Origin of the sequence: Arthrobacter sp. Alg241-R88 (assembly GCF_900537115.1) — a bacterium.
Taxonomy (GTDB): domain Bacteria; phylum Actinomycetota; class Actinomycetes; order Actinomycetales; family Micrococcaceae; genus Arthrobacter.
The window spans coordinates 516641-631983 of the sequence record NZ_UNRG01000002.1 but is presented as its reverse complement, the minus strand read 5'-3'; the positions used below and the strand labels follow the sequence as shown (position 1 = coordinate 631983).

General features: G+C 64.7%; 109 protein-coding genes (2 of these 109 running past the window's edge). 60 read left to right on the top strand and 49 right to left on the bottom strand.

Going from position 1 to position 115343, the window contains the following annotated elements:
• Window positions 1–738, bottom strand: partial view of a PrsW family intramembrane metalloprotease gene (locus G6R19_RS07720; RefSeq protein ID WP_240341809.1) — the 5' portion only. It extends 537 nt beyond the left edge of the window; only the first 738 of its 1275 coding nucleotides appear in the window; the start codon lies at window positions 736–738; the stop codon falls past the left edge of the window.
• 185 nt (window positions 739–923) lie between these two features.
• Here G6R19_RS07720 and pyrR point away from each other — a divergent pair, with 185 nt between their 5' ends.
• The 13 genes from pyrR (at window position 924) to G6R19_RS07655 (ending at window position 16033) form a co-directional block, all read left to right on the top strand.
• Complete coding sequence (pyrR, locus tag G6R19_RS07715) at window positions 924–1511, top strand: bifunctional pyr operon transcriptional regulator/uracil phosphoribosyltransferase PyrR (RefSeq protein ID WP_104044538.1); 588 nt, start codon at window positions 924–926, stop codon at window positions 1509–1511.
• Window positions 1508–2533, top strand: coding sequence for an aspartate carbamoyltransferase catalytic subunit (locus tag G6R19_RS07710; RefSeq protein ID WP_163163908.1), 1026 nt, complete (start codon window positions 1508–1510; stop codon window positions 2531–2533). The genes pyrR and G6R19_RS07710 overlap by 4 nt, the downstream gene beginning before the upstream one ends.
• A complete protein-coding gene (locus G6R19_RS07705) occupies window positions 2533–3867 on the top strand; it encodes a dihydroorotase (protein WP_163163906.1) in 1335 nt (444 codons plus the stop codon). Before G6R19_RS07710 ends, G6R19_RS07705 begins: the two co-directional genes overlap by 1 nt.
• Complete coding sequence (locus tag G6R19_RS07700; RefSeq protein ID WP_163163904.1) at window positions 3867–4388, top strand: hypothetical protein; 522 nt, start codon at window positions 3867–3869, stop codon at window positions 4386–4388. Before G6R19_RS07705 ends, G6R19_RS07700 begins: the two co-directional genes overlap by 1 nt.
• The gene (gene carA, locus G6R19_RS07695; protein ID WP_163163902.1) at window positions 4369–5673 is read left to right on the top strand and encodes a glutamine-hydrolyzing carbamoyl-phosphate synthase small subunit; all 1305 of its coding nucleotides are present in this window, start codon (window positions 4369–4371) and stop codon (window positions 5671–5673) included. The genes G6R19_RS07700 and carA overlap by 20 nt, the downstream gene beginning before the upstream one ends.
• Window positions 5673–8987, top strand: coding sequence for a carbamoyl-phosphate synthase large subunit (gene carB, locus G6R19_RS07690; RefSeq protein WP_163163892.1), 3315 nt, complete (start codon window positions 5673–5675; stop codon window positions 8985–8987). Before carA ends, carB begins: the two co-directional genes overlap by 1 nt.
• The gene (pyrF, locus tag G6R19_RS07685; RefSeq protein ID WP_163163884.1) at window positions 8980–9852 is read left to right on the top strand and encodes an orotidine-5'-phosphate decarboxylase; all 873 of its coding nucleotides are present in this window, start codon (window positions 8980–8982) and stop codon (window positions 9850–9852) included. Before carB ends, pyrF begins: the two co-directional genes overlap by 8 nt.
• Before the next feature lie 111 nt (window positions 9853–9963).
• Complete coding sequence (gene mihF, locus G6R19_RS07680; RefSeq protein ID WP_205484295.1) at window positions 9964–10281, top strand: integration host factor, actinobacterial type; 318 nt, start codon at window positions 9964–9966, stop codon at window positions 10279–10281.
• A 44-nt stretch (window positions 10282–10325) separates the two neighbouring features.
• Complete coding sequence (gene gmk / locus G6R19_RS07675; protein WP_163163881.1) at window positions 10326–10922, top strand: guanylate kinase; 597 nt, start codon at window positions 10326–10328, stop codon at window positions 10920–10922.
• Window positions 10923–10937: 15 nt separating this feature from the next.
• Window positions 10938–11198, top strand: a complete 261-nt coding sequence (rpoZ, locus tag G6R19_RS07670) for a DNA-directed RNA polymerase subunit omega (RefSeq protein ID WP_003800778.1) — start codon at window positions 10938–10940, stop codon at window positions 11196–11198.
• Window positions 11199–11232: 34 nt separating this feature from the next.
• Window positions 11233–12474: a bifunctional phosphopantothenoylcysteine decarboxylase/phosphopantothenate--cysteine ligase CoaBC gene (coaBC, locus tag G6R19_RS07665; RefSeq protein WP_163163879.1), complete on the top strand. Its 1242-nt coding sequence runs from the start codon at window positions 11233–11235 to the stop codon at window positions 12472–12474.
• 87 nt (window positions 12475–12561) lie between these two features.
• On the top strand, window positions 12562–13797 hold the full coding sequence (gene metK, locus G6R19_RS07660; protein ID WP_163163877.1) for a methionine adenosyltransferase: 1236 nt from the start codon (window positions 12562–12564) through the stop codon (window positions 13795–13797).
• 109 nt (window positions 13798–13906) lie between these two features.
• Window positions 13907–16033 carry a primosomal protein N' gene (locus G6R19_RS07655; protein WP_240341792.1) on the top strand — a complete coding sequence of 709 codons (2127 nt, stop codon included), beginning with the start codon at window positions 13907–13909 and terminating at the stop codon, window positions 16031–16033.
• A gap of 25 nt (window positions 16034–16058) precedes the next feature.
• Here G6R19_RS07655 and G6R19_RS07650 read toward each other — a convergent pair whose 3' ends face one another.
• From G6R19_RS07650 to G6R19_RS07635, 4 genes are read right to left on the bottom strand one after another with little or no spacing between them, the layout of a single operon-like run.
• Window positions 16059–17162 (bottom strand): glycosyltransferase family 1 protein, encoded by a 1104-nt coding sequence (locus G6R19_RS07650; RefSeq protein ID WP_163163875.1) that lies wholly within the window; start codon window positions 17160–17162, stop codon window positions 16059–16061.
• Window positions 17159–18088, bottom strand: coding sequence for an alpha/beta hydrolase (locus G6R19_RS07645; RefSeq protein ID WP_163163873.1), 930 nt, complete (start codon window positions 18086–18088; stop codon window positions 17159–17161). The genes G6R19_RS07650 and G6R19_RS07645 overlap by 4 nt, the downstream gene beginning before the upstream one ends.
• A 7-nt stretch (window positions 18089–18095) precedes the next feature.
• The gene (locus G6R19_RS07640; protein ID WP_163163871.1) at window positions 18096–18965 is read right to left on the bottom strand and encodes an aldo/keto reductase; all 870 of its coding nucleotides are present in this window, start codon (window positions 18963–18965) and stop codon (window positions 18096–18098) included.
• 10 nt (window positions 18966–18975) lie between these two features.
• On the bottom strand, window positions 18976–19950 hold the full coding sequence (locus G6R19_RS07635) for a sugar-binding domain-containing protein (protein ID WP_163163869.1): 975 nt from the start codon (window positions 19948–19950) through the stop codon (window positions 18976–18978).
• Window positions 19951–20074: 124 nt separating this feature from the next.
• Between G6R19_RS07635 and G6R19_RS07630 the strand changes: the two genes are divergently transcribed.
• The 7 genes from G6R19_RS07630 to G6R19_RS07600 all read left to right on the top strand — a co-directional run bounded on the left by G6R19_RS07630 (window position 20075) and on the right by G6R19_RS07600 (window position 29758).
• On the top strand, window positions 20075–21889 hold the full coding sequence (locus tag G6R19_RS07630) for a glycerol-3-phosphate dehydrogenase/oxidase (protein WP_163163867.1): 1815 nt from the start codon (window positions 20075–20077) through the stop codon (window positions 21887–21889).
• Between the two features lie 91 nt (window positions 21890–21980).
• Window positions 21981–22730: an MIP/aquaporin family protein gene (locus tag G6R19_RS07625; protein WP_163163865.1), complete on the top strand. Its 750-nt coding sequence runs from the start codon at window positions 21981–21983 to the stop codon at window positions 22728–22730.
• Window positions 22731–22776: 46 nt separating this feature from the next.
• The gene (gene glpK / locus G6R19_RS07620) at window positions 22777–24291 is read left to right on the top strand and encodes a glycerol kinase GlpK (RefSeq protein ID WP_163163863.1); all 1515 of its coding nucleotides are present in this window, start codon (window positions 22777–22779) and stop codon (window positions 24289–24291) included.
• A 455-nt stretch (window positions 24292–24746) separates the two neighbouring features.
• On the top strand, window positions 24747–27272 hold the full coding sequence (gene leuS / locus G6R19_RS07615) for a leucine--tRNA ligase (RefSeq protein WP_163163861.1): 2526 nt from the start codon (window positions 24747–24749) through the stop codon (window positions 27270–27272).
• A gap of 54 nt (window positions 27273–27326) precedes the next feature.
• Window positions 27327–28307 (top strand): DegV family protein, encoded by a 981-nt coding sequence (locus G6R19_RS07610; RefSeq protein ID WP_163163859.1) that lies wholly within the window; start codon window positions 27327–27329, stop codon window positions 28305–28307.
• Between the two features lie 615 nt (window positions 28308–28922).
• Complete coding sequence (locus tag G6R19_RS07605; RefSeq protein WP_163163857.1) at window positions 28923–29111, top strand: hypothetical protein; 189 nt, start codon at window positions 28923–28925, stop codon at window positions 29109–29111.
• Window positions 29112–29524: 413 nt separating this feature from the next.
• Window positions 29525–29758, top strand: a complete 234-nt coding sequence (locus G6R19_RS07600; protein ID WP_163163855.1) for a hypothetical protein — start codon at window positions 29525–29527, stop codon at window positions 29756–29758.
• Window positions 29759–29837: 79 nt separating this feature from the next.
• On the opposite strand, the gene G6R19_RS07595 is transcribed toward G6R19_RS07600, so the two are convergent.
• Window positions 29838–30575, bottom strand: coding sequence for an aspartate/glutamate racemase family protein (locus G6R19_RS07595; protein WP_163163853.1), 738 nt, complete (start codon window positions 30573–30575; stop codon window positions 29838–29840).
• Window positions 30565–31989, bottom strand: a complete 1425-nt coding sequence (locus G6R19_RS07590) for an MFS transporter (protein ID WP_163163851.1) — start codon at window positions 31987–31989, stop codon at window positions 30565–30567. Before G6R19_RS07590 ends, G6R19_RS07595 begins: the two co-directional genes overlap by 11 nt.
• Before the next feature lie 156 nt (window positions 31990–32145).
• On the opposite strand from G6R19_RS07590, the gene G6R19_RS07585 reads away from it, so the two are divergent.
• From G6R19_RS07585 to holA, 4 genes are all read left to right on the top strand, one after another.
• Window positions 32146–33087 carry a phosphotransferase gene (locus tag G6R19_RS07585; protein WP_240341791.1) on the top strand — a complete coding sequence of 314 codons (942 nt, stop codon included), beginning with the start codon at window positions 32146–32148 and terminating at the stop codon, window positions 33085–33087.
• Between the two features lie 115 nt (window positions 33088–33202).
• The gene (locus G6R19_RS07580; protein WP_163163849.1) at window positions 33203–34117 is read left to right on the top strand and encodes a helix-hairpin-helix domain-containing protein; all 915 of its coding nucleotides are present in this window, start codon (window positions 33203–33205) and stop codon (window positions 34115–34117) included.
• Window positions 34118–34162: 45 nt separating this feature from the next.
• Window positions 34163–36253 (top strand): ComEC/Rec2 family competence protein, encoded by a 2091-nt coding sequence (locus G6R19_RS07575; RefSeq protein ID WP_163163847.1) that lies wholly within the window; start codon window positions 34163–34165, stop codon window positions 36251–36253.
• Window positions 36253–37269: a DNA polymerase III subunit delta gene (holA, locus tag G6R19_RS07570; protein ID WP_163163845.1), complete on the top strand. Its 1017-nt coding sequence runs from the start codon at window positions 36253–36255 to the stop codon at window positions 37267–37269. Before G6R19_RS07575 ends, holA begins: the two co-directional genes overlap by 1 nt.
• A gap of 155 nt (window positions 37270–37424) precedes the next feature.
• Here the strand turns inward: holA and rpsT are convergent, their stop codons facing one another.
• Both rpsT and G6R19_RS07560 read right to left on the bottom strand, forming a co-directional pair.
• Window positions 37425–37685 (bottom strand): 30S ribosomal protein S20, encoded by a 261-nt coding sequence (gene rpsT, locus G6R19_RS07565; protein ID WP_011692086.1) that lies wholly within the window; start codon window positions 37683–37685, stop codon window positions 37425–37427.
• A 169-nt stretch (window positions 37686–37854) separates the two neighbouring features.
• Window positions 37855–38391 carry a type II toxin-antitoxin system PemK/MazF family toxin gene (locus G6R19_RS07560; protein ID WP_163163843.1) on the bottom strand — a complete coding sequence of 179 codons (537 nt, stop codon included), beginning with the start codon at window positions 38389–38391 and terminating at the stop codon, window positions 37855–37857.
• A gap of 175 nt (window positions 38392–38566) precedes the next feature.
• Between G6R19_RS07560 and lepA the strand changes: the two genes are divergently transcribed.
• Both lepA and hemW read left to right on the top strand, forming a co-directional pair.
• Window positions 38567–40420, top strand: a complete 1854-nt coding sequence (gene lepA, locus G6R19_RS07555) for a translation elongation factor 4 (RefSeq protein ID WP_205484293.1) — start codon at window positions 38567–38569, stop codon at window positions 40418–40420.
• A 36-nt stretch (window positions 40421–40456) separates the two neighbouring features.
• Complete coding sequence (gene hemW, locus G6R19_RS07550; RefSeq protein ID WP_163163841.1) at window positions 40457–41686, top strand: radical SAM family heme chaperone HemW; 1230 nt, start codon at window positions 40457–40459, stop codon at window positions 41684–41686.
• Here the strand turns inward: hemW and G6R19_RS07545 are convergent, their stop codons facing one another.
• The 3 genes from G6R19_RS07545 to G6R19_RS07535 all read right to left on the bottom strand — a co-directional run bounded on the left by G6R19_RS07545 (window position 41687) and on the right by G6R19_RS07535 (window position 43682).
• Window positions 41687–42190, bottom strand: a complete 504-nt coding sequence (locus G6R19_RS07545) for a 2'-5' RNA ligase family protein (protein ID WP_163163839.1) — start codon at window positions 42188–42190, stop codon at window positions 41687–41689.
• Window positions 42191–42248: 58 nt separating this feature from the next.
• The gene (locus G6R19_RS07540; protein WP_163163837.1) at window positions 42249–42668 is read right to left on the bottom strand and encodes a DUF4870 domain-containing protein; all 420 of its coding nucleotides are present in this window, start codon (window positions 42666–42668) and stop codon (window positions 42249–42251) included.
• Window positions 42669–42830: 162 nt separating this feature from the next.
• Complete coding sequence (locus G6R19_RS07535) at window positions 42831–43682, bottom strand: DUF3097 domain-containing protein (RefSeq protein ID WP_163163835.1); 852 nt, start codon at window positions 43680–43682, stop codon at window positions 42831–42833.
• A gap of 175 nt (window positions 43683–43857) precedes the next feature.
• Here G6R19_RS07535 and hrcA point away from each other — a divergent pair, with 175 nt between their 5' ends.
• The 3 genes from hrcA to G6R19_RS07520 all read left to right on the top strand — a co-directional run bounded on the left by hrcA (window position 43858) and on the right by G6R19_RS07520 (window position 46861).
• Window positions 43858–44871, top strand: a complete 1014-nt coding sequence (gene hrcA / locus G6R19_RS07530) for a heat-inducible transcriptional repressor HrcA (protein WP_163163833.1) — start codon at window positions 43858–43860, stop codon at window positions 44869–44871.
• A 77-nt stretch (window positions 44872–44948) separates the two neighbouring features.
• The gene (gene dnaJ / locus G6R19_RS07525; RefSeq protein ID WP_163163831.1) at window positions 44949–46076 is read left to right on the top strand and encodes a molecular chaperone DnaJ; all 1128 of its coding nucleotides are present in this window, start codon (window positions 44949–44951) and stop codon (window positions 46074–46076) included.
• 2 nt (window positions 46077–46078) lie between these two features.
• Entirely contained in the window at window positions 46079–46861 is a 783-nt protein-coding gene (locus G6R19_RS07520) for a 16S rRNA (uracil(1498)-N(3))-methyltransferase (protein ID WP_163163829.1), read from the top strand.
• Window positions 46862–46876: 15 nt separating this feature from the next.
• Here G6R19_RS07520 and G6R19_RS07515 read toward each other — a convergent pair whose 3' ends face one another.
• Window positions 46877–47836 carry a GerMN domain-containing protein gene (locus G6R19_RS07515; protein ID WP_163163827.1) on the bottom strand — a complete coding sequence of 320 codons (960 nt, stop codon included), beginning with the start codon at window positions 47834–47836 and terminating at the stop codon, window positions 46877–46879.
• 358 nt (window positions 47837–48194) lie between these two features.
• Here G6R19_RS07515 and G6R19_RS07510 point away from each other — a divergent pair, with 358 nt between their 5' ends.
• The 5 genes from G6R19_RS07510 to G6R19_RS07490 all read left to right on the top strand — a co-directional run bounded on the left by G6R19_RS07510 (window position 48195) and on the right by G6R19_RS07490 (window position 53695).
• A complete protein-coding gene (locus tag G6R19_RS07510) occupies window positions 48195–49283 on the top strand; it encodes a PhoH family protein (protein ID WP_163163825.1) in 1089 nt (362 codons plus the stop codon).
• Entirely contained in the window at window positions 49280–49753 is a 474-nt protein-coding gene (gene ybeY / locus G6R19_RS07505) for an rRNA maturation RNase YbeY (protein ID WP_163163823.1), read from the top strand. Before G6R19_RS07510 ends, ybeY begins: the two co-directional genes overlap by 4 nt.
• Window positions 49750–51081: a hemolysin family protein gene (locus tag G6R19_RS07500; RefSeq protein ID WP_163163821.1), complete on the top strand. Its 1332-nt coding sequence runs from the start codon at window positions 49750–49752 to the stop codon at window positions 51079–51081. The genes ybeY and G6R19_RS07500 overlap by 4 nt, the downstream gene beginning before the upstream one ends.
• Window positions 51065–52024 carry a GTPase Era gene (gene era, locus G6R19_RS07495; protein ID WP_163163819.1) on the top strand — a complete coding sequence of 320 codons (960 nt, stop codon included), beginning with the start codon at window positions 51065–51067 and terminating at the stop codon, window positions 52022–52024. The genes G6R19_RS07500 and era overlap by 17 nt, the downstream gene beginning before the upstream one ends.
• Before the next feature lie 216 nt (window positions 52025–52240).
• Complete coding sequence (locus G6R19_RS07490) at window positions 52241–53695, top strand: LCP family protein (protein ID WP_205484327.1); 1455 nt, start codon at window positions 52241–52243, stop codon at window positions 53693–53695.
• A 78-nt stretch (window positions 53696–53773) separates the two neighbouring features.
• On the opposite strand, the gene G6R19_RS07485 is transcribed toward G6R19_RS07490, so the two are convergent.
• Window positions 53774–55726 (bottom strand): M13-type metalloendopeptidase, encoded by a 1953-nt coding sequence (locus G6R19_RS07485; RefSeq protein ID WP_163163815.1) that lies wholly within the window; start codon window positions 55724–55726, stop codon window positions 53774–53776.
• Window positions 55727–55975: 249 nt separating this feature from the next.
• On the opposite strand from G6R19_RS07485, the gene leuA reads away from it, so the two are divergent.
• From leuA to G6R19_RS07470, 3 genes are all read left to right on the top strand, one after another.
• A complete protein-coding gene (gene leuA / locus G6R19_RS07480) occupies window positions 55976–57715 on the top strand; it encodes a 2-isopropylmalate synthase (RefSeq protein ID WP_163163813.1) in 1740 nt (579 codons plus the stop codon).
• Window positions 57716–57813: 98 nt separating this feature from the next.
• Window positions 57814–58566, top strand: coding sequence for a DNA repair protein RecO (recO, locus tag G6R19_RS07475; RefSeq protein WP_163163811.1), 753 nt, complete (start codon window positions 57814–57816; stop codon window positions 58564–58566).
• Window positions 58567–58568: 2 nt separating this feature from the next.
• Window positions 58569–59411 carry an isoprenyl transferase gene (locus G6R19_RS07470; RefSeq protein WP_163163809.1) on the top strand — a complete coding sequence of 281 codons (843 nt, stop codon included), beginning with the start codon at window positions 58569–58571 and terminating at the stop codon, window positions 59409–59411.
• An 18-nt stretch (window positions 59412–59429) separates the two neighbouring features.
• Here G6R19_RS07470 and G6R19_RS07465 read toward each other — a convergent pair whose 3' ends face one another.
• On the bottom strand, window positions 59430–60428 hold the full coding sequence (locus G6R19_RS07465; protein WP_163163807.1) for an alpha/beta hydrolase: 999 nt from the start codon (window positions 60426–60428) through the stop codon (window positions 59430–59432).
• A gap of 91 nt (window positions 60429–60519) precedes the next feature.
• Between G6R19_RS07465 and G6R19_RS07460 the strand changes: the two genes are divergently transcribed.
• Complete coding sequence (locus tag G6R19_RS07460; RefSeq protein WP_163163806.1) at window positions 60520–61590, top strand: quinone-dependent dihydroorotate dehydrogenase; 1071 nt, start codon at window positions 60520–60522, stop codon at window positions 61588–61590.
• 130 nt (window positions 61591–61720) lie between these two features.
• On the opposite strand, the gene G6R19_RS07455 is transcribed toward G6R19_RS07460, so the two are convergent.
• Entirely contained in the window at window positions 61721–62323 is a 603-nt protein-coding gene (locus G6R19_RS07455) for a DUF3043 domain-containing protein (protein WP_163163804.1), read from the bottom strand.
• Between the two features lie 88 nt (window positions 62324–62411).
• Here G6R19_RS07455 and G6R19_RS07450 point away from each other — a divergent pair, with 88 nt between their 5' ends.
• The 5 genes from G6R19_RS07450 to G6R19_RS07430 all read left to right on the top strand — a co-directional run bounded on the left by G6R19_RS07450 (window position 62412) and on the right by G6R19_RS07430 (window position 67668).
• The gene (locus tag G6R19_RS07450; protein ID WP_163163802.1) at window positions 62412–63851 is read left to right on the top strand and encodes a dipeptidase; all 1440 of its coding nucleotides are present in this window, start codon (window positions 62412–62414) and stop codon (window positions 63849–63851) included.
• Between the two features lie 230 nt (window positions 63852–64081).
• Complete coding sequence (locus G6R19_RS07445) at window positions 64082–64471, top strand: iron-sulfur cluster assembly accessory protein (protein WP_163163800.1); 390 nt, start codon at window positions 64082–64084, stop codon at window positions 64469–64471.
• 188 nt (window positions 64472–64659) lie between these two features.
• Complete coding sequence (gene coxB / locus G6R19_RS07440; RefSeq protein WP_163163798.1) at window positions 64660–65532, top strand: cytochrome c oxidase subunit II; 873 nt, start codon at window positions 64660–64662, stop codon at window positions 65530–65532.
• A gap of 10 nt (window positions 65533–65542) precedes the next feature.
• On the top strand, window positions 65543–67270 hold the full coding sequence (ctaD, locus tag G6R19_RS07435) for a cytochrome c oxidase subunit I (RefSeq protein ID WP_163163796.1): 1728 nt from the start codon (window positions 65543–65545) through the stop codon (window positions 67268–67270).
• Window positions 67267–67668 (top strand): cytochrome c oxidase subunit 4, encoded by a 402-nt coding sequence (locus tag G6R19_RS07430; RefSeq protein WP_163163794.1) that lies wholly within the window; start codon window positions 67267–67269, stop codon window positions 67666–67668. Before ctaD ends, G6R19_RS07430 begins: the two co-directional genes overlap by 4 nt.
• 106 nt (window positions 67669–67774) lie before the next feature.
• On the opposite strand, the gene G6R19_RS07425 is transcribed toward G6R19_RS07430, so the two are convergent.
• Window positions 67775–68068 (bottom strand): HPr family phosphocarrier protein, encoded by a 294-nt coding sequence (locus G6R19_RS07425; RefSeq protein WP_163163792.1) that lies wholly within the window; start codon window positions 68066–68068, stop codon window positions 67775–67777.
• A gap of 167 nt (window positions 68069–68235) precedes the next feature.
• Here G6R19_RS07425 and G6R19_RS07420 point away from each other — a divergent pair, with 167 nt between their 5' ends.
• Window positions 68236–69006, top strand: coding sequence for a GntR family transcriptional regulator (locus tag G6R19_RS07420; protein WP_163163790.1), 771 nt, complete (start codon window positions 68236–68238; stop codon window positions 69004–69006).
• A gap of 133 nt (window positions 69007–69139) precedes the next feature.
• On the opposite strand, the gene G6R19_RS07415 is transcribed toward G6R19_RS07420, so the two are convergent.
• The 4 genes from G6R19_RS07415 to G6R19_RS07400 all read right to left on the bottom strand — a co-directional run bounded on the left by G6R19_RS07415 (window position 69140) and on the right by G6R19_RS07400 (window position 73476).
• The gene (locus tag G6R19_RS07415; protein WP_163163788.1) at window positions 69140–70810 is read right to left on the bottom strand and encodes a cytochrome bc complex cytochrome b subunit; all 1671 of its coding nucleotides are present in this window, start codon (window positions 70808–70810) and stop codon (window positions 69140–69142) included.
• The gene (locus G6R19_RS07410; RefSeq protein ID WP_163163786.1) at window positions 70788–71861 is read right to left on the bottom strand and encodes a Rieske 2Fe-2S domain-containing protein; all 1074 of its coding nucleotides are present in this window, start codon (window positions 71859–71861) and stop codon (window positions 70788–70790) included. The genes G6R19_RS07415 and G6R19_RS07410 overlap by 23 nt, the downstream gene beginning before the upstream one ends.
• A 101-nt stretch (window positions 71862–71962) precedes the next feature.
• On the bottom strand, window positions 71963–72751 hold the full coding sequence (locus G6R19_RS07405; protein WP_163163784.1) for a c-type cytochrome: 789 nt from the start codon (window positions 72749–72751) through the stop codon (window positions 71963–71965).
• 86 nt (window positions 72752–72837) lie between these two features.
• Window positions 72838–73476: a heme-copper oxidase subunit III gene (locus tag G6R19_RS07400; protein ID WP_205484291.1), complete on the bottom strand. Its 639-nt coding sequence runs from the start codon at window positions 73474–73476 to the stop codon at window positions 72838–72840.
• 148 nt (window positions 73477–73624) lie between these two features.
• Between G6R19_RS07400 and trpD the strand changes: the two genes are divergently transcribed.
• A complete protein-coding gene (gene trpD / locus G6R19_RS07395; RefSeq protein ID WP_163163782.1) occupies window positions 73625–74683 on the top strand; it encodes an anthranilate phosphoribosyltransferase in 1059 nt (352 codons plus the stop codon).
• 13 nt (window positions 74684–74696) lie between these two features.
• Here trpD and G6R19_RS07390 read toward each other — a convergent pair whose 3' ends face one another.
• Entirely contained in the window at window positions 74697–74978 is a 282-nt protein-coding gene (locus G6R19_RS07390) for an Lrp/AsnC ligand binding domain-containing protein (RefSeq protein WP_139029459.1), read from the bottom strand.
• Window positions 74979–75096: 118 nt separating this feature from the next.
• The gene (locus tag G6R19_RS07385) at window positions 75097–75498 is read right to left on the bottom strand and encodes a DUF3054 domain-containing protein (RefSeq protein WP_163163780.1); all 402 of its coding nucleotides are present in this window, start codon (window positions 75496–75498) and stop codon (window positions 75097–75099) included.
• Between the two features lie 120 nt (window positions 75499–75618).
• Here G6R19_RS07385 and G6R19_RS07380 point away from each other — a divergent pair, with 120 nt between their 5' ends.
• The 3 genes from G6R19_RS07380 (at window position 75619) to G6R19_RS20210 (ending at window position 76793) form a co-directional block, all read left to right on the top strand.
• Window positions 75619–76017, top strand: a complete 399-nt coding sequence (locus tag G6R19_RS07380) for a methylmalonyl-CoA epimerase (RefSeq protein WP_163163778.1) — start codon at window positions 75619–75621, stop codon at window positions 76015–76017.
• A gap of 71 nt (window positions 76018–76088) precedes the next feature.
• Window positions 76089–76562 (top strand): VOC family protein, encoded by a 474-nt coding sequence (locus G6R19_RS07375; protein WP_163163776.1) that lies wholly within the window; start codon window positions 76089–76091, stop codon window positions 76560–76562.
• Between the two features lie 81 nt (window positions 76563–76643).
• The gene (locus G6R19_RS20210; RefSeq protein ID WP_205484289.1) at window positions 76644–76793 is read left to right on the top strand and encodes a hypothetical protein; all 150 of its coding nucleotides are present in this window, start codon (window positions 76644–76646) and stop codon (window positions 76791–76793) included.
• A gap of 33 nt (window positions 76794–76826) precedes the next feature.
• Here the strand turns inward: G6R19_RS20210 and G6R19_RS07370 are convergent, their stop codons facing one another.
• Together G6R19_RS07370 and G6R19_RS07365 are read right to left on the bottom strand one after the other, a co-directional pair.
• Window positions 76827–79244, bottom strand: a complete 2418-nt coding sequence (locus tag G6R19_RS07370; RefSeq protein ID WP_163163774.1) for a glycoside hydrolase N-terminal domain-containing protein — start codon at window positions 79242–79244, stop codon at window positions 76827–76829.
• 554 nt (window positions 79245–79798) lie between these two features.
• Entirely contained in the window at window positions 79799–80206 is a 408-nt protein-coding gene (locus G6R19_RS07365) for a class F sortase (RefSeq protein ID WP_163163773.1), read from the bottom strand.
• 117 nt (window positions 80207–80323) lie between these two features.
• On the opposite strand from G6R19_RS07365, the gene G6R19_RS07360 reads away from it, so the two are divergent.
• From G6R19_RS07360 to G6R19_RS07345, 4 genes are all read left to right on the top strand, one after another.
• The gene (locus G6R19_RS07360) at window positions 80324–80569 is read left to right on the top strand and encodes a hypothetical protein (RefSeq protein WP_163163771.1); all 246 of its coding nucleotides are present in this window, start codon (window positions 80324–80326) and stop codon (window positions 80567–80569) included.
• A gap of 707 nt (window positions 80570–81276) precedes the next feature.
• The gene (locus tag G6R19_RS07355; protein ID WP_163163769.1) at window positions 81277–82470 is read left to right on the top strand and encodes a type III polyketide synthase; all 1194 of its coding nucleotides are present in this window, start codon (window positions 81277–81279) and stop codon (window positions 82468–82470) included.
• 4 nt (window positions 82471–82474) lie between these two features.
• Window positions 82475–83170 (top strand): class I SAM-dependent methyltransferase, encoded by a 696-nt coding sequence (locus tag G6R19_RS07350; RefSeq protein ID WP_163163767.1) that lies wholly within the window; start codon window positions 82475–82477, stop codon window positions 83168–83170.
• 1 nt (window position 83171) lies between these two features.
• Window positions 83172–84389 carry an NAD(P)/FAD-dependent oxidoreductase gene (locus G6R19_RS07345; protein ID WP_163163765.1) on the top strand — a complete coding sequence of 406 codons (1218 nt, stop codon included), beginning with the start codon at window positions 83172–83174 and terminating at the stop codon, window positions 84387–84389.
• Here the strand turns inward: G6R19_RS07345 and G6R19_RS07340 are convergent.
• Entirely contained in the window at window positions 84382–84795 is a 414-nt protein-coding gene (locus G6R19_RS07340) for a nuclear transport factor 2 family protein (protein WP_240341790.1), read from the bottom strand. The genes G6R19_RS07345 and G6R19_RS07340 overlap by 8 nt on opposite strands.
• A gap of 49 nt (window positions 84796–84844) precedes the next feature.
• Between G6R19_RS07340 and G6R19_RS07335 the strand changes: the two genes are divergently transcribed.
• The 5 genes from G6R19_RS07335 to G6R19_RS07315 all read left to right on the top strand — a co-directional run bounded on the left by G6R19_RS07335 (window position 84845) and on the right by G6R19_RS07315 (window position 88639).
• Window positions 84845–85525 (top strand): peptide deformylase, encoded by a 681-nt coding sequence (locus G6R19_RS07335; protein ID WP_163163763.1) that lies wholly within the window; start codon window positions 84845–84847, stop codon window positions 85523–85525.
• 61 nt (window positions 85526–85586) lie between these two features.
• Window positions 85587–86474 carry a methyltransferase domain-containing protein gene (locus G6R19_RS07330; RefSeq protein ID WP_163163761.1) on the top strand — a complete coding sequence of 296 codons (888 nt, stop codon included), beginning with the start codon at window positions 85587–85589 and terminating at the stop codon, window positions 86472–86474.
• A 127-nt stretch (window positions 86475–86601) separates the two neighbouring features.
• Entirely contained in the window at window positions 86602–87066 is a 465-nt protein-coding gene (locus G6R19_RS07325) for an NfeD family protein (RefSeq protein WP_163163759.1), read from the top strand.
• 33 nt (window positions 87067–87099) lie between these two features.
• Entirely contained in the window at window positions 87100–88044 is a 945-nt protein-coding gene (locus G6R19_RS07320; RefSeq protein ID WP_163163758.1) for an SPFH domain-containing protein, read from the top strand.
• 247 nt (window positions 88045–88291) lie between these two features.
• The gene (locus G6R19_RS07315) at window positions 88292–88639 is read left to right on the top strand and encodes an RNA polymerase-binding protein RbpA (RefSeq protein ID WP_013600997.1); all 348 of its coding nucleotides are present in this window, start codon (window positions 88292–88294) and stop codon (window positions 88637–88639) included.
• A 97-nt stretch (window positions 88640–88736) separates the two neighbouring features.
• Here the strand turns inward: G6R19_RS07315 and G6R19_RS07310 are convergent, their stop codons facing one another.
• The 18 genes from G6R19_RS07310 to G6R19_RS07225 form a co-directional block, all read right to left on the bottom strand.
• On the bottom strand, window positions 88737–89480 hold the full coding sequence (locus tag G6R19_RS07310) for a polyprenol monophosphomannose synthase (protein WP_163163756.1): 744 nt from the start codon (window positions 89478–89480) through the stop codon (window positions 88737–88739).
• 109 nt (window positions 89481–89589) lie between these two features.
• A complete protein-coding gene (locus G6R19_RS07305) occupies window positions 89590–91248 on the bottom strand; it encodes an amidohydrolase family protein (protein ID WP_163163754.1) in 1659 nt (552 codons plus the stop codon).
• Window positions 91249–91299: 51 nt separating this feature from the next.
• Complete coding sequence (locus G6R19_RS07300) at window positions 91300–94230, bottom strand: DEAD/DEAH box helicase (protein WP_163163752.1); 2931 nt, start codon at window positions 94228–94230, stop codon at window positions 91300–91302.
• 20 nt (window positions 94231–94250) lie between these two features.
• The gene (tatC, locus tag G6R19_RS07295; RefSeq protein ID WP_163163750.1) at window positions 94251–95045 is read right to left on the bottom strand and encodes a twin-arginine translocase subunit TatC; all 795 of its coding nucleotides are present in this window, start codon (window positions 95043–95045) and stop codon (window positions 94251–94253) included.
• Between the two features lie 48 nt (window positions 95046–95093).
• Window positions 95094–95366, bottom strand: a complete 273-nt coding sequence (gene tatA / locus G6R19_RS07290; RefSeq protein ID WP_104997977.1) for a Sec-independent protein translocase subunit TatA — start codon at window positions 95364–95366, stop codon at window positions 95094–95096.
• A 32-nt stretch (window positions 95367–95398) separates the two neighbouring features.
• Window positions 95399–95746, bottom strand: a complete 348-nt coding sequence (locus tag G6R19_RS07285; protein ID WP_163163748.1) for a hypothetical protein — start codon at window positions 95744–95746, stop codon at window positions 95399–95401.
• A gap of 10 nt (window positions 95747–95756) precedes the next feature.
• Window positions 95757–97763, bottom strand: coding sequence for a WYL domain-containing protein (locus G6R19_RS07280; protein WP_163163747.1), 2007 nt, complete (start codon window positions 97761–97763; stop codon window positions 95757–95759).
• Window positions 97764–97866: 103 nt separating this feature from the next.
• On the bottom strand, window positions 97867–98262 hold the full coding sequence (locus G6R19_RS07275) for an FKBP-type peptidyl-prolyl cis-trans isomerase (protein ID WP_066275847.1): 396 nt from the start codon (window positions 98260–98262) through the stop codon (window positions 97867–97869).
• A 75-nt stretch (window positions 98263–98337) separates the two neighbouring features.
• On the bottom strand, window positions 98338–99264 hold the full coding sequence (locus tag G6R19_RS07270; protein ID WP_163163745.1) for an FKBP-type peptidyl-prolyl cis-trans isomerase: 927 nt from the start codon (window positions 99262–99264) through the stop codon (window positions 98338–98340).
• Window positions 99265–99377: 113 nt separating this feature from the next.
• Window positions 99378–100742: a Pup--protein ligase gene (gene pafA, locus G6R19_RS07265; protein ID WP_163163743.1), complete on the bottom strand. Its 1365-nt coding sequence runs from the start codon at window positions 100740–100742 to the stop codon at window positions 99378–99380.
• A gap of 8 nt (window positions 100743–100750) precedes the next feature.
• Window positions 100751–101461 (bottom strand): proteasome subunit alpha, encoded by a 711-nt coding sequence (gene prcA / locus G6R19_RS07260; RefSeq protein ID WP_163163741.1) that lies wholly within the window; start codon window positions 101459–101461, stop codon window positions 100751–100753.
• Between the two features lies 1 nt (window position 101462).
• Complete coding sequence (gene prcB, locus G6R19_RS07255) at window positions 101463–102284, bottom strand: proteasome subunit beta (protein ID WP_163163739.1); 822 nt, start codon at window positions 102282–102284, stop codon at window positions 101463–101465.
• Between the two features lie 80 nt (window positions 102285–102364).
• Window positions 102365–102568 carry a ubiquitin-like protein Pup gene (locus G6R19_RS07250; RefSeq protein WP_141941378.1) on the bottom strand — a complete coding sequence of 68 codons (204 nt, stop codon included), beginning with the start codon at window positions 102566–102568 and terminating at the stop codon, window positions 102365–102367.
• An 84-nt stretch (window positions 102569–102652) separates the two neighbouring features.
• A complete protein-coding gene (gene dop / locus G6R19_RS07245; protein ID WP_163163738.1) occupies window positions 102653–104326 on the bottom strand; it encodes a depupylase/deamidase Dop in 1674 nt (557 codons plus the stop codon).
• On the bottom strand, window positions 104323–106074 hold the full coding sequence (arc, locus tag G6R19_RS07240; protein ID WP_163163736.1) for a proteasome ATPase: 1752 nt from the start codon (window positions 106072–106074) through the stop codon (window positions 104323–104325). The genes dop and arc overlap by 4 nt, the downstream gene beginning before the upstream one ends.
• An 82-nt stretch (window positions 106075–106156) precedes the next feature.
• Window positions 106157–107221 carry a tRNA (adenine-N1)-methyltransferase gene (locus tag G6R19_RS07235; RefSeq protein ID WP_163163734.1) on the bottom strand — a complete coding sequence of 355 codons (1065 nt, stop codon included), beginning with the start codon at window positions 107219–107221 and terminating at the stop codon, window positions 106157–106159.
• Window positions 107222–107318: 97 nt separating this feature from the next.
• On the bottom strand, window positions 107319–108485 hold the full coding sequence (locus G6R19_RS07230; RefSeq protein WP_163163732.1) for a site-2 protease family protein: 1167 nt from the start codon (window positions 108483–108485) through the stop codon (window positions 107319–107321).
• The gene (locus G6R19_RS07225; protein ID WP_163163730.1) at window positions 108478–109218 is read right to left on the bottom strand and encodes an HAD family phosphatase; all 741 of its coding nucleotides are present in this window, start codon (window positions 109216–109218) and stop codon (window positions 108478–108480) included. Before G6R19_RS07225 ends, G6R19_RS07230 begins: the two co-directional genes overlap by 8 nt.
• A gap of 150 nt (window positions 109219–109368) precedes the next feature.
• On the opposite strand from G6R19_RS07225, the gene G6R19_RS07220 reads away from it, so the two are divergent.
• Window positions 109369–110274 carry a PAC2 family protein gene (locus G6R19_RS07220; protein ID WP_163163728.1) on the top strand — a complete coding sequence of 302 codons (906 nt, stop codon included), beginning with the start codon at window positions 109369–109371 and terminating at the stop codon, window positions 110272–110274.
• 53 nt (window positions 110275–110327) lie between these two features.
• On the opposite strand, the gene mshC is transcribed toward G6R19_RS07220, so the two are convergent.
• Complete coding sequence (gene mshC, locus G6R19_RS07215) at window positions 110328–111605, bottom strand: cysteine--1-D-myo-inosityl 2-amino-2-deoxy-alpha-D-glucopyranoside ligase (RefSeq protein WP_163163726.1); 1278 nt, start codon at window positions 111603–111605, stop codon at window positions 110328–110330.
• A 15-nt stretch (window positions 111606–111620) separates the two neighbouring features.
• Window positions 111621–112454: an undecaprenyl-diphosphate phosphatase gene (locus tag G6R19_RS07210; protein WP_163163724.1), complete on the bottom strand. Its 834-nt coding sequence runs from the start codon at window positions 112452–112454 to the stop codon at window positions 111621–111623.
• A gap of 52 nt (window positions 112455–112506) precedes the next feature.
• On the opposite strand from G6R19_RS07210, the gene G6R19_RS07205 reads away from it, so the two are divergent.
• A complete protein-coding gene (locus tag G6R19_RS07205; RefSeq protein ID WP_163163722.1) occupies window positions 112507–113442 on the top strand; it encodes an aldo/keto reductase in 936 nt (311 codons plus the stop codon).
• Between the two features lie 40 nt (window positions 113443–113482).
• On the opposite strand, the gene G6R19_RS07200 is transcribed toward G6R19_RS07205, so the two are convergent.
• The gene (locus G6R19_RS07200; RefSeq protein ID WP_163163721.1) at window positions 113483–113755 is read right to left on the bottom strand and encodes a hypothetical protein; all 273 of its coding nucleotides are present in this window, start codon (window positions 113753–113755) and stop codon (window positions 113483–113485) included.
• A 40-nt stretch (window positions 113756–113795) separates the two neighbouring features.
• On the opposite strand from G6R19_RS07200, the gene G6R19_RS07195 reads away from it, so the two are divergent.
• Complete coding sequence (locus tag G6R19_RS07195) at window positions 113796–114029, top strand: DUF5703 family protein (protein ID WP_163163719.1); 234 nt, start codon at window positions 113796–113798, stop codon at window positions 114027–114029.
• Here G6R19_RS07195 and G6R19_RS07190 read toward each other — a convergent pair.
• Both G6R19_RS07190 and G6R19_RS07185 read right to left on the bottom strand, forming a co-directional pair.
• Window positions 114026–115186 (bottom strand): acyl-CoA dehydrogenase family protein, encoded by a 1161-nt coding sequence (locus G6R19_RS07190; protein WP_163163717.1) that lies wholly within the window; start codon window positions 115184–115186, stop codon window positions 114026–114028. The two genes, G6R19_RS07195 and G6R19_RS07190, sit on opposite strands and share 4 nt — an antisense overlap.
• 10 nt (window positions 115187–115196) lie before the next feature.
• On the bottom strand, window positions 115197–115343 hold the end of the coding sequence (locus G6R19_RS07185; RefSeq protein WP_163163715.1) for a M20/M25/M40 family metallo-hydrolase. It continues 1158 nt past the right edge of the window; the window shows 147 of its 1305 coding nt (coding positions 1159–1305); its start codon lies off the right edge, out of view — the gene reads right to left on this strand; the stop codon is at window positions 115197–115199.

Below are 115343 nucleotides of genomic sequence, written 5' to 3'. Positions count from 1 at the left end.
AAACACCTGGGCGAAGTTGCCGGCCGGGTCCGCCGATTCCGCGATGGCCCGGCCGAAATACAGGATGTTCTCGGTGAAGGCGAAGCCGCCGGCAATAGTGAAGGCGAAAACCACTCCGTCCACAGGTCCGTCGAAGTGTTTCCTGGCCAGCAGGAGCAGAAGCAGCAGTCCCAAGGACTTGGCGAACTCTTCCACGATGGGCGCCTGCACTGTGGCCATGTAGGTCTGCAGGTCCGCTCCGTCGGACAACTGGAAGCCCAGCACAAAAAACGGTTGGATGAGCAGGGTAACCGCGATGGACACCGCAGCGCCCCAGGTGAAGGCGAAGTACAGGAGCCGCTTGGGCTCAGGTTCCCACTTGTCGATGACATACACGGCCAGGAGCACCACCGACAGGGGAATGAGCGAGGCCAGGAATCCCACCAGGAAGCCGGCCGGCCCCGTGTTCGAGAGCAGGAACGGCACCACCAGGAAGAGGCTGAGGAAAGCCAGGGCGCTGCCGCCGATGGTCAGCCCCAGCAACCCGCCGCTGCGGGTCCGGCCGGCATGAACCACCGTTCCCTGGACCTGCGGCGGCACCACCGTATCCACGGGCCGGCCCTGATGCCCCGGCGCCGGGCGGTAGTTCTCCGGCTGCACGTGCCCCATCCAGCTTGGGTTGGCTTCGTGCGGGAGCGGGGCGCCCGCTCCCCGGAAGGGATCTTCGGGTGGCCCGGACGCAGGGTAGCGGGGATGCATCGACATACCCGAAAGCCTAAGTGGCTCACGCCACGCGTCCAAGGACCCGCGGCACGTGGGCCCGCGAGTGTGACCATCACCGCGCTGTCCCGGGACGGGTCACGCCAGGCCCATGTGGTAATTTTGGAACGCACATGATCCTTTTTTAATTCCGTCCTGTGAGGCGGGGAAAGGGGAGACGAGCGTTGACTTCTGTCACCAGCGCACCGGTTCCAGCCAGGGTAGTACTTAGCCAGGCGGACATCGACCGGGCCCTCACTCGTATCGCCCATGAGATCCTCGAGGCCAACAAAGGTTCCCAGGACCTCGTCCTGCTCGGCATTCCCCGCCGCGGTTACCCGCTGGCTGCCAGGCTTGCGGAAAAAATCGCCGCCGCTGATCCCAGCGTGGACGCCGCCGCGATTGTTGGCCAGTTGGACGTCACCATGTTCCGCGACGACCTGTCCCACCAGGGCACACGCCCGCCGTACCCCACCAAGCTGCCGCGTACAGGCATCGACAACAAGGTGGTTGTCCTCATAGACGACGTCCTGTACTCGGGCCGCACAATCCGTGCCGCCCTTGACGCCCTCGTGGACCTGGGCAGGCCCCGCATCGTCCGGCTCGCCGTACTGATCGACCGCGGCCACCGGGAACTGCCCATCCGCGCAGACCATGTAGGCAAGAACCTGCCCACGTCATCCGCGGAGAAAGTCCGGGTCCGGCTCGAGGAAACCGACACCGCCCCCGGCGGCACACCGGTCAACGAAGTAGTGATTGAAGGCCGCTCGTGAAGCACCTGCTCTCCACCGAAAACCTCAGCCTCGCCAACGCCATCCGCATCCTCGATACGGCCGAGGAAATGGCCGCCGTAGGTGACCGCGAGGTCAAGAAGCTGCCCGCCCTCCGCGGCCGCACCGTGGTAAACCTCTTTTTCGAGGACTCCACCCGCACCCGCATCTCCTTCGAAGCCGCCGCCAAGCGCCTCTCAGCAGACGTCATCAACTTTGCCGCCAAGGGCTCCTCGGTATCCAAGGGGGAGTCCCTCAAGGACACAGCCCAAACGCTCTCCGCCATGGGTGCCGACGCCGTCGTCATCCGGCACTGGGCATCGGGTGCACCGCACCGGCTGGCTGCCACCGACTGGATCGACGCCGCCGTCATCAACGCCGGCGACGGCACCCACGAACATCCCACCCAGGCCCTGCTTGATGCATTCACCATGCGCCGGCACTGGGCCCGCCTGGCCGGAACCGGCTCCGAAGGTGCGGACCTGAAGGGCATGCGCGTGGCCATCGCCGGCGACGTCCTGCACTCCCGCGTGGCCCGCTCCAACGTCTGGCTCCTGCGCACCCTCGGCGCCGAGGTCACCCTGGTGGCGCCGCCCACGTTGCTGCCCATCGGCGTCGACAAGTGGCCCTGCAAGGTCAGCTACAACATGGACGAAACCATCGAGCAGGGCGTTGACGCCGTGATGATGCTCCGCGTCCAGGGCGAACGCATGAACGCATCCTTCTTCCCCAGCACCCGGGAATACTCGCGGCGGTGGGGCTTTGACGACAACCGCCTGCGGGCGCTGGACGCACTGGGCATGAAAGACACCATCATCATGCACCCGGGACCCATGAACCGGGGCCTGGAAATCTCCGCAGCCGCCGCCGATTCCCCCCGCTCCACCGTCCTGGCCCAGGTCCGCAACGGCGTATCCGTGCGCATGGCCGCCCTTTACCTGCTGCTCTCCGGGGACACCCGGGAACCAGCCGCCACCCCCGCCCTGGCGTATACCGGCACCCATTCCACCAAGGAGAGCAACTGATGGCAGGCAACACCGGAACCTATCTGATCCGCGGGGCCGCAATCCTGGGTGGCGAGCAGGGGGACCTCCTGATCCGTAACGGCCTCATCGCCGAAACCGGAACCGATCTTTCCGCCGAAGGCGCCACCGTCATCGACGCCGCCGGTTTGGTGGCGCTGCCGGGCATGGTGGACGTCCACACCCACCTGCGCGAGCCGGGCCGCGAGGACGCCGAGACCGTGGAGACCGGAACCCGCGCTGCTGCCCTGGGCGGCTACACTGCCGTGCACGCCATGGCCAACAGCACTCCCGTCGCTGACACCGCCGGCGTGGTGGAGCAGGTGTACAGCCTGGGCCAAAAGGCCGGCTGGGTGGATGTGCGTCCCGTCGGCGCCGTGACCGTGGGGCTCGCCGGTGAGCAGCTCGCCGAGCTTGGAGCCATGGCCGATTCCCGCGCCCGGGTCCGCATGTTCTCGGACGACGGCATCTGCGTCCACGATCCCGTCCTCATGCGCAGGGCGCTGGAGTACGTCAAGGCGTTCGACGGCGTGGTGGCCCAGCACGCGCAGGAGCCGCGGCTTACCGCCGGCGCCCAGATGAACGAGGGCGAAGTGTCAGCGGTGCTGGGCCTTGCCGGATGGCCCGCAGTGGCGGAGGAAAGCATCATCGCCCGGGACGTCCTGCTCGCTCAGCACGTTGGCTCGCGGCTCCACGTCTGCCACGTCTCCACTGCCGGTTCGGTGGAAATCATCCGCTGGGCCAAGGAACGCGGCATCAATGTCACGGCAGAGGTTACCCCGCACCACCTCCTGCTGACTGACGACCTGGTCCGCAGCTATGATCCGGTCTACAAGGTCAATCCGCCGCTGCGTACCGACGCCGACGTCCAGGCCCTGCGCGCCGGCCTCGCGGACGGGACCATCGACGTCGTCGGCACCGACCATGCACCGCACCCCAGCGAGCACAAGGAATGTGAGTGGGCGCAGGCTGCCATGGGCATGACCGGGCTGGAGACCGCCCTGTCCGTGGTGCAGCACACCATGATCGAAACCGGCCTGATGACCTGGGCAGACTTTGCCCGGGTGACCTCCGCGGCCGCCGCGAAGATCGGCCGCCTGGAGGACCAGGGCCGCCCGCTGGAAGCAGGCGAACCCGCCAACGTCATCCTGGTGGACCCCGCCGCGCGCTGGATGGTTGAACCTTCCCTGATGGCCACCATGGGCCGGAACTCGCCGTTCAAGGGCATGGAACTGCCCGGCAAGGTTGTTGCCACGTTCTTCAAGGGACACCCCACTGTCCTGGGCGGCGCCCTTAACACCCCGTACCGGCACGCCGCTTCCGTAGGCGCCGCCTGATGGACACCCAGCTGCTCTCGCTGGTCATCACGCTGGCCCTTATCGCCGCAGCGTTCGTCCTCATCTGGCTGGGCTGGCTGAACCGCCTGCGCCGCCAGGCCGACGTCGAGAAGCTGCCTTCGGTGCCCGAGGCGCCGGGGGAGCCGCTCACCACTGCTGAGGGGCAGTACGTCGCGTCCACCACCGGCGGCGACTGGCTGGACCGGATCGCAGTGCACGGGCTCGGCATCCGGACGAACGCCACGCTCGAGGTCTACCCGCACGGCGTCCTTTTCGACCGGGCAGGGGCACCCGCGCTGTACATTCCCGCGGCTTCCCTCACCGGAGTACGGCTGGGCAGCGGCATGGCGGGCAAATTCGTGGAAAAGGACGGCCTCCTGGTCCTGGCGTGGATGCACGGCAGCCACGAGCTGGACACCGGCTTCCGCACCCGCCGCGCAGAGGACAGGAACGTGCTGTTCGCAGCACTTCAGGAATTGATTTCTTCGGCCCCCGCGGCTGATGCCAATAGTGGAAAGTAAGACAGTGACAACAAACACAGCAGTATCAGCCCCAGCTTCCGCTCCCGTTTCCGCTCCAGCTGCGCTGGTGCTCGAGGACGGCCGCATCTTCCGCGGACGCAGCTACGGCGCCACCGGAACCGCCCTGGGCGAGGCAGTCTTCGCCACCGGCATGACCGGCTACCAGGAGACCATCACGGACCCCTCCTACGCCCGCCAGCTCGTGGTCCAGACCGCCCCCCACATCGGGAACACCGGTGTGAACAACGACGACGCCGAGTCCCGCCGCATCTGGGTGGCCGGCTACATCGTCCGTGATGCCGCCCGCCGCCCCTCCAACTGGCGCTCGGAGCGTTCGCTGGACGAGGAGCTGGTGGCCCAGGGGATCGTGGGCATCCAGGGTGTGGACACGCGCGCCATCACCCGCCACCTGCGCGAGCACAAAACCATGCGCGCGGGAATCTTCTCCGGCGAAGCCGCGCAGGCCACGGACAAGGAACTGGTGGACGCCGTGCTCGCCAGCGCCCCGATGGAAGGCGCCCGGCTGGCCGAGGAAGTCAGCGTTGACCAGGCGTACGTGGTGGAACCCAAGGACCACGGCTGGGACGGCGACCCCCGCTTCAGCATCGCCGCCGTCGACCTCGGCATCAAGGCCATGACCCCCGTCCGGTTCGCAGAGCGCGGCGTCCGGGTCCACGTGCTCCCCGCCACCGCCACCCTGGAAGACGTCAAGGCGGTCAACCCGGACGGCTTCTTTATGTCCAACGGCCCCGGCGACCCCGCCACCGCCGACGCCCAGGTGAAGCTCCTCCGCTCCGTCCTGGACGAAAAACTGCCCTACTTTGGCATCTGCTTCGGCAACCAGATTCTGGGCCGCGCCCTGGGCTTCGGCACCTACAAACTGCGCTACGGCCACCGCGGCATCAACCAGCCCGTGATGGACCGCCGCACCGGCAAGGTGGAAATCACCTCCCAGAACCACGGCTTTGCCGTAGATGCTCCGCTCGACGGCGCCACGCAGGCCCCCGAGGCACGCTACGGGCGCGTCGAGGTCAGCCACGTCAGCCTGAACGACGACGTCGTGGAAGGCCTCGCCTGCCTGGACATCCCCGCCTTCTCCGTGCAGTACCACCCCGAGGCCGCAGCCGGGCCGCACGACGCCGCCTACCTCTTTGACCGCTTCATTGAACTGATGGAGGGCACCCGGGACGGCAGGACCGCCAACCTGTCCAAGGATCCCGTGGACTCTGCCCACTCCGCCGGCGCCGAACACAAAAACGACAACAAGACTGAGGACAAGAAGTAATGCCGAAACGTACAGATCTCAAAAGCGTCCTCGTCATTGGTTCCGGCCCGATCGTTATCGGCCAGGCCGCTGAATTCGACTACTCCGGCACGCAGGCGCTGCGCGTCCTCAAGGAGGAGGGCCTGCGGGTCATCCTGGTCAACTCCAACCCGGCCACCATCATGACGGACCCGGAGTTCGCCGACGCCACCTACATCGAACCCATCACCCCCGAGGTGGTGGAAAAGATCATCGCCAAGGAACGCCCGGACGCAGTGCTGCCCACCCTCGGCGGCCAGACAGCCCTGAACACGGCCATCGCCCTGGACAAGAACGGCGTGCTTGAGAAGTACAACGTGGAGCTGATCGGTGCCAACATCGCCGCCATCGAACTCGGCGAGGACCGCGAAAAGTTCAAGGGCGTGGTTGAGCGCTGCGGTGCAGAGTCCGCCCGCAGCCACATCATCCACAGCATGGACGAGGCTTTGAAGGCTGCCGATGACTTGGGCTACCCCATGGTGGTCCGGCCGTCCTTCACCATGGGCGGACTCGGCTCGGGCCTCGCCTACAACGAGGACGACCTCCGCCGCATCGTGGGCCAGGGCCTGCAGTACAGCCCCACCAGCGAGGTGCTGCTCGAAGAGAGCATCCTCGGCTGGAAGGAATACGAGCTCGAAATGATGCGGGACAAAAACGACAACGTCGTGGTGGTCTGCTCCATCGAGAACTTCGATCCCGTAGGCGTCCACACCGGCGACTCCATCACTGTGGCTCCCGCCCTCACCCTGACGGACCGGGAATACCAGCGGCTGCGCGACATCTCCATCGCCGTGATCCGTGAAGTGGGCGTGGACACCGGCGGCTGCAACATCCAGTTCGCCATCGATCCCGCCACCGGCCGCGTGGTGGTCATCGAGATGAACCCGCGCGTGTCCCGTTCCTCGGCCCTGGCGTCCAAGGCAACCGGCTTCGCCATCGCCAAGATCGCCACCAAGCTCTCCCTGGGCTACACGCTGGATGAGATCCCCAACGACATCACCCAGAAGACCCCGGCGTCCTTCGAACCCACCCTCGACTACGTTGTGGTGAAGGTACCGCGGTTCGCGTTCGAGAAGTTCCCGGCCGCGGACAACACCCTGACCACCACCATGAAGTCGGTGGGCGAGGCCATGGCCATGGGCCGCAACTTCACCGAGGCCCTGCAGAAGGCGCTGCGGTCGCTGGAGCAGAAGGGCTCCCAGCTGGACTTCAGCTCCGTTCCCGAATGGGAAGTGGCTGAGCTCATCGAAAAGGCAAAGCGCCCGACGACGGAACGGCTCCACCAGGTCCAGCGCGCCCTCCTGGGCGGCGCCAGCGTGGAGGACCTCTTCGAGGCAACCAAGATCGACCCCTGGTTCCTGGACCAGCTCCAGCTGCTGAACGAGATCTCCCGCGAGATCCGCCAGGCCGGCGCACTCACGGCAGACATGCTGAAGCGCGCCAAGCGCCACGGCTTCTCCGATGAGCAGATCGGCGCCCTCACCCACAACTCCGAGGCCGTGGTCCGCGGCGTCCGCCAGGCACTGGGCATCCGTCCCGTCTACAAGACAGTGGACACCTGCGCCGCGGAATTCGCCGCGTACACGCCGTACCACTACTCGGCCTATGACGAGGAGGACGAGGTTGCGCTGCACTCCAAGCCATCCATCCTGATCCTCGGTTCCGGCCCCAACCGCATCGGCCAGGGCATCGAGTTCGATTACTCCTGCGTCCACGCCTCGATGGCACTGCGCAAGGCCGGCTACGAGACTGTTATGGTCAACTGCAACCCGGAAACCGTCTCCACGGACTACGACATCTCCACCCGCCTGTACTTCGAGCCCCTGACGCTTGAGGACGTGTTGGAGGTTATCGCCGCGGAGGAACGTACCGGCGGCGTGATGGGCGTTTTCGTCCAGCTCGGCGGCCAAACCCCGCTCAAGCTGGCCCAGCAGCTGGCCGACGCGGGCGTGCCCATCCTCGGCACCTCCCCGGAAGCCATCGACCTCGCCGAGCACCGCGGGGCGTTCTCGCGGGTCCTGGACAAGGCCGGCCTGATCTCCCCGAAGAACGGCACCGCAGTGTCCTTCGAGGACGCCAAGAAGATCGCGGACGAGATCGGCTACCCGGTGCTGGTCCGCCCGTCCTACGTCCTCGGCGGCCGCGGCATGGAGATCGTCTACGACGAGCCCAACCTGTCCCGGTACATCGCCAACGCCACGGAAATTACCCCGGACCACCCGGTCCTGATCGACCGCTTCCTGGAGGACGCCGTCGAAATCGACGTCGACGCCCTCTTCGACGGCACGGACATGTACCTCGGCGGCATCATGGAGCACATCGAGGAAGCCGGCATCCACTCCGGCGACTCTGCCTGCGTCCTGCCGCCCATCACCCTGGGCACCAACGTCCTGGAGCGCGTCCGCACCGCAACCCGGGCCATCGCCGAAGGCGTGGGCGTGCGCGGCCTCATCAACATCCAGTTCGCCCTCGCCTCCGACGTCCTGTACGTCCTCGAAGCCAACCCGCGGGCCTCCCGGACGGTGCCGTTTGTGTCAAAGGCCACCGGCGTGCAGATGGCCAAGGCCGCCGCCCTGATCGGAACCGGTGTCACCATCGGCCAGCTCCGCAGCGCCTACAAGATGCTGCCCGAGGTCGGCGACGGCTCCACGCTGCCCCTGGACGCCCCGGTGTCCGTCAAGGAGGCAGTCCTGCCGTTCAGCCGCTTCCGTACCCTTGAGGGCAAGGTGGTTGACTCCCTGCTCGGGCCCGAAATGCGCTCCACCGGCGAGGTGATGGGCATCGACAAGCACTTCGATACCGCTTTCGCCAAGAGCCAGGCAGCTGCCAACAACGCGTTGCCCACCGAAGGCAAGATCTTCGTCTCGGTGGCCAACCGTGACAAGCGCTCGGTGATCATGGGCGTCAAGCGGCTCTCCGACCTCGGTTTCGAGATCGTCTCCACCGGCGGCACCGCCGATGTCCTGCGCCGCAACGGCATCCAGGCCACGCCGGTCCGCAAGGTGGCAGAAGGCAGCAGCGCCGAAGGCGAAGGCACCATCGCCGACCTCGTCATCGCGGGCGAGATCGATATGGTCTTCAACACGCCCTCCGGCGGCGAAGCCCGCAGCGACGGCTACGAACTCCGTGCAGCCGCCACGTCCATCGGCATCCCGTGCATCACCACGGTGGCCGAGTTCAATGCTGCCGTCCAGGCCATCGAAGCGATGCGCACCTACGAATGGTCGGTCACCAGCCTGCAGGAGCACGCCGCTGCCTTGGTCGAGTCCCAGAAGGCGGCCCTGCAGCATGCCTGAGCAGGCAGCCGCGTCCGCTGAAGTGCAGGGCCGGGAGCCCTTCGGTTCCCGGCTCGGTGCGGCCATGGCCGCCCGCGGCCCGCTGTGTGTTGGCATTGACCCCCACCCGTCCCTGCTGGCCGGCTGGGGGCTGAAGGACGACGTCGAGGGCCTCCGCTCGTTTTCCCTGACAGTCCTGGAGGCGGTCGCTTCCCTCGCTGCCGCCGTAAAGCCGCAAGTGGCGCTCTACGAGCGCCACGGTTCCGCGGGGATGGCCGTGCTGGAGGAAGTCCTTGCCGTTGCCCGGGACGAGGCTGTACTCAGCATTGCCGACGCAAAACGGGGGGACATCGGATCCACCATGGCGGCCTACGCCGACGCATGGCTCCGCGACGGTTCCCCGCTGGCCGCAGACTCAGTGACGCTTAGCCCCTACCTTGGCTTTGAGTCGTTGCGTCCGGCCCTCGATCTGGCGGCCGACACGGGGCGTGGAGTGTTTGTCCTCGCCCTGACCTCCAACACTGAAGGAGCCTCGGTCCAGCACGTTGGAGGAGCGGACTCCGTGGCACGAAGGATCGCCTTGGCGGCCGGCGGGGAAAACCGCCGCTACCCTGGAGAGCTTGGTTCGGTCGGCCTGGTAGTCGGCGCAACCGTCGGTTCAGCCCTTTCGGACCTTGATGTGGACCTCGCCGGCATGCGCGGGCCCATCCTTGCGCCGGGCCTGGGAGCGCAGGGGGCCACACCGGCCGATCTCCGTGCCACCTTCGGCAGCGCCTACCCTCAGGTGCTGGGAACTTCCAGCAGGGATATCCTTTCAGCCGGACCGCAGCCGCGCGCATTGCGGGAGGCCGCCCAACGGACCCTTGACGGGCTGCGGGGCGAATAGCTGCCCGTTTCCCCGGATGCATTGATTCGGGCAGCACCAAAGGGTAGTTTCAGGACATGTCCAAGGGCGGCCGCCCTTGGCCGTATCCACCCAGATCCGGGGGTGTCCACCATGGTGCTGCGACCCTTATCCGCATCCGAACGAACTGATGCCTTGAACAAAGCGGCGGCAGCCAGGGCAACCCGGGCCGCGGCCAAGGAAAACCTCAAGAACGGTGCGAGCTCCGCAGCGGACATCATCAATTCCGCGATGGAGGACGAAGCGATGGCCCGGATGAAGGTTTCGGAACTGCTGGAGGCATTGCCTGGAGTAGGAAAAGTCCGTGCCGCCGCCATCATGAAGCAGCTGGGTATCGCCGCCTCCCGCCGGCTCCGCGGCCTCGGCGTCCACCAGCGCCGGGCGCTGGTAGATTTTATAGACGAGAACTAGAGCGGGAACTTTCCGCTACCCCGAACTCCGGCACAAAGGAATACGTGAGCAAAAAACCTGGACTGACAGTCCTCGCTGGTCCGACGGCTGTTGGCAAAGGCACCGTGTCCACCTACATCCGGGACAACTACCCAGAGGTCTGGCTCTCGGTATCAGCCACCACCCGCGCCCCGCGGCCGGGTGAAGTTGACGGAGTCCATTACTTCTTCAAGGCCAAGGAGGAATTCGAGCGGCTCGTTGCCGAGGGAGAATTCCTCGAGTGGGCGGTAGTGCACGGCCAAAACACCTACGGGACTCTCAAGAGCACCGTGAACCAGGCGATCGCCGAGGGCCGGTCGGTGCTGCTGGAGATCGACCTGCAGGGCGCGCGCCAGGTCAAGGCAGCCGTTCCGGACGCCCAGTTCGTCTTCCTCGCGCCGCCGAGCTGGGACGAAATGGTCCGCAGGCTGGTGGGCCGCGGCACGGAAACACCCGAGGAACAGCAGCGCCGGCTGGAAACCGCTAAACTGGAGCTTGCTGCTGAACCGGAGTTCGACTACACCGTCATTAACGACGACGTTCGCCGGGCAGCGGACGAGCTTGTTTCACTCATGGGGCTGACCCCGCATCCGCACGGAGCGCCGGAACGGTCAGCCCGCTAGAAATTTGGAGAATTCGTGTCCACGAACCTTGAAGGCATCATCAACCCGCCGATCGACTCGCTGCTTGAAGCAGCGGATTCAAAGTACGGCCTGGTGATCTTCGGTGCCAAGCGTGCTCGTCAGATCAACGCTTACTACGCCCAGCTGCACGAGGGCCTCTTCGAATACGTTGGCCCGCTGGTAGACACCAAGCTGAACGAAAAGTCGCTTTCCATCGCCCTGCGCGAGATCAACGAAGGCAAGCTGGTCTCCACGCCGATCGAAGCCGCAGAGTAATACTGCCGCCTGACGTGCTGTTGACGGAGGTCACGTGCGCATAGTCCTCGGAGTCGGGGGAGGGATTGCCGCCTACAAGGTGGCATCGCTCCTCCGGCTTTTTACTGAAGCCGGCCATCACGTCACTGTGATCCCCACGGAGGCAGCCACCCGCTTTGTTGGCACCGCCACCTGGGAGGCGTTGTCCGGAAATCCGGTCAGCAACAGCGTTTTCGACGACGTCCACCAGGTCAACCACGTCCGCCTGGGCCACGAAGCGGACCTGGTGGTCATCGCCCCGGCCACTGCCGACCTCCTGGCCAAAGCGGCTACCGGACAGGCCGGCGACCTCCTCACCAACACCCTGCTGATGGCCCACGGCCCGGTACTGTTCGCCCCTGCCATGCACACCGAGATGTGGCAGCACGCGGCTACCCAGGCCAACGTAGAAACGTTGCGGAGCCGCGGAGCGGCCGTCCTGGAACCGGCAACCGGCAGGTTGACCGGTTCTGATTCAGGTCCCGGAAGGCTGCCCGAGCCCGAGGTCATTTTCGACGCCGCCCTGGCCCTGGTCCAGGGCCAGTCGGACTACCAGCTGCCGCTCGCGGGACGCACCGTCACCATCAGCGCCGGCGGAACCCGCGAACCCCTGGACCCGGTACGGTTCCTGGGCAACAGATCCTCCGGTAAGCAGGGAGTGGCGCTGGCCGTCGCCGCCCGCAACGCCGGCGCTACGGTCCGCCTGCTCGCAGCCCATATGGAAGTTCCACCGCCGGCAGGCGTGGAAGTGGTGCCCGTGGAGACTGCCCTGCAACTGCGTGAGGCGGCGCTGGCAGCAGCGGCGGATTCCGACGTCGTGATTATGTCCGCGGCAGTGGCCGACTTCCGCCCGTCGGAGGTCTCGGATACCAAAATCAAGAAGCGCGATGACAGCGCCGACCCCGTGATCACGCTGGTCCGCAACCCGGACATCCTGCACGAACTGGTGGAACTCCGGAACAGCGGCGGCCACGCGGAGGGGCAGCAGCTGATCGTAGGCTTCGCTGCCGAAACCGGCGACAGCCACGGTGACGTGCTGGCCTACGCGGAAGCAAAACTGGAGCGTAAAGGCTGCGACCTGCTGGTGGTGAACCATGTGGGCGCGGATAAGGTCTTCGGCCAGGATACGAATTCCGTTGTCATCCTGGCCCGGTCCGGCTCCGAACCACAGGAGGCGGCCGGCACCAAGACGGAAGTTTCGGCGGCCATCATCAGCCGGATCGGCTTTGAACTGAATCACGTTTCCCCCCGCGCCTGAAGTGTTTCAGGCTTCCGTTCCTTAGCACGAGGACATCTCCCGAGGTCTCCTGCGGGGAGGACGAATCCCAACCAGTAAGGTAGTTGAGTGACTTTACCGCTGCACCTTCCCCAGTCCCACGCGGCCACGCCCTCCGCGCTCCGGCTCTTCACCTCCGAGTCGGTCACCGAAGGCCACCCGGACAAGATCTGCGACCAGATCAGCGACGCCATCCTCGACGCCCTGCTGGACAAGGACCCGGAATCCCGCGTCGCCGTGGAGACCATGGCCACCACCGGCCTGGTCCACGTGGCTGGTGAGGTCACCACCGACGCCTACGTGGAAATTCCGCAGATCGTCCGCGAGACCATCCTGGGCATCGGCTATGACTCCTCGGCCAACGGGTTCGACGGCGCCCGGTGCGGCGTTTCCGTGTCCATCGGCCAGCAGTCCAACGACATCGCCGGTGGAGTCTTCAACTCCCTTGAAGCCCGTGAGGGCCGCCAGGAGGATGACTACGACCTCCAGGGCGCAGGCGACCAGGGCCTGATGTTCGGCTACGCAAGTGACGAAACTCCCTCCTACATGCCCACGCCCATCTGGCTGGCACACCGCCTTTCGGAGCGGCTCACCGAAGTCCGCAAGTCAGGGGAGTTGGCGTACCTCCGTCCGGACGGCAAGACCCAGGTGACCGTGGGCTATGACAAGGACCTGCCGGTCTCGGTCGAAACCGTGGTCATTTCCAGCCAGCACGCCGAAGGCGCAAGCCTCGAACAGCTCCGCGCTGACCTTGCCTCCATCGTCATCGCGCCCGTGCTGGCCGGTGCCAACCTGGACATCTCCCGTGCCGCAAACATCCTGAACCCGGCCGGTGAGTTTGTTATCGGCGGCCCCGTCGGTGACGCCGGCCTGACCGGGCGGAAGATCATCGTTGATACCTATGGCGGCATGGCACGGCACGGCGGCGGCGCCTTCTCCGGCAAGGACCCGTCCAAGGTGGACCGCTCCGCCGCCTATGCCATGCGGTGGGCTGCCAAGAACGTTGTTGCAGCAGGTTTGGCCAAACGCGCCGAAATCCAGATTGCCTACGCCATCGGCCAGGCGCGTCCCGTGGGCACGTACGTTGAGACGTTCGGCACCGAAACGGTGGACCCCGCCCGCATCAGTGCTGCCATCGCCGAAATCTTCGACCTTCGTCCCCGCGCCATCATCGACGCCCTGGACCTGAAGCGGCCCATCTACGCCAAGACTGCAGCCCACGGGCACTTCGGCCGGGACGATCCGGACTTTACCTGGGAGCGCTTGGACCGTGTGGACGACCTGAAGGCTTTCTTCAACGCGTAGCCAGTGGCCGTGGCCGAACCTGGGCGGGGATGCCGTTGCCGGTGGAATGTCTGTGCCTGCTGGTTTACTGACCAGGTCCACCCGGTGATGCTGAACGGAGGTAGCCGAAGTGGTTGCTGACGATTCCACGCAACCGTTGCTGGACCTGCCGGCCGCGGTACAGCCGTCCCTGCTGCAGGGTTTCCCTTCCCGGAAACAGCAGGCGGGCCCGCGGTTAGCGGATCACCTTCCGGTGGCCAGGGTGTTGGTGGAATCCTCGCTGCCGCACTTGGACCGGCCTTTTGACTACGGTGTTCCTGCCGGGCTGGATGAGGACGCGCAGCCCGGCGTCAGGGTTAAGGTCAAGTTCAACGGCCAGGACCTCAGCGGGTTCATCATGGAACGGGTGGCGGAGTCCGACGCCGGCCACACCCTGTTGCCGCTGGCGAAGGTTGTTTCCCCGGTTCCCGTCCTGTCACCCGAGGTCCGCGACCTGGCCACCGCCGTAGCCTCCCGGTACGCGGGAACCGTCAGTGATGTCCTCCGGGTTGCCGTCCCGCCGCGGGTAGCCCGGCTGGAGAAAACGTATCCTGCTTCCGCGGAAACTCCGGCGGAAGCAGGTGAAAGCGCGGCAGCCGAGGACTCCGGCCCAGACGATGCCTGGATAAGTTTCCGGAACGGTCCGGCCTTCCTCCGCCACCTAAGAGACGGTGGTTCCCCACGGGCGGTCCTAAATCCCCTCCAAAGCTATGGACCCGCCGGTTGGCCGCAGTTGCTGGCCCAGGCCATTGCCGCAGCCCATGCTTCCGGGCGGGGAGCCGTGGCGGTGGTCCCGGACAACCGGGACCTGGACCGGCTAGAAGCGGCCGTGGGAGCGCTGTTGCCGGAGCAGGCCGTAGCCCGCCTCACCGCGGAGGACGGCCCGACGCCCCGCTACCAGAACTTCCTGCGGCTCCTCGCCGGAACCGCGCGCGTTGCCATCGGGACCCGGTCAGCTGCCTATGCTCCCGTAAAGAACCTGGGGCTCGTGGTGTGCTGGGACGACGGCGATGACCTCCACATTGAGCAGCGCGCGCCCTACGCCCACGCCCGCGAAGTCCTGCTCCTGCGCGCCGAACAGTCCGGGGCTGCCTGCCTTTTGGCCGCGCATTCCCGCAGCACAGAGGTCCAGCGGCTGATCGAGACAGGCTGGGCCCTGCCCGTGGAAGCGGACCGCACGCTGGTCCGCCGCACCGTCCCCCGCGTGGTGAACACGGCCGACAGCTTCGAACAGGAGCGGGACCCGCTCGCCAGGATCGCCCGCCTTCCCGGCACTGCCTGGCTGGCCGCCAAGGAAGGACTCGAACGGGGACCGGTCCTGGTCCAGGTGGCCCGCGCCGGCTACGCACCGTCGCTGGTGTGTGACCACTGCCGGGAGCCCGCACGCTGTGTTGCCTGCCAGGGTCCTTTGGCCGTGGCCGGGGCCAGCGGAACCTCAGCCCTGCCGCAATGCCGGTGGTGCTCCACTCCGGCGCCGGACTGGCACTGCACGCACTGCAACGGCCGGAAGCTCCGCAGGGGCGCAACGGGCGTAATACGGACAGCCGAGGAGCTGGGCAGGGCCTTCCCCGGCAAAACCGTCATCACGTCTTCCGGAGACCAGGTCAAGGCACGCGTAACCAATAGCAAGGCCTTGGTGGTGGCCACGGTGGGAGCTGAACCTGTAGCGGAAGGGGGATATGCCGCCGCCTTGCTGCTGGATGGTGACTCCCTGCTGCGCCGCGAGTCGCTGCGTGCCAGCGAGGATACCGTGCGGCGCTGGTTCAATGCCGGGGCCTTGGTCAGGCCTGCCACCCAAGGCGGTCTCGTGGTGGTTACGGCAGCGGACACCGCAGCTGTGGGCGCGCTGCTAAGGTGGGATCCTGCTGGTTACGCCGAACGCGAGCTCTCCCTCCGGGCCGAACTGCAGCTTCCACCGGCGGTGCGCATTGCCTCCATCACCGGCCCCCGGGCCGCCGTCGGGCATTTCTCAGGTGCAGTGGCAGCGCAACTGGAACAAGCAGGCGTCCGCCTCCGTACCGCGGGCCCCGCACCGCTCATTCTCAGCGGTCCGCCCTCCACCCGCCGCTCGGCGGAGGACGTCCGGACCCTCCTCTTCTTCCCCTACGCACAGGCCGCGGCGGTGACCCGCGTCCTGCGGGCAACCCGGGCGGCAACGGCCGCAAAGCGAAGCGCGGAACCTGTCCAGCTGCGACTGGACGGAGTGGACGTACTGTAGCGGAGCCTACTGGCCGACGCCGCTGTTAATGTGTGCGGCGGCGCTCTGTCATCGTGCCGCGGCGCTGGGCGACGATGTCGTGTGCCACGTCCACCAGTTGGCGGGCGGATTCCTCCCAGCTGAATTCGCGGGCACGGGCAACAGAGCGCCGCGAGATGTCTTCCCACCGTTCCCGGTCGTCCATTTCCTTTACAGCGTCGGCAAACTGCTGGGGCGATGCCGGGTCAACATAGCTGGCTGCATCGCCGCCGACTTCCCGGAATATGGGGATGTCGCTGGCGATGACCGGCGTGCCCAGGGCCATGGCCTCGACCAGCGGCAGGCCGTATCCTTCCGCCCGGGAAAGACTTACCAGAGCGGTGGCTGTTTCCAGGAACGTGGCGTATTCCTCGTCGGTGACGCCGTTGTGAAACTCCACTTTCGCTCCAGGCGGGATGAGCTTCTCCAGTTCGGCGCGCCGCTGAGGAGTGATCCGGCTGAGCAGGTGAAGCGTGAAGCCGGGCAGTCCAGCCATTCCGGCCACCATGGTTTCCACGTTTTTATAGGGCATGAATGAGCCCATGTACACGAGGCAGGGTTTGGCGCCGGCTTCAGGGGAGCGGGGCTCCTGGGCCGGCTGCGGTGCATTGCTGATAATCCGGACAGGACGGCGGGTCAGCCGGTATTTGGCCATCAGTGCCTCCGTGGTCCGGCTGATGGTGGCTACGACGTCGGCCCGGTTGAGTAGGAGGCGCTGCGGCCAGTATGCCTTGTGATAGAGGCGCCAGAGCAGCCGCACCGGGGCCGGCAGGAATCCCGGAGGTGCTGGGTGCTCGTAGTAGATGAGGTCGTGCAGGGTCAGGACCAGGCCGTACTTGCGGCCCAAGGTGCCCATCGTCTGCATTGGGCAGACCACCACGTCCGCGCCGAGCGGGTTGATCTTGCGGGCAACGAACAGTTCCGCGGGGGACAGGGGGCTGTTGATCAATGTGTACGGCACATCCGGCAACAGGGCCAGTTGGCGGACGTCAGAGATCAGCATCGAAACGTCGGCGATCTTGGAGGCAGCCGCGATCAGGCTCGCGCCGTAGCGGCTGATGCCGTCGTGGTGGTCTGTCCGGGTGAACCGGGCGTCGATGACAATCTTCACGCGGCGTGGTCCTTAAGGAAGCTGCGGATGTAGCGGGCGGCCGGCTCCGGCGTTTCGTAGTGGATCAAGTGGCCAACATCAGCAATGACCTCGAGTTCGCCGTTCGGCAGCAGTTCGACGAGCCGGTGCTGGTCGGGAAGCGTGGCGATTTCATCCTTCTCACCCGCGATCAGGAGCACCGGAAGGGTCAGGCTGCCGGCCACCTCGGCCACATGGCTGCTGACCGAGGCAGTGAACGATTCGAGGAGGCTGTCACGGCTGGCAAAAGCACTGAAGTACGCGTGGTGCTGGCCGTGGATAAAGCGCCGAAGGTCCCGGTCGCCTGTCTTGGCCATGGCCTCGCTCATCACCCGGACAATCAGAGGGCTGCGCAGCAGGGCCAGCCCCAGGGGACGGGGAAGGCGGGCGGCAAGGCGGTAGTACAGCACCGCCAGCCTGGTCATCACGCCTTTGGGGCCCTCGAGGGCAGGCGCTGCGATGGGGTTGATGAGGATCAGCGGATTCACGGCGCCGGGGTGGGCGGCCACGAAATGGGCGGCAATGATGGACCCGAACGAGTGCCCCAGCAGAACCGTATCCGGCCCCAGGCCGAGGGACGCCATGAATTCCGTGATGAATGCGCCGTAGCCCGGGACGGTATGTCCACCTGGCCCGAAGGCTTCCGAACTGCCGAAGCCGGGCAGGTCGGGCATGATGATGCGCATCTCCGGAAGCTGGTCAGCCACCCGAAGCAGCCCGTGGTGGTCGCCGCGGAATCCGTGGATCACCAGGATGGTCCGGGTCTCAGCCGTTTGCAGCACTGGCTCATAGGTCCAGAAAGCCACCCTGCCGCCGGCCAGCTGCACGGATGAGGCATGGGTGCGGCCGGCCAGGTCCGGGCCGATGAAGTAGGGCGTGGAGGATCGCCCGGTGTGTGCTGTTTCCATGCGAGTCCTAATTGACGTTGTCCGGGTGGGAACCGGTCCGCTGTCCCCGGTCCAGGCCGGCGAGCGCATCCATGTCCCTGGCCGAGAGCTCAAAGCCGAAGACGTTAAGGTTCTCGCGGATGCGCGCCTCGGTGCTTGCCTTGGGGATGGCGATGTTCCCCAGTTGTATGTGCCAGCGGAGGATGATCTGCGCCGGCGACCGGCCGTGTTCGGCGGCACACGCCTGGACTACAGGATCCGAAAGCACACGTCCGCGCCCCAAGGGGCTCCACGCCTCGGTCCTGATCCCTAGATCATCGTGGATTTTCCGCAGCTCCAGCTGCTGGAGCCAGGGGTGCAGCTCGATCTGGTTGACAGCTGGAGTTACCTCTGCGGTCTGCATCAGCCGGTCCAGATGGGCAGGCTGGAAGTTGCTGACGCCGATGGCCCGCACTTTTCCCTCTCGGTAGAGGGTCTCCATGGCCCGGTAGGTTTCGGGGTACAGCCCGCGCCCGGGGCAGGGCCAGTGGATGAGGTACATGTCTACGTAGTCCAGGCCCAGGTTGACCATGGAGTTGTCGAATGCACGCAGGGTGGCGTCGTAGCCGTGGTGGTCGTTCCACACTTTGGTGGTAACAAAGACGTCCTCCCTGGCCGGTGCCGGGAAAAGTTCACCGGAGCCACCGCTGCCTGCCTGCGTTCCGAGCTGGGAACTGATGCCGCGGGCAACCCCCGACTCGTTGCCGTACATGGCGGCAGTGTCGAAGTGGCGGTATCCGGAACCGAGGGCCATGGCCACAAGGCCCGCCGCCTCCGATGGCGGCACCTTGTACAGGCCGTAGCCCAACTGGTCGATCAGCACGCCGTTGTTCAGGCTCAGCCGCGGGGAGATCCTCATAGCCATGACTCTACCTACTCGCCACGGCAAGGCCCTCCATGCCCACCAGGCGGCGCGCTGTGGCTTCGTCGAGGATCAGGTCCGTAGCCAGGCGCGCCGCTAAGGCGCCCTTGAGCCCGTTGATCTTCGATACGCCCGAAACCACGCAGATCCTGCGCCTTACCCGCCGAAGTTCGGCGAGGGCCGGGCCCGTGGACCGTTCGTTCAGGACGATCCCGTCGGAGGAACCGTCAGCGCGGAAGAACACCGTCGCAACGTCACCCACGACGTCGGACGTTGCCAGGATGTTGAGGTCGCCCTCGTCCAAATAACCGCCGGCATAGACGTGGCTGGGGAAATCGGCATCGACGGATCCCACCCCAAAGATCGCGATGCTCATCTTTGCCTGAAGTTCAAGGATCCGCTGCACGCTTCGTTCATTCCACATGGCTGTCTTGGTGGCGGCGTGGTCGAAAAATGCCGGAACGGGGAATTGTTCCACCCGCGCGCCGTAAGCACTGCCGAAGCGGCGCATGATGTCACTGGCGTAGGTAATGCCCGTCGTGTGCATATTGCCGGCGCCGTTCAGCTGCACCACTACGCTGTCGTGGGTAATTTTCCTCGTCAGGTGGCGGCTGACGGCGCTGAGGGTGGAACCCCAGGCGACGCCGATGATCGCGTTGGAATCCACCAGGGGCCCGATGGTGCGGGCGGCCTGCATCGCCACCCGGTCCAGGGTCTCGGCCTCGTTAAGTGTTTCCACCACCGGTACAACGTGTGCGTCTACTCCGTACCGGCGGCGAATCAGGCCCTCCAACTCCGGTCCAGTGTCCAGGGGATTGCGGATCTGGACCTGGACCAGCCCCGAATCCCGGGCCGAGGACAACAGCCGGGAAACAGTCGAGCGGGATGTCCCGAGTTCGCGGGCGATGGCGTCCATCGTGAGGTCCTGCAAGTAATACATTTGTGCAGCTCGAAGGGCATCAGCGTGCCGGGAAGCGTCCACCTGGACTCCATTCTGCACGTTTGTGCATAGTGCTTGACTCCATTTTCCATTACTCCAAACAATAGTTGAGAACGGCGGATCACTTTTCTGTGTCCGCGCCACACAAAGCCCCAAGGGAGTTGTTTTGGGACCCAAGGATTCACCCGCCCGCCCCGCCGCACCAAAGCCGGGAGCTGAACGCGCATCAGTACACAATCTGCGGCTCCGGCCGCACGCAAAAGTGCTGGTGGTGGGTGGCGGGATCAACGGCGTCGCAACTTTCCGGGACCTCGCCCTGCAGGGGGTGGACGTGGCGCTTGTGGAACGCGGTGACTACTGCCAGGGAGCCAGCGGCGCCTCCTCGCACATGATCCACGGCGGCATCCGCTACCTGGAGAACGGCGAGTTCCGGCTGGTCCGGGAGTCGGTGGTGGAACGCAACAGATTGCTCCGGATCGCACCGCACTACGTCAAACCGCTGCAGACCACTATCCCTATCTTCAGCACCTTTTCCGGAGTGCTCGCGGCCCCCCTGCGTTTCCTCACCCACAAGCAGCAGGGCAAGCCCAAGGAACGCGGCGCCTTCCTTATTAGGATCGGCCTCAGCCTGTACGACTCGTTTTCCCGCGACGGCGGCACGGTGCCGCGCCACCAGTTCAGGGGACACAAACGAGCCCTTGCTGAACTGCCCGCCCTCCGTCCCGACGTCAAGTATGCGGCCACCTACTTCGATGCTTCCGTCCACAACCCCGAGCGGCTCACCCTTGATGTCCTGCAGGACGGCGAAAAGGCAGGCCGCGCGTCCGGTGCCAACCCCCAGGGCAGTACGGCACGTGCCAGCAACTACCTGTCGCTGAAATCCATGACCGGCGAGCCCAACCGCGGCACTGGCAAAGGAAGCACGGTCCGGTTGCGGGATGAGCTGACCGGTGAGGAATTCGATTTCACGGCCGACGTCATCGTGAACACCACGGGCGCCTGGGTGGACCTCACCAACGAAGCCATGGGAGCAGCCTCCAGCTTTATGGGCGGCACCAAGGGGTCCCACATCGTGCTCGACCACCCGGAGCTCCTCGCCGCCTGCCGGGGACGCGAAATCTTCTTTGAACACACCGACGGCCGCATCGTGCTCATCTATCCGATGGGGGACCGCGTCCTCGTTGGGACCACGGACATTGATGCCGATATGGCCCAGGATGCCGTCTGCACCGATGCGGAAATTGAGTACTTCTTCGAACTCATCGGTCACGTCTTCCCGAGCGTTCCCGTCAAGCGCGAACAGATTGTCTACACCTTCTCCGGCGTACGGCCGTTGCCTAAACACGATGCGACCCAGCCCGGCTTCGTCTCCCGGGATTACCGGATCGAGCGCCGGGGCCCCGGGAGCAGCACACCCGGGGCGGGCGCCGTCGTGCTCAGCCTGGTGGGCGGCAAATGGACCACCTTTCGGGCGCTGGCCGAGCATTTGACCAATGACGTCCTCGCCGAAGTCGGCGCGCAGCGCAAAGTATCGACGGCGCAGCTCGCCATCGGCGGCGGCGCCGGTTTCCCCGCGGACGAGGCGGGTGTGCAGAAGTGGATCAAGGACCACATGACTGCCGGCCGGGACGCGGACCGGACCGCCGGCATGCTCACCCGCTACGGAACCAGGGCGGAGGCGGTGATGGCCTACCTCGACGGCGGGCCGGACCACTTGCTGCGCTCCACCCGGGAACTGAGTGTCCGTGAACTGGAGTTCATGGCAGCCCATGAGCAGGTTGGACACCTCGTGGATGTCCTCATCCGCCGCACTTCCCTGGCTTTCCGGGGCCTCGTGACTGGCGAGCTGCTCAACGAGGTGGCGGAGGTGCTCTCCGGTCCGCTGGGATGGGACGCCGCAGCACGTGCAGCGGAAATCCGGCACGCGCAGGACGTGCTGCAGCGGTTCCACCGCGTAGAAACGCACAGCCTGGTCGCATAGGACAGGCTGTCGGCCGGGGCGCTCAACCCGTCCCGGCCCAACGGTCCTTCAACCCGCGAAGGACTGACAACAGAAAATAGAGGAGTCAAAGATGTCTCTTGGAATTGTTTTTCTATCCGAAGTCTTCGGAACGGCGATGCTGACCCTGCTGGGTTGCGGCGTCGTCGCCAACGTCGCCCTGCGGGGGACGAAAGGCAACAGCGGCGGGTTCCTGATGGTCACCTGGGGATGGGGTGTCGCAGTTTTCGCGGGTGTCTATGTGGCCGCGAAATCCGGGGCACACCTGAACCCGGCCGTGACGCTGGGCCTGCTCGCCAACGGAGCCGGCGAATACGCCCCCGATGTTCCCGTGGATTTCGCCTCTACGCTGACCTACTTCGGCGGAGAACTGCTGGGTGCCTTCCTCGGCGCAGTGGTCTGCTGGCTCGCCTACAAGCAGCACTTCGACGCCGAAGAGGAAGTTGCCAGCAAACTGGGCGTTTTCTCCACTGGCCCGGCCATCCGCTCCAGCTCCTGGAACCTGGTGACCGAAATCATCGGCACCTTTGTGCTGGTGTTCGTCATCCTCACCTTTGGTGGCACCCCATCCGGCCTTGGGCCGCTGGCTGTCGCGCTGCTCGTTGTCGGCATCGGTGTATCACTCGGCGGACCCACCGGCTACGCCATTAACCCCGCCCGTGACCTCGGCCCGCGCATCGCCCACGCCCTGCTGCCCATCAAGGGCAAGGGCTCCAGCGACTGGGGCTATTCCTGGATCCCTGTAGTCGGCCCGCTGGTCGGTGGTGCCCTGGGCGGCCTGGTCGCCCGGATCGTCCCGATCATCGCCACAGCAGCATCCTGACCCCTAACCACCGCCCAAAATCACACCTCAAGACAAGGACGTCATCGTGAACCAGTACGTAATCGCCATCGACCAGGGAACCACCAGCACAAGGGCCATCATCTTCGACCACAGCGGCAGCATCGTCTCCTCCGGGCAGATGGAACACGAACAGATCTTCCCCAAAGCCGGCTGGGTGGAGCACAACCCCGCCGAAATCTGGAACAACACCCGTGAGGTCATCGCCTCAGCCTTGTCGAAGGCGAACCTGACGCGACACGACATTGCCGCCGTCGGCATCACCAACCAGCGCGAAACCGCCGTGGTGTGGGACAAAACAACGGGTGAAGCGGTCTACAACGCCATCGTCTGGCAGGACACCCGCACGCAGGACATCGTGGACGAACTGGCCAGGGACGGGGGAGCGGACCGTTTCAAGCAGAAGGTGGGCCTTCCGCTGGCCACGTACTTCTCGGGCACCAAGATCAAGTGGATCCTGGACAATGTGGACGGCGCACGCCAGAGGGCCGAAGCGGGAGACCTGGTGTTCGGCAACACCGACGCCTGGGTCCTGTGGAACCTCACCGGCGGGGTGGACGGCGGCGTCCACGTCACCGACGTCACCAATGCCTCGCGCACGCTGTTCATGGATCTGGAGACACTGCAGTGGGACGAGGAAATCCTGGGCATCTTCGGCGTTCCGCGGTCCATGATGCCGGAGATCAAGTCCTCCTCGGAGGTGTACGGCACCGTCCACACCTCGCAGCTTCTCCGCGAGGTTCCGGTGGCCGGCATCCTTGGCGACCAGCAGGCAGCCACGTTCGGCCAGGCGGCGTTCCAGACCGGTGAGGCCAAGAATACCTACGGGACGGGCTGCTTCCTGATCTTCAACACCGGCGAGGAAATCGTGCACTCCAAGAACGGCCTGCTGACCACGGTGGGCTACAAGCTTGGCGGCGCGGCACCCCATTACGCCCTTGAAGGTTCCATCGCAGTCACAGGCTCCCTGATCCAATGGTTGCGGGACAACCTGGGCATGATCAGCAGTGCCCCGGAAGTGGAAACCCTCGCTGCTTCGGTGAAGGACAACGGCGGCGTGTACATCGTTCCGGCATTCTCCGGGCTCTTCGCGCCATATTGGCGTTCCGATGCCCGGGGCGCCATCGTGGGCCTCACCCGGTTCGTCAACAAGAGCCACATCGCCCGGGCAGCGCTGGAAGCCACGGCATTCCAGACCCGCGAGGTGCTCGACGCCGTGAACGCGGACTCCGGCGTACCGCTCTCCGAATTGAAGGTCGACGGCGGCATGGTCGCCAATGATGCTCTGATGCAGTTCCAGGCAGACATCCTTGGCGTCCCCGTCATCCGGCCCAAGGTGGTGGAGACCACCGCCCTGGGTGCCGCCTACGCCGCCGGCCTCGCAGTCGACTTCTGGAAGGACCTCGGCGAACTGTCATCCAACTGGTCCGAAGACAAGCGCTGGGAACCCCAGATGGACCACGCCGAGCAGGACCGGCAGATGCGGCTGTGGAAGAAGGCCGTGACGAAGTCCATGGATTGGGTGGACGAGGACGTGAAGTAGGAAACTCAGCAGGAATGTGTGGTGCGGCGGGATGCCCGTCGCACCACGCAAGGAAGGCGGCCGCTGCCCCGCCCGTCCCCGGGTGCTCCCAACACTCGCAAGCTCGTGTCGGGGCCCTCGCAGCAGGGGCCCCCACGGGTGCCCACCACACCCGGGCGAGCGGCCGCCTTCCTTGCTTTCACTCCCGGTTGGCTTTGTCACACCAACCGTCTGCTTTTCCATCTCTTCAGCCGGCCGTGGCGACATAGGGAGGTGTGGTGGTGCGCTAAAGTGGTTTCATGCGTGCGATCCTTCTGCTTAGTTAGCCGCCCGGCATCCGAAACGACGGATAACCGAGCGGCAGCCCCTCCATGGCGAGGGGCTTTTGTGTGTCCGGGGCAGTTTCCGGGCCGCCAGCAGCAGGATCAGGCCGTTATGGCAGCACAGATGCCGTAACAGAACAGAAGAGGGCAGCAGTGGGCGTTCAGCCGGAGACAGAGACCGGAACAGCAGCAGTGTCGGCGGAGGTGCCCGAGGAGGGCACGTACAGCTTTGCCGCCATGGAGGCCAAGTGGCCGCAGGTGTGGGAAGACCTCAAGGTTTTCACCCCTGCCGATGACGGGTCCCGCGAGCGGCGCTACGTGCTTGACATGTTCCCGTACCCGTCGGGCGACCTGCACATGGGGCACGCCGAAGCGTTTGCCATGGGTGACGTTGTGGCCCGCTACCTCCGCCAGCAGGGCTTCGATGTCCTGCACCCGATCGGCTGGGACTCCTTCGGCCTGCCCGCCGAGAACGCCGCCATCAAGCGCAACGCCCACCCCAGCGAGTGGACCTACGCCAACATCGAAACCCAGGCCGCGTCCTTCAAGCGCTACGCCATTTCCGCCGACTGGTCCCGCCGGCTGCACACCTCTGACCCGGAGTACTACCGCTGGACCCAGTGGCTGTTCAAGCGCTTCTACGAGCGAGGCCTGGCGTACCGGAAGGATTCTCCGGTCAACTGGTGCCCCAAGGACCAGACCGTGCTGGCCAACGAGCAGGTTGTCAACGGCGCCTGCGAACGCTGCGGCACCACTGTCACCAAGAAGTCGCTCAACCAGTGGTATTTCAAGATCACGGATTACGCGGACCGTCTGCTGGATGACATGGAGCAGCTCCGCGGCCACTGGCCTGAGCGCGTCCTGGCGATGCAGAAGAACTGGATCGGCCGGTCCGAGGGTGCGCACGTCAACTTTGTCATCGAGGCCGACGGCGATAAGCCCGCCAAAGAGGTCACGGTCTTCACCACCCGCCCGGACACCCTGTACGGTGCAACGTTCTTCGTAGTGGCCGCAGACGCCCCGCTGGCCGTGGAGCTCGTCACCGATGAACACGCTGCTGCCCTGGAAGACTACCGCGAGCAGGTCAAGGCGCTCACGGAAATCGAACGGCAGTCCACGGAACGGGAGAAGACCGGTGTTTTCACCGGCCGGTACGCCGTCAACCCGTTGAACGGGGAGAAGCTGCCGGTATGGGCAGCTGACTACGTCCTCGCCGACTACGGCACGGGGGCCATCATGGCCGTGCCGGCCCACGACCAGCGCGACCTCGACTTCGCCCGCAAATTCGATCTCCCAGTGCGGGCGGTCCTGGATACCGGCGAGGAAGACCCGGCAGTGTCGGGAACGGCGACGGCAGGGGAGGGAACCCTGATCAACTCCGGCGACCTGGACGGTCTGCCCAAGGCGGAGGCCATCCCGGCCGCGATCGCCATTCTGGAACGCCAGGGCACCGGTGAGAAGTTCGTCAACTTCCGGCTGCGTGACTGGCTGCTCAGCCGCCAGCGGTTCTGGGGCACCCCCATCCCCATCATCCACTGCCCGTCCTGCGGGGAAGTCCCCGTGCCTGATGAGGAGCTGCCCGTCACGCTGCCCTCCAACCTCCGCGGTGAAGACCTGTCGCCGAAGGGCACCTCGCCCTTGGCGGCAGCCGAAGCGTGGGTCAACGTCGACTGCCCGTCCTGCCACGGCCCGGCCAAGAGGGACACCGACACCATGGACACGTTTGTGGACTCGTCCTGGTACTTCCTGCGCTTTGTGTCACCGCAGTACACCGAGGGTCCCTTCGATCCGGAGAAAATCAACGACTGGATGCCCGTGGGCCAGTACGTGGGCGGTGTGGAGCACGCCATCCTGCATCTGCTGTACGCCCGGTTCTTCACCAAGGTCATCAACGATCTCGGATTGATTGAAGCAACCGAGCCCTTCAGTGCGCTGCTGAACCAGGGGCAGGTCCTGAACGGCGGCAAAGCCATGAGCAAGTCGCTGGGCAACGGCGTGGACCTGGGTGAACAGCTGGACAAATACGGCGTTGACGCCGTCCGCCTCACCATGATCTTCGCCTCCCCGCCGGAGGACGACGTCGACTGGGCAGACGTCTCGCCGTCCGGTTCGGCGAAGTTCCTGGCCCGTGCATGGCGGCTGGCCCAGGACGTCGCCAGCGAACCCGGCATTGACTTCGCGTCCGGCGACCGGGCCCTCCGCTCGATCACCCACCGGACCATTGCAGACGCTGCTGAGCTGCTGGACGCCAACAAGTTCAACGTCGTCGTGGCCAAGCTGATGGAGCTGGTTAACGCCACCCGCAAGGCCATCGACTCCGGTGCCGGGGGAGCAGATCCGGCAGTTCGGGAAGCGGCCGAGGCCGTTGCGGTGATCCTGAGCCTGTTCGCCCCCTATACGGCGGAGGACATGTGGAGCGTCCTTGGCCATCCGGCCTCGGTGGCCAATGCCGGCTGGCCGGCCCATGACGAGTCGCTGCTGGTGCAGGACACCGTCACTGCCGTGGTGCAGGTGCAGGGCAAGGTGCGGGACAGGCTGGAGGTTTCGCCCGACGTCTCGGAGGACCAGTTGCGCGAACTGGCGCTGGCCTCGGACAACGTCCAGCGCGCCCTTGACGGGCGGGGCATCCGCACCGTCATCGTCCGCGCCCCTAAACTGGTCAACATCGTCCCGGCGTAAGCCGGACCGGGCCGCCGGAAACCCGGCGGCCTGCTGTGACCCAGGAGGCTCCCCTTGCCACACCGCGACGCCGCCGCCTGGCCTTGGGTCCGGGCGCGCCTTCTGAACCGCCTCCGGAAGCAGGAAAGCCCTGCACCTGAAGCGGGCGCCGTCGTACGTGTTGCTGTGGTGACCGACTCCGCCGCGGCGTTGCCGGCTGACTGGATTGCCGGGTTGAGCGGCGACGGCCGGCTGACCGTCATTCCCATGCCCGTGATGGTAGGGGATGAGATCTACGGCGAGGGCGACGACGACATCTCGGAGGCCATCGCGCTGGCCCTGGCCAGCGGGACGTCCGTGAAGACCTCCCGGCCCTCGCCCGGACAGTTTGAACAGGCCTACCTCGCGGCGCAGCGCAGGGGCTATGAAGCGGTAGTTTCCGTGCACATCTCGGGCGGCCTGTCCGGGACTGCAGATGCGGCACGGCTTGCCGCGGGCAGGGTAGGCATGCCGGTGGAAGTCGTCGACTCGGGAACGGTGGGCATGGCCCTCGGGATGGCCGTCCAGGAAGCCGTGCGCGTTGCCGGGGAGGGCGCCGATTCCGGGGCAGTGGCCGCCGCTGCCGCCGGTCAGGCAGCACGGACAACGGTATATTTCTACGTTCCAAGCCTCGAGCAGCTTCGCCGCGGCGGACGGATCGGGACGGCTGCTTCCCTGTGGGGCACCATGCTCGCGATCAAGCCCATTCTTGGCGTCGACGGCGGAAAGATCGTACCGCTGGAAAAGGTGCGGTCCGCGGTCCGGGCCGTTGCCCGGCTGGAGGAACTCGTGGCGGCGGACGCTTCTGCCCGCTCTGCCGCAGGGGTACGACTCGCCGTCCACCATTTCGGCAACCCTGCGGAAGCGGAACGCCTCGCCGAGCGGCTCGCTGCTGCTTTGCCGCAGTGCCCCCCTGCCCAGATCAGCTCGCTGCCCGCGGTTCTTGCCGCGCATGCGGGGCTCGGGGTCCTTGCCGTTATCGTGGGCAGTGACCTTGCGGCGGACCATGCCGGCTGACCGGGTGCTTTCCACATAGACGGTTGTCGCCCTGTTTTCCCGGGCGCGCCTGTCCCTAGCGTGGGGGGTATGTCACGCCGGAATGCTGGAGCAGCAGATGAACAGGCGCGCCATGCCAGGTCCCGGCTGAAGGCTACCTGGGCGACATTGATGCCCGCGGGCTCCTGCTCGGTGACGACGGCGGTCCTTCCTTTGAATATCGGGCCCCCGGCATGGCTGGCGGAGAAAAGCGCGGCCTGTTGGAAACGTCACCGACTTTCGATGACGGACTCCATTACGCCAAGTATGGCGCTCTCAATGCAGTGACCGAGTTCCACGACTGGAACACCCGGTAGAACGAGGGCGACGTGTCGATGGAAGAGAAGCGCACGATGAGCGTCCTGTTCTGAAGGCCAAACAAGCCGCCGACAAGACTTTCGCCTACCTTGCCTGAAACCTTCGCCGGTCTTGTCCGGCGTCGTCTATCTTGCCTGTAAGGGGTGATTATCAAATGGCTGAAGACTCAGAAGTACTGGAATGGGTTTCCCCTCGCAGACAGCGGGAAATCGACAACCAAGTTGCGTTCCTGCGCTACCAGCTCGAATGTGAAGATACTCCGGCTGAAGGGGGTGAGAAGTGATGAACGACTACGTTCCTCGGCCCCATGAAGCCTACGATCCGCACTGGGTCATCAAGCGCGACCTCTCGAACATAATCGAGAAGTTGCGGGCTAAAGAACAGACCGATGAAATCCGGGTATCCCTGGCGATCTACGAAGAAATCCTCGCTCGCTATAACGCGGACCAACCGCGAAAGCTCGCTTGAGCCGGTATCCGTAGTCGTCGTTCGCCTACCATGAAGACGACCGGGGGAGTGCTGATCGGCCCGGGGCAGGGGTTGAGGGGGTCGTCCCTGCTCCATTCCATGTCGTTCTCCTGCCCGGCCAGCACTGAGCCGACTTCGGCAAGGGCACACAGGGTGATACGGGTTGGTACTGGGCCGAGAATGAAGGGGAACCTCCAGGTGTCGAGTCTAGGGCCCGGCAGGAGCGGTCTGGTCATACTCCGCGAATAAGCGCGGTCGGGGCAGTCTCCCATCACTGCCCGATAGTCTTGGTTGACCACGCATGGTGCGTGACCTGGGAGCAGCGGGCAGGGTCGTAATGAGCTGGCAGAACTGGCCCGCGACCTAAGGAAGCTCATGAACGCGTATAACCTCCCAGTCCCAGGCGACCTCCAGTGGTAGGCAAAACAACTCCCTCCAGGCGCCGTAACAGGGTACGGCACCCCCGGTTCGCTGCGGGGGATCGGGTCAGCTTTGCCGAAGGCGGCATCACTGGTACAGGTGTCGTGGACGCCGCATCCAGGGACTACTCGATCGTTTGGATCTGGACCGACGGCGGCTTGGGCCGGCGGATGTTCTTCCAGGGTTGTGGCAGCATCATCTCGTCTTTGGAAGACCAGCCGGAGTAAGGCTATTGAAGCCGGTAGCATGACAAGGGGCTGCACTCCCGTGAAGAGATTACAGCCCCCTTGTCTTATTTAGCCGAAGCTAACGGCCTGCCTCCAGCCGATTACGGGGCGTGGCGAGTTGCTGTTCGGCAAGAACGTGCAGAACCATGGAGGACGCGCTTGGCACTGGCTGGATGATTTCGGCGATGCCTGTTGCCGCCAGCCGTTGCGCAGTGTCGCTGAGGGGCCCTCCGGCGATGATGACTGCCTCGGCCCCGTCGTCCCGGCTCGCCTCCAGAACTGCCCCGAGTAGCTCCTGGAACTGCTGTTCCGGATCCGCGGCGAGTACCAAGGGCTCTGAGGGTGTGAGCCGGACTCCCGTGAACCATTGGCTCTGTCCGTGCTCTTCAACCAGCGAGGCGAGGGAGCCGGCCAGCAATGGTGTACTCGTGGCCATTCCAAACCGCCGTCCGGAGCCCACCGCTGCGGCAATCGATCCTTGCCCGATCCCCACCACTGGGATGTCGAGATCCCCGGCCATGGCGCTGCGCCCCGGGTCACCGATGGCTGCGACGATGACCGCCACCACCGAGGATCCGCCCGGACCGTCCAAGTAACTGTGCACGGCGGTCTGCACGTGCCTGGCCGAGTCCTGCAGCGACACCGGATCGATAATCATGGCCGGGCCTTCGGCCGCCGTCATCCCCACCACTTGCAGCCCTTCGGGTTCGAGGAGTCCTGCGGCGATGCCGGCCATCAGGTCCGTGGTCCGGCTGTTGCTATTAGGGTTCACGAGGAGGACATGCCCTTTGGGCGTTGTGCTGGGATCAATGGCCATAGATCGCTCCTTCGTCCTCTGTGGCGTCCTCTTCAAGGGGCTTGCCAAAGGTCTCGGGTGGGAACTGGACCACGATGGCGAGGATGATAAACAGGCCGGCGAGGGTGGTGAACATTCCGGTAAGTCCTGCTGCGTCGAAGATAACACCGGAGATCAGCGGAAACAGGCCACCGGAGAGGGAACCTGCAGCCAGGATGATGGAGGTGCCAAAGCCTCGGGTCCGGGTGGGGTACAGTTCCGGGGCGAACAGCCAAATAGTGGTGTTCAGGATAATGACCGAGAAGTTGAACACCACACCGCAGGCGACGATGATGGCGATGTCCGTGGCCAGGAAGGCCATGGAGAGCCCGGCCAGGCACCCCAGGATTGCCGCCCCGGTGAGGACTTTCTTGCGGGGGAGGCGGCTGGCCAGGAAGGCGGCCGTCGCGGCCCCGATCAGGGATCCCGACTGCATGATGAGGGTAAACCAGAGGCTGGTGTTCACGGCGTAGCCGCGGGAGACCAGAATGGTGGGCATCAGGGTCAGCATCGAGATTTGAGCTGCGTAGGACATGCAGACGGCGATGCCGAGCAGGACTGTCCGCTTCAGGAGCCTACCCCGCAGGGCGTCCTTCCAGTGCCCCGTGGATGCGGTGACGGCTGGGCCGGGGACGGCGGTGATAAAGACTTCCGGATCCTCGATTTTGCCGGAGAGCTTGCCCCGGGCCAGACGGGTGATGACCAGGTTTGCTTCATCCAGCCGTCCCTGTGAGGCCAGGAAACGCGGCGTTTCGGGTACGTAGCGGCGGAAGAACATCACGAGGATGGCGGGTATGAAGAGCAGGCCAAACACCCAGCGCCACTTGTCCGGGCCGTCAAAGAGGGTGAAGACTAAAATGCCGAAGGCGGGAGCCAGCATGTTGCCCAGCCCTGCGGCGGTGACGTTAATCAGGCCAACGGCGGTGCCACGGTGCTTGGCGGCGAAGAACTCTGCCATCATGATCACGGCGACAGCGATTTCGCCGCCCAAGCCGAAACCGACGATGAACCGTCCGGCGGCAAGGACCGGGTAGTTCGGTGCCACGGCGCACAGCAGTGAGCCACCGGCAAAGATGATCAAGTTAATGACCAGCATGTTCCGGCGGCCATACTTGTCAATGATCAGCCCCGTCGCTATGCGTCCCAGGGCCGTGGCGGTGAACGTCATGGTGTTCAGGAAGCCAATGTCGCCTGCCCCTAGCCCCCACGACTCACGCAGCACCGGACCGGTGATGCCGACGGCGTTCTGTTCGAGCGCGTCGAAAAACACGCCGAGCAGGATCATGAGAACTATGTGTCGGTGTGCGCCTGTCACGCCGATCCGCTGGTAGGCACCTTCGATTTGTTGTGCGAGGGACGTCTTCGTGCTCCCCGCCTCGGCAATTCTCTCTTCCAAGGTTTGCTCTCCTTTGAGCTCATTGACCGCCGCTCATATGAGAGACGGCGTGAGACTTCTTCCACATTGCGGATAACAGCTACCGCAATAAGGAATGTGTGAGACAAGTTACATGGAGGCACTAGCGGAAACAATGAACAGGCGAAGAAGCCAATTGTGACCGGCACGGCGCCATCGTGGCGTCGCTTCGACGCACCCAAAAACTACGGGCGTCTCCGGCGCCGTTTGACCGGCTACTCTGCTGGAATGGAATCCTGGCACCGGAACCGGCTGAGCCCGAGACAGGCCGAGCTTGTGGAAATCTGGCTGCCAGGCGTTCGTCTCCTGAAAGATCATTCCTGGAATCTCGTTGATACCGCGGTACTTGAAGTGGGGCACGGACAGCGCAGATACGTCGTCAAAGCGGCCGGGCCCTCCAACCACCACATAGGGCGGGAGATAGAAGCGCACCTGTCTTCGACCGTCGTGTTGGCGAGGCAGAACCACGCAGCGAAACTCGTACGGTCAGACCGCTCGATGAACATCCTGGTGACGGAATATCTGGAAGGCTCCCTTGTGGAGGGAACCGAGGCGGAATTTGAATCGGACACGTATTTACAAGCGGGCCACCTATTACGCGTATTTCACGATCAAGCCAGACGAATCGACCCTCACTATGAGGCTGCAGCAACTGCGAAAGCGCTGGCCTGGCTGGACACACCCCACCGCATGGAAGAATCTGCCGCCGAAGAAGCGAGGGCCGTGTTCGGCACCTATCGGCCAGAACCGGTGATGGTCGTGCCGACCCACGGTGACTGGCAGCCCCGCAACTGGCTCATGGACGGGACCGAGCTCAGGATCATCGACTTTGGCCGTTACGGGTACAGGCCGGCTACCAGCGACTTCTGCCGCCTTGCCGTACAGCAATGGAGGACGGCGCCTCAGTTGGAGTCCGCCTTTTTCGAGGGGTACGGTTCAGATCGCAGAGACAGCAAACTCTGGAACGTCATGCTGCTGCGCGAGGCGGTCGCCACCGCGGCCTGGGCTTACCACGTTGGCGACGAGGAGTTCGAGGAACAAGGCCACCGAATGCTGCGTGACGCCTTGGCAAACTTCTGAAGCACCCCAAATGCAGGAAGTTGCGACGCCGAAGGGTTGGCAGTCCTGCGCGTCCTTTCCACATAGCCGGTTGCGGCCCTGTTGCCCGGGTGCGGCCTGTCCCTAGCGTGGGGGTATGTCACGCCGGAATGCTGGAGCAGCAGGTGAACAGGCGCGCCATGCCAGGTCGCGGTTGCAGGCTACCTTGGGTGACAATTCCCGCGGGCTGTTGCTGGGGGACGACGGCGGGCCCTCTTTTGAGTACCGGGGCCCTGGAACCGCTGGGGAAGAAAAACCTGGCCGTACCCTTCCCGGTGAGGAAATTGCCGCCACGGAGTCCTTCGACGTCGGCCCCGCCATCCGTTGGCGCCTCAGCTTCCGGCTTGGCGTGCTCCTGGGCATCCTTGCGGTCGCTGCCGGTGCCTGGTTCTGGTGGCAGGCGGCCTCCGGACGGCCGGAGATCCTGCCACTGAACGGAGTAAGCCCCGGAACCACCGCCCAAGCGGCCGAAGATGGTGCCCCCGGAGAGGACAGCGGCGGCGGCAGCCGAGCTGGTCCGGAGTCCGGCCCGCAGGAAAGGGCCCCCACAGGGACAGTGGTGGTTCATGTGGCCGGTTCAGTGCTTGGGCCCGGAGTCGTCCAACTGCCCGGCGGCAGCCGGGTACACGAAGCCATTGCCGCCGCCGGAGGGGCGGCTCCCGGCGCCGACCTGAACCGCCTCAACCTCGCCCTGGTTGTTGAGGACGGGCAAAAGATCCACGTCCCGCAGCAGGGCGAAGCGTTGCCGGCCGGCCCTGAGGATCCAGGAGCGCCGGCTGCCGGTGATCCGGGGGACGGGACCGCCGGAGGAACGGCAGGATCGAAGATCAACCTGAATACGGCCGGGCTGGAGGAACTGGATGGATTGCCCAAGGTCGGCCCCGTGCTGGCACAGCGAATTGTGGACTGGCGCAAGGAACATGGCCCATTTAAGACGGTCGAGGAACTTGACGCCATTGACGGTGTCGGCCCGAAGATGCTTGAAGCATTGCTGCCGCTGGTGACCATATGAGACGAAGGAAATGCACCACGATGACGACTCCTCTCGGGCGGCGTCATGGATAACCGGACATTAAAACCCCGGGCGAGCCCCTGGAACCGCTATGTAGAGTCGGCGGTCCGCGGGCATGCGCTCGGCCTGGACGATGCGCAGCAGGCAGGAGCAGCGGATCGGCCGCGGTCGGCGGCAGGGACCAGCACCCGTGATGATGCCCGGAATGGCGCGCCGGCCGACCTGCGACGGAGGTTGCTCCGTCCTGCCCATGGGCCCAGGAGAAGCTTCCAAAAGTTCTACGCGGCGCAGGCAGCGCGGTTCCGGGACAGCGACAGGAAAGCCCGGCAGGAGGCAGACGCCGACAGTAGCGGAACCCCGCGCCGGCGCACCGACGTCCGGCTCGCGTTGCCGGCGGCGCTTGTCTGGGCTGCCTCCGTTGCCGGGCTCTGGCTGCCCCCGTTGGCGCTGGCCGGCGTCTGCTGCGCTCTGCTCGTCCTAGCGGCGCTGCTGCTGCACCGCACCTTCAAAGCTCGAACCTCGCGCAGAGCCCGGCGAGGGAACGGAAAACCGGCCCGGCGCAGTTTCCTTACCACCACGGCCGTTGCCCTCCTCTTGGCGGCGACAGCGGCAGCCCACTCGGCGGTGGCCGCCACCCAGCGCCACGATGGTCCCCTCGCGGCCGCCGTCTCCGCCGGGAAGCCGGTGGTAGCCGTCCTTGAAGTGGCAGGGACCCCACGTGCCCTGACTGCACCCAACCAGGCTGGCCCGCCCGCCCGCTGGTCTGTACCTGTCTGGACCCGGGACATCAGTACCGGCGGTGTTGTGCTCCGGACGCGGGCGCAACTGGTGGTGATGGGCGGTGGCGGCTGGGGCAGTGTGGTGCCCGGCGAGATGGTCCGCGCAACGGGAAAGCTCCGCCCAGCTGATCCCGGAAACGAGGAGGCGGGCATCCTCACCGCGTCTTCCGGCCCAGGGCAGCCCTTTGCCCCTCCGATCCTGCAGGGAGCAGCAAAGGAACTGCGGGTACGTTTTGTTTCGGCCGCCTCATTCCTCGCCCCGGATCCGCGCGGCCTGCTTCCCGGAATGGTTACCGGGGACACCAGTGCCGTGGACGAGGGCCTGAATTCCGCCATGAAAAGCGTTGGCATGACCCATCTGACAGCCGTCAGCGGTGCCAACTGCAGCCTTGTCCTGGGCGCCTTGCTGCTCTTGGCCAGGAGGTTCCGTTTATCCCGGTTGCCGGCGGCCGCGCTTGCTGTGGCAGGCCTTGGGCTGTTCGTCCTGCTCGTCGGCCCCGATGCGAGCGTGCTGCGGGCAGCCCTGATGGGAGCCGTGGGAGTTGCAGCCCTGGCTGCCGGCCGGACCGGGCGGGGCCTGAGCTTCCTGTGCCTCGCCGTGATCGGCCTCCTGTTGGTGGACCCGGGGCTGGGATCAAGTTTCGGGTTCCTTCTGTCGGTCCTGGCAACACTGGGGATCATCATCCTGGGTCAGCGCATGATGTCGTGGACCCCTTCGTTCGTCCCGCGCTGGGCAGCGGCCGCTGTGGCTGTTCCTTTGTCCGCGCAGCTGCTCTGCGGACCGGTGATTGTTGTGCTGCAACCCCAGTTTTCAACCTACTCCCTGCTGGCCAACGTCATAGCATCCCCACTGGTTGCGCCTGTAACCCTGCTGGGAACGGCTGCTGTGCCCCTGGTGGTCCTGGCTCCGTGGGTGGCCACCGGCCTGATCGCGGTGGCCGGCACGTTCAGCGCCGGTGTGGCAGGGACGGCCCGATTCACCTCGCAGCTTCCCGGCGCAGCCCTTCCCTGGCCCGAGGGTGTGCCCGGGTTGCTGACCATGGTGTTCCTGTCCGTGCTGACGTTCCTGACCGTCTGGGCCGCGGTCCGCCCGCGCCGGCTCGTCCGGTTTGTGATGGCCGTGCACAGCCGCATCGTTTCCCTGATCGAAGTGTTGGAACGGTACACGGCCGGAAGGCCAGAGAGCTACAGCCGCCAGCCGCGGCGCCTGCCTGCCCCGCGCTTCCCTGCCCGCCGCTTCCCTGCCCGCCGCTTCCCTTCCCGCCGCGTGCTGCCGAAGCATGGGCCGGGCTTGGACCGGGCTGCAGGACATGGCAGGCTGGGATATTCCACAAAACTTTCCGGAAGGAAGCCCTGATGGCCGCTGCGCAGAAACGTGCAACCCGTTCGCCGGCGTCGAACGGCCCCACCTGGCGGGACGTAACCCCCGCCGCAGTGGTCCTGGTGACCGGGCCTGAAGAATACCTCGGCATCAGGGCCATGGACCGGGTCCGCGCACAGGTACGCGCAGCCGCCCCGGACGTTGAAGTCAGCCGTATCAACGCCGCAGCCTACGAGGCCGGGACCCTGCTCATGCAGGTCAGTCCGTCCCTGTTCGGCGAAAGCAAGCTCATCGAAGTGGAGGCTGTCGAATCGATGAACGACGCCTTCCTGGCCGACGCGCTTGCCTACCTTGGCCACCCGGAGTCCGACGCCGTCCTGGTGCTGAGGCATGGCGGGGGAGTCCGGGGGAAGAAGCTGCTCGACGCGATCAAGAAGGCCGGCTGGCCGGTGGTCGACTGCCAGCCCCTCAAAAAGGACGCGGACAAGGTGGCTTTTGTCACGGCCGAGTTCAAAGGCGCCGGGCGGAGGATCGAGCAGGACGCCGTGCAGGCTCTCGTCAACGCGGTGGGAGCGAACCTTTCGGAACTGGCGGCAGCATGCAGCCAGTTGATCGCGGATGCCGGCACTACGGTGACCACTGACATTGTGGACCGCTACTACGGCGGACGGATCGAGGCCACGGCGTTTAAGGTGGCCGACGCTGCCATGGCAGGAAACGGCCCGCTGGCGCTATCCACTCTCCGCCATGCCCTTGCCACAGGGGCAGATCCCGTCCCGCTGGTCGCCGCGCTGGCAGCAAAGTTGCGGACCGTGGCGCGCGTGGCCGGCGCATCGGGTTCCTCCGCCCAGATAGCCGCCGATCTCGGTATGCAGCCCTGGCTGGTGGAACAGGCCCAGCGGGACGTCCGGCGCTGGACGCCGGAGGGCCTGGTACGCTCCATTCAGGCCACCGCCGAAGCCGACGCCCAGGTCAAAGGCCTCTCCCGCGATCCCGTCTACGCGGTTGAACATGCCGTCACGGTGATTGCCATGTCCGTCCAGGGCAGGTAGGCCAGCGGCACCTCACACTAAGCGCCCGGAAAAGCGAGAGCGAAGTTAGTTAGGCGAGGGCGTAGCTGGTTAGAACAGCGCACGAGCTTAAAGATGTGTGGCCGGTACCAAAAACGGTACCGGCCACAACCATCAGTTCAAGCGAACTGGAAACCTTACAGTGCGTTGACCTTCTTGGAGATCGCCGACTTGCGGTTTGCTGCGTTGTTCTTGTGCAGAACACCCTTGCTGACAGCCTTGTCCAGCTTGCGGCTGGCAGCAACCAGGGCAGCAGCAGCTGCATCCTTGTCCGTGGACTCAACGGCGGTGTTGACGGCGCGGATGGCCGTCTTCAGCTCGGACTTGACTGCGTTGTTGCGCAGGCGTGCCTTCTCGTTGGTGAGGATGCGCTTCTTCTGGGACTTGATATTCGCCACGTGTGAACTCTCTTTTTAATGCGGAAATGGTCTAGAGGGCTTTCAGATTGGCCATTGACTGAGCGGCGTGGGGATACCTATGGCGGCCAACCATCAGTGGCCGTCGACCTGCACGGACACACAGCTATAAAGAATAGCAGGTCAGGCGCAGGACTGGCCATTTGGGAACTTAGCTCCAGCCGTGTCGCCGGCGGAGCCCTTCGGCCACCTTCTCAAAGCGGGCACGCTCCAGTACGGCGCCTTCCCGCCGGATGCTGTCCGGACGGAGCTGGACAATGCGGTCCAACCGGGCTTCGCTGGACCTGCCCTGGCGGTCCCAGCCGCCGGTGCCGATGTCCACATATCCTGCTGATGCTCCCGAGTCGGGGACCCGGTCTTTGCTGGTGAGCATCAGCCCAAGGAGGTAACCGCCGCTGCGGCCCACCAGCAGCACCGGGCGGTCCTTGCCGCGGGTGTGGTCCTCCTCGTAGGGGACCCAGGCCCACACCACCTCGCCGGGATCCGGATCGCCGTCCGGCTGCGGTGCGTAACTGATGGTGAACCGGCCTTCAAAGTCGCCGGGGTAGTGGCCGTTGCCGGGAGTGGCAGGGGAGGGTTTGATGCGAGCCGGACCGGCTTTGCCGCCCGGGGCGGCCCGGCCCGCCTTCTGCAGTACGCGGAGACCTGCCTTGACTGCGTTTGCCAGTGAACGGAGATTGATAGCCATCACGCAACCCTAACTCCGGCCCGGGCGGGAGGCCTGGAACGTCAAAGGGGCCCGCAATGCGGTGCCACCGGCCCGGACGTGGGACACTTGAAGTTCCAGATGTGCGGAGTGTCCGCAGGGTGCCCTTCGTGCGCCTTGGCGGCGACCGCGTGAATGCCAACAGTAAGGACTATGCGTGTCTCCCATGGCCCGCACCGCCCCGGTGCCCGCCGCGACAGATCCGGCCATCATTCGGAACTTCTGCATCATCGCGCACATTGACCACGGCAAGTCCACCCTGGCTGACCGCATGCTGCAGTTCACCGGCGTCGTTCAGTCCCGCGACATGAAGGCCCAGTACCTGGACCGCATGGACATCGAACGTGAGCGCGGCATTACCATCAAGTCCCAGGCCGTCCGTATGCCGTGGGAACTCGACGGCACAAGTTACGCACTGAACATGATCGACACTCCTGGCCACGTGGACTTCACCTATGAGGTCTCCCGCTCGCTTGCAGCCTGTGAAGGAGCGATCCTCCTGGTCGACGCAGCACAGGGCATTGAGGCCCAGACCCTCGCCAACCTGTACCTGGCGATGGAAAACAACCTCACCATCATCCCGGTCCTGAACAAGATCGACCTCCCGGCGGCCCAGCCCGAGAAGTACGCAGCTGAACTGGCAAGCCTGATCGGCGGGGACCCGGAGGATGTCCTTCGCGTCTCGGGAAAGACCGGCATGGGCGTTGAAGCGCTGCTGGACAAGATCGTTCGCGACCTTCCGGCCCCGGAAGGCGATGCAAACGCCCCCGCACGTGCCATGATCTTTGACTCCGTCTACGACACCTACCGCGGTGTGGTCACCTACGTTCGTGTGGTGGACGGCATGCTGCACCCCCGCGAACGCATCCAGATGATGTCCACCCGGGCCACCCATGAACTCCTCGAGATCGGGGTGAGCTCCCCGGAGCCCACCCCGTCCAAGGGACTGGGCGTGGGCGAAGTGGGCTACCTCATCACCGGCGTAAAGGACGTCCGCCTGTCCAAAGTGGGCGACACCGTGACCAACCTCGCCAAGCCGGCCGCCGATTCGCTCCCCGGCTACGCCGATGCCAAGCCGATGGTCTTCTCCGGCCTGTATCCCCTGGACGGAACGGACTATCCGGTGCTCCGCGATGCCCTGGAGAAGCTGATGCTCAACGATGCCGCATTGGTCTACGAGCCGGAGACCTCCGCAGCGCTGGGCTTCGGCTTCCGCGTTGGCTTCCTGGGCCTGCTCCACCTGGAAATCACCCGCGAGCGGCTGGAACGTGAATACAACCTGGACCTGATCTCCACGGCGCCCAACGTGGAATACGAGGTGACGCTGGAGGACAAGAAGGTGGTCCACGTGACCAACCCCAGCGAATACCCTTCCGGCAAGATCTCCGAGGTCCGCGAGCCGATGGTGTCCGCCACCATCCTGGCCCCGAACGAATTCGTCGGCGCCATCATGGAGCTGTGCCAGAGCCGGCGCGGCGTTATGGGCGGCATGGACTACCTGTCCGAGGACAGGGTGGAAATCCGTTACCGACTGCCACTGGCCGAGATCGTGTTCGACTTCTTCGACATCCTCAAGTCCAAGACCCGCGGCTACGGTTCCCTGGACTGGAAGGCCGACGGCGACCAGGTGGCCGACCTGGTGAAGGTTGACATCATGCTCCAGGGTGAGCAGGTGGATGCGTTCTCCGCCATAACGCACCGCGACAAGGCCTACGCCTACGGTGTCATGATGACCACCAAGCTGCGCGAGCTCATTCCGCGCCAGCAGTTCGAGGTGCCCATCCAGGCGGCGATCGGCTCCCGGATCATCGCCCGCGAAAGCATCCGGGCCATCCGCAAGGACGTGCTGGCCAAGTGCTACGGCGGCGACATCTCGCGTAAGCGCAAACTGCTGGAAAAGCAGAAGGAAGGCAAGAAGCGCATGAAGATGGTGGGCCGGGTTGAGGTCCCCCAGGAAGCGTTCATCGCCGCCCTCATCACAGACGAGTCCAAGGACAAGGCCAAGAAGTAGTGAACACAGCGTCCGGCAACACCGGAGGCCCCTGCAATGCCTAGCACCCTTCCCCTCGGCGACCCGGCGCCGTCGGACGGTCTGCTGCCCGCCCAGGCAGTGGACGGTTCGGCGGACCGGGCGTTTGGCCTGTACGTCCACATCCCGTTCTGTGCGGTGCGCTGCGGCTACTGCGATTTCAACACCTACACTGCCACGGAGCTCGGCGGCGGCGCCTCCCAGGACGCCTACGCCGGCACGGCCGCTTCGGAGGTGTCGATGGCGGCCAAGGTCCTCACGGACTCCGGCCTTCCCCCGCGCAGGCTGAGCACCGTGTTTTTCGGCGGGGGCACACCCACACTGCTTCCCGCGGACGACCTTGCCCTGATTCTCCGCCGGGCCACCGACCAGTGGGGCATCGAAGACGGCGCTGAAGTCACCACGGAGGCGAACCCCGACTCGGTCACGCCCCAATCCCTCGCCATCCTGAAGGACGCAGGGTTCACCCGGATCTCCTTCGGCATGCAGTCCGCCGTTCCGCATGTGCTCAAGGTACTGGACCGCACGCACACGCCCAGCCGGGTCCCGCAGGTGGTGCAATGGGCACGCGAGGCAGGCCTCGCAGTCAGCCTGGACCTGATCTACGGGACGCCGGGGGAGTCCCTCGCCGACTGGCGATACTCGCTGGAGACCGCCTTGTCCTATGAGCCTGACCACATCAGCGCCTACGCGCTGATCGTGGAGGACGGTACCAAGCTCGCCGCACAGATCCGCCGTGGTGAAGTCCCCGGAATCGACGACGACGACCACGCCGACAAGTATGAACTCGCCGACCAGCTGATCACCGAAGCCGGCCTCGGCTGGTACGAGGTCAGCAACTGGGCCCGCACGCCGGAACAGGCCTGCCGCCACAACCTCGCCTACTGGCGCGGCGATGACTGGTGGGGAATCGGGCCCGGTGCGCACTCACATGTGGGCGGGGTCCGTTGGTGGAACGTTAAACACCCCACTGCCTATGCCGGCCGTTTGGCGCAGGGCCTTTCGCCGGCTGCCGGCAGGGAGACACTGGACCTGGAAACCCGGAACATGGAGCGGGTGATGCTCGAAGCGCGCCTGCAGTCCGGTCTTGAGGTTTCTTCCCTTGGGGCTGACGGCCGGCACGAAGTCGCAGGCCTGATAGCGGACGGCCTGGTGGAACCTGCCCAAGCCTTCCGGGGACGGCTTGTCCTCACCCTCAAAGGCAGGCTGCTGGCGGATGCGGTTGTCCGCCGCGTACTCCCCGCCTGATTATTCGCCGCTTAGGGCGGTGGTGGTCCTGGTGGGGCTGTCCCAGAGACGGGCTGCGGTGCACTCTCCCTGCGTCCGCACGTCCAGGACACCCATGGCGGTTCCGAGCAGGTGGCCTGGAATCCGGCGCGCTAGGGTGACGTGCGGTGTCCACGCATCGGGCAGGGTATTGGCAAAAGCCCCCGTGCACTGCTGATGCAGCCGCGCGTGCATCTGCAGCAAACCCGCCGAAGGCACCACCAGGCGCGCCAGCACGTACTTTCCGGAGCCGGCAGGAAAAACCACCAGACCGGAAAACCGGACGGCGATCGGCAGGCCGCCCCACAGATCCTGCACAGCGTCCCGAAGGTCCAGACTGTTGCCTGCCGCCAGGGTGATGTGTGGCCTGTTGCTCGGGGAGGTATGCGTGGCCAGGCTCGGCAGGCCGGCTTCAAGGAGGCGGGCCCAATCCGCCCTGATGGAAGAATCGGTGGATTCCCCCAAGGTCAACTCGACGCTGCGCATGCACCCATCATGCCGGACGCTGATGGACGGTTTTGCGGAGGAGCGGAGTCTGCCTGCGCTACTTGATCCAGCGCAGGTTGTAAGGGTAGCGGTGCGGCTGGCCCTTGTTGACGTGGATGCCGGCGGCCACCGAGAAGCAGGTGAGGGCGATCCAGATCAGTGTTGCGATGACGGCAAAGATGTTGCCGATCACCGGCACGAAGACAAGGATGTTGGCAACCACCGCCGCGATGGTGGGCGGCAGGCTGAAGTTCAGCGCCTCCTTGGACTCCTGCGCGGTAAACGGGCCCCGGTCACGGAAGATCAGGTAGATCAGCAGGGAAGGAACGCAACCCAAAATGCCGCCAAAGTGCGCCAGGGTGGCCCACTGCCGGTCTTCGCTGGCCGTCAGGGGCAGCGCATTTGCCGGAACGCCGTGGTACTCCGAGCGGCCCTGGACGCCCTGGCTGTCCCTGTGCTCACGTGCGTTTTCTGCCACAGTCTGTTCCTTCGAAAGTGCAATGGTGCTGACTAAGAATGCCATGTCTACTGGCGGTGCTGCGATCCGCAGACACTGCAGTATCAAGGATACTGGGTGCAGCGGTAATGCCTGTCCCAACACCGGACAGGAATAGGCACGCGGCAATGAGGTTTCGCGGCTTCAGGGAACCGTAAGGAAATCGATGACTTCCTCCACCCTTCCCAACAGTGACGCTTCCAGGTCCGCATAGCTGCGGACGGCGCCCAACAGCTTCTGCCACCCGAGGCCGATGTCCTCTTTCGTTTCGTGGGGCCAGCCGAAGGCTGCGAGGATGCCTGTTTTCCAGTCCTGCCCGCGCGGTACCACCGGCCACTTCTCGATCCCCAGGACAGCCGGACGGATGGCCTGCCAGACGTCGACGTAGGGGTGTCCCACAATCAACACATTGCCAGCAGCGCCGGGAGAGGCCATCACGGCGTCGGCAATGCGGGACTCTTTCGAATCGGGCACCAGGTGGTCCACAAGCACCCCCAGGCGCCTGCCCGGCCCCGGCTTGAAATCGGCCACAGCCGCCGCGAGGTCATCAATGCCGTGAAGCGGCTCGACGACGATGCCCTCCACCCGAAGGTCATCTCCCCACACCTTCTCCACGAGTTCGGCGTCATGCTTTCCTTCGACCCAGATGCGGCTCGCCTTGGCAACCTGGGCCCTCTGGCCAGCCACGCGGACAGAACCCGACGCCGTTCTGCCGGCTGTACCCGCCCCGGCGGCCGGCCGCGGAGCAGGCGGCATCAGGCGGATCGCCTGGCCTTCCAGGAGGAACCCGAAGCCCAGCCGGAAGGAGCGCGACTTGCCGCGGCGGTCCTCCAGGGCCACCACATGCATGCCGCCCGATTTCTCCACCCGCGTCACTGCGCCAACCCAGCCGGACTGCACGTCTTCCAGCACCATGCCCCGCTCTACGGGCACCTCGGGCAATTGCGTCTTGGCGGGCGCGGAAAGGTCTTGGGCTCCCCAGTTCTGGTAATGCATCAATCACTCCGCCTCGCGCTAGATCACGGCCGGGAATTTCGCCCGGAGCGGTACCAATGCTAACAACGGGGTGAGTCATAATAGACTGTTAGCACTTGGGCATGTCGAGTGCTAACCGCTGTAGCATCACGGTGCGGGCGGAACGCCTGCCCTGAACCCTGGATGGAGGTGGAGAGTGAGCGAGCCACGCAAACTGGAAGTACTGCGGGCCATCGTGGAGGACTACGTCCACTCCCGCGAGCCCGTCGGGTCCAAGGCCCTGGTGGAGCGGCACCATCTTGGTGTCTCCAGCGCCACCATTCGCAATGACATGGCCGCGCTTGAGGACGAAGGGCTGATCTCGGCGCCCCACACCAGCGCGGGCCGCATCCCCACAGACAAGGGCTACCGGCTCTTCGTCGACCAGATTTCCGCGGTGAAGCCCCTGTCCCAGGCGGAGCGGCGGGCTATCCAGTCCCTCCTTGAGGGCTCGGATGACCTCGACGACGTCCTGGAACGTACCGTCCGGCTGTTGTCCCAGCTGACTAACCAGGTGGCGGTTGTCCAGTATCCGCACCTTAACCGCGCACTGATCCGCCACATCGAATTCGTTCTGCTGGCACCACGGAAGGTGCTGGTGGTGCTGATCGCCAACAGCGGCAAGGTGGAACAGCGGGTTATCGACGTCGGGCAGGACCTGGCGGATGAGGCCCTCGCTGCGTTGCGCGCCAGGTTCCTTGGCTCCCTCGCCGGGACCCCCCTGGCCCAACTGGGGCACTCCCTGCCCGCAGTGGTGTCCGGTGTCGCCCCGGGACAGCGGCAGGCAGCCCAGGCGCTGGCGCACGGACTGGAGGGCCTGGCCCACAGCAGCCGCGAGGACCGTATGGTCATGGCCGGCACGGCCAACCTCGCCCGTTCCAACGTTGACTTCCCGCTTAGTATCGGGCCGGTGCTGGAAGCGCTGGAGGAACAGGTGGTGATGCTGCGCCTGCTGAGCGAGATGGCGCAGGACCACCGCGGGGTAGCCGTGAGCATCGGCCGCGAAAACCCTTATGACGGCCTGGCGGAGGCATCCGTTGTGGCCACGGGCTATGGCCCGGACAGCGTCGCCAAGATTGGCGTGCTGGGTCCTACCAGGATGGACTATCCCACCACCATGGCAGCCGTCAGGGCTGTGGCCCGTTACCTGTCCCGGATTTTGGGGCCCTGACCGCAGGACGTCGCCCAAAAGCGCACGCAGTGATGCAGTAAGACTGCAGGCAAAACAACAAGGAAGAGATACGAACTTTGAGCAGCCACTACGAAGTCCTTGGAGTCTCACCGGACGCCACCGGAGAAGAGATTAAGAAGGCCTACCGCAAGCTGGCCAGGACCCTGCACCCGGACGTTAACCCCGGTGAGGATGTTGCGGACCGCTTCAAGGCAGTGACCCACGCCTACGAAGTTCTCTCGGATCCCCAAAAGCGGCGGGTCTACGACACCACCGGCAACGAGAACGGCACGGACAACGGGTTCGGCGGGGGAGCGTACGCCGGCCAGGGGTTCGCTTTCCAGGACATCTTCGACACATTCTTCGGTGCCGGCGGCACCACCGGCCCCGCGTCACGGGTCAGGCGCGGGCAGGACGCGCTCATCAGCGTCCGGATCGAACTCCGCGACGCGGTGTTCGGGGTCAACAAGAAGCTCGAAGTGGATACGGCAGTGGTCTGTCCCACCTGTGACGGCTCGTGCTGCCGTCCCGGAACCCATCCGGAGCGCTGCGACATCTGCGGTGGCAGCGGCCAGGTCCAGAGAGCCGTGCGTTCCATCCTCGGCCAGGTCATGACCGCTGCGCCCTGCGGTACCTGCGAAGGCTTCGGAACCGTCATCAAGGACCCCTGCAACGAGTGCAGCGGGCAGGGCCGGATCCGCAGCCGCCGTTCCCTGACCATCAAGGTCCCGGCCGGCGTCGCCACCGGCACGCGCATCCAACTGTCCGGGCAGGGCGAGGCCGGTCCCGCCGGCGGCCCCACCGGTGACCTCTACGTCGAAATCCGCGTCAACAACGATGCCACCTACGTCCGCGAAGGCGACGACCTCCACGCCACCCTGAACATCCCCATGACGGCAGCTGCCCTGGGAACCGACGTGACCCTCGAAACCTTCGACGGGCCGCAGGAGATCGACGTGAAGGCCGGCACCCAGTCCGGAGAGATCATCACCCTGCGCGGCCTTGGCGTCACCCACCTGCGCGGGTACGGCCGTGGTGACCTTAAGGTTCATCTCCAGGTCGAGACGCCTGCGAAGCTCGATCCCGCGCAGGAGGACCTGCTGCGCCAGCTGGCCAAGCTTCGCGGCGAGCAGATTACGGAAGGCAAGCTTGCTGCCAGCGGTGGCATGTTCGCCAAGCTCCGGGACCGGCTCGGTAACCTGTAGCGGTGAGCAACCCCGTCTTTTTCACTGCGGCCGGGTCCCTGGACGGGATGGTGCCGGAACGGATCTTCGTCCTGGAGGGACCCGAGGCGCGGCATGCGGTCACGGTCAAGCGGCTCGCTCCGGGCGAAGCCGTGGACATCGTTGACGGCGCCGGTACCCGCATGAGCGGCAAGGTTACCGCCGCTTCCTCCTCCGGGCTCGAAGTGGAATGCACCTCGGTGGTTGTTGAGGACCGTCCGCGCACCAGGCTGGTGCTGGTCCAGGCCCTGGCCAAGGGCGACCGGGATGAATTGGCCGTTGAGACGGCCACCGAACTGGGCATCGACGCTGTTATCCCGTGGCAGTCAGAGCGGTCCATCGTACGCTGGAAAGGTGACCGGGCCGCCAAGGCCCACGCAAAATGGCAATCCGTCGTCACTGCCGCCGCCAAACAGGCCCGCCGTGCCTGGATCCCTGAAGTGCGTGCCGCCGTCGACACCGCCGGCCTGGCCTCCGCAGTGGAGGCGGCAGACCTCGCCGTTATCCTGCATGAGAACGCGGTGCGGCCCCTGCGGTCCGTCCTGGAATCCTGGCTCCCGGCCGAGGCGGCTGACGGGGTGCGCGAAGTGCTCCTGATCGTGGGGCCCGAGGGAGGGATCAGCCAGCGTGAAGTGACAAGGCTGTGCGGCCAGGGTGCCGTCACCGCCTTGTTGGGACACCACGTGCTGCGCTCATCAACGGCCGGTCCTGCCGCCGTCGTTCTTGCCAGCGACGTCCTGGGCCGCTGGGCGGCACCCGCAGTTTAAGCCGCTCGGAAGGGGCTAACGGACCTTGAAGCTCCGGGTATCCTCGGTTCCGTCCACTTGGCCGTCCGCGCTCGAGGTTTGTGCCACCCGAAGTTCGAAGTCACCCTCAGGCAGCGTCAGGGCCAAGGTGAATACCCCGGCCTGCGCGGGATCCGCCGCCGCCGTTGTTTCACCCGTCAGGAAAGGGGTTTTGTCCCCGTTGTCTCCGGACCGCAGGATCTGCCAGCGCAGCTTTCCCCCGGGCAGGGTGCTTCGTCCGGTGATCTTGACGCTGCCGTCGGGCACTTCCACGTTTTCCTGCGGGTCGATGATCCAGACCGGAGCCACCAGCCCGGCCGTTCGGGCCATGAGTGACCCCAGCTGCACATGGTCAAAAGCGACGTAGTCGGTATGTCCGTCCACGAGGATCCTGACACGGATCTGCTGCCCGGAGTCAATCAGCCCTGAGCTCGCAGCAGCCGCGGTAGCCGTGTAGACAAGCTGCTGGATGGCCCGGGCCGCCATGTCGGCGTCAAGGTTGCTGTTGAAGGCATCCTCCGACACGTCCACGGTGATGACGTCCTTGCCGGAAATGGACGTGGCCAGCTGCTTGGGGTTCTGCCACGGCGTAAAGAAGTCCGGGTCCAGGGGCTTTTCGGACATCATGGCGCGCAGGGCACGGGTCACGGGATTCTCCTGCTCCGGAACGTCCCGGAATTCCCGGTAAAGGAAGACATCGCTGTTGCTGCGCCCAATCCAGTAGACGGGCGCCTTATTGGAGGACTGGGTAGTCTCCAGGGGTGCACTCGTGGAGGGGGCGCCGGAGGTGATTCCCGGGGCGGCAGTGCTCAAGGACAGTGTGCCGGTGGGCGATGGCCCCGGTTCGGCGATGCAGCCGGCCAGGACTGGGACCGCGGCCAGGAGACCGGCAAGGACCGCTGAACGGGTGCCGCTGAAGGCACCTCGGGCCCGGCGGGGCGCTGCGGTTTCCGGCAACTTGATTGCCCTGTCCTTTCCTGGTCGGGTAGCCGATCCCCGGTCGGCTTTGATGCTCCAGCAGCACGCTGGATTTCCAGCATTACACAGCCCCGGGGAGCAGAAGCGCCGGGATGCGCTGCGCGGTCCAACTGCAACTGGAACGATATGAGGCCGATATGAAGTTGATACCTAATGACGGGAAACGCGCGTTGTGCCGGGCCGGAACCGTCCCGGCGCCCCATTGCTGTCTGGGGTCTGGTGTGCCTGCTGGCGTAGGATGGAAGGTACCGCTGGAAGCAACGGCACCAGCCGCCGCAGATCAGCTGACAGCTATTGTTTCGACATCGAGGGGATCACAGGCCTGCGGGCCAGCACCATGACTGAATCAGCTAACGGAAAGCGCAGGCTCGTCACAGGCGAGGGCGCAGCGGGGGAGTTTCCCCATTCACTCCCCGGCGTCCGGACCGAAGTAGTCCTTTTCGACAACTCGGACCAGATGGTTCAATCGCTGGGCAGCCATGATGAAGCGTTGCGGTTCATCGAGGAACAGTTCCCCGACGTGAACTTCCACGTCCGCGGCAATGAGCTTTCCATCAGCGGACCGGCGGCTGATGTGCCACGGATTATGCGGCTCCTCCATGAGGTCCGCGGACTCGTCGCCCGCGGCACGGTCATCAGCCCGGCTGTATTGCAGCAGCTCGTGGCCCTCCTCCGCTCGCAGTCGATGCAGAATCCCGTGGATGTACTGACCCATGACATCCTGTCCAGCCGTGGCAAGACCATCCGTCCCAAAACCCTGAACCAGAAGAACTACGTGGACGCCATCGACGTCAACACGGTGATCTTTGGCATCGGGCCCGCGGGAACGGGCAAGACCTACCTGGCCATGGCCAAAGCAGTGCAGGCCCTGCAGCAAAAAGAGGTCAGCCGGATCATCCTGACCCGCCCGGCCGTCGAGGCGGGGGAGCGGCTTGGTTTCCTTCCCGGAACCTTGAGCGACAAGATCGATCCCTACCTTCGCCCGCTCTATGATGCCCTGCACGACATGATGGACCCTGAATCCATTCCGCGGCTCATGGCCGCGGGGACCATCGAAGTGGCGCCGCTGGCCTACATGCGCGGCCGGACGCTCAATGACGCCTTCATCATCCTGGACGAGGCGCAGAACACCACACCCGAGCAGATGAAGATGTTCCTCACCAGGCTTGGCTTCGGATCCAAGATGGTGGTCACGGGCGATGTCACTCAGGTGGACCTGCCCTTCGGCACCCGGTCCGGGCTGCGCATTGTGGAGGAGATCCTGCAGGGCATTGATGGCGTGAACTTCTCCGTCCTGGATGCAGCAGACGTGGTGCGGCACCGCCTGGTGGGCGATATCGTCAATGCCTACAGCATCTGGGACGACACCCAGCGCAGCCGGGTCAAGCATTCAGCAAGCCGGGAAAAACGGGGGGAACACGCGTGAGCATTGAGGTGAACAACGAGTCCGGCATCCAGGTGGACGAATCCGAGCTCGTTGCCCTGTCCAGGTACATCTTCGAACAGCTTTACATTCATCCGCAGGCCGAACTGTCCATCCTCCTGGTGGACGAGCCCGCGATGGAGAAGCTCCACATCGAGCTGATGGACGAGCCCGGCTCCACTGACGTGCTGTCCGTGCCCATGGACGAGCTGACCCCAGGTACACCTGACCGGCCGACGCCCCAGGGCATGCTGGGGGACATTGCGGTGTGCCCGCAGGTCGCAACGGTCCAGGCCCGGAATGCCGGACACTCGCTGCAGGACGAGATGCTGCTGCTGACCACGCACGGTATTTTGCACCTGCTGGGCTACGACCACGCCGAGCCCGAGGAGAAGGCCGAGATGTTCGGCCTTCAGCGCGAACTCCTGTCCGGCTTCACCGGTAAAGAAGCGCCCGCCGAGACCACCCAGTGACCCCTCTGCTCCTCGTCGCGATGGCCCTGGCTTTCCTGGCCGTCGCGGCAGTACTGACCGCGGCCGAAGCCGCCTTTAACTTCCTCCCGCGGCACGACGCCGAGGAGGCACTCGTCAAGAGCCGCGGCACCGCGATGCGCCGGATCCTGGCACAGCCCGTTGCGCACATCCGCGCGCTGCGGTTCTGGCGCATCTGGTTTGAGATGGCCTCCGCGGTTGCCGTCGCCGTCCTGTTGTACAGCCTGCTCGACAACATCTGGCTGGCAGGGCTTGCTGCAACCGGCATCATGGCCCTCCTGGGATTCGTCATTGTGGGCGTCTCTCCCCGCCAGCTCGGAAGGCTCCACTCAGCCGCCGTCGTACGCTTCACGGCACCGATGATCCGTTTCCTCACCTGGGTGCTCGGACCCATCCCGGGATGGCTCGTGGCGCTGGGAAGCGCTGCTGCCCCCGGTGCGCCGCTCGGCGATGAGGCGTTCTTCAGCGAGCAGGAGTTCCGTGAGCTGGTGGAACGTGCCAGCGAATCAGACATGATCGAGGACACCGAGGCCGAGATGATCCAGTCGGTCTTCGATTTCGGCGACACCCTGGTCCGTGCCGTGATGGTGCCACGGACTGACATCCTCAGCATCGAAGCCGGCTCCAGCCTCCGCCGTGCCATGTCCCTGTTCCTGCGGTCCGGGTATTCCAGGATTCCTGTGATTGGCGAAGACACGGACCATATCCTGGGCATCATCTACCTCAAGGATGTAGCGGCCGTCCTGCATGAGCTGGCGCCCGACGAGGAGCCGCCCCTGGTGGATTCGCTGGTCCGGGAAGTGCGGTACGTGCCTGAATCGAAGCAGGTCAGTGACCTCCTGCGCGAGTTGCAGAAGGAATCCACGCACGTGGCCATTGTGATCGATGAATACGGGGGTACCGCCGGACTCGTCACCCTCGAAGACCTGATCGAGGAGATCGTGGGCGAAATCGTCGACGAGTACGACACCGAAAGCGCCGAGGCCGTGGAACTGGGCGACGGCTCGTACCGCGTCAGCGCCCGGATGAGCATCGATGACCTTGGCGAGCTTTTTGACATCGAGCTCGACGACGACGAAGTGGACACCGTGGGAGGGCTGCTCGCCAAAGCGCTGGGCCGTGTGCCCATCGTCGGCAGCAGCGTCGAAGTTGACGGTGTGTCACTGCGCGCCGAAAGGCTGGAAGGCCGCCGGAACCGGGTCAGCCACATCATTGCGGCGCAGGTTCCAAAAGTAGACACTGACCTTGAAGACCTCCTCCAGGAGGCGGAAGCAACCCAGCAGGGAGTTCCACGTGAGCAAGAAAAATAAGGCCGCAGGCGACGAAGACTTCGGGGGCTTCCGCGCAGGATTTTCAGTCCTGGTGGGCCGACCCAACGCGGGTAAGTCCACACTGACAAACGCCTTGGTGGGCAAGAAGGTGGCCATTACCTCCGCCAAGCCGCAGACCACCCGGCACACCATCCGGGGCATCGTCCACCGCAAGGACGCACAGCTGATCCTCGTGGATACACCGGGCCTGCACCGTCCCCGCACCCTGCTGGGAAAGCGCCTGAACGACCTCGTGGCCGACACCCTTGCGGAGGTGGACGCCATCGGGTTCTGCCTGCCCGCCAATGAAAAGATCGGACCCGGCGACAAGTACATCGCGGCCCAGCTCGCAGCTGTTGGCCGCCAGCCTGTCATTGCCATTGTCACCAAAGCGGACCTCGTGGACCGGCAGGCACTGACGGAGCAGCTCCTTGCCGTCGCCGCGCTCGGGCGGGAAGTGCTGGGGGAGGAAGGCTGGAAGGACATTGTTCCGGTATCCGCCAGTGACGGCTTCCAGGTGGAAACCGTAGCCGACGTCCTGATCAGCCACATGCCGCCGTCGCCCCCGCTGTACCCGGACGGGGAGTTGACCGACGAGCCGGAAGCCGTGATGGTCGCAGAGCTGATCCGCGAAGCGGCGCTGGAAGGCGTCCGCGATGAACTGCCGCACTCCCTGGCGGTGGTTGTCGAAGAGATCGTGCCCCGGGAGGACCGTCCGGAGGACAATCCGCTGCTGGACGTGCGCGTGAACCTCTACGTCGAACGCCCCTCCCAGAAGGCGATCATCATCGGCAAGGGCGGCAGCCGGCTGCGCGAAGTGGGCACAAACGCACGGAAGGGAATCGAGGCCCTTCTGGGGACGCGCGTCTACCTCGACCTGCACGTAAAGGTCGCCAAAGACTGGCAGCGGGATCCGAAACAGCTGGTCAAGCTGGGCTTCTGACCGCTTTAATACGTGCGGCCGGGGGGCCGTCCGGGAATTTCCCAGCCTGGACCACTAAAATGGACCGGATTCAGAATCTAGAGGAAGGTTCACCACGTGGGGCGAGGCCGCGACAAGCGCGAAAACGGAGCTGACGTGTCAGCAAGGGGACCAGTGTCCCGGCACGCGGATGATGGCACCGTTGGAGCCGCCCGCCACCTTGGCCCCGTACGCGGGATGCCGCTGTGGCTCAAGATCACGACGGGCGTGCTGTCGGTGGCCCTCGTGGGTGCCCTCGCGTTCGCAGGATTCTGGTTTCTCCGCCTCCAAGGCAACATTTCCAAGGCACCACTGAATGCCGGGGGCGGAAGTAACGGATCGGTGAGCGACGCCACCGGGCGGATGCAGATCCTGGTCCTTGGCTCAGACACCCGGGACGGCAAGAACGCCGAGTATGGCACGGCGGATGATTCACGGGGCTACGGCAAGTCAGACGTCATGATGCTGATGGACATTTCCGAGGACAACAAGCGTGTCAGCGTCATCAGCTTTCCCCGCGACCTGCTGGTTGACATTCCTCAGTGCAAGGACGAGGAAACCAACCAGACCTATCCCGCCCGCAGCGGTGTGATGATCAATGAAGCCATGGCCGAGGCGGGCATCGGCTGCGCCGTGGACACGGTCAACCGGATCACCGGCCTGGAAGTTGACCACTTCATGATGGCGGACTTCAACGCGGTGAAGGAACTGTCCAACGCCGTGGGCGGCGTGGACGTATGCATCAGTGACGCCGTCTTTGACCCCGATTCCCGGCTCCGGCTCCCGAAGGGCACCTCCGCGGTTCAGGGTGAAATGGCCCTCGCCTTCCTGCGGACCCGCCACGCGTTTGCCGACGGCGGCGACCTTGGCCGCATCAAGGCCCAGCAGGGGTTCCTGTCCTCGCTCACCCGGAAAATCAAGGATGAAGGCACCCTCTCCGACCCCGGCAAAATGCTGAAGATCGCTGACGTCGTCACCCAGAACCTGACCGTCGACGAGGGCCTGGCTTCAGTTCCCAGCCTGTTGACCATCGGCAACCGGCTCAAGGACATCGACATCAGCAAAGTTGCGTTCGTGGCCGTTCCCACCACGCCCGCCTTTCTGGATCCAAACAGGCTGCAGATCGCCGAGCCCGCCGGGTCCCAGCTGTTCTCCGCGCTGCGTCAGGATATCGACCTGACCGACCCCACAGCGCCGCCCACACCTGCGCCCACGGAAACCACTGCTCCGCCTACGGCGGCTCCAAGTGAAACGGCTCCTCCGGTGCCGGCCTATGACAAGGCGCTTCAGCCGGTCACCGTAGCCAACGGCACCGGCGTGCCAGGGCGCGCACAGGAAATAGTCCAGGCCCTCATCGGCGGCGGATTCACCCAGGCCGGACAATTCGAGGCAACTGCCGTGGAACAGTCAGTTGTCTACTATGGCACCGGCTATGCGGACGTAGCTGCTGACGTTGCGGTGCTGCTCGGAATCCCCGCGGCGCAAGTGCTGCCTGCCCCGGCAGTGTCCGGCGTCCAGGTCTACCTGGGCACCGATTTCACTTCCGGTGCCACATACGGCGCGCCGGCTGCGCTGCCGGAGAACATCGTCAACCAGACTGCCGGGGACACCCTCTGCCAGCAGGCCAACCCCATGCTGATAGTCGAGGGTTAGCAGGGCACGGGCAGGTTGGCCGCAAGCCGCCGAGGACAGAAAAACGGGGCCCGCTCGGCGAGCCCCGTTTTTTGTTTGCTACCAGATGCTGACGCGTTCTTCCGGTGACATCCACATGCCGTCCTGGTCAGAGACTTCAAAGGCTTCGTGGAAGGCGTCGAGGTTCTTCGCAATGGCGTTGGTCCGGAACTCGTTGGGCGAATGCGGGTCCGTTGCCAGCCTGCGGATGGCTTCTTCGCTCCGGATCACCTGCCGCCATCCTGCTGCCCATGATGCGAAGAAGCGCTGGTGCCCGGTGAGGCCGTCCAGGACCTGCGGCTCCTTTCCATCGAGGCTGATCAGGTAGGCCTTGTAGGCAATGGCCAGTCCGGCGAGGTCGCCGATGTTTTCCCCGAGGGTGAGGCGCCCGTTGACGTTATGTCCCGGTGCTGCGTACGGGGAAAGTGCATCGTATTGCGCCACCAGTTTGGCCGTGAGCTTTTCGAAGGCCTGGCGGTCCTCGTCGGTCCACCAGTTCCGCAGTGCACCGCCGCCGTCGAACTGTGACCCCTGGTCGTCGAAGCCGTGGCCGATTTCGTGCCCGATCACCGCGCCGATACCGCCGTAGTTCACGGCGTCGTCAGCGTCGGAGGTGAAGAACGGCGGCTGCAGGATCGCCGCCGGGAAAACGATCTCGTTCATCATCGGGTGGTAGTAGGCGTTGACTGTTTGGGGGGTCATCAGCCATTTGTTGCGGTCCACCGGCTTGCCCACCTCATCAAGGTGCCGGTCGACGTCGGCGTTGTGTGCCCGTTCCACGTTGCCCAGCAGATCAGCCGGATCAATCTCCACGGCTGAGTAGTCGATCCACTCTTCCGGATAGCCGATCTTCGCCCGGAACCCTTCCAGCTTCCGCAGCGCCTCGGCCTTGGTGTCCTCACCCATCCAGCCCACGGCGGTAATGCTTTGGCGGTAGGCCTTGATCAGGTTGGCGACCAGCGTCTGCATACGGGCCTTGTGCGTTTCCGGAAAGTGCCGCGCCACATAGATCTGCCCCACGGCTTCGCCGAGGCCGCCTTCCACAACGCCCACGCCGCGCTTCCATCGGTCCTTGTTCCGGGGGGTGCCGCTGATGGTGGTTCCATAGAAGGCGAAGTTGGCATCAACAAAAGCAGAGGACAGGTAGGGCGCCGCGGCGCTGACAACCCGCATGGCCAGCCATTCCTGCCAGTGGGCCAGCGGTTCGCTCTCGAGAAGGCCTGCGGCGCCGTCGAAGAACGGAGGGGTGCTGACCACAATTTCCTGCCGCTTCTCCTCGTCGATGCCCGCGGCATCGAACCAGGTGGTGAGCAGCGGGAACATGACGGATGCCTCGTCCGCCGACTTCAGGTTGTAGGTCTTTTGCGGATCCCGAAGGGTGACGTTGTCCCAATGATGGGATGCCAGCTTGGTCTCGAGGGCAACCACCCGCCCGGACGCGCTGTTCGCATCCGGAACGCCGGCCAGGTCAAGCATCGTCTTCACATGCGCGCCGTAGGCGGAGACCATGGGGGCGAACTTCTCTTCCCGGTAATACGATTCGTCGGGCAATCCGAGACCGCCCTGGCCAACGTACAGGAGGACCCGGTCGGGATTGCCTGCGTCCGGAGCCGGGTAGATGTAGAACAGCCCACCCACATCGGCCCGGAACAACCGGCCCGCCAGGGAGACCAGGTCTGCCACGGAGGTGGTGGCAAACACCTCGGCGAGCCTCTGGCGGATCGGTTCCATGCCCTTGGCTTCTACAGCAGCTTCGTCCATGAAGCTGTTGTAAAGGTCCCCGACCTTCTGCTCGATGCCGCTGGCGGCCCCGCCCTTGGCCGCTGCTTCCTCGATGATGTCGCGGACAGCAATCTCGGACCCGTCCCGCAAGGCGGTGAACGTGCCTTCCAGGGGCCGGTCATCGGGGATTTCGGTAGCCTTCAGCCACGCACCGTTAACGTGCTGGTAGAGGTCATCCTGCGGCCGGACGGTGTTATCAAAGGTGGACAGGTCGATCCCCGAAATGGGCACTGAAGCTCCTTTTTGCTGACCGGCGCCGGCGTATACCGGTCCGCGTCTGCATAGTGGACGTAACGGACGGTAGTGCCCTTTCATCTTACGCACCCGTGTTACTCTCAAAAGGTGCGTGCAGAGCTTCTTCTTCTTAGCTGCCGCGGCGAGGCCTCAGACGCGATCTAGCGCAAGGCCCACCCTCGCTGCGGAGTTTGTGTTGCCCGGCCACCCTTTCAAAGAAGAATCACAGAAAAGGCCCCGATAGTAATGCGAAACGCACAGAAGCCCTCCGGAATGCCCGCCCACCGGTACACGCCGTTCCAGGACCAGATCAAAGTCGAACTGCCTGACCGCACGTGGCCGGACAAAATCATCACCAAGGCTCCACGCTGGTGCGCAGTTGATCTGCGTGACGGAAACCAGGCCCTGATCGATCCCATGAGCCCGGCCCGCAAAATGAAGATGTTCGACCTGCTGGTCCGTATGGGCTACAAGGAGATCGAGGTAGGGTTCCCGTCTGCGTCCCAGACCGACTTCGACTTTGTCCGCCAGCTCATCGAGGGCAACCACATCCCGGACGACGTCACCATCCAGGTCCTGACACAGGCCCGGGAGCACCTGATCGAGCGGACCTACGAGTCCTTGGTAGGTGCCAAGCAGGCGATCGTCCACCTGTACAACTCCACCTCGGTGCTGCAGCGCCGTGTGGTCTTCAACCAGGACGAGGACGGGATCCTGGACATCGCCCTCCAGGGCGCACGGCTGTGCAAGAAGTACGAAGAGACCCTCGTGGACACGCACGTGACCTACGAGTACTCTCCGGAATCCTTCACTGGCACCGAACTGGAATACGCAGTGCGGGTCTGCAACGCCGTCGCCGATGTTTTCGAGGCTTCCGCGGACCGCCAGGTCATCATCAACCTGCCAGCCACCGTGGAAATGGCCACCCCCAACGTTTATGCCGATTCGATTGAATGGATGAGCCGCCACCTGCACCCGCGGGAAGGCATCATTCTCTCGCTGCACCCCCACAACGACCGTGGGACGGGCGTCGCGGCCGCGGAACTGGGCTACATGGCCGGGGCCGACCGGATCGAAGGCTGCCTCTTCGGCAACGGCGAGCGGACCGGCAACGTGGACCTGGTCACCCTCGGCCTGAACCTCTTCGTGCAGGGCATCGACCCCATGATCGACTTCTCCAACATCGACGACGTCCGCCGGACGGTGGAGTACTGCAACCAGCTGCCCGTCCCCGAGCGTTCACCCTACGGCGGCGACCTCGTCTTCACGGCGTTCTCCGGATCCCACCAGGACGCCATCAAGAAGGGCTTCGAGGCCCTCGAACGGGATGCGGCTGCCGCTGGCAAGGACGTTGCCGATTTCACCTGGCAAGTACCGTACCTGCCCGTGGACCCGAAAGACCTGGGCCGCAGCTACGAAGCGGTGATCCGGGTCAACTCCCAGTCCGGCAAGGGCGGCGTCGCCTACCTGCTGAAGAACGAGCACAGCCTGGACCTGCCGCGCCGTGCCCAGATCGAGTTCTCCGGCGTCATCCAGAAGCGCACGGACACCGTGGGCGGCGAAGTCAGCGGTGCCCAGCTGTGGCAGGTCTTCCAGGACGAGTACCTGCCCTCCGGCAAGACTGACGGGCAGTGGGGCCGCTACTCCCTGGGCGCTGTCAAGACAGAGACGGATGACGACGGCGGCATGACACTTCACGCCTCGCTCACCGTGGACGGCGTGCAGGTACAGCGGACAGGCACCGGCAACGGCCCCATCGCCGCCCTGCTGAGCATCCTCCGGGAAGACGGCGTGGACGTGCGCGTGCTGGACTACAGCGAGCATGCCCTCTCTGAGGGTGGCAACGCCATGGCGGCCGCCTACGTGGAGTGTGCAGTGGGGGAGCGAGTGCTGTGGGGCGTCGGCATTGACGCCAACACCAGCATGTCCTCCCTGAAGGCTGTTATTTCTGCCGTGAACCGCGCCGTCCGGGACGCCCAGGCCTGACGCGCGGGCCGTTGTGCCGCCGGGGAAACCCCGGCGGCACAACGGTGCCCCCTGGGTGCCCGGAAGGGAGTGCCCGCAAAGGATGGGAAGATAAAGGCGTGGCCCAACACTCTTTCGCCTCCCGCGCGTACCGGGACGACGCCGTCGTGCTCCGTACCCACAAACTGGGCGAGGCGGACCGCATCATCACGTTGCTGACGAAGCACCACGGACAGGTGCGGGCTGTGGCCAAAGGAGTCCGGCGGACCAGCAGCCGGTTCGGCGCGCGCCTCGAGCCGTTTATGGTGGCGGACCTGCAGCTCGTGTCCGGAAAGTCGCTGGACATCGTGACCCAGGCCGTGGCCAAGGGGGCCTACGGCGGAAGCATCGCCGCAGACTACGGCCGCTACACCGTAGCTGCCGCCATGACGGAAACCGCGGAAAAGCTCACCGACGTCGACGGCGAATCCGGAACCGCCCAGTACAACCTGCTGGTCGGAGCCCTTGCCTCACTGAGCCGGAACGAGCATGCCGCCGGGCTGATCCTGGACTCCTACCTGCTCCGGGCACTGGCCACCGGCGGCTGGGCGCCCAGCTTCACGGACTGCGCCCGTTGCGGGCTTCCTGGCCCGCACAGCGCTTTCTCCGCACCCGTGGGCGGTATGATCTGCAATGGCTGCCGGCCGCCGGGGTCGCCTGCGCCGGCGCCGGAAACGGTGGTGCTGCTCGCGGCGCTGCTGACGGGAGACTGGGCCACTGCTGACAGCTCCCTGCCCGTGCACCGCAAGGAAGCCGCCGGCCTTGTGGCCGCCTACCTGCAATGGCATCTTGAACGAGTACTGAAGTCCCTCAAACATGTGGAGCGCAGCTGACAGTGGCCCTGGGAAAAAAGAACAACGCGTCTCCTCAGCGGAGCCACCCCGTGGTTGCCCCGTACCCGCATCCCTCGGGCGCGCTTGCGCCGTCCATCCCGGCAGAATTCATTCCCCGGCATGTCGCCATCGTGATGGACGGCAACGGCCGGTGGGCGAACCAGCGGGGACTGCCCAGGATAGAAGGCCATAAGGCCGGCGAACCCGCCCTGCTGGATGTTATGGCAGGGGCCATTGAGCTGGGCATCGAGTACGTCAGTGTCTACGCCTTTTCCACGGAGAACTGGCGCCGCTCCCCGGAGGAAGTGCGCTTCCTGATGGGATTTAACAAGGATGTGCTTCGGAGGCAACGGAACCAGCTCGACGAATGGGGCGTGCGGGTGCGGTGGTCCGGCCGGCGGCCCCGGCTCTGGGGGTCCGTCATCCGGGAACTTGAAGAAGCCGAGGAGTTCACTGCAGGGAACAGCACCTGCACGTTGACCATGTGTGTTAACTACGGCGGCCGGGCGGAGATCACGGATGCCGTGTCCGCCATTGCCGCGGAAGTCGCGGCCGGCAGGCTCAAGCCCGGTGCCATCACAGAGCGCACCATCCAGAAGTACCTTGACGAGCCGGACCTCCCGGACGTGGACCTGTTCCTGCGCAGCTCAGGGGAGCAGCGGCTGTCCAACTTCCTGCTGTGGCAGTCCGCTTACGCAGAGTTCGTCTTTATGGACACCCTGTGGCCCGACGTCGACCGCCGGACGCTGTGGGCTGCCGTGGAAGAGTACGCCCGCCGGGACCGCCGGTACGGTGGTGCAGTGGACGCAGCCCGCCCTGTCGACGGAGCGGGCCCGGCTCAGTAGCCCGTCAAGAAAAGTCGGTCAGGGCTGTCCCGGGCCCTCTTCTACGTCTGCCAGGTCGCCGTAGGCACGGAGCCAGCGCGACAGCCGCGCGTAGGCGTCCGCTCGCACAGCGGCGGGGGAGAGGAACACGTCATGAAGTGCGCCCTCAATCCGTTCCACCGTCACCGTGCGGCCCAGGGTGAGGGCGCGGGCAGCAATAACGTTGACGTCCAGCACGGCGTCCGTCCGCCGCATCTCTTCCGACCAGAAGAGTCCGTTCGCGCTGCCCCGGGATAACAGCACCAGGATGGGAACCTCGATGTTGAGCCCGCGCGCTACCTTGGTGTGGCCGGCAAGTACCGCACTGAGCCAACCGGCGCGCACCGGGAAAGCCATGGGCGGCCGGTAGCGGTCATCCAGGGACCATTCCCCGTCCGCAGAACTGCTGATGGTCCGCCAGTAGAAGCCGCGCTCCGGAAGCCTGAGCACAGCCTCCGGCCGGAAGCGGGCAACAGGTCCCACCATGCTTGACGCCGCGCGCCGCACCAGCGCACTTCCATGCATCTCCAGCCATGGGCTGTTGAGGATGAGCTGCGAGACCGCTTCGGGATGCCTGCTGGCCCACAGCGCCGCCACCAGCCCTCCCGTTGAATGCCCCATCAGGGTCAGCGGCCGGTTAACCCCCTCCTGGCTGATCAGGCGGCACGCCATCTCAATCTCGGCGTCATAGTCGGCGAGGTCCGAGACGTAACCGCCCGGAGTCTCCGGACGCAGGCTCCGGCCGTGGTTATGCATGTCCAGAGCGTAGAAGTCATAGCCGGCCGAAGACCAGAAGCGGGCAAGATCCACATTGAAGAAATAGTCGCTCCAGCCGTGCAGGAAAAGGACGGCCCTGCCGTGGCCCGTCGAGGGGAGGACGCCAGTTACGGCAGGGCGGAACCGCACCAGGGTGGCGGTCCGCTCCACACCGTCCGGTCCGGCGGCTGTGAAGGCATGGGACTCGAATTCTTCGCCCAAAATGTCCCGCTGCCATTCCATGGCTTTATGCTATTCCGCCGTTTGGCCGGCCCGCGTCATTTTGGTCCGTGCTCATTTTGGTGTGGGCCCGCCAAGGCGGAAGACTGGAGGCATGCGCGTTTATCCCACATTCTTCAGGCTGGCCTTTTCATGGATGGACGCCGAGCGCGCCCACAAAATAGGGTTCAAGGCCATCCGGCTGGCACATCGGTCCGGCGCGGGGAACGTACTGGAGAAACTGACGGCCCCGGCACCGTCGCTGCAGACCACCGCCTTCGGCGTCACTTTTCCCTCGCCCTTCGGCCTTGCCGCCGGATTCGACAAGGAAGGCCATGGCATTGAGGCACTGAGCCAGCTTGGGTTCGGCCACGTTGAAGTGGGCACCATTACCGGCCAGGCCCAGCCGGGCAACGAAAAGCCTCGCCTCTTCCGCCTGGTAGAGGACCGTGCCGTAATCAACAGGATGGGATTTAATAACGACGGCGCCACCGCCGTCGCCCCGCGGCTTAAGGCCGCCCGTGCCGCACTCCAGCGCAGGCACCCTGCGGTGCGCCCCGTCATCGGAGTCAACATCGGCAAGACCAAGGCTGTTGAACTGGCTGATGCTGTGGATGACTACCTGGCCAGTGCCCGCAGCCTTGCGCCCGCCGCGGACTATCTGGTGGTCAACGTCAGTTCGCCCAACACCCCCGGCCTTCGGCTCCTGCAGGACGTGGAAAGCCTCCGGCCGCTGCTGACCGCCGTCGGCGCAGAAGCCGACCGTGCAGCAGGCCGCCATGTTCCCCTGCTGGTGAAAATCGCCCCGGACCTGAGCGACGAGGACATCGACGACGTCGCACGCCTTGCCCTGGACCTGAAGCTGGACGGCATCATTGCCACCAACACCACTATCGCCAGGACAGGCCTGGCGTCCCCTGCAGACCTGGTGGAAAAGTGCGGTGCCGGCGGGCTTTCCGGCGCTCCGCTCAAGCAGCGTTCCCTGGAAGTGCTGCGCCGGCTCAAGCAGATCACCGGTGACGCCCTGACACTCGTGGCCGTTGGCGGCGTAGAAACGGCGCAGGACGTCCAGGACCGGTTGGACGCGGGGGCCACCCTGGTCCAGGGTTATACGGCTTTCCTCTACGAAGGGCCCTTCTGGGCAGCGCGCATCAACCGCCAACTGGCGAAGAACCGGCGGTCCTAGCGCGTCGATGCGCTGAAGCGGCAGCTACCGCACCTGACAGCGAGCCAGTACCTCTGGTTGCAACGAAGCCCCGGCGGAAATTCCGCCGGGGCTTCGTTGTCTGTTGAATGGGAGGACGCAGGGAACCAGGCTAGGAGGGGTATTGTCCGCGTTTGACCTGCGGCTTAGGCAGCCGCAGCTTGCGGAACTGGAGCGAACGCATGGAGCCGTACCAAACGGTGCCCCGCTCCACCTCGCCGAACTTCTCGGTCAACCTCTTGCGGAGCTTGCGGGACAGGATAAACACGTCAACGAAGACGGCCAGGAACATCACCCAGAAACCGCCCAGGACGTAAATCATCAGGTCACTGGACGCAGGCACCACCAGGGAAACCAGGACAAAGACGAGGGCGCCGAACATCAGGTATTCACCGAGGCTGAACCGGGCGTCCACATAGTCACGGGCAAACCGCTTCTGGGGACCCTTGTCCCGCAGGGGCAGGAACTTCTCGTCACCGGTGTCCAGCGCCTGGCGCATTTTGAGCCGCTGGTCCTGGATGGCCTGGCGTTCGGCAGCTTTGGAGGCTTTGCGGTCCTCCGGCACCAACGGGCGCTTCCGTGCAGCTTCCTGGGCCTTGCGGGTTGGAGTGGGAGCTCCCTTGCCGGCTATGCCGTTTTGGCGGGCCGCAGCTTCCGCCGCCTGCTGGTCTACTATTTCCTGCGCCGAGGGCGCTTCCTTTTTACGTCCGAACACCTGAACAGAATACCTTGCGGCGGCATTGCTTTCCGGCCCGGCCGTGCGGCGGCCACGGCGCTGAATGTGACGAGGGTAATGTTTTTCCATGACTTCATCTCCGACGGCCACCCCCAACAACTTTGCCGGCCCCACATCTCCCGGCCACGACCCAAACCCCGGCACGGAAGAGCTGCGGGCCGCCATCGACCGCTCCTTTGAGGACACCCTGGCCCGCCTTAAGGAACTGGTCGCGATTCCGGGCATCGCCTGGCCCAGCTTCGACCGGTCGCCGCTGGACCGCAGCGCCGAAGCCGTGGCGGAACTGCTCCGCGGGGCTGGCCTCCATGATGTGCGGGTCCTTGGCTGCGACAAGTCCGACGGCACGCTGGGCGGCCCCGCCGTCGTCGCCCGCCGCCCCGCGGCCGAAGGCAAGCCGACCATCCTGCTGTACGCCCACCACGACGTCCAGCCCGCGGGCGACGAGGACCTGTGGGATACCGAACCATTCACGGCTGTTGAGAAGGATGGGCGCCTTTACGGCCGCGGAGCCGCGGACGACAAAGCCGGCATCATGGCCCACATCGCAGCCTTCACCGTGGTCTCCGAGGTCCTGGGGGACGGGCTGGGCCTCGGCGTGACGTTCTTTTTCGAGGGCGAGGAGGAAGCAGGGTCCCCCACATTCCGGCCTTTCCTGGAGGCACACCGGGAGCTACTCCGTGCTGATGTCATCGTCGTCGCCGATTCCAGCAACTGGAAGGTGGGCATTCCGGCCCTGACAACAAGCCTCCGCGGGCTGGTGGACGGAACCATCGAAGTCCAGGTCCTGGAGCACGCGGTGCATTCCGGGATGTTCGGGGGACCGGTGCTGGATGCGCCCACCCTGCTGTCGCGCCTGATCGCCACCCTTCATGACGACGACGGAAACGTCGCCATCCAGGGCCTCGTGGCCTTCGACAATGCGACGGTGGAATTTCCGGAGGCTGACTACCGGTCGGATGCCTCAGTGCTCGACGGCGTCCGCCTCGCCGGCTCGGGCAGCATCGCCTCGCGGCTCTGGACCAAGCCGGCACTGTCCATTATCGGCTTTGACGCACCTGCCGTGGACGTGGCCTCGAACACGCTGCTGCCCCGGGCGCGGGCCAAGTTCAGCCTGCGGCTTGCACCGGGCCAGGTTCCGGAAGAAGCGATGGAGGCCGTCCGCAAGCACGTGGAGGCCCACGCTCCCTTCGGCGCCAAAGTCACCTTCACGCCGGGGGAGAGCGGCAATCCGTTCAAGACCGACACCTCTTCTGCCGCGGCAGCGCTGATGATGTGGGCGTTAGGGGAGGCGTGGGGCGTTCAGGCCGTGGAGACGGGCATCGGCGGTTCCATTCCGTTTATCGCCGACCTCACTGAGCTGTATCCGGACGTCCAGATCCTGGTGACCGGTGTGGAGGACCCTGACTCCCGCGCACACAGCGCCAACGAGTCGCTGCACCTGGGGGATTTCCGGAAAGCCATCCTGGCGGAAGCGCTGCTGTTGTCACGCCTGAACGGTGGACTGTAGAAGCGGGCGGCCTGTCGTCCCGGCGTCACCCCTGGAGCCACCCCTGGCCTCACCCCTGAAGCGTAAGCTGAAGGGCGCTTGGCGGGAACAAGGAAGAGGCTTCCATGGTTACGTCAGGAGTTAGAGCTACAGGTGCGCCCCGCGTAGCATGTAGTTATAGCCCATACCGAATCCGTAGGGGCAGGCACCGTTAGCGCGGAGCCGCCAGACCGTCCTAAGAAGGTAGGCCAATGAGCACCGCAACCAATGAGAACAGCACCCAGACCACCAGAGCGGCCAGTGAAGAACTGCCTGTCCACGAGGTCAACCTGACCGACGTCGCAGCAGGCAAGGTCCGCAGTCTTCTCGAGCAGGAAGGCCGCACGGACCTGCGGCTCCGGGTTGCTGTGCAGCCTGGCGGCTGCTCAGGACTGATCTACCAGCTCTACTTCGACGAACGGCTCCTGGACGGCGACGCTGTCCGGGACTACGACGGCGTCGAAGTTGTTGTGGACAAGATGAGCGTCCCGTACCTCAGTGGTGCCAGCATCGATTTTGAGGACACCATCTCGAAGCAGGGATTCACCATCGACAACCCGAACGCCGGCGGCTCCTGCGCCTGTGGAGACTCCTTCCACTAAGCCGGTTATTTCGCCCGATGCCCGCGCCGCGCCTCCTCCCATTAATAACGGAAGGAGGCGCGGCGCCGACATGTGGGCGAAACTCCCGGCGGAGCGGTAAGCTCTACACCGAGTAGTAAAACTTTTAGTGTGCCCGCGGCGCCGATGGCTGCCCGGACAACAGCAGCAACAAGTAGGAAGGGCCGTCTGTGAGTTCGCAGAACCGAACCGGCAGCCGACGCAAAACGATCACCACGATCACAAGCTTGGCAATTGCCGGCGCGTTGGTTTTGACCGGATGTTCGCCAGAGGTAGAGAAGGGGTGGCTGCCCACAGAACGTGGCACCACCAGCAACAGCGACCGCATCATGGACCTCTGGGTCAACTCATGGATCGCCGCCTTGGCTGTGGGCATTATTACCTGGGGCTTGATCGTCTGGTGCCTCGTGGCCTACCGGCGCCGCAAGGGCACTGTGGGCTTCCCGCGCCAGACCAGCTTCAACCTTCCGCTGGAAGTGTTTTACCTGACCATTCCGCTCTTTATGGTCCTGGTGTTCTTCTACTTCACGGACCGCGACCAGCAGGCCATTGATGACCGGTCACAGCCGGCCGACGTCGTTGTCGACGTCCGCGGCAAGCAGTGGGCATGGGACTTCAACTACAAAGCCGGCGACGTCATCGAAGAAGACGTCCACGAGGCAGGCGTCCAGGCGCACCTGACCGGCAACACGATCGACAAGGAGCAGCTCCCCACGCTGTACTTGCCCGTCAACAAGTCCGTTGACCTCGAACTCAACGCACGCGACGTGATCCACTCTTTCTGGGTTCCCGCCTTCCTGCAGAAGCGCGACATGATCCCGGGCAAGACCAACTACATCCGGTTTACCCCCACTAAAGAGGGCACCTACGACGGCAAGTGCGCCGAGCTCTGCGGCGAGTACCACTCGGAAATGCTGTTCCGCGTCAAGGTGGTTTCGGAAGCTGAATTCCAGGCACACCTGGAAGAGCTCAAGGCCGCCGGCAACACGGGCCTCCTCGGTGTGGAGTACGACCGCAACCCGAACCTGAACGAAATTAAGTAAGGGGAGCGACGTGGCTACGTACACTCAATCCGCACCCACCGGAGTCCTCACGGCTCCCGTGGTTCCAAAATCCAAGGGGCGCATCGTCGTCAACTGGATCACCTCCACCGACCACAAGACCATCGGGTACATGTACCTGATTGCGTCGTTTGTGTTCTTCTGCCTTGGTGGCGTTATGGCGTTGCTGATCCGCGCCGAGCTGTTCGAGCCCGGTATGCAGATCCTGCAGACCAAGGAGCAGTACAACCAGCTCTTTACGATGCACGGCACCGTAATGCTGCTGATGTTCGCCACCCCGCTCTTCGCAGGTTTCGCGAACGTCATCATGCCGCTGCAGATCGGCGCACCTGACGTTGCGTTCCCGCGGTTGAACGCGCTGGCCTTCTGGTTCTTCCTCTTTGGCTCCACCATCGCGGTGTCCGGCTTCATCACACCGCAGGGCGCTGCGTCCTTCGGCTGGTTTGCCTACGCTCCGCTGTCGAACACCACCTTCAGCCCCGGCATTGGCGGGGACCTGTGGGTGTTCGGCCTGGCGCTGTCAGGCTTCGGCACCATCCTCGGTGCCGTCAACTTCATCACCACTATCATCTGCATGCGTGCCCCCGGCATGACCATGTGGCGGATGCCGATCTTCACCTGGAACACCCTGGTCACCGCCATCCTGGTGCTGATGGCCTTCCCGCCGCTGGCCGCCGCGCTGTTCGCCCTGGGAGCGGACCGCCGCTTCGGTGCGCACATCTTTGATCCGGAGAACGGCGGTGCAGTGCTCTGGCAGCACCTGTTCTGGTTCTTCGGCCACCCCGAGGTGTACATCATCGCGCTGCCGTTCTTCGGCATCGTCTCCGAGATCTTCCCGGTCTTCAGCCGCAAGCCGATCTTCGGCTACAAGGGCCTGGTTTACGCCACGATCGCCATCGCTGCCCTGTCCGTGACGGTGTGGGCCCACCACATGTACGTCACCGGTGCGGTGCTGCTGCCGTTCTTCGCGTTTATGACGATGCTCATCGCGGTTCCTACCGGTGTGAAGTTCTTCAACTGGATCGGCACCATGTGGCGCGGCTCGCTGACGTTCGAGACGCCCATGCTGTGGAGCATCGGCTTCCTGATCACGTTCCTCTTCGGCGGCCTCACCGGCATCATCCTGGCCTCCCCGCCGCTGGACTTCCACGTCTCGGACTCCTACTTCGTGGTGGCGCACTTCCACTACGTGGTGTTCGGCACCGTGGTGTTCGCGATGTTCGCCGGGTTCTACTTCTGGTGGCCCAAGTGGACCGGCAAGATGCTCAACGAGCGCCTGGGCAAGATCCACTTCTGGCTCCTGTTCCTCGGCTTCCACGGCACCTTCCTCATCCAGCACTGGCTCGGTGTTGAGGGCATGCCCCGGCGTTACGCGGACTACCTGGTGGAGGACAACTTCACCTGGATGAACCAGTTCTCCACGGTTGCCTCGTTTGTCCTCGGTGCATCCCTGATTCCGTTCTTCTGGAACGTGTACATCACGTGGCGCAGCGCCGAAAGGGTACAGGTTGATGACCCCTGGGGCTTCGGTGCATCGCTCGAGTGGGCCACGTCCTGCCCGCCGCCGCGGCACAATTTCACCTCCCTGCCCCGGATCCGCTCCGAGCGGCCGGCCCTCGACCTGCACCACCCCGAGCTTCGACAGGTCCATACTGTCGAGTCACCGGCTCCCGCAGCCCAGGCGCTCGGTAACGCCGACCAGAAGGACACTGCACAGTGAAAATTGAGTCATGGATCTTTGGTTCCGGAGTCTTCTTCTTCGTACCGGTTTCGGTGATTTACGGGTTCCTCACCGACTGGGGTGAGTGGGTCGGTATCCTCGGAATCCTCCTGGTCGGCGGCCTCGCCGGCATGATCGGCGGGTACCTTGGTTTCACCGGCAAGCGCGTTGGCCTTCGTCCTGAAGACCGCAGCGATGCCGAGATCCACGAGGGCGCCGGCGAGCAGGGGCACTTCAGCCCTTGGAGCTGGTGGCCGCTGGTCCTCGGCCTCGCCTGCGCAACGGGTTTCCTGGGCCTGGCAGTAGGCTTCTGGATCGTTTACATCGCAGCCGGCCTGGCCGTTGTTGCACTCGTCGGCTGGGTCTACGAGTACAGCCGCGGCGACCACGCCCACTAGACAAAAAACGACGGCGGGCCCCACCTTCTGGTGGGGCCCGCCGTCGTTGTTTGTACTCTTACCGCCGGCGGCGTGGCCACTCCCTAGAGCGCCCTTTGGCAGGGGCTTATTCCGGCCCCTGCGACTCCAACAGCTCACCCAGGGTCCGGAGGGCAGCTGCGGCCTTCTCGCGGCTCAGGGCACCGTTCAAGGCCGAATCCTCGATGCCCAGTTCCACTTCGCAGCCGTAGGAAAAATCTGCGGCCATTACGTGCAATAGCGACCTCGCATCCACCCTCCTGATGCCGGCCTTGGTGATGGTCACGGGAAGCCCCGTTTCAGTCACCGCCCTAACGAATACAGCCGCGGGACGCGCGTGCAATCCGATCGGGGCTGTGACCACGGCCTTCTGTGTTGGCAACGCGAACTCCTAGTTGATGACGGCCCCATCCGTCGGTGCTGAAAATTTCCTGTCCAAATATAGCGGCCCGTGTACCCGTCATGCGAAGTGCGGCCAACCTGCGGCGCTGCGTGGTCTAGACCTGTCCTAAAATGGCTAGGTGAACGTAAACCCAGGGGAGACCCACCATGGCGGCTAGCGCAGGGGCGATAGCCGGCGACATTGACCGCGCCAGTGGGACTGCAATCTATGTCCAGCTGCGCGAGATCCTGCGTACATACATTGCCGATCAGTGCCGGCCTGGCTCCGCACTGCCCTCCGAACGTGACCTGGCGGAGCGCTTTGGGCTTGCCAGGATGACCGTGCGGCAGGCGATTGACGCGCTGGTGGGTGAGGAAGTCATCGAGCGCGTGGTGGGGCTCGGCACGTTCGTTCGCAGGCCAAAGCTGGACCTGCAGGTGAAGCTGACCTCGTACAGCGAGGAGATGCAGCGGCGCGGCATGGTTCCCGCAGCCAAGGTACTGAGCTTCGAACAGATCGGAGCCAGCGCATTCCTGGCCCGCGAGCTTCAGTTGGATGAGGGAACGCCGCTGGTCCGCTTCCGGCGCCTCTTGTTGGCGGACGGGGAGCCCATGAGCGTGGATGAAAATTTCATTCCAGCCCACCGGGTTCCCGGCCTCTTGGACGGAGAGCCCCCCACTTCGCTGTACAACGTTCTGAGCGAACAGTTCGGCCTCGTGATGGAGTGGGGAGAGGACATGATCGAGGCGACCGCAGCGTCGCCGTCCACCGCCCGGTTGCTCAACGTCGAAGTCGGCTCACCGTTGCTCAAAATCCAGCGCCACGCTTTTGTTTCCCGCACCATGGTGGACTATTCCGTCTCCTATTACCGCGCCGACCGCTATAAGCTGTGGGTCCCGCTGCAGCGCCCCGGAGCGCGCCGCTCACGTAACCACTAAGGCGGCGAGCATCTGCCCCGCCCCCCGCATTGCTTGTGTTCCGTAGCGGCCCCTGACAACGCGCGGGAGGGGAAACACGAAAGGCCCGGTCCAAATGGACCGGGCCTTTTATGTTGGGAACCAGACTGCGTGCCTAGTGGCTCAGGCTTTTGGCTTCCTCGGGTGCTTCGACTGCTGCGTGGCCGTGACCGTGGGCCGCTTCCAGCTCAGCAGGGGTTGCCGGAGCAACACGGTCCTCGAAGAACCACTTGGAGAGGAATGCACGCCGCTTCTCCTTGCGGGTCACCACACCGTGCTCATTCGGTACTGCCGGCAGAACCTCAGGCGACTCAAAGCCAACGAGCTTGTAGCGCTTGTACTCGTCCAGCGGTGCGTGCACCTCGATGAATTCACCGTGCGGGAGCCGGACGATACGCCCGGTCTCGCGTCCGTGCAGGGCGATCTCGCGGTCCTTGCGCTGAAGGGCCAGGGCCACCCGCTTGGTGACGATGAACGCAATGATCGGGCCAATGATGAACAGGGTACGCAACCAGTACGTGACATCGTTCAGGGAGACACCGAAGTGGGTGGCAATGAGGTCGGAACCTGCAGCTGCCCACATCACGCAGTACCAGACGAATCCGGCCATGCCGATGGCGGTACGGGTCGGAGCGTTGCGGGGACGGTCCAGCACGTGGTGCTCACGGTCGTCCTTGGTGATCCAACGCTCAATCCACGGGTACATAAACATCACCGTGAACAGAATGCCGGCGGGCACCAGGGCCGGGAGCAGGACGTTGAAGCTGAACACGAAGCCGAACCAGTTCTGCTCGACCTGCCAGTCTCCCAACGTACCGGGCATCAGGCGCAGCGCGCCGTCAACAAAGCCGATGTACCAGTCGGGCTGGGTACCGGCCGAGACAGGGGAGGGGTCGTACGGACCGTAGTTCCAGATCGGGTTGATGGTGAAGAAACCGGCCATCAGGGCCAGGACACCGAAGACGATGAAGAAGAATCCACCGGCCTTGGCGGCGTAGACAGGACCCAGCGGGTAACCCACAACGTTGTTGTCGTTGCGGCCCGGGCCGGGGTACTGGGTGTGCTTGTGCACGACAACCATAAAGAGGTGCAGGACGATCATCAGCAGGATCAGTGCCGGCACCAGCAGGATGTGCAGCATGTACAGGCGGCCAATGATGGCAGTGCCCGGGAATTCTCCGCCGAAGAGGAAGAACGAGATGTACGTGCCAACGATCGGAATGGACTTGATCACGCCGTCGATGATGCGCAGGCCGTTGCCTGAGAGCAGATCGTCGGGGAGGGAGTAGCCCGTGAAACCTGCAGCCATGGCCAGGATCAGGAGGACACTGCCGACAACCCAGTTCATTTCGCGGGGCCTGCGGAAGGCTCCGGTGAAGAAGACCCGCAACATGTGCACGGCGATGGAAGCCACGAACAGCAGTGCTGCCCAGTGGTGGACCTGGCGCATAAACAGGCCGCCACGAACGTCGAAGGAGATGTCCAGTGACGAGTTGTAGGCCACCGACATTTCAACGCCCTTGAGGGGAACGTAGGAGCCGTCGTAGTGCGTCTCCGCCATGGACGGATCGAAGAAGAACGTCAGGAAGGTGCCCGAAAGCAGCAGGATGACGAAGGAATACAGGGCTACTTCGCCGAACATAAAGGACCAGTGGTCCGGGAAGACCTTGCGGCCGAATTCACGGAGGATTCCGGAACCGCCAACACGTGCATCGACGAAGTCGGTGAACCGGCCTGTCTTGGTTTTGGCGACGAAAGCGGGCTCAGCTGTTGATGCTGCGCTCATGCATATCACGCTCCCAGTAACTTGGTCCTACAGGTTCTTTGAAGTCGCTGGTGGCGACCAGGTAGCCCTCGTCATCAACTGCGATGGGCAGCTGGGGGAGCGGCCGGCTGGCGGGGCCGAAGATCACCTTGCACTCTTGCGTGAGGTCGAAGGTGGACTGGTGGCACGGGCACAGCAGGTGGTGCGTCTGCTGCTCGTAGAGAGCAACGGGGCAACCGACGTGGGTGCAGATCTTGGAGTAGGCAACGATGCCGTTGTAACCCCAGTCCTCGCGGCCCGGCGAGGGGTTCAGCGACTCGGGATCCAGGCGCATGAGCAGCACAACGGCCTTGGCCTTCTCGTTGAGCTTGCCCTCGTGAAGTTCGTTCAGGCCTTCCGGGATGACGTGGAAGGCTGAACCGATTGTGACGTCGGAGGCCTTGATGGGCGTTCCGTCAGGGTCACGGGCGAGACGCTTGAGCTGGCCGTCCGTGGGTGCCCACATGGTGTGGGCGAGCTTGTTGTCCGGGCGCGGTCCGAGGTCACCGAAGATGGCAACCGCAGGCAGCGGGGCAAGTGCAACTGCACCCAGCAGGGTGTTGCGGATCAGCGGACGGCGCTTGATGCCCGTCTCTTCCACGATGTCGTCAACGATGCGGACAGCAGCCTGGCGGTCCTCTTCGTAGCGGATGGCGTGGCGCTCTTCCGAGACTTCGTGGTCCGGCATCAGGGCCTTGGCCCAGTGCACGATACCGGTACCGATACCGAGCATCGCGAAAGCCGTTCCAAGACCAAGGAGCATGTTCTGGAGCCGGATGTTGCCGATAGTTGATTCGCCGGGCCCCAGATCAATGGCAAAGTACGCCACCAGGAAGATCAGGGTTCCAACAACAGAGATGCCAAATAGTAAGGCGACCTGCCGTTCTGCCCGCTTTGCGGCCTTCGGGTCCGTGTCAGCCAGGCGCAAACGGTGCGGAGGAATTCCAGGGTCCTGGAACTTCTCCACCTCATTCTGACCAGCCGTAGCTACGGTGCCCGAGTGGTTCGGACTGCCGTCACTATGGTTGCCCATAATTCGCCTCATCCTTCTCTCGTCCCGGCGGGTGCCGGGTTAGTTTCTAATATCAAGCTGCTGACGGATCAGCAGAAGTTGTGCAGGGCTTCGAGGAGGTCCTAGGACGTCCGCGAGGTCAGCCAGATGGTGAAGGCGATGATGACGCCGAGACCTGCGATCCAGACGAACAGGCCTTCTGCCACGGGACCCAGGGATCCCAGCTCAGCGCCACCGGGGGAACCGCTGGTTTCGATCTGCTTCAGGAAGGTGATGATGTCGCGCTTGCCTTCAGGGGTGATGTTGGAGTCACTGAAGACCGGCATGTTCTGCGGACCGGTTACCATGGCCTCGTAGATGTGCTTGCCGGAGGTGTCCTCCAGGGCAGGTGCGAACTTACCGCGGGTCAAGGCGCCACCGGCGGCAGCAGCGTTGTGGCACATGGCGCAGTTGGTGCGGAAGAGCTCGCCACCGGCGGCTGCATCGCCGCCTTCGTCGAGCAGGCTTTCTTCAGGGATTGCCGGGCCGGCACCCAGGGAGGCAACATAGGCTGCAAGCTGGTGGGTCTGCTCATCGTTGAACTGGACGGGCTTCTCCAGGGCCTGGGGGCCGTTCATCTGCATCGGCATGCGGCCGGTTCCCACCTGGAAGTCAACAGATGCGGCGCCAACACCGACGAGGGACGGGCCGTCCTGGGAGCCACTCCCACCCATGCCGTGGCAGGTGGCGCAGTTGGCGGCGAAGAGCTTGCCGCCTTCTTCGGCATCATTTGCACTGAAGGTGGTGGTGGAGGCCTTAGCCTCGTTGACGGTGGTGGCCACGGCGTACAGCCCGCCGGTGATGAGGAGCCCCATCAGCAGCAGTGCGATTGCTGCCAGTGGGTGACGCCGCTTTTGCGAGAGTGCCTTCACGTGGTGGTTCCTTTATTCGATCCTGCGCCGGCTCCGGGAGCCGCTACCTGAAATTCTGCCTCTTGTAGAAAAAGAATCAAAGCTGGCTACTTGAGTACGTAGATGACCAGGAAGAGGCCGATCCAGACGACATCAACGAAGTGCCAGTAGTACGAGGTGACGATCGCAGACGTTGCTTCGAAGTGCCCGAACTTCTTCGCGGCAAAGGAACGGCCCATGATCAGGAGGAAGGCCACCAGGCCGCCGATCACGTGGAGGCCGTGGAAGCCGGTGGTCATGTAGAAGGCCGACCCGTAAGCGTTTGAGGAGAGCGAGACGTGCTCGGAAACCAACATCGCGTATTCCGTGGCCTGGCCGGCGACGAAGAACGCCCCCATAAGGAAGGTCAGGGTGAACCATTCGTTCATTCCCCAGCGGGCGAACTGGAAGGCACCTCCGGTTCGGCGCGGCTGCAGCCGCTCAGCGGCGAAGACGCCCATCTGGCAAGTAAACGAACTTGCCACGAGGACGATCGTGTTGACGAGCGCAAAGGGGAAGTTGAGCTTGGCCGTCTCATCCGCCCACATTTCCGCACTCGTGGAGCGCAGCGTGAAGTACATGGCGAAGAGACCGGCGAAGAACATTAACTCGCTGGACAGCCACACAACGGTTCCAACGGAAACCATATTGGGGCGGTTCAGCGTGGGGTGCGCCGGGGTACTGGGGGCATGGGTCGCAGATGTCACATAGACATTATGTCTGTAAAAGTCCGTGCTGCCCAACGCAAACCGCCTTTTCGAGGGACTTTTTCTACAAAGACGCGAAATCGCCGCGAAAAGTTCCCCCGCCCGTTCATATTGGTCACTCCCGCCCATCCCCCGATAGCATCAACAGGTGACTTCACAGGCATCTGCAGCGGCGGCAGGCCACACCTGGCCGCGGCTGATCTCGGCATTGATCAGCGGCAAGGACCTCACGGCGGACAGCACCGCCTGGGCTATGGACACCATCATGTCCGGGGAAGCGACGCCCGCCCAGATCGCCGGATTCCTGGTGGCCCTCAGTGCCAAGGGCGAAACGGTCGAGGAGCTCTCCGGCCTGGTGGATGCCATGCTGGCCCACGCGAGGCCGGTCTCCATCACGGGTGAAAAGCTGGACATCGTCGGGACGGGCGGTGACCAATTGAACACGGTAAACATTTCCACCATGGCCGCCCTGGTGGCTGCGGGAGCTGGCGCTAAGGTGGTTAAGCACGGCAACCGGGCGGCGTCGTCGTCGTCCGGCTCGGCAGATGTGCTGGAGGCACTGGGCGTCCGCCTTGACCTGTCCATCGAACAGGTGGCACGCAATGCTGAGGATGCGGGCATCACCTTCTGCTTCGCCCAGGTCTTCCACCCCTCATTCCGGCACACAGCCGTGCCCCGGCGCGAACTGGCCATCCCAACGGCCTTCAACTTCCTCGGCCCGCTGACCAACCCGGCCAAAGTCCAGGCCTCAGCAGTCGGCGTCGCGAACGCAAGAATGGCGCCGCTGGTTGCAGGCGTCCTGGCCCAGCGCGGAAGCCGTGGCCTGGTGTTCCGCGGCAATGACGGGCTCGACGAACTGACCACCACGGGTCCCTCAACCGTCTGGGAGATCCGCAATGGCAGTGTGGCGGAACTGATGTTCTCGCCCACGGACCTGGGCATCAAACCGGCAACTGTTGAGCAGCTCCGCGGGGGAGACGCGCAAGCCAATGCCGCCGTGGTCCGCGATGTCCTTGCGGGCAAGGAAGGTCCGGCGCGGGACGCGGTTCTCCTTAATGCGGCAGCCGGCCTGGTGGCGTTCGATACCAGTGCGGACGGCCCGTTCCTCGACCGGATGCACAAGGCATTCAGCCGCGCAGCCGAATCCATTGGCTCGGGGGCTGCCGCAGCCGTCCTGGAGAACTGGGTCGCGCTGAGCCGTCAGTGACCGCCCTGCCCGGCTACTGCTCGAAGCCGAGGGCGAATGCAGCGTCCAGGTCATGCTGGGAGTAGGCGCGGAACGCAATGTGCGTTGTTGTATGGACGACGGCAGGAACCTTTGACAGGCGGTCCGCAATAACGTCCGCCAGGTCCTCGTGCCGGGGAACCCGTGCCACCGCGATCAGGTCCCATTCGCCGGTGACGGAATACACCTCGCTGATGCCCTCGATCGCTGAGATCTCTTCGGCCGTCTCAGGAATGCGGGCAGCGTCGGTCTTGATCAGAACGAATGCGGTGATCACGATAAATCCTTCCGGATCTGTTGCGCCGTAGCATAGCCCGGCAAGCTTTTCGGTGCTGCCAGCCTATTACATCAGGGCGGGCTGCCGGCGGACCTCCAGCCAGCCGGGCCGCCTTCCTTCAGGCGCTTCGGAGCCGCCGGACCCCTGCCCATGCCAGCCGCCACCCCACCAGCAGCAGCCCCAGGCTCAGCAACGCCACGATGATGAACGGCGGCACAACGGTCTGTCCCGTCAGCAGCCGGAGCACCATGCCGCCCCCCAAGGCCCCAATCCAGACCGCCACCCCCGTCCAGCGCACCGACAAGGGGTTGCGCCATGCTCTTGCTGCCAGCCAGCCAAGGGCAGCTCCAGCCAAAAACGGCCAGGCAGTGAGCAGCACTCCGGCAACAACGTCGCCGCGTTGGTGGGCGTCACGGCCGACGGCGGCGAACACCAGGATCAGGACGGCGTCGGCAATGGCTGCAGCTGCTGCCAGCCGCGCCGGGGACGAAGGGCGGGGCCGGTGGATCGGAGGCGTCATGGTTTTGAGCCTAGCAATTGGCAGCGTTCCAGTTGCGCCGCTCCGGACGCTCGGTTGCCCCTTGCCGGACACCCTGTCATTGAGCAGGATGGACAAACTAGGCAGAAGGAAGGCGGAACCATGCGGTTGATCCAGGTTGCCCAGTACGCCGGCGACCTCCGGCGCGCAGCGGCGTTTTACTCCGAGCTGCTGGCGGTTCAGCCCACGGCGGTGTTCGACCCGCCCGGCCTGGTGTTCTTCGACCTCGACGGCGTGCGTCTGCTGCTGGAAGCCGGTGCCCCGCGGGCTCTTTTGTACCTGGACGTTCCGGATGTAAGGAAGTCCGTGGAGGAGCTTACGGGCAGGGGAGTGGACGTAGTGGGGGCCCCGCACGTGATCTACAGCCACACTGACGGGCTTCTTGGTCCGGCAGGAACGGACGAGTGGTTGGCTTTTATCCGGGACAGCGAGGGCAACACGCTGGGACTCGTCAGCCAGTTGGCGGCAGGACCATCCGCCCCCGGACGGCGGGACGCGTGAGTTCACTTGCGCCTATAGACCGTTGTCCCCCCGGGCCTTCAGCACTAGGCTCAAGCCGGAAGGGAGCAACTATGCCACGCACCATCGGGACTTGTCTTTGGTTCGAAAACCAGGCGGAAGAGGCCGCAGAGTTCTACACGTCCGTGTTCGACGACTCGAAGATACTCAACATCTCGCGCTTTGGCGAAGGTGCGCCCGCTCCTGCAGGCCAGGCGATCGCCGTCGAGTTCGAGCTGGAAGGCCGCGGGTTCACTGCGTTGAATGGTGCACGGGTTTCCAGTTTCACCGAGGCGGTTTCGTTCGTGGTCGACTGCGAGGACCAGGAGTCCGTGGACCGCTACTGGACGGCCCTGACGGACGGCGGTAACGAAAGCAAGTGCGGCTGGCTCAAGGACCGCTTCGGAGTATCCTGGCAGATCGTTCCCTCTGTACTGGGCTCGTTGATTGCCGGGCCGGACCCGGAGGGGTCGCAGCGGGCGATGGAGTCGATGCTCGGAATGCGGAAGCTGGACATTGCTGAACTGCAGAAAGCCTACGACGGCTGACTCCCGGGTGGCCGCACCCGTGTGGATGCCCGTTCCAGTCACAGCAGTACTCCCGGAAAACCCCGGCTGGCAGCAGGTCCAATGAATAAACCGCTGTGGATCTGCTGCCTCGTGGGAGCCGCCGTCGGAATTACCTTGGGCCTTGCTGTCTTTGACAGCCCGTTTATCGGCCTCGCCCTGGGCCTCGGCATTGGCGCAGTCGTCGGGGCAGGAATCCGGCCGCGGCGCTGACTTGTCGGCCCCAGTGGCTGCAGCGGGCTGGCGCTATGCCACGAAAGCCCCGGCGGGTGCCTCGGTATACGAAATGTGAAACTCCGCGCCGGCAGCGACCAACCGGGTGCGATAGCCGGACCGTAACTCCACGGAACTGGTCCATCCGCCGATGCAGACCGTGTGCGCGCGGACAGCCGCGGCATTACGCGGCGTCAATGAAAGTTCGACGGCGGCGCCTTGCTCCCAGCGAATGTCAACGGTGATGCCGGGCCGGGCAACCAGCCCGCTGACGCTGCCCGTGGCGAGTTCCGTCGGGAGCGCAGGCAACACGCGGATTTCTCCGGCATGGCTCTGCAGGAGCATCTCCGTGACCGCTGCGATGAACCCTAGGTTTCCGTCCACCTGGAAAGGCGGGTGCGCAGCGAACAGATTCGGGTAGAGGCCACCGGAGTGGTCCACTGCCGTGGTGGCGACGGGCCTGAAGAGAAGGCGCAGCAGGTCGGCTACGCGCTCCGGTTCCCGGAGCCGGGCGCGGAGGCACAGTTTCCAGATCAGTGACCAGCCGGTGGAGTCATCGCCCCTGCGGTCCAGCGTTGTGCCAATCGCCGTGCCCAGGTCGCCGGACAGGGGAGTGCTGCCGGGATAGGCAAAAACCAGGTGCGAAACGTGCCGGTGGTCCGGTTCTGTTTCGGGGTGGGATGGGCCCCATTCGAGGACAGTGCCGCTGCTGATGGCCGGCGGAGCGATCCGCTCCCGTGCAGCAGCAGACTCACGAACAATGGGGTGGTCCGCTTCGCCTACTTCGTCAGCCAGGGCAATCACGGTGTCGAAGAGCCAGCTCAGCAGCGCCCGGTCCATTCCGGTGGAGGTGGTAACGGCGGCCCTGCCTTGTCCACTCAGGTAACAGTTTTCGGGGGAGGTGGAGGGCCGCGTCTGCAAAGTGGGGCCGCCGTCGTCGAACAGCCAGTCGCATGCGAACTCTGCGGCTCCGACTGCCATCGCCCAGAAGCGCCGCAGTTCGTCTGGAGCGGCTGAGCCGAAGCGTCGCCGCTCATCCAGGTGGCAAACGAGCCACACGCCGGCCATTGCCCACTGGGACCAGCTGGCATGTCCGGACGTGGGGGACGTAAACGCCCAGGCGTCACTGTTGTGGTGAACTGCCCAGCCGCGGGTCCCGTACAGGTTTCGCGCCGTGGCGCGGCCCCGTTCTGCCAGTGCGTCCACCAGGTCCAGCAGTGGCTCGTGGCACTCGGCAAGGTTGGCTGCTTCCGCCCCCCAGTAGTTCATCTCAGTGTTGATGTTCAGCGTGTAGTTGGAGGACCAGGGCGGCTGCAGTTCGTCATTCCAGATACCCTGCAGCGTTGCCGGCAGGGTCCCGGGCCGGGAGGACGATATAAGCAGGTACCTCCCGTAATCAAAGAGCAGCGACACCAGGCCGGGATCGGCAGCCGGAGCACCGCCTGGCTGTTGGGCGGCCGTCAGGATCCGCTGGTCTGTGGGCAGGTTTGCAGGGATCGTTTGCGCATCGGGGCCCGGCTCGAGGGCCAGGTTCACCCGGTCAAAGAGGAACCTGTGGGCTTCCACGTGGTCCTTCCACAGCGCGTCAAAGCCACGGTCCAGGGCTGCGTGGGCACGGTTGGAGGCCCCTGCGGCGCAATCGCCGGCACTGCCGCGCGGCGGGTGGCCGGGTGCGGTGAAGGTTGTGCTGGTGGCCAGCACCAAGACCAGTTCGGTGACGCCGGTAAGGACCACCGTCGCGTCTCCGCCATCGCTGCCGGCGGCACCGGCTTGTCCATCATGGGTCAGGGCCAGAACAGCCGCGCCGGCCACGGGTGTTATCCCCGGCAGTTCCCAGGTCACGGGCGGCTCGTCCGGTTCGTGGCCGGGAGCTGCATCCGCGGGAAGATGAAGCTGCAGGGAGAGTTCGCTGGATCCGGACGCGCAGTGCGTCTGGCGAAGGGGAGTCTGAAGGCGCAGGATGACCTCAGTGGGGGACTCAGAGCGGAGCCGGTGCACCAGTACCTGGTCCGGAGCGCTGATGAAGGTTTCCTGCCGAATGCTGGTGCCGGCCGCCTCCTGAAGGCTGCTGTGCGTAGCCGAGCGCAGGGACAGGCCACGTTCCACCAGCCGGCCGGGCTTCGGGGTCTCTATGAACACGTCGGCAAATGGCAGGTATGCCTGGGAGTACCGGCCCTGCAGCGCCTCAAGGTCACGTTCCGCATCCACTGGCCTGTCCTCGGCTATCGCTGCCCGCGCCCTTGCGAGGGCCGCCGCCGCAACCTCCGGGCTGACGGCTCCACAGCGGTGCTCGCTGGCCGGGCTCCCAGACCATGCCGTGCTGTCATTGACCTGCAGCCTGACCTGGTCCTGGGCCGCGAGCACCATGGCGCCGAGACGGCCGTTGCCCAAGGGAAGCCCGTCCAGCCAGTTCAGCGCGGGGGCGGTGTAATAAAGGTGGTTGGCCGTCATGTCAGGTACGCATGCACTCGGGCAACGGGCCTGTCACCGCAGGACAGCTGAAGTTGGGGCACAGAGAAGTCATTGCGTGCACTTTACCTGCCACCTACGGTGCGGCACGGTTATTGGCGCACCATGTCTATTCTGAGTTTCTCCGTGGACGATTCCTTTGACTTTCACCGATTTCGTACGGAAATGCTCCGCAAATCGTGAGGAGTGGGGGAGCGCTTTTCCGCTGCCCGGTCCATAGGGTGAACTCATGGACGCAAATTCAGAGAACCGCTCGTCGCGGTGGCCGTGGTCTATTGCGATCCTGGGCTTAGTCGTCTTCAACGTCCTTTACCTCGGGTTCAGACGTGGTGAGTGCCTTGATGCCGCAGAGGGCTCGGGCGCTACAAGCGTATGTACCAGTGGTCCGCTGTTCGGGATCGAAGGCACATGGATGTTGGGAGTTCTAAGCGGGGCCGCCGTCGTCTACTTCGCGTTTCGGCTTAGGCGGGCAACAAGAGCCGGTGGGGTTGGTGCTGGGAGATAACCGGCAAAAGAAGCGGGTGGCGAGGGCGCCGCTACGGGCCGGTTAGCGAAGGGGACGCGGTGATCACCACGTTCTTGCCTTGGGGATCTCCCGTGTGGCAACTGATGAGTACCAGCCTGTTGGGTACAACGGCCCAGACGGCGCTGTCCCGCAGGGTTGACTTCGTGTAGGTGGCGACCGAATCCACTTGAAAGTCCATGTTCCCCGCCGCTGTCCAAACTGTCAGCTTGTCGCCCGGAGCGGTTGCTGTGCTCAGTTTATTAAAGGGTGCCTCCCGCCCTATCCAACTATGGCCGATGACATAAGTTGTGTTCGAGGAGCCTGCACCTGGAGAACCAAAGGACGACAGCCAATATCCGTCCATCGTCTCCGGCGGCACGAGGTTGCGGCTGGCCTCGGCTTCCGCATCAGGTTCGAGGGCGTGAACGGCTACGTCCATGCCGGCGGCGGGGTAGCGTATGCGAATCGGTGGGGAAGCCACCGGATCGCTTTCAGCCTGCGGAACCGTACCCCGTTCACTGATGACCTGCGGCGATCCCGCAGTACCCGGAGGGGGATGGACATTAGTTGCAGCGCCGCACCCCGCGACCAGGAGCACGCCCGCAAGGCTGCCTGCAAGAACAGAGGGGCCACGGAACTGTTGGAGACGTACGCCGAGCACGGCTTTTATCCGGCAGAGCGCTTCGCATGGCCTCTTGATCTCCAGACCGTCCACGCGCATCCGGCCGCGAGGAGGGCGCTGGCCCAGCCCAACCAGGTGGGGGAGACGATGCCGGATTCCGTCTGGACAGGGTGCGCTTGAGCGCCCGTATCCACGTTGTATCCCAGATTCGTGCCGGTAACGCCGGGCGCTTTCCCAAGGGTGGCCGGTGACGCGGGAACGGCTGGGTTTGCCGGTGAAGCGGGAACGGCTGGGATGGCCGGTAAGACCGCTGCTCCGACGCAACCGTTGTTGAAAATAACAACGTTCTCCGGGGTCATGTTCTGGCCGGCCGGGGAACCGCCAAAGCCGGGAAACGGAATGATGTCGCCACTGTGACTTCCATGGCCATTCAGGTTATGAATCATGCCATGGCGAGAGACAAAAAACGGCTCATACGTCCCCGACTCTGTGAGGTGGCAGATCAACGCGCCCGATTGGCTTGCGACAGGGGCCGCGACGGCGGGAGCAGCTCCGCCAGCCATTCCCAGCCCCGCGATTCCTAAGACGGCAATAGCTTTTCGCATCTAATGGCCCCCCGCCAATTTGATTTTCCTGATTGTGCAGTCAGCTTGAACGGTAGAGCGCGATCCTGCTTAAGTCCACCCGTCGAAAGCGTGACCACAAAAATAGGTACCACTTTCAATCGTTCGCAGCGTTACTTGACATAATGTAGATTATCGGCGTTTTGTATCGGACCTGGGAGGGGCGGGACCCAGCACATCTGCAGCCTGTGTGCAGTATCCGCATCGACGATGAATCCGCAGGTCAGCATTGTCTTATGCCGGGCGCTCGTTAAGAATGAGTCAATGACGGTCTACGTGCGATCACTTGAAACTGCAGTTCCTAAAACGATGCTGATCCAGACAGAAGCCCGTGACGTATTTGCGGCCCAGCCCGGATTGTCCAGGCTTGGCTCACGGCTGGTCAATACCTGTTTTGACTCCGCTGCCATTGACACGCGTTTCACCGCCGTCGAAGAACTCACAAGGGATCACCGGGCCGATGATCCACAGTTCTTCGATCCTGACTCCGGCCTGCTGCTGAATCCCAGCACAAAGGTCCGCAACGACATCTTCGGCCGCGAGGCAACCAAGCTCTTTGTGGAAGCCGCCCGTTCCGCCGTCAACGCCGCCCCTGAACTCGATTTACTTGACATAACTCATCTCATCACCGTCTCCTGCACCGGGTTTTTCAACCCGGGCCCTGACTATAAGGTCGTCCGGGAGCTGGGCCTGGATCCCGCTGTCCAGCGCTACCACCTGGGGTTTATGGGCTGCTACGCAGCTTTCCCTGCACTGCGCGCCGCCAAGCTGTTCTGCGAGGCCGACCCGCAGGCCGTTGTCCTGGTGGTGTGTGCCGAGCTGTGCTCCCTGCACGTCCGCACCTCAAACGATCCCGACACGATTATGGGCTCAGCCCTGTTCGCTGATGGTGCCGCCGCCGCCGTCGTCACGGCTCGCAGCGGGTCGGCGGAACAGTCCCTGCTCCAGCTCGATCACTTCGAAACGGTCCTCACACCGGTCGGCGAGGACGCCATGGCCTGGAACATCGGCGACCACGGGTTTGAAATGGTGCTGGGAAATTATGTGCCGCACATCATCGATGACCATATTGTGGGTGCCCTTCGGCCGCTCCTGGCCCGGGATCCGGAACTGGAAGCACTCCCCTACAACTCCATCCGGCACTGGGCCATCCATCCCGGCGGACGGAGCATCCTGGACAAAGTCCAGTCCCGGCTCGGCCTCACCGGGGAGCAACTGGTGCCGGCGCGGGAGACACTGCGGAACTACGGAAACATGAGCAGCGCCACAGTACTTTTTGTCCTCAAACACATCCTGGAACAGGAGCCTGAGGACGGGGACGAACGCATCTGCTCCATGGCCTTCGGCCCGGGACTTACGGTGGAAACCGCGCTGTTCACAAAACTGCGCCAGGCTCCCGGTGCAGGACTGGTGGGGCAGGTGCCGGGCCAGGCAGCGGCAGAAGTATCCGTCCCTTAGTCCCATGGACCTGATGATGCGGCAGCGCGCCGTCGACGCCGTGGAAATCATGGACAGGCCGGACTGCGACGCCCGGCTCCTCCAGAACACGTACCGCCAGTTCGCAGTGGTCAACCGCGTGCTTGCCGGGTGGCGGAGGCTCTATGCCAGGGAGCTTCGTCCCTCCATGTCTGCGAATGGCGCTCCAGCCACCCTGCTGGACATCGGCGCCGGCGGGGGCGACCTTGCGCAGATGTTGGCAGGCTGGGCGCGGCGTGACGGACTTGCGCTGCACATCACCGGCATAGACCCTGATCCACGCGCCGCCGCGTACGCACTGGGACGGCCGCCCCTGCCCGGTGTGCAGTTCCGGCAGGCGCACAGCGCCGATCTTGTCCGCGAAGGAAGGCGTTTCGACTTCGTCGTTTCGAACCACGTCCTGCACCACCTTTCGGCGCACGAACTCCAGCAGTTGCTCGCCGATTCAGCCGCTCTCAGTACCAAAAAAGCGCTGCACAACGACTTGAGACGGAGCCCTGCCGCCTACGCACTCTTCTCTGCCGCCGCGCTGCCGTTCCGCCGGTCCTTTATCCGGGCGGACGGCCTGACGTCCATCCGCAGAAGCTACACCCCCACCGAATTGGCCGCCCTCGCTCCCCCGGGCTGGAACGTCGAAACCCGACCTAAGTTCCATCAGATTCTCGCCCTGCGCAGGACCTGACATGTCCACGGACACAGAGGTCCTGATCATCGGCGGGGGCCCGGTGGGCCTGTACCTGGCCGCCCTGCTGCTTCAGGACGGCGTCAGCGTCAGGGTCCTGGAACAGAGGCAAAGCAGGAACCTGCACTCACGTGCCATCGGCATCCATCCCCCTGCCCTTGAGGGTCTGCAGCACATCGGCATTGCGGCTTCCGCGGTGCAGGAGGGGGTACAGATCCGGGAAGGGCTGGCAGTCAGCGGCGGAAAGACTGTGGGCACCATGTCATTCGCCGGAGTCTCGGAGGCCTTTCCCTTCGTGCTGGCCCTGCCCCAGTTCCGCACCGAGCGGCTTTTGGAGGAGCGCGTCCGCCAATTAGACAAGGCCGCCCTCGTCAGGGGTGTGCGCGTCAGGCGGGTGAAGGACGACGGCGGGCAGGTCACCGTGGCCGCCGGACCCGCCGGGGAGGACCAAGGCAGGGGATCCACGTGGACGGCATCCTTCGTTGTAGCGGCCGACGGCGCGCGGTCCCAGGTGCGCGGCCTCCTGGATGTGCCCGTGCGCCAAAAGAAATATCCCGACCACTACCTCATGGGCGATTTCCGGGACGCCGGGTTTTACGGCGAACGGGCAGTCCTGTTCCTTGAGCCGGGCGGGATCGTTGAGTCTTTTCCGCTGCCGGGCGGGGTCCGGCGCTGGGTGGTGCGGTTGGGCAGGCCTGCCGGTACCGCCGCGCCGGATGAGTTGGCACAGCAGGTCCTGCGCCGGACCGGGATCCTCCCGGATGCCCGCACCAACACCATGGTGAGCGCCTTCAGCGTCCGATCCACCATGGCCCGGCGGATGATGGCCGGGCGGGTGTTCCTGCTCGGCGATGCTGCCCACGAAATCAGCCCCATCGGCGGACAGGGCATGAACCTCGGGTGGCTGGACGCATGCGCCCTTTCTCCCCTCCTCCAGGCGGCACTTGCAACCCCCGGCCAGGTTGACCGGCAGTTCAAGGAGTACCAAGCCAGCCGGCAACGTGCCGCGAGGCTGGCTCAGCGGCAGTCCGAGATCAACATGCTGCTGGGGCGGCCGCTGCCCCGGCCCTTGCTGGACCTGCGAAACCTGGGAATCAGTGCGGCAGCTGCCACACCGTCAGTCAACCGGTGGGTGGCCCGGCGCTTCACCATGCAAGAGCTGGACAGGCAGCCAGCGTGGGCGCCGCTTGGGCTTACCGGACGTAGCAGGCTTACCTGAAGTAGCAGTCGTAGCTGTCCTGGCTGACAATCAGCCCATTGCTGACTTCGAACACCGACGACGTCCTGGCCCGGATAATCTCCCCCCGGTCCCAGTAACGGAGGTCCATCAGGGCCGTCGCGGACCAATCCGCTTCCACCGCCACCCGTCCGCCTTCACAGGTGGTCCGCCTGACCACAAACTTCTGGTCGGCCACCACTTCCCGGCTTTGGTCGGCGCCGGACAGGACCTCCGCCAGCGTGCGCGTGGAGCCTTCCGGCGCCAGGAGGTGCGGCGCCTCCACCAGGACAAAGGAGTCGGCGAGGAAAGGCCTGATGGCTGCCGCTCCCCCGCCGGATTCGAGGACGCGGATAAACGTAAGGACACGGTCCAGCGGCGGGGTCAGCACGGAGAACTCTTCAGGCACGGGATAGACACTAGCCGAGCGGAGGGCGCTCGGCCGCTAGGCTTTCCCCATGAACCAAGGCCCGCCGGAAACCGCACACACCGCCGAGCAGATCCGCGAAACCGTGGAGCGGATCCTCGACGCAGGTGCGTTCCCGCCCATTGTTCAGGCGGGTCACCCCGTGCTCAGGCAGCGCGCCGCCGCTTTTGACGGGCAGCTGTCCGACGACCAGCTCGGGCGCCTGATCACCCTCATGCGCCAGGTGATGCATGAGGCTCCGGGCGTGGGGCTGGGCGCGCCCCAACTTGGTATACCCCTGCAGCTGGCCGTCGTCGAGGACCAGTTCGACGTCGATCCTGAGGCCGCTGCCCTGCGTCACCGGAGCCCCCTGGACTTCCTTGCGGTCCTGAACCCCCGCTACACGCCGCTGGGTCATGGCTTGGCATCCTTCTACGAGGGCTGCCTTTCCCTCAATGGCCTCCAGGCCGTGGTGGCCCGGTACGAGAATGTGCTTCTTGAGTTCCAGACTCCGGATGGCACAAGGATGCAGCGGGAGTTTTCCGGCTGGCAGGCCAGGATTGTCCAGCATGAGACTGACCACCTGAACGGTGTGCTGTACGTGGACCGCGCGCAGCTCAGGTCCCTGAGCACCAACGCCGAATACGCCGCCCACTGGGCAGAGCCAGGCATCGCCAAGGCGCAGCAGGGGCTCGGTTTCGGCGCCGGTCCTGCCGGCATCAGCCTCCACTGACCTTCCGGCACCACGCCCCGTCCCGAAAAAAGCGGGATTCTGGAGCCATAGGATGGTTAGCATGCCCTCTAAGACTGACCTGCCGCTGTTGTGCCCGGTGTGCCGGAAACCGCTGGGACTCCAGGCCGCCGCCGATGCAGGTCAGGGCAAACTGGTATGCACCGCCGGCCATAGCTTTGACGCTGCACGCCAGGGCTACTTCAACCTGCTGGTCGGGAAGGGCACTGTCTTCGAGGCCGACACCGCGGACATGGTCCGGGCACGCTACGACTTCCTGGCGGCCGGGCATTACCGGCCGTTGGCAACTGCGGTGGCAGCCGCCGTCGTGTCCTGCCTGCCTGAAGAGCGCAGCACCGTCCTTGATGCCGGGACGGGAACGGGGCATTACCTCAGGGCCGTGCTCGATCAGGCCGCGGCGCAGAACCGCCGCCAGGTGGCTGCGCTGGGTGTGGACATCTCCAAGTTCGCCCTGCGCCGCGCCGCGCGGCTCAACCCCGAGGCCGTGAACCTGGTGTGCGATGTCTGGCAGCCATTGCCCCTGGCAGATAACTCAGTGGACGCCATCACAGTCATCTTTGCGCCGCGCAATGCCGCCGAGTTTGCCCGCGTCCTGCGACCGGGCGGGCGCCTGGTGGTGGTTACTCCACGGAGCGGGCACCTTGCCGCCATCGCTGCTGCTACCGGGATGCTCGGCATCGAGGAAGGCAAGGACGCCCGGCTGGCCGAAGCCATGGGCAGCCATTTCGACGCCGAGGCAAGCACCGACGTCGGGATTCCCCTGACACTGACCCGCCCGGAGGCCGCGGACCTCGCCTACATGGGCCCGGCGGGCCACCACCTTGACCGGCGGGATCTTACTGAACGGCTGCTGGCCCTGCCCGAGCCGGTGCAGGCCGAAGCCCGGTTCAGGGTGATGGTATTCCGGCCGAGGAAAGTTGCCGCGACGTAACGACTTGGCCACTATCGCCGCCGGGCTGGTGAGAGCCCGCCCACAGCGAAGGGGGCCGCACTAAGATTGAAGAACAGTTACTGGCGGGTGCGCGCGTGCGTGCTCCCCGTAGCGAAGGGGGAGAACGTTGTTCGAATGGCTCGGGGAAAACTGGTGGGCATTGTGGCTCACGGCCTTCCTGGCGTTTGCAGTGATCGAGATGATCACGCTTGACCTGTTTTTCATCATGCTCGGCGGAGGCACCCTCGCCGCCCTGGTCGCGGACTTCGCAGGCGCCGACCTCTGGCTCCAGATCGTGGTCTTCTGCGTGGTCTCCCTGCTCATGATTGCCTTCGTCCGGCCCGTGGCCCTGGCCCACCTGAAGAACGGTCCGTCAGAGCAGCGCACCAACATTGACCGGCTCATCGGTGAGCAGGCCGTGGTGATGGAACCGGTGACATCCGACGGCGGCCTGGTCAAGATCGGCGGAGACATCTGGACAGCTCGTTCTGCAGGGGGCATCCTTCCAGCCGGCCAGAAAGTTGTGGTTTCCGCCATCGATGGGGCCACGGCAGTGGTGTCAGCGCCGCCGGAAGCAGCAAGCCAGTCCTGATACAGCCTGAACAAATGGGGAACAAGGAGATGTATGGATAACGCAGGAGGAACTGCATTGGCCATTGTGCTGGTGGTCCTGATCGTGTTTGTGATTATCGTGCTGGTCCGGTCGGTGCGGATCATTCCGCAGGCCCGCGCAGGCGTGGTGGAACGGCTGGGCAAGTACCAGCGCACGCTTAATCCAGGGCTGACCATCCTGATCCCGTTCGTGGACCGGCTCCTGCCGTTGCTGGATCTCCGCGAACAGGTGGTGTCGTTCCCTCCGCAGCCGGTAATCACTGAGGACAACCTGGTGGTCTCCATCGACACCGTGGTCTACTTCCAGGTCACGGATCCGCGGGCGGCTACCTACGAGATCGCCAACTACATCCAGGCGGTCGAGCAGCTGACCACCACCACGCTGCGCAACGTTGTGGGCGGCCTGAACCTCGAAGAGGCGCTCACCTCGCGAGACCAGATCAACGGCCAGCTGCGCGGCGTCCTGGACGAGGCAACCGGCCGCTGGGGCATCCGCGTTTCCCGCGTGGAGCTCAAGGCCATCGACCCGCCCCACTCCATCCAGGACTCGATGGAGAAGCAGATGCGCGCGGAGCGGGACCGCCGCGCCGCCATCCTTACTGCCGAAGGCACCAAGCAGTCAGCCATCCTGACGGCCGAAGGCCAGCGGCAGGCGTCCATCCTGGCGGCCGAAGGCGACGCCAAAGCCGCCATCCTGCGTGCCGACGGCGAGGCCCAGGCCATCCAGAAGGTCTTTGACGCCATCCACAAGGGCAACCCGGACCAGAAACTGCTGGCATACCAATACCTGCAGACCCTTCCAAAGCTCGCGGAGGGTTCTTCCAACAAGCTGTGGATCATTCCCAGCGAAGTCGGCGAAGCCCTCAAGGGAATCGGCAACGCCCTGGGGGGAACCAACCCTGATCCGGCCGCCGCGGGGTTGTTCGACGAAGTCGGAGCCAAGACCTCCGAGCCATAGGCTCAAGGCCGGGAAGGCACCTTAAGGGGATCCGCAGCAATTGCGGATCCCCTCCATTTTGGCCCGGATGGCATGACACCCGTATAATTGGGTATTTGTCCGGCAGGAGCAGATCCGCTGGAACAACCAAGCTTCGCGATGCGTTGAATCTTAAGATGCAGCACAGAGCACACAGTAGTCCGGAGGTGCTTTTTAGCCACCGGCTTGCGCGGGGTCTTACTCCGCGAACCGATCAGAGGGAGAAAACATGAGCGATCGCAGCCTGCGGGGCATGCGCCTTGGTGCGCAGAGCATGGAGACCGAGTCCGGAGTCGAGCCGGCTCCGCGCCAGCGCGTCGAGTACCGGTGCGAGGACGGCGAGCAGGTCTTCGTAACGTTCTCTTCCGAGGCGGAGATTCCCCCGGTCTGGGTTTCCAAGACCGGCAAGGAAGCCCTCCTGGTCGACGGCGAACGCCCGGACACCAGCAATGACAAGGCCGTCCGCACGCACTGGGACATGCTGCTGGAACGCCGCTCGCTTCCGGAGCTGGAGCAGATCCTGGAGGATCGGCTGACCATCCTGCGCGAACGCCGCGGAGAGCGCCGCTCCGCCTAGCACCCCGAAAATGCACCAAGGGCCGTCCCCCATTCCGTGGGGGACGGCCCTTGCTTTTGCCGCGCTGCCGCTTCTTGGCAGGCGCGGGCTTCAGCAGTTACGGCTGCGCGGACGCCTTCTTGCGCATGAGGGTATTCCAACGGGCCTGGAGCCCCCACTTGGTGACGTTGATCATTGCCTCCACCACGATGTTGCCGCTCATTTTGGAGGCGCCGAGTTCGCGCTCCACAAAGGTGATGGGCCGTTCCTCGATCCGAAGGCCCATGCGGGAAACCCGCCAGGCGAGGTCGACCTGGAAGCCGTAGCCCACTGAGTCCACCTGGTCCAGGTTGAGCTTTTCCAGCGTGGTCCTGCGGAAGGCGCGGTAGCCGCCCGTGACGTCCTTGATCTGCAGGCCCAGCATGAGGCGGGCATAGGTGCTTCCCACCCGCGAGATGGCCTGCCGGTACAACGGCCAGTTCACCACGCTTCCGCCGGGGACCCAGCGCGAACCCATGGCAAGGTCGGCGCCCTGGTCAATGGCCTCGAGGAGCTGGGGCAACTGTTCGGGCTGGTGGGAACCGTCGGCGTCCATTTCCACCAGAACGTCGTAACCGGCGTCCAGCCCCCACTTGAAGCCGGCGATGTAGGCGGCGCCCAGCCCTTCCTTGCCCTTACGGTGCAGGACATGCACCTGGGCGTCCTCGGCTGCGATCCCGTCGGCCAGCCGGCCCGTGCCGTCAGGGCTGTTGTCATCCACTACCAGCACGTCCGAGGCCGGTACGGCTGCGCGGAGCCGCTGCAGGGTGATCGGCAGCGATTCCAGCTCGTTGTAGGTAGGGATGATGGTAAGGACGCGCACAGAGAGCCTTCCTGGTGGGAACGGTCGGTGCACCCGCGGACGAGCGAAATCGCTGGCAGGCGCAGCTACCCATTATAGGGCGGGCGGCACAGGGGTCGGGAACGGGGTGTCAGGAACGCAGGGAAGGGCTGGAGTACAGTTCAGAACCTTCCTTCACGGTCTGCAGGCAAACCGGGTCCGAGCCGGTGTCCAGCGCCGGCAGCAACGGTGTCCGGGCCCTCGGATCGGTGCTCCAGGACTGCACCCTGCCGTCGGCCACCTGGACCATCAGTTCCTCGACCTCCCAGACGGCGAAGCTGGCCGGAGCTCCGGGGACGAGCTGGCCCGCCATGGGATTGGGATATTTGGCTGCCCGCCACCCGGCCCGGGTGTGGCCAAGGAAAGCCGCGCGCGCGGAAATCCGTTCATCCTCATTGCGGTGCTCCACGCAGGCCCTGACGCTGGACCAGGGGCGCAGCGGGGTCACGGGGCTGTCACTGCCGAAGCACACCGGAACGCCGGCTGAGTAGAGACTGGCAAAGGGATTCATGGCCCTGCCCCGCTCCCCCAGCCGCTTCTCGTACAGTCCTCCGGGACCGCCCCATGCAGCATCGAACGCAGGTTGGGCACTCACCGTCACGGCGTAGCGGGCAAGCGTTGCGATGGCGGCGGCATCCACCATTTCCACGTGCTCAAACCGGTGGCCCGCAGCCCGGACCCGCTGCTCCCCCACCTCGGCCGCCGCCAGCTCCAAGGCCTTCAGTGCGGCATCCAGCCCGGCGTCCCCAATAACGTGGAAACCGCCCTGGATCCCCACGAGGGAACAGGCAGCAAGATGCGCTGCTGCTTCCTCAACACTCAAGTACAGGCTGCCCAACTCCTCGGGGGCGTCGCTGTAACCGGCCCTCAGGGCCGCCGTCCGTGATCCTATGGAGCCGTCGATGTTCAGGTCGCCGGCCAGGCCCCGGACGCCAACCCCCAGCTGATCAAGAATGCTGCGGGCGTGCTCTTCGGACGTCGCCAGTTCACCCCAGTACGGCAGTACTTCAGGCGCTGGTACTCCCCCGTTGTCGCTGTTCCAGCTACCTGCCATCCTGAGATCCCCGGGACCCCCTATGTGCGGAGCGCCGATCTCAACGACTGCCACGTAGCCGTTGGCGGCAGCCTCAGTGAGGGCCCGGCGCTGGTGCCCCCGGAGCACGTCCTCGGGGAGCCGGCGCGTTGCCTGCCGGGCTGCTGCGTGCGCGGCCCGCCGAACCATGGGGCCGCCGTCGAAGCCATCCAGGCTGCGGAGGCCTGCCGAGTCTGCCAGCGACGCCGAGACCAGGGCTGAGTGGACATCAACGCGGGACAGGTACACCGGGCGGCCTCCGGAAGCCCGCTCGAGTTCCTCCGCGCTTGGCAGGCTGGCATCGGCCCAGGTGCTTTCATCCCAGCCGTGGCCCAGGACCGGACCATCGCCGGGGACGGCGGCCACGGCGTCCAAAAGTTCACGTGCAGAGCTGGCTTTCTGCAGCGCCATGGAATCCAAAGCGATTCCTGTTTCGGTCAGGTGCATGTGGGAGTCCACGAAGCCGGGGGCAACCAGCGCGCCGCGGAGGTCGATGATGTCCATTGAGCTGTCCGCAATGGAGGTAGCTGCCTGTTCGGATCCCACCCACGCCACCGTGTCTCCGTCCACAAGCATGGCGGTGGCAAAGGGGTCGGCGGCTGTGTAGACAGAGCCGTTGCGATAAAGTACCGGGCTGGTCTTGGCACGGGATCCGGGCAGGTCTTCGGGACGGGGCATAGGTAAGCAGAACTCCTGGAAATAGGACGGCCCGCAGCAGCGGGCGGTAGGTCAGAGAACGGAAGAGTAGGCCACGACGCCGCGGCGGATCAGCGAGATGGCGTCGGAGCAAAGGCGTGCGAGGCGGGGATCCAGGCCAGGGATCTTTGCGAGCTGGTCCAGCAGGTCAACCACCTGCTTCACCCAGCGGACGAAGTCTCCGGCCGCAAGATCGGTGCCGCTCAGGACGTCCTGCAGGTGCCGGCCACGTGCCCACTTGTAGATCGGCCACACCAGGCCCAGCTCGGGTTCGCCGGTCAACGGAAGCTTGTTTTCCTCTTCCGTATCCTCCAGGGCAGACCATTCGCGCACCACGATGTCCACCGAGGTCTCCAGGGAGACGCTCGGCATCCGCGGGCGCAGCCCCCGGTCCTCGCGCTTGGCCTGGTACACCAGGACGCTGGCAAGGGCCGCGATCTCCGCGGCGTCAAGGTCATTGAAGGCGCCCAGCCGAAGGGATTGGGAAATCAGCAGGTCCTTTTCGCCGTAAATCCGCCGCAGCCTCTGCCCGTCGGAGCTGATGATCAGTCTGCCGTCGGTAGTCGGTTCAAGGTAGCCGTAGGAGGACAGGACGTCGCAGACCCGGTCGAACGTCTTGGCGATGGTGTTGGTGCGGCCCTGGATCTGCCGGACCAGCCCATCCGTTTCCCGCCGGAGCTTCCACCAGCGTTCCGACCAGCGGGCATGGTCCTCCCGTTCGCTGCACCCGTGGCAGGGGTGGGCGCGCAGTGCCCGTCGAAGGTCGGCGATCCGTTTTTCCTGGTTCGGCAGGGCGGTGGCGAGGCCGAAGTCGTTGTTGCGGTTGTTGCCGGGTGCAGGCGGGCGGTTTTCCCGCAGCGCGTTCCGGGCCGAGGATGCGAGGTCGCGCCGGGACTTGGGAACCTTGGCGTTGAAGGACTTGGGGATGCGGATGCGCGTGACCGGTGCGATGGGACCTTCCAGGTCATCGGTCCCGATGCGGCGCAGCTGGTTGTCCAGGGTCAGCACGGCAGGGCGCGGCTCCCGGCTGCTGTGGTCCGAGCTCAGCACAATCGCGGGACCAGGGGCCCGGCCGCCCGGAACGTGCACAACGTCGCCGGGAAGCAGACGCGCCAGCGAATCATCGCTGAGCGACTTCCGGGCCCGTGACTTGGTGCGGGAGGTGGCATTCTCGGCGTCGGAGAGCTCCCGGCGCAACCGCGCGTACTCCGTGAAGTCCCCGAGGTGGCAGGTCATCGATTTCGCGTAGCCGGCCAGCGATTCCTCGCGGCTGCGGACCTGCCGTGCCAGGCCGACCACAGAGCGGTCGGCCTGGAACTGGGCGAAGGAGGACTCCAGGATCTCGCGGGCCCTGACCCGGCCGAATTGGGCCAGGAGGTTGATGCTCATGTTGTAGGTGGGCCTGAAGCTGGAATTCAGGGGGTAGGTACGCCGTGACGCCAGGCCTGCGACCGCCGTCGGGTCCGTACCCGGCTGCCACAGCACCACAGCGTGGCCTTCGACGTCGATGCCGCGGCGGCCGGCGCGGCCGGTCAGCTGGGTGTACTCCCCCGCAGTGATGTCCACGTGCGCTTCACCGTTGAACTTGTCCAGTTTTTCGAGCACAACGGACCGGGCCGGCATGTTGACGCCAAGGGCAAGTGTCTCGGTGGCGAAAACGGCCTTCACCAGGCCGTCCGCGAAGAGCTTTTCCACTACTTCCTTGAACGTGGGCAGCATCCCGGCGTGGTGCGCCGCGAAACCGCGAAGGAGGCCGTCCCGCCAGGTCCAGAAGCCCAGAACGTCCAGGTCGTCCGGGGGAATGTCATGGCCGGCCTCGTCCACGCGCTCGGCGATGATCCGCTGCTCTTTTTCCGTGGTGAGCCACAGTCCGGAACCGACGCATTGGGCAACGGCAGCGTCACAACCGGCGCGGGAGAAGATGAAGGTGATGGCCGGCAGGAGGTCCATGCGGTCAAGGCTTGCGATCACCTGGGGCCGGCTGGCCGGCCGCACACCCCGTTCGTCTCCGCCCCGGCCCGGCCGGTCGTTCCCGCGCCTGCCGCGCTGGCCGCGGCCGTTGGGCGCAGACCGGGCGCGGAAGCTCTGCATGCTTTCGCTGCGGGCCACGGTGAGGAGATCGGGGTTGACGTCGAAGCCCCGGCTCTTTGCCCTGTCCTTGCTGGAGTTCTCTTGAGCCTCGTCGGAGTCCACCGGTGGAGCGATCTCGTCGAAGGTGGTTTCGCCGGCAAAGAGGTCCATGATCTGGCGGCCCACCATAACGTGCTGCCACAGCGGCACGGGCCGGTGTTCGGACACAATGATGTCTGTATCGCCGCGGACGGTATCAAGCCAGGCGCCGAATTCCTCGGCATTGGACACGGTGGCGCTGAGGGAGGCCACCTGCACTTCGCTGGGGAGGTGGATGATGACCTCTTCCCAGACCGCGCCGCGGAAGCGGTCGGCAAGGTAGTGCACCTCGTCCATCACCACGTAGCCCAGGTCGCCAAGGGTTGCCGAATCGGCGTAGAGCATGTTGCGCAGGACCTCTGTGGTCATTACCACCACGGGGGCATCACCGTTGATGCTGGTGTCGCCGGTCAGCAGGCCCACACTGTCGGCGCCATACTTGTCACTGAGCTCGGTGAACTTCTGGTTGCTCAGCGCCTTGATGGGTGTGGTGTAAAACGCCTTCAGGCCCCGTTGGAGCGCCAGGTAGATCGCGAACTCGCCAACGATGGTTTTTCCGGCCCCGGTGGGCGCTGCGACCAGCACGCCCCTGCCCTCCTGCAGGGAACGGCAGGCTTGGCGCTGGAAGTCGTCGAGCTCGAAGTCCAGGGTGCGGGAGAAAGCACCGAGGTAGGTGGCCGCTTCTGCCCTTCGTTCGGCGCTGGCACGGTACCTCTCGGCCGGCGATAACTCTTCAGGATCGCTGGGGCCGGTCGGGAATGGCCTGGGCTGGAACGAACCGTCGTTGGAGGACATAACCCAAGCCTAATAGGAGCCTAGAGGTTCTTCAGCTCACTGCCCGGGGTGGCGATGTCCGCTGTGGCATCAGTCTCGGCCATGCGCTTGGCCTGGCGGCGCTCCCTGCGCTTGTCATTCATCAGGCAGATCCCGATGGCCGCGAAAAAGAGCACCAGCAGCGGGCCGGCGAGCATAAACATGGAGATGGCGTCGGCGCCCGGAGCAGCAATAGCCGCCAGGACAAACACCAGGAACACAGTGATGCGCCAGGCCTTGAGGATGGTTTGGCCGGAGATAACACCGGCCATGTTGATGCCCACCAGCACCACGGGGACCAGGAAAGCGATCCCCAGCACCAGGACCATTCGCGTCACGAACTCAATGTACGTGCGCGCATCAATCACGCTGGATGAGCCGTCCGGCGTGAACTGTGTCAGTGCCCGGACCACCTGCGGCACCACGAGCCATCCTGCCCAGATACCGGCAAGGAACAACGGGACGGCGGCCGCCATATACCCGAGGGTGTACCGACGCTCCTTGGAGGTCAGGCCCGGGGTGATGAACGCCCACAGCTGGTAGATCCAGATGGGACTGGAAATGACCACCCCAATCAGGAGCGACATCTGGAGCTTGAAGTCGAACGGCGAGGCGATGGTTCCGAAGTTGATCGCCGAGAGCCCGCCGGTTTGCTGGGAGATGCGGTTGACCGGATCGGCCAGCGCCTTCAGCAGCGGATCGTAAAGTATCCAGCCTCCGATGCCGCCAATGACGACGCCGATAGCCGACTTGATCAGCCGGTTTTTCAGCTCCTTGAGGTGGTCCCAAAGAGCCATGCGCCCTTCGGGGTTGGCTTTACGGGCCCGCGACAGTGCCACTGGGGGTCAGGCGCGGTTCGACGGCGGAACGTCAGTGCCGTCTGTCGGCTCGCCGGGCTTCGCCTTGGGGTGGTTGACGATGGTGCCCTCCACCGGACCGGAGGCGTCAGTGGAGTCGGTCTTGCCGTCGTTCTTCATTTCCTTGACCTCGGATTTGATAATCCGCATGGACTGGCCCAGGCTGCGTGCCATCGCCGGAAGTTTGGGCGCGGCAAAAAGAAGCAAAGCAACAACGATGATAATTACGATGGGCCAGGGGCCATCAAACAGTCTTCCCACGGGAAATCCTTTCGTCTAAGTACATTTTACTTCTATGTGAAGTCCAGATCGCCGAGCGCCTGCGGCTGACCCCGGTCCGCCTTGCGCTGCACTCGTTTGAGGCGGCGTTCTTCCCGTCGGGACGACTTGGATGCCTCGTAATCATGTCGCATGACGGTCGGGGAGGCAAAAACTGCGGAACCCGGCTGCGGCTTCGCTGGATCCGGGGACACGTCCGGCTGCTCGGTGGGGCCCAACTGCCCCAGTTTTTCACCGGCTGCCCCCAAGTCCTTGAGCGTGGCCATGAACTGGCGGAACAGCCGGAAGCCCAAAAAGACGTAGAGGAGAAGCGAGAGCGCAACAAGCGCTACCCATATCAAAATCCAGGACCACCAAGGCATGCTGAGAAGTCTAGCCGCCGTACCGGGCCAGGGACGCCGCCAGCCATGTGCCGGCCGCGTCGGCCAGTTCCACCGGGGCCAGGATCCGGGCGGAACCGCCATGCTGGGCCACGAACATCGGAAGCCAGGCGGTGTTGCCGAACCGGATATCAGCAACCAGCCCGCCGTCGTCGAGCTCGGCCGTACGTTCCGCGTAATAGTCGTCGGCCAACCCCCTCCCCTGCCGGGTGAGCTGGACGGTAACGACCGTATCGTCGTCCCTGGCGGTGAAGAGCTTCGCCGGAACCCCCTCGGCGGGGGTTGTTCCGGCCGGCACCGGCCGCCCGTTCGGATGGAGGTCCTGGACGCGGTCCAGCCGGAAATTCCGCAGCCCTTCAACGGAATGGCAGTAGGCCTCGAAGTACCAGATGTTGTCCAGCGAATAGAGGCGGAGCGGGTCGACGTCGCGTTCCGAGACGCTGTCCCGTTGCGGGGCCAGGTACGTCAGGCGCAGCTGGGATCCGGACTCGATGGCTTGCCGTACCGTGGAGTGTGTCGCGGCATCTGCCGGTGCCATTTCCGGGCCGGCAAGGGAAGCTGCCCGGAGCCCTTCCTCGCCCGCGGCCGCCAGGAGCTTGAGCGTCACCGATTCCAGGGCGCCGCCCTCTGCTACCTCCGGCAGCCCGTTGAGCGTCTCCAGCCCGGTCAGGAGTGCGCAGGCCTCCTCCACGGTGAAGCGGACGGGTTTGGTCAGGTCCAGGTCCTGGGTGATGTAGACGTGATCGTCCTCCCACTGGATGTCCAGCAAATCGTCGGGATATCCCTCCGGAAGGCCTGAACAAATGAGGATTTGCAGATCATCCTCCAGTTCCTTCCTGCTGATCCCGAAGCGGTGTGCGACGTCCTCGATGTGCAGGCCCTGGTTGTGGACCAGGAAGGGCACCAGCTGGAGCATCCGCTTGAGCTGGTCCTCCGAGGTGCGCGCGCGGACGGGCCGGGAGGGAGCGCTGGCGAACCTGAATGTGGGGACAGGGGCGGCGCTGAACTCTGCTGCGGCGCGAAGCCTGCGTCGGACGGCGTCGGCGAGTTCGGCGGGAGCCACTGCCAAAGCGTCAGGGCCGTAGGAAGCGAGCTCTTCGGCCAGGACCTCCGGGTCCCGGTACTCCAGGCTGATCCGCTCGTAGCCCGTTCCAGGTGGTTCTGGGGCGCCGCTGCCCTGTGCAGCTTCCAGCGCAACGTCCTGCGCGACAGCACGGCCGCGCAGTGCCAGCAGCCGCCCTTTTCGGACGTCCACGACGGCGGTGCGCAGCGGCAGTTCCGGCAGGCGGTCCAGTTCCTGCCGGATGTTGAAGTCGCGCGGCGGGGTGAATTGCTCCCGCTCGAGGATGGTCACCGCGCTGGTGAAGCGGGACAGGCGGAAATGGCGGGGTGCCTTCCGTGCCCGGTCGTAGCCGGCAAGGTACCAGTGCCCGAAGCGGCTTCCGAGCCCCCAGGGCTCAACCGTCCGTTGTTCCTCAGTTCCGGTACTGCCTGCAAGATAGGTGAACGTGACGGGGTGCTTGGCGTGCATCGCGGCAACAAGGTCGTCGAAGGCCTGGCCGGCGGGTTTGATCCTGGGCTGGACCCCTGCCGGCAGTTGGACGTCGGCCATCGCTCCGGAGGCCTGGAGCTTCCGCAACGCGCTCTGTGCGGCTGTGCCCAGTGCTGCTCGCTCCCACAACTGGGAGGCCAGGAGAAGTACCGTCCACTCCTCCGGCCCGAGCTGGACGTCCGGCAAGCGGTTGGATTCCTTGCCGATCCGGTAGCGGGTGGTGGCGGGATCATCCTCGCTCCAGCCCAGGTCCGTCAGCGTCTCGACGTCGAAGCCGAATTTGCGAAGATCGCTTTTGTCCCGTTCGAACATGCGGCCAAAGGATGCCTCGTTGCCGGGGGTGTCGCGGTAGATCGTTTCGCGCAGTTCGTTCCGGCGCAGGCCGTACCTCGTGTTGAGCAGGGCGATCAGCAGGTTCAGGAGGCGTTCAGTACGGGATGCGGACACCCTCGTTACGTTACTAAACTCCGCGCCGTAACGCAGGAAGCGCGGCAGCAACAGGATGTGATGGTCCTGTTGCTGCCGCGCTCCGCACGGATTGCTGCTGGGGTCAGCGAACGCCCACGAGGTCAACCACGAAGATCAGGGCTTCGTTGGGAGCGATGGCCCCACCGGCGCCACGGGAACCGTAGGCAAGCTCGGAGGGGATTTCGAGGCGGCGACGGCCGCCAACCTTCATGCCCAGGAGGCCCTGGTCCCAGCCCTGGATGACCTGTCCCACTCCCACCCGGAAGTCCAGCGGTGCGCCGCGGCCCCAGGAGGCGTCGAATTCCTCACCCGTGGACCAGGCGACTCCGACGTAGTGGGTGGAAACGGTATCTCCGGCCTTTGCTTCGCGGCCGTCCCCCTCGATGAGGTCGGTGATGACGAGTTCCGTGGGAACGTCGCCCTCGGGGAAGTCGATTTCGGGCTTCTGGCGGTCAAATTCCCGCTGTCCAAAAGACATGGTTGCTCCTTGATGTCCTGTAGTTGGTGTGTTGCTTGGATGCCGCGGCGGTGGCCGGGCCTGTTGCCATTGTTGCTACTTGGCTCCGAGGATGTCCACTACGAAGACAAGATCACCCTTGGCTTCGCCCTGGCCGGCGTCGCCGTAGGCCAGGTCCTTGGGGATCACCAGCAGGACGCGTGAGCCTACGGTCTTGCCGGCCAGGCCCTGGGTCCAGCCCTTGATGACGCCGGTAAGGGGGAAGGAGGCGGGCTCGCCACGGTCGAAGCTCGAGTCGAACTTCGTTCCGCCCACCAGGTTGACGCCCACGTAGTTCACCGTCAGGGTGTCGGACTCCTTGACAGTGGCGCCGTTGCCCTTGATGAGGTCCTGGGAGACCAAGGCGGTGGGAGCAGCAACTCCTTCGACAGAAATCTCCGGAACGCCGTCTTTCTCAGTGACGGTGGGCAGCCCGGCAGGCGGGGTGACTGTCTCACCTTCGGGCTTCTCAAGCACCGGGGTGACGTCGGAGGCGGAAAGAACCTTGATCACCAGCAGCTGCGTGGGCTGGGCTTCGCCGCCAGCGGCAGCGGCCTGGCCGGGAACGGCAAGTGCGAGGGTGGAACCAACCTTGGCGCCCACAAACGCGTTGTAGATGACTTCGCTGCCGGTCTTCAATTCCTCGTTGAGCTCCAAGGGCTCGGGCTCGCTGGCGAACGTGTCCTCGAGAGTGGATCCATCCGTACCGTTCAGGGCGAGGATGGAGATGTTGGCGATCTGGTTCGCCTTCACGCGGTCGCCGTCGCCCTCTGTGACCACCTTGACGGTGGGTTCTGCCACTTCCAGCGGCTTGGTGAACTCCACGCCCGGAGCTTTTTTGTCCCCGTTTTCGGTCAGTTTGAGGGAGTCGAACTTTGCAGTCTCGCCAGCGGACTTGCTGGTGGGTTCCGGCTCCGCGGTTGAACCGCCGCAGGCGGTCAACAGCAGCAGAGCGGGAAGAAGGATTGCTAGTAGTCGGCGCACGTAAGAGAACTTTCGTCGGGGCAAGATGGAGGCGGTGGTCCGCAACTCGGGCGGGCGGCACCGCGGCAGGGCCTTTAATGGGCCCTATCCAGAATAGCCCCTGAAGCTGGGTGTCAGCCCATAGAGTCGAGAAGGGCATCCACGCGATCATCGACGCTGCGGAACGGATCCTTGCACAGGATTGTCTGGTGTGCCCGGTCGTTCAGTTTCAGGTGCACCCAGTCCACGGTGTAGTCCCGGCCCAACTCCTGCGCCCGCCGGACAAAGTCACCGCGAAGCTTTGCGCGCGTGGTCTGCGGCGGCGCGTCAACGGCGTCCTTGATAACTGTGTCGTCCACAATCCGCCGGACGGCCCCGCGGCCCTGAAGCAGGTAGTAGAGGCCGCGGCTGCGGGAGATGTCGTGGTACGTCAGGTCAAGCTGGGCTATCCGTGGGGCGTCCAGCCCGAGCCCGTGGCGTTCCCGGTAGTTGTCCATCAGCTTCTTTTTGATGGCCCAGTCAATCTCGGTGTCGATGCCCCGCGTGTCGCCGCTTTCGATGGCCTTCAGCGTACGTTCCCAGAGGTCGAGGATCACCGGGACATGGGCGTTGTGGGCACCGTGCTCTTTGACGAAGGCAGTTACTTTGGTGAGGTACTCCTGCTGGATTTCCAAAGCGGTAAGCTGGCGCCCGTTGGCGAGGCGGACCAGTGCCCGGCCGCTGAGGTCGTGGGAGATTTCGCGGATGCTGCGGATGGGGTTTTCCATCCGCATGTCCCGCATGATGACCCCTGCCTCGATCATTCTCAGGACCAGGTCAACGGTGCCCACCTTCATCAGGGCCGTGGCTTCGGACATGTTCGAATCGCCGACGATGACGTGCAGTCGGCGGTAGAACTCGGCATCCGCGTGCGGTTCGTCGCGGGTGTTGATGATGGGGCGGGACCGGGTCGTGGCCGAGGAGACCCCTTCCCAGATATGGTCCGCCCGCTGGGAGAAGGCGAAAGTTGCACCGTGCGGGGTCTTCAGGATTTTCCCGGCGCCGGCGATGAGCTGCCGGGTGACCAGGAAGGGAATCAGGATCTCGGCCAGCCGGGAAAATTCACCGCGGCGGGGAATCAGGTAATTCTCATGGCTGCCGTAGGAGTTCCCGGCGGAGTCAGTGTTGTTCTTGAACAAATAGACCGTGCCGTTGAAGCCCTCAGCCCCGAGGCGGGCCTGCGCCTCGTCCACGAGGTCGTCGAGAATCAGCTCCCCTGCCCGGTCATGTGCGATGAGCTGCGCGAGGTCGTCACACTCGGCCGTGGCGTATTCGGGATGGGAGCCGACATCGAGGTACAGCCTCGAGCCGTTGGTGAGGAAGACGTTGGATGAACGGCCCCAGCTGACCACCTTGCGGAAGAGGTACCGGGCCACCTCCTCCGGGGCAAGAGGCCTCGAGTCGGGGCTGGAATACGAAATCCCGAATTCCGTTTCGATACCGAAGATTCTCTTGTCCATCTGTCCTCCTAGGCCAGCAATGCAGTGATATCCGCGTCGTCGAGCCTGCGGAAGGCGCGCCGCGAACCCCGCGAGCTCTCCGATGACCTGTCCAGCACGGCAACTTCCACGGCCTGTACAGGCAATGCCTTTGGCTGTTCGCCGGTCTCGGTGGCCGGAACCAGTGCTGCCATGGCAAGCCGCAAGGCGTCTGCAAAGCTCATTGAACTCCGCCAGCCCTGATCGATGGCTGAGGACACCTTGTCTGCCTGGCCGCCCATCACAACAAACTGGTGCTCGTCTGCAATGGAGCCGTCGAAAGTCAGGCGGTAGAGGTGGTCCTCGGCCTGGGTGGGGCCTACCTCCGCCACTGCGAGTTCAACCTCGAATGGCTTCTGCTCGGCGGTAAATACTGCGCCGAGACTTTGTGCATAGACGCTGGCGAGGCCGCGGGCGGTAACGTCCTCGCGGTCATAGGAGTAGCCGCGGACGTCCGCGTACCTGACGCCGGCCTGCCGGAGGCTTTCGAATTCGTTGTACTTCCCGACAGCCGCGAATGCGATCTTGTCGTAAATCTCGCCGATCTTATGCAGGGACGGGGAGGGGTTCTCGGCGACCAGGGCAATGCCGTCCGCGCAGCTGATGACCGCAACTGACCTGCCTCGGGCTATTCCCTTCCGTGCGAAATCCGCACGGTCCTTCATCAGCTGCTCTGGCGATACGTAAAACTGCTGCGTCATCTCAGGCCTCACGTCCGGCGTTGGTGCGGGCCTCGATGATGTTCCCAGCGGCCGCCGCGAGAACGTTCTCGGCTACCCGCCGTGCGCCCGCCCTGTCCACCGTGTAAATGACAGGCCAAAGTTGGCGTACGGTATCCGGTCCGCCCGTGGCGGAATCGTCGTCGGCGGCGTCGTAGAGGGCCTCGACGGCGATGGACACCGCTTCAGCCTCGCTCAGGTTTGGACGCCACAGCTTTTTCAGGGCGCCCCGGGCAAAAACAGAGCCTGAACCGACCGTATGGTGCTCATGTTCCTCGTACCGGCCCCCCGTAACGTCATAGGAGAACAGCCTTCCCACGCCGGCGCTGGTATCAAAGCCGGCGAAGAGCGGCACCACAGCGAGTCCCTGCATGGCGAGGGGCAGGTTGCCGCGGATCATCGCTCCCAGCCTGTTGGCTTTACCTTCCAGGCTGAGGAGGGTGCCCTCTATTTTCTCGTAGTGTTCCAGTTCCACCTGGAACAGTCGGGTGAGGTCAATCGCTATGCCGGCAGTGCCGGCGATGCCGAGGACGGAATAACGGTCGGCAGGGAAGACTTTTTCAATGTGCCTGCTGGCTATCACGTTGCCCATGGTGGCCCGCCGGTCCCCGGCCATCAGCACACCGCCGGCGTAGCTCATGGCCACAATGGTGGTGGCATGCGGAACCTGCAGCGGTGGGGTCCCGGGCACGGTGGCCTGATGCCCCCTGTTATACGGCAGGAGTTCCGGCCGGTCCCGCTGCAGATGTTCCGTGAAGGACGAGGTGGCGTTGGCGGCTACCTGGTTGGCGGTTGATTCCTGCACTCATGCACTCCTTGAACGTAGTTCTTCAACGTCGGTACAGATTCCGGCCGTCCGCGGCATCCGCCACCCACCGGTCCGGGTTACTGGCCGCCTTTTTGGACGAAGGCGCGCACGAACTCCTCGGCGTTGGATTCGAGCACTCCGTCGATCTCGTCGAGGAGGTCATCCACGCCTTCGGTTGATGCTGATGCCTGCGCTTCGGGCGGCGCGGGCGGGGCCTCGGGAATGTCCTCGTCGACCTGGGTATCGCGCGATTGCGGCTGCTGCTGCTCCTGGCCTGCCATCTTTACCTCTCCCTTTCCTGCCGTCGGATCCGGCGGATCCTCCGATATGCCAATCCTGCCACGATGCAGGCCTTCCGGCGCGGTTTATGCCGCAGGCGGAGTTCTGTTGTGTCCCAGGAGTTCCGCGAGGAAGGGGCCTGCTTCCCGGTAGCGCTCAAATAACGCTCCGGTCAGGGCTTTGGTTCCCCGAAGGGGTTCCCGGGTGGGCACCCGCTGAAGCCTGCCGTAGCCCGGAACGTCGAAGATGACCGAGTCCCAGCTGGCCCCCACCACGTCCTTGCCGAAGCTGCTGATGCACTTGCCCCGGAAGAACGCACGGGTGTCCGGCGGCGGCTCACCCACGGCAGCCGCTATGGCGCCGTCGTCGACAATCCTGTCCACGCGGTTCCTGGCGAGGAAGCGGTAGTAAAGGCCTTTTTCCGGCCTGATGTCGGCCCACTGAAGGTCAACCAGCCCAAGCCGGGCGTCGCTCCACTCCAGGCCGTCACGTTCGCGGTAGCCCTCAAGGAGCGAGAGCTTTGCGACCCACTCAACGGACCGGGCAGCCGCTGCCCGGTCGCTGTCCAGTTGGGTGAGGACGGTGGCCCACCGGTCCAGCACGTCGTGGGTGTGGCCATCGCCGTCCACGGCATCACCGACCCCGGTGTCCTGTGCCAGCTTTGCAGCGGCTTCGTGATACATCCACTGGAGGTCAAGGGCTGTGACACGCCTGCCGTCCAGCAACCGAAGTGTCGCAGTAAGGGAGGTGTCGTGGCTGACAGTTTGCAGGGCGGCCACCGGTTCGTACACCTCGATCTTTGGCGCGAGCCCGGCTTCGATAAGGCTGAGGACCATGGCCGTTGTCCCGAACTTCAGGTAGTTGGAAACCTGGCTGAGGTTGGCATCGCCGATGATGACGTGCAGGCGGCGGTATTTGTCCGCGGTGGAGTGCGGTTCGTCCCGGGTGTTGATGATGGGACGCCGGATGGTGGTTTCGAGGCCCACCTCGGCCTCGAAGAAATCCGCCCGCTGGCTGATCTGGTAGCCGGGGGTGGAAGCGTCCTGTCCGATCCCCACCCGGCCGGACCCGCACAGGATCTGGCGACTGACGAAGAAGGGCGTCAACCCGCGGACGATATCCCCGAACGGAACTGAGCGGGGCATGAGGTAGTTCTCGTGGGACCCGTAGGACACCGATTTGTTGTCTGTGTTGTTCTTGTAGAGGTTCACCGGTGGCAGGTCGGGATCAGCGGACAGCCGCCGCACCGAGGCCAGCGCCACGAGGTCGCCGGCAGCATCCCACGTGACGGCATCACGGGGGTTCGTCACCTCAGGGCTTGAATACTCCGGATGGGCGTGGTCAACGTATAACCTGGCTCCGTTGCCGAGGACCATGTTCATCAGGAGGGTGCCGGACTCATCCTGCCCGTCGAGTTCGAGTTCCTCCCGGCCGTAGGCCAGCGCAACGGCTTCCGCGTCCAGCACCGGCGGCTGGTCGGTCAGCTGGCTGGGGTGCGCGGATCCCCTGTCCACCGTCCAGCCCCGTGCGTCATGGAGGGGTTCCTCGTCGGTGTAGTCCCACCGCGTTTCCGCCCCGCCTGCGGCACGCTGGCGGGTCACCTGGGCATATGCCTGAACCACCCTCGCGCTCATCATGGTGGCGTTCGCCGACGGAGCGGACGGGGCATGGATGCCGTATTCGGTTTCTGCTCCCATGACCCGCAAGGCCCCGCCTACGGGGAGGGCTCCCCCGGCGGCAGGTTCCTGCGCAGCCGTCATAGATACTGCCCTGTGGTCGGCATTGTTTCGATCGACTTTCCAGGCTCCTGGCCGGCTTTGCCCTGAACGATGGTGCGGATGTAGGTGATCCGTTCACCCTTCTTGCCGGAGATCCGGGCCCAGTCGTCCGGATTGGTGGTATTGGGCATGTCCTCGTGTTCACGGAACTCGTCCACCACGGCCCGCAGCAGGTGCTCGATCCGCAGCCCCTTCTGGTGGGTGGTCAGCAGATCCTTGATGGCGTACTTTTTCGCCCGGTCCACGACGTTCTGCACTACGGCGCCGGAGTTGAAGTCCTTGAAGTACAGCATCTCGGTGTCACCGTTCGCGTACGTGACTTCCAGGAACTCGTTCGACTTGTCCGTGGAGTACATGGCTTCCACCGTGCGCTGGACCATGGCGTCCACCGTTGCCTGGACGTCACCGTCGTGCTCGGCGAGGTCGGACTCGTGGAACGGCAGGTCCGGAGTGATGTACTTGTTGAAGATGTCCGCAGCAGCCTCGGCATCCGGGCGGTGGATCTTGACCTTAACATCCAGCCGGCCGGGCCGAAGGATGGCCGGGTCGATCATGTCCTCACGGTTGGACGCGCCGATCACGATGACGTTGTCGAGCCGCTCCACCCCATCGATCTCGCTGAGCAGCTGGGGCACGATGGTGGTTTCGACGTCGGACGAAATCCCTGTGCCGCGGGTGCGGAACAGCGAGTCCATCTCGTCAAAAAAGACCACGACGGGGCTGCCGTCTGACGCCTTTTCCCGGGCGCGGGAGAAGATGAGCCGGATGTGGCGCTCCGTTTCGCCTACGTACTTGTCCAGGAGTTCCGGGCCCTTGATGTTCAGGAAGTAGCTTTTCAGGTCCACGTTTCCGGACCGCTCCGCGGCACGGGCAGCCAGTGAATTGGCCACGGCCTTGGCGATGAGGGTCTTGCCGCAGCCGGGAGGGCCGTAAAGCAGGATGCCCTTGGGCGCCTTCAGGCCGTGTTCCCGGTAAAGGTCCGGATGCAGGAAGGGCAGTTCGACGGCGTCGCGGATCTGTTCGATCTGCGGTCCCAGTCCACCGATGTCCTCGTACGTAATGTCGGGGACCTCTTCGAGGACCAGGTTCTCCACCTCGGACCGCGGCACTTTCTCCAGCGCGTAGCCGGTCCTCGAGTCGATGGAGAGGGCATCGCCCACCCGGAGCTTTTCGGCGAGCAGCGCACCGGAAAGCCGGACCACCCGTTCCTCATCCGCCCGGCCCACCACGAGAACGCGGTCCGAGCCGAGCATCTCCTTCAGGGTGGCCAGTTCGCCCGCCCGCTCGTAACCGAGCCCGGCGACGACGAGGAGCGCCTCGTTGAGGAGGACTTCCTGGCCCACGGCCAGCTGGTTGATGTTCACCAGCGGGCTGATGCCCACCCGCATTTTCCGGCCGGCGTTGAAGATGTCCACTGATTCTTCCGTGGCCGCCTGCCCGCTGCTGCCTGGCGAGGGCTGCCTCCGCGGGTTCAGCTGGAGAATGGTGCCGAAGCTGTAGGGAGGTTGTCCTTCCTGGTCCAACGCGTTCTTCAGCCGGAGAATCTCGGCCTTCGCGGCCTCAAGCATCGTGACCAGCTTGGTATTGTTCTGCGTTGCCGCAGCCAACTGGCGGTCGATGTGCCTGAGCTTGTCCCTAAGGATGTTGACCTGGCGGTCGGCAACCGAGAGGTCGTTGGCGGCAGACTGCTCTGCCGGTGTACGTCCGGAGTCCTGGTTTGGCGTCTCCATGATGTATCAGCCCCTTCCTGCGCTTCTATTAAGACCTTAGTCCCAAGATGGCAGGTAGGGTGGGAGACTCCCGAAATATGGACTAGTTCGTGATGTCCGGCGTGTCCTTGACGTTTGTGCCCGCAATGGCATCGCGGGCGGCGCGCCGAAGCTTTTTGTCCGAGACCAGCCGCTCCCCCACAGCGCCCGGCGTCCAGGCGTTGACGTCCTCCTCGTTAAAGTCTGTCTTCGAGGGGCGCCGTTTGACCGAGATGCCTGTGACGCCGTCGGCCAGCCGGCGGGTGACCAGCAGGAAGCCGGTGTGGGCCACCATGCGGTGGTCGGGGCGGACGGCGAGGCCCTCGAGGTGCCAGCCACGGACCATGGACTCCCAGGCGTCCGGCTCAGTAAACCGGCCGTCGGCGCGAATGGCCTCCGCTGTCCTTGAGAGCTGGGTGACGGTAGCCACGTAATTGATCCACACGCCGCCCGGGGCCAGGACCGTAGCCACGGCATCGAGGCACTCCCAGGGCGCGAGCATGTCCAGGACCACGCGGTCCACGGAGCCCGGGGCCTCGCTGCGCACCACTTCCTCCTGGAAGTCGCCAAGGGAGATCTGCCAGGCAGGGTGCGGGCCGCCGAAGATCGTCTCGACGTTTCCACGGGCGATGTCCGCGAATTCTTCACGCCGTTCAAAAGAGTGCAGGTAGCCGTTGTCTCCCACAGCGCGGAGCAGCGAGATGGAGAGGGCGCCGGAGCCAACCCCTGCTTCCACTACCCGGGCACCGGGGAAGATGTCGGCCATGGTAACGATCTGCCCGGCATCCTTCGGGTACACCACGGCAGCTCCGCGGGGCATGGAGAGGACGAAATCGGAGAGCAGCGGGCGCAGGGTCTGGTACTGCTGGCCCACGTTGTTGACCACTACCGAGCCGTCAACCTTGCCGATGATGTCATCGTGGTTCAGGAAACCGCGGTGGGTATGGAAAGCACCGCCACTTTCGAGGGTGATCGTGTTCATGCGCCCCCGCTCGTCGGTCAACTGCACGCGTTCGCCTTCCCGGAAGGGACCGCGGCGACGGGCAGCTCCCACCGGCTGCGAGCCGCTGGCGGCAACACCGGACTGGGCTGCTGCTGTGGCTTCGTTGACGGCAGTTTCGCTGCTCATGATTTTCCTCGCTCCTGTAAAACTGTGGTGCCCCCGCGCCAATGTCCTTAAGGACATTGTGGCTTCTGCGGCGGCAATGCACGACCGGCAGGTAACTCTACCGGTTCCTGCCCTGCGGGTGCCTACCGGGTTGCTGGCGCCTGCCCGTGATGGCGGACAGCACCGCGTCCTGGGAAAGCAGCCCGGTCACCCTGCCGTTATGGTCCACTACGGCGTAGTCCCGTCCTTCGAGCTGGGAGAGGAAGTGCAGGAGTTCCTGTCCCTTCGACCATTCCGGTACGTAGGCGCCCGCGGCAAGGGCATAGGACACAGCAGTGATGGGAGTTGCCCCGGCGGCAGCGGCCGGAACCGAAGCCAGCGCAGCAGGATCCACAACGGCCTCGGGCCGTCCCCCATGGCCGTAAACCACCACCGACGTTCTGTCCGGTGCGCCAAGCCGAAGTGCGTCCTGCACCGACGCCGTGGCAGGCAGGCCGACGGCGGGCGTCGACAACCCTGCCGCGCTGACCAGATGCAGCCGTCCGCGCAGCGTTCCCTGCTGGATGGCGGCCGAGGCTCCCATCCACAGGAAGCCGCCCACCAGCACGGTAATCATGAGAAGGCTGAACTCCGGTGAGTCACCGGCAAGCAGCGGCCGGAGGATGAACCAGTAGACGAGCGCAACCACGATGAGGCGGCCGCCCCAACCTGCTGCCACCGTTCCCTTGGCTTGGCTGCCGGTGGCCTTCCAGACGGCGGATTCCACCAGCCGGCCTCCGTCCAGTGGGAGCCCCGGCAGGACGTTGAAGACGGCAATCAGGAAGTTTGCCCACATAAAGATGTTGGTGAGGATTTCGGCGACGCTGCCAAGTGGGGCTCCGGTGAGAAGCAGCCAGGCGCCTGCGGCCAGGACAAAGTTGGCGGCGGGGCCGGCCAGGGCCACCAGCACGGACCGTCCCGGCGTGGCAGTGAAGCTCTCGAACTGCGTATGCCCGCCCCAGAGGTTGAGCACGATCTTCTGGGTTGGCCACCCATAGATCTTGGCCGTCAGGGCATGGGCCAGTTCATGGACCAGGACGGAGACGAGCAGCAGGACAGCGTAGGCGAAAGCGATGACGTAGGCGCTGGCACCAAGGGCAGGGTTGTTCCGGCCAAGTACCGGCCCGTAGACAATCACAGTGAAGGCTGCGATGAGGAACCACGAATACGCCAGGACAACGGGAACACCGGCAATCCTGCCCAAGGGGATTCCCTCCCGGCGGACCGGGGCCGCCGTCTCAGTCATGGGAGGTCTCCAGCAGTCCGGCCGGTGTTGCAGCGGACGGCGCCGCTGAGCGGGCCACCACCAGGTCCTCGAGATCAGCCAGGTACCGTCCCGCCAGGGACTCCCATAACGTGTACCGCTCGTCTTCAGGCAGTGGAACGATGTGGGGAATGGCGACGGTGGCCACCCCGGACGCCACTGCAGCGGCCACTCCCGGTTCCGAATCTTCAAGCGCCACGCAGTGGTGGATCGCCAGGCCGGCGTCATCTTCCTGGAGCAGTTCCACGGCTTTCAGGTATGCCTCCGGGTGCGGCTTTCCTTGCGCCACGGTATCCCCGGTGACTACCACTTCAAAGTAGGGGCGGGGAAGGCTTGACACCACCTCCCGGGCCAGCGGCCCCTCGGACATGGTCACCAGGGCGCACCGCACGCCGGCAAGGTGGAGGTCTTCCAGGAGCTCCCGCGCACCCGGGCGCCACGGCACCCGACGCCTAACGCTGGCCACTACTTCGGCCGTGAGGGTGTCAATGATCTCGCGGATCCCAAGATCGACGCCGGCCTGCTGGAGGAGGCCGGCGGAGAACGTCAAAGACTGTCCTACGAGCTGCATGGCCTGTTCATGGGACCAGGTTCCGCCGTGGGCTTCCACCAGCGCATGTTCAGCCGCTATCCAGTAGGGCTCCGTATCCACGATGGTGCCGTCCATGTCCCAGAGGACGGCTTTGAGCGGGGAACTGGTGGCTGGCGGTCGCATGCCCCCAGTCTACGGGGACTGTCTGGACGGGGGCTGTGGCTACGCCCTCGGCGAATACGGCCTGGTTTGCTGCCTCTTCGGGAGATTCAGACGCATTTTTCGGCGCTTCATTCAATGCAAGACCCTGCTCCTTGGACGTAGGGTGAAGAAATGAATAGCTTCGAGGGAGACACCACCGACCCGGGTGCCGGACCCGCCCGTGAGCGCTTCCTGCAGCCTGTGGCTGACGGGCAGCGCGTCACAGTGATGCTGGCCGCCTTTGAAGGCTGGAACGACGCCGGGGAGGCTGCAAGCGACTCGCTGCGCTACCTCAATAAGCTCTGGGGCGGCAAGAAAGTGGCGTCCATAGACGCCGACGAGTACTACGATTTCCAGTTCACAAGGCCCACCGTGCGCAGGAATGCTGCCGGGGAACGCAAGATCAAGTGGCCCTCCACCCGGATCTACAAGGCCAGCGCACCCGGCTCGAACGTTGACGTCATTTTTGTCCAGGGCACCGAGCCGTCCTATAAATGGCGGGCTTACACGGCAGAACTCCTGGTGCACGCCGAAGCACTGAACGTCGACTATGTAGTCCTGGTGGGCGCACTGCTGGCAGATGTTCCGCATAGCCGGCCCATTCCGGTGAGCACGTCCTCCGATGACGCACCGCTGCGGGAACGCATGAACCTGGAAGCCTCGCAGTACGAAGGCCCGGTGGGAATTGTCGGAGTTCTCTCCGAGGTGTCCCTCCTGGCAGGCATCCCCACGGTCTCGCTGTGGGCCGCCGTCCCCCACTATGTTGCGCAGGCGCCATCGCCGAAGGCACAGCTGGCCCTCCTCCACCGGATTGAGGAACTGCTCCAGGTTCCCCTGGACACGCACGAGCTGGCGGAGGAAGCGGACGCCTGGGAGCGGGGCGTGGACGAGCTGGCCACCGAGGATCCGGAAATCGCGGCCTACGTGCGGCAGTTGGAAGAGGCCAAAGACACCGCTGACCTCCCGGAAGCCACGGGCGAGTCCATTGCCCGCGAGTTTGAGCGTTATCTCAAGCGGCGGGGCCAGGACAGGCCCTGACAGCGGGCTTCCTGTACCTGTCAGTCCCCGGCGTTACGCCAGGGACTGACGGTTCAGAGCCGGATGCCCAAAAGGGCGTCGACGGCGTCCTTTACCAGGTGCTGGTCTGCAGGGCTGGCGGCAGCGCCGGCGTCGTTCGCCTGCCGTGCCCAGCTCGAGACCGCTGCAACGGCAGCGGGGGCGTCCAGGTCGGCGGCAAGGGCTGCCCGCATCTCCACGATCAGCGGTTCCGCGGAGCCTTCGGGGGCGTGGTCCAGCGCACGGCGCCATGACGCCAGGTCTGACTTCGCGGCAGCGAATCCTTCGTCCGTCCAGGACCAGTCCGAACGGTAGTGGTGGCCAAGGATGGCGAGACGGATGGCTGCCGGGTCCTCCCCCGCGGCGCGCAGCTTCGACACCAGCACCAGGTTGCCCTTGGACTTGCTCATCTTTTCGCCGTCCAGCCCCACCATTCCGGCGTGCGCGTAATGCCTTGCAAGCGGGACTCCGGCCAGTGAAAACGCGTGGCCGGCACCCATTTCGTGATGCGGGAAGATCAGGTCCGACCCGCCGCCCTGGACGGTAAACGGTGAGGGCAGGTACTTCTGCGCAATGACCGTGCACTCGATATGCCAACCGGGCCGGCCGGCTCCCAAGCTGCCGCCGGGCCAGCTGGGTTCGCCTTCCCGCGCCACCCGCCACAGCAGCGGGTCCAGCGCCTGGCGCTTTCCGGAGCGGCCGGGATCACCGCCACGTTCGGCGAAGAGCTCCAGCATTTCACTTTCGGCGAGGCCGGAAATGGATCCCAGGGACCAGGCATCCGGTGACGCGGACTGCTTGCCTGCAGCCTCGACGTCGTAATAGACATCCCCGTCCGGCTCGCCGTTGGTGCCCTGCACCTTGTAAGCCAGCCCCAGGCTGACCAGCCGCTCTACCTCGGGCACGATCAGGGAAATGGACTCGACGGCGCCGACGTAGTGGTCCGGCGCGAGGACGTTGAGCGCTTCCATGTCCGTCTGGAAAAGCTCAATCTGGCTTGCTGCCAGATCCCGCCAGTCCACGCCGGTGGCCGTGGCGCGTTCCAGCAGCGGATCATCCACGTCCGTCACGTTCTGGACATAGGACACCTCGTGGCCGGCATCGCGCCAAACGCGGTTGAGGAGGTCGAACGCCACGTAGCTCGCGGCGTGGCCCATGTGCGTGGCGTCGTAGGGCGTGATGCCGCAAACGTACATGGAGGGCCGGCCATCTGTTTCCAGGGCCACCTCGCGGCCCACAGCGGTATCGAACAACCGGATGGCCGGCACGCTGCCGGGCACGTCGGGAACAGGGCGGGAGATCCAGGATTTCACACGCCAAGCCTAGTGCTAGGCGCTGATGACATTGAAACCGAGAAGGAGGTACAGGGCCAGGCCCAGGAAGATCCGGTACCAGACGAACAGGCGGTAGCTCCGGGTGGAGACGAACTTCAGGAACCAGCCGATGATGACGTAGCCCACCACGAGGGCGATCACGGTGGCCAGGGCTGTTTCGGGAAGTCCGTAGGGGCCGGTGATGCCCTCCTTGGACACGGTCTTGTAGAGCTGGAACAGCCCGCTGCCGAACACCGCGGGAATGGCCAGCAGGAACGAGTACCGTGCCGCTGCTTCACGGGTGTAGCCCATCAGGAGGCCCGCTGTGATAGTGCCGCCGGACCTGGACACGCCGGGGATGAGCGCCATCGCCTGGGCAAGGCCGTAGAGGATGCCGTGCTTGTAGGTCAGCCGGCTGAGGTCCCGTTCCTGCTTGCCCACTGCGTCCGCAACGGCAAGGAACAGGCCGAACACGATCAGCATAGTGGCCACAATCCACATGCTGCGGAGCACCGACTCGATCTGGTCCTGGAACAGCAGGCCCAGCACCACGATGGGCAGGCTGCCCAGGATGACAAGCCAGCCCATCCTGGCGTCAGGGTCCTGCCTGGAGACTTTTCCGGAGAGGGAGCCGGCCCATGCCTTCACGATCCGGACGATGTCCCGCCAGAAATAGATCAAGACCGCGGTTTCGGTACCCAGCTGGGTGATGGCGGTGAAAGCGGCACCGGGGTCGGCGGCGTTCGGCAGGAACTGCCCCACAATCCGCAGATGGGCGCTTGATGAAATCGGTAGAAATTCGGTCAGTCCCTGCACAAGGCCCAGCAGGGCCGCCTCAATCCAGTTCACGCTAAGACCCTACGGCATGGGCAGTGCTGGTTCTGCCCGTAAGCTTGCTGCTATGCAGCAGCGTTACGTCGGCAACAGTGGATTGCGAGTTTCCGCCCTATCCCTAGGAACCATGTCCTGGGCCGGCGAGACCGACGAACAGGACGCCGCGGAGCTGCTGCGCACCTTCCTGAACGCCGGCGGACGGCATGTCGATACGGCAGCCTCGTACGCCGACGGGCGGTCGGAAGCCATGGTTGGGTCGATGCTGGGCGACGTGGTTGCCCGCACCGAAATTTCCATTTCCACCAAGGCGGGAATGACGACGCCGGATGGCCGGCGGGGTGTGGACACGTCACGGAACGCAATGCTCACCGGCCTGGAGGCCAGCCTGGCCAGGCTGGGCACCGACTACGTGGACATCTGGTTTGCGCAGGCCTGGGATGGCAACGTGCCGCTGGACGAAACGCTGTCCGCGCTGGAGTTCGCCGTTCGGACTGGAAGGGCCCGGTACGCAGGGGTCTCGAACTTCAACGGCTGGCAGACGGCCAAGGCCGCGGCCATCGCAGGGTTTCCCCTGGTGGCGGCCCAGGCCGAGTACTCATTCCTGCAGCGGCAGCCGGAAGCCGAACTGATTCCGGCAATTGAGGATGCAGGCCTGGGCCTGATGGCGTGGGGACCCCTTGGCCGCGGGGTGTTGACCGGAAAGTACCGGGGCAGCATTCCTGCCGGTTCACGGGGAGCGTCCGCCACGGAGGCCGGGTATGTGGAGCCCTATCTTGACGGGAAAGCGTCCAGGACAGTCGAGGCCGTGTGCATGGCGGCCAAGGGTCTGGGCCGGACGCCGCAGGACGTGGCGCTGAGCTGGCTGCTATCCCAGCACGGTGTCGCCACGGCGATAGTTGGCCCGCGCACGCCTGCGCAGCTCAAGGAAATCGTGGATGCCCAGCTGACGCCCCTGCCGCCGGAGATAGCCTGCGCCCTGGAAGACGCATCAGCGCTCCTTTAGGGCTCTAGCTGCCCAGCCGGCCCGCAGCGCTGCCCTGTGTTCAGAGGTTCCGGTCCTCGACAATTTCGAGGTCTTCGTCGTCCACGTCGCTTTCCTCTTCCTCGTCATCTTCGTCGTCAAAGACCTGAAGCGGCGTGACCTCGTTGTAGGCCTCGTAGAGTGCGTCCTCGTAGACTTCAAAAGCATCGGCTACTGCGAAAAACGCCGCCTCGACGGAGGGGTCACCATCTCCGCGGCGGTTGGATGCTGCTATAAGGTGTTCTTCCAAAGCGGTGGTCAAGGACTGAAGCGCGACACGCGGATCGATGCTCATGCCTTCACGTTAGCCGGAAAAGGACGAAAATGGAGAGCAAATGAAGGAACAATTTCTCACCAGCTCGGTCCAGCGGGAACGGGACTATGCGAAGCAGTACGAGTACCTTGTACTGACGGTCAGCCCTGTCGATTCACTGCACGAAGCCAGGCGCCGGCTGGTGGAACACTCCGAATACGGCAAGTGGGAACTGGAGCGCAGCAAGCTGTACGTCGGGGGCGGCAGGCGGTTCTGGCTCCGGCGCCGTGTGCTGCAGGTCCAGCGGACCGTCTAATCCTCGAGGGGCCCCAGCCAGGCGGTGGCCACTGTGTTGTGGGCCGATTCGTCGTCGGACGGATGGAACATCCCGGCCAGAACGTCCCGGTAGAGCCGTTCGAGCTCTGATCCTCGAAAATAGCTTGATCCGCCGCTGACGCGGATGGCGAGGTCTACAACGCGGCGTGCGGTCTCCGTGGCGTTGACCTTAAGGCCTACGAGTTTCGGGAACCACTGCGGACCGTGATCAGCGAGGGCGTCGACGTCAGCCGTAACTGAGGCCAGTTGCGGGTACAGGTTGTCCATCGCCATCGCGGCCTCCGCCACCTTCCAGCGGATGTCCGGATCCTGCGCGTAGCTCCGTCCAGCGTTCTTAAAGGAAGTCCGGCGCTTGACGGTTTCGACGCCGACTTCCAGCGCCCGCTCCCCCACTCCCGTGTAAACGGCGGCGAGCAGCGTCTCGAAGCACGCGAAGATGGCAAAAATCAGGGGATCGCGGTTGGGCCCGACGGGTAGCTTGCGGAAGATCCGGTTTTCGGGGACGTGGACGCCCTCAAGGACCGTGGTGTTGGACTGGCTGGCGCGCATTCCGAGGGTGTCCCAATCGTCGAGAATGCTGTAGCCGGCTGTTTCGCACGTGATGAAGCCGTGGACCAGTTCCCCGTCACCTTCCCTTGCGGACGGGTCTTTTCCGAAGATGCCCAGCCTGGTCCATGCCGGCGACAGGCTGGTGAAGATTTTTGTGCCGGTGAAGGTGTAGCCGCCGCCGGGTTGCGGCTCAGCCACCGTGCGGGAGTCGAACAGGACTGAATCGTTGCCTGCTTCAGAGTTGCCGAAGGCGAAGACCTCGCCCTGGGAGGCTTCCTGAAGGACAAAGTCCAGGGAGTTGTCCCCTCTTGCCTGAAGGACGTGCGCGACGCCGGTCCACACCAGGTGCATGTTGACCGCCAGGGCGGTGGCGGGGGCAGCCGTTGCCAGCCTCCGCTGGCACTGTGCCGCCGCTTCCAGCCCAAGGCCCTTCCCGCCGTCGGCCGCTGGGACAAAAAGCTTCAGGTAACCTGCCTCCGCAAGTTCCTGCAGGTCCTCGTGAAAAAATGCGTTGTCCCTGTCGTATCCGGCGGCCCTGGCACGGATCCGTTCCAAGAGGGCGTCCGGCAGGACTTCTTCCGGGGTCATGCGGGCCTGCTCAGTAGTTGGTGAGCAGGGTGTTGAGCACCCTGGCGCCGAACTTGAGGGAGTCTGCGGGAACGCGCTCGTCCACGCCGTGGAACATCCCGGTGAAGTCCAGCTCATCCGGGAGCATCAGGGGTGCGAAACCGTAACCGGTGATGCC

Bases quoted from the DNA above. Each gene is read 5' to 3' on its own strand.
- G6R19_RS07705 (WP_163163906.1), top strand. From the start codon at position 2,533: ATGGCAGGCAACACCGGAACCTATCTGATCCGCGGGGCCGCAATCCTG.
- G6R19_RS07700 (WP_163163904.1), top strand. From the start codon at position 3,867: ATGGACACCCAGCTGCTCTCGCTGGTCATCACGCTGGCCCTTATCGCC.
- carA (WP_163163902.1), top strand. From the start codon at position 4,369: ATGCCAATAGTGGAAAGTAAGACAGTGACAACAAACACAGCAGTATCA.
- carB (WP_163163892.1), top strand. From the start codon at position 5,673: ATGCCGAAACGTACAGATCTCAAAAGCGTCCTCGTCATTGGTTCCGGC.
- pyrF (WP_163163884.1), top strand. From the start codon at position 8,980: ATGCCTGAGCAGGCAGCCGCGTCCGCTGAAGTGCAGGGCCGGGAGCCC.
- mihF (WP_205484295.1), top strand. From the start codon at position 9,964: ATGGTGCTGCGACCCTTATCCGCATCCGAACGAACTGATGCCTTGAAC.
- G6R19_RS07645 (WP_163163873.1), bottom strand. From the start codon at position 18,088: ATGGAAACAGCACACACCGGGCGATCCTCCACGCCCTACTTCATCGGC.
- G6R19_RS07640 (WP_163163871.1), bottom strand. From the start codon at position 18,965: ATGAGGATCTCCCCGCGGCTGAGCCTGAACAACGGCGTGCTGATCGAC.
- G6R19_RS07625 (WP_163163865.1), top strand. From the start codon at position 21,981: ATGTCTCTTGGAATTGTTTTTCTATCCGAAGTCTTCGGAACGGCGATG.
- G6R19_RS07595 (WP_163163853.1), bottom strand. From the start codon at position 30,575: ATGGCCATTGATCCCAGCACAACGCCCAAAGGGCATGTCCTCCTCGTG.
- G6R19_RS07580 (WP_163163849.1), top strand. From the start codon at position 33,203: ATGTCACGCCGGAATGCTGGAGCAGCAGGTGAACAGGCGCGCCATGCC.
- G6R19_RS07575 (WP_163163847.1), top strand. From the start codon at position 34,163: ATGGATAACCGGACATTAAAACCCCGGGCGAGCCCCTGGAACCGCTAT.
- holA (WP_163163845.1), top strand. From the start codon at position 36,253: ATGGCCGCTGCGCAGAAACGTGCAACCCGTTCGCCGGCGTCGAACGGC.
- G6R19_RS07560 (WP_163163843.1), bottom strand. From the start codon at position 38,391: ATGGCTATCAATCTCCGTTCACTGGCAAACGCAGTCAAGGCAGGTCTC.
- hemW (WP_163163841.1), top strand. From the start codon at position 40,457: ATGCCTAGCACCCTTCCCCTCGGCGACCCGGCGCCGTCGGACGGTCTG.
- G6R19_RS07545 (WP_163163839.1), bottom strand. From the start codon at position 42,190: ATGCGCAGCGTCGAGTTGACCTTGGGGGAATCCACCGATTCTTCCATC.
- G6R19_RS07535 (WP_163163835.1), bottom strand. From the start codon at position 43,682: ATGCATTACCAGAACTGGGGAGCCCAAGACCTTTCCGCGCCCGCCAAG.
- G6R19_RS07510 (WP_163163825.1), top strand. From the start codon at position 48,195: ATGACTGAATCAGCTAACGGAAAGCGCAGGCTCGTCACAGGCGAGGGC.
- G6R19_RS07490 (WP_205484327.1), top strand. From the start codon at position 52,241: ATGCCGCTGTGGCTCAAGATCACGACGGGCGTGCTGTCGGTGGCCCTC.
- leuA (WP_163163813.1), top strand. From the start codon at position 55,976: ATGCGAAACGCACAGAAGCCCTCCGGAATGCCCGCCCACCGGTACACG.
- G6R19_RS07465 (WP_163163807.1), bottom strand. From the start codon at position 60,428: ATGGAATGGCAGCGGGACATTTTGGGCGAAGAATTCGAGTCCCATGCC.
- G6R19_RS07460 (WP_163163806.1), top strand. From the start codon at position 60,520: ATGCGCGTTTATCCCACATTCTTCAGGCTGGCCTTTTCATGGATGGAC.
- G6R19_RS07450 (WP_163163802.1), top strand. From the start codon at position 62,412: ATGACTTCATCTCCGACGGCCACCCCCAACAACTTTGCCGGCCCCACA.
- G6R19_RS07445 (WP_163163800.1), top strand. From the start codon at position 64,082: ATGAGCACCGCAACCAATGAGAACAGCACCCAGACCACCAGAGCGGCC.
- G6R19_RS07420 (WP_163163790.1), top strand. From the start codon at position 68,236: ATGGCGGCTAGCGCAGGGGCGATAGCCGGCGACATTGACCGCGCCAGT.
- G6R19_RS07415 (WP_163163788.1), bottom strand. From the start codon at position 70,810: ATGAGCGCAGCATCAACAGCTGAGCCCGCTTTCGTCGCCAAAACCAAG.
- G6R19_RS07410 (WP_163163786.1), bottom strand. From the start codon at position 71,861: ATGGGCAACCATAGTGACGGCAGTCCGAACCACTCGGGCACCGTAGCT.
- G6R19_RS07385 (WP_163163780.1), bottom strand. From the start codon at position 75,498: ATGACGCCTCCGATCCACCGGCCCCGCCCTTCGTCCCCGGCGCGGCTG.
- G6R19_RS07380 (WP_163163778.1), top strand. From the start codon at position 75,619: ATGCGGTTGATCCAGGTTGCCCAGTACGCCGGCGACCTCCGGCGCGCA.
- G6R19_RS07375 (WP_163163776.1), top strand. From the start codon at position 76,089: ATGCCACGCACCATCGGGACTTGTCTTTGGTTCGAAAACCAGGCGGAA.
- G6R19_RS20210 (WP_205484289.1), top strand. From the start codon at position 76,644: ATGAATAAACCGCTGTGGATCTGCTGCCTCGTGGGAGCCGCCGTCGGA.
- G6R19_RS07370 (WP_163163774.1), bottom strand. From the start codon at position 79,244: ATGACGGCCAACCACCTTTATTACACCGCCCCCGCGCTGAACTGGCTG.
- G6R19_RS07365 (WP_163163773.1), bottom strand. From the start codon at position 80,206: ATGGACGTAGCCGTTCACGCCCTCGAACCTGATGCGGAAGCCGAGGCC.
- G6R19_RS07360 (WP_163163771.1), top strand. From the start codon at position 80,324: ATGGACATTAGTTGCAGCGCCGCACCCCGCGACCAGGAGCACGCCCGC.
- G6R19_RS07355 (WP_163163769.1), top strand. From the start codon at position 81,277: ATGACGGTCTACGTGCGATCACTTGAAACTGCAGTTCCTAAAACGATG.
- G6R19_RS07350 (WP_163163767.1), top strand. From the start codon at position 82,475: ATGGACCTGATGATGCGGCAGCGCGCCGTCGACGCCGTGGAAATCATG.
- G6R19_RS07345 (WP_163163765.1), top strand. From the start codon at position 83,172: ATGTCCACGGACACAGAGGTCCTGATCATCGGCGGGGGCCCGGTGGGC.
- G6R19_RS07335 (WP_163163763.1), top strand. From the start codon at position 84,845: ATGAACCAAGGCCCGCCGGAAACCGCACACACCGCCGAGCAGATCCGC.
- G6R19_RS07330 (WP_163163761.1), top strand. From the start codon at position 85,587: ATGCCCTCTAAGACTGACCTGCCGCTGTTGTGCCCGGTGTGCCGGAAA.
- G6R19_RS07320 (WP_163163758.1), top strand. From the start codon at position 87,100: ATGGATAACGCAGGAGGAACTGCATTGGCCATTGTGCTGGTGGTCCTG.
- G6R19_RS07315 (WP_013600997.1), top strand. From the start codon at position 88,292: ATGAGCGATCGCAGCCTGCGGGGCATGCGCCTTGGTGCGCAGAGCATG.
- G6R19_RS07305 (WP_163163754.1), bottom strand. From the start codon at position 91,248: ATGCCCCGTCCCGAAGACCTGCCCGGATCCCGTGCCAAGACCAGCCCG.
- G6R19_RS07300 (WP_163163752.1), bottom strand. From the start codon at position 94,230: ATGTCCTCCAACGACGGTTCGTTCCAGCCCAGGCCATTCCCGACCGGC.
- tatC (WP_163163750.1), bottom strand. From the start codon at position 95,045: ATGGCTCTTTGGGACCACCTCAAGGAGCTGAAAAACCGGCTGATCAAG.
- G6R19_RS07285 (WP_163163748.1), bottom strand. From the start codon at position 95,746: ATGCCTTGGTGGTCCTGGATTTTGATATGGGTAGCGCTTGTTGCGCTC.
- G6R19_RS07275 (WP_066275847.1), bottom strand. From the start codon at position 98,262: ATGTCTTTTGGACAGCGGGAATTTGACCGCCAGAAGCCCGAAATCGAC.
- pafA (WP_163163743.1), bottom strand. From the start codon at position 100,742: ATGGACAAGAGAATCTTCGGTATCGAAACGGAATTCGGGATTTCGTAT.
- prcA (WP_163163741.1), bottom strand. From the start codon at position 101,461: ATGACGCAGCAGTTTTACGTATCGCCAGAGCAGCTGATGAAGGACCGT.
- G6R19_RS07250 (WP_141941378.1), bottom strand. From the start codon at position 102,568: ATGGCAGGCCAGGAGCAGCAGCAGCCGCAATCGCGCGATACCCAGGTC.
- dop (WP_163163738.1), bottom strand. From the start codon at position 104,326: ATGACGGCTGCGCAGGAACCTGCCGCCGGGGGAGCCCTCCCCGTAGGC.
- arc (WP_163163736.1), bottom strand. From the start codon at position 106,074: ATGGAGACGCCAAACCAGGACTCCGGACGTACACCGGCAGAGCAGTCT.
- G6R19_RS07235 (WP_163163734.1), bottom strand. From the start codon at position 107,221: ATGAGCAGCGAAACTGCCGTCAACGAAGCCACAGCAGCAGCCCAGTCC.
- G6R19_RS07230 (WP_163163732.1), bottom strand. From the start codon at position 108,485: ATGACTGAGACGGCGGCCCCGGTCCGCCGGGAGGGAATCCCCTTGGGC.
- G6R19_RS07225 (WP_163163730.1), bottom strand. From the start codon at position 109,218: ATGCGACCGCCAGCCACCAGTTCCCCGCTCAAAGCCGTCCTCTGGGAC.
- G6R19_RS07220 (WP_163163728.1), top strand. From the start codon at position 109,369: ATGAATAGCTTCGAGGGAGACACCACCGACCCGGGTGCCGGACCCGCC.
- G6R19_RS07205 (WP_163163722.1), top strand. From the start codon at position 112,507: ATGCAGCAGCGTTACGTCGGCAACAGTGGATTGCGAGTTTCCGCCCTA.
- G6R19_RS07200 (WP_163163721.1), bottom strand. From the start codon at position 113,755: ATGAGCATCGATCCGCGTGTCGCGCTTCAGTCCTTGACCACCGCTTTG.
- G6R19_RS07195 (WP_163163719.1), top strand. From the start codon at position 113,796: ATGAAGGAACAATTTCTCACCAGCTCGGTCCAGCGGGAACGGGACTAT.
- G6R19_RS07190 (WP_163163717.1), bottom strand. From the start codon at position 115,186: ATGACCCCGGAAGAAGTCCTGCCGGACGCCCTCTTGGAACGGATCCGT.